The following is a 114,085-nucleotide window of genomic DNA, read 5'->3' as shown; positions in this document are numbered from 1 at the left end:
TCTGAAGCCGGCGGGAACATCGCAACGCACTTCCAGATGGACGAGCCCGTGAACCCCGTGACGGTCTTGACGCCAAGCTTTGCCGCCGCACGTGCCGTGGTCTTCATTGCTTCGGCGGCCCGCTGACGAACGCCTTCAGGATCGCCGTCGCCCCACACGTCTGGTGCCAGGATGTCCCGGTGACGTTCATCGATGGGGTCATCGCACACTGCCTGTCCAGTCAGGTGGTTGGCGATCGCATGGACCGAGAGGTGGTGCTTCTCCAGGATGTCCAGCTTGCTTTGAAGATACGAGTCGTCCTCGACGATGCGCCGGGGGTCCAGATGATCGCCCCAGCAGGCAATCTCCAGGCCGTCAAAGCCCCACTCGCCAGCCAGCCGGGCTACTTCCTCAAACGGCAGGTCGGCCCATTGGCCGGTAAAAAGGGTGATGGGTCGGGTCATGTTCATTCCTCTCAGACGTTCTGCCAGCGGCTCGCGTTGCCCGCGCTCGCCTCAACGGCGGCCAGCACCTTTTGAACCTGCAAGGCATCAGAGAACGACGGCGTGGGCTGCTCCCCAGCGCCGATGGCATTCACCAGGTCCACCACCTGGTGGGTGAATCCGTGCTCGTAACCAAGGCCGTGCCCGGTGGGCCACCAATTGCCCGTATACGGATGGGACGGTTCGGTCACAATGATCTTGCGGAATCCGGCGTCAGGTTCCAGCGCCGAATCGTAGACCAGGAGCGAGTTCATGTCCTCGAAGTCGAAAGCCAGCGAGCCCTTGGTCCCGTTGAGCTCCAGGCGCATGGCGTTCTTGCGGCCCAGGGCAAAACGTGTGGCTTCGAAGATGCCGATGGTGGCGGCAGCATCGTCGTCGTGCTTTCCGCTAAACCGGGCGGTGAACAGGGCGGCGTCGTCCACGGTGACGGGGCCCTTGGGAGCGTCCGAACCGCCGCGGCCGCCGAGGCCCACGTAGTCGCCACCCACAGGCCGTTCCTTGATGAAGGTTTCCAACAGCGCCGAAACGCCGGTGATTGTGGAGCCCGTGATCCACTGTGCGGCGTCGATGCTGTGGGCGCCGATATCGCCCAAGGAACCGGAGCCGGACTTGGACTTGTCCAGGCGCCACGTGAGCGGCGCATCCGCGTCACTGAGCCAGTCCTGCAGGTATTGCGCCCGGACATGGCGGATGTTGCCCAGGCGCCCTTCCTCCACCATCCGTTTGGCCAAAGCCAAAGCCGGAGTGCGGCGGTAACTGAAGCCGCACATGGACAGTACGCCGCGCTCGGCTGCCGACTGGGCAATCACTGTCATTTTCTCCGCCTCTTCCACTGAATTGGCCAGTGGCTTTTCGCAGAGCACGTGTTTGCCCGCTTCCAAGGCCGCGATGGCGATCTCGGCGTGCGTGTTTCCGGGGGTGCAGATATCGATGAGGTCAATGTCATCGCGCTCGATCAGGCGGCGCCAGTCGGTTTCAACGGAATCCCAACCGTACTTGGCGGCGGCTGCACGCACGCCGTCCGGGTTGCGGCCGGCGACGGCAGTCAGTTCAGGTATCAGGGGGAGGTCGAAGAATCGCGGGGCTGTCCGCCAGGCATGCGAGTGGGCAGCGCCCATGAAGGCATAGCCCACCATGCCCACGCGGAGGCGTTTGGGTTCTGACATGTGAAGGTCCTTTCTACTTGCTGAAGCCTGCGGTAAGGCCACTGACCAGCTGGCGGCGTCCGAGGACGTAAATCACCAGGATTGGCAGGGTGCTCAGGACGACGGAGGCAAGCACAGCGGGGATGTTGACGCTGAACTCGCCTTGGAAAGTCCACAGTCCCAAGGGGAGGACACGGAGTCCAGGGCTTTGGGTGAGTACCAGCGGCAGCAGGAATCCGTTCCAGACATGCAAGCCGTTGTAAATTGCCACGGTTACTATCGCCGGGCGGGTCAACGGCAGCGCCAGCCTCCACATCGTTTGCCAATCGCTGCAGCCATCCAGGCGCATTGACTCGAACAATTCGTTCGGCACATCGCGGATGAAGTTGGACAGGATCAGCACCGTCAAAGGAATGGCGAATGCAACGGAGGGAAGCATAATGGCAAGGAGGCTGTCATACAGGTTCAGCCGGATGATCATCAGGTAGATCGGGATGATGGTTGCCTGGAGCGGAATCGCCAAGCCCATGAGGAACATGCCGTTGACGAACTTCAGGTATCGGCCGCGACCACGAACTATTGCGAAGGCTGCCATGAAGGAGATCAGAACCGTGGGGATCACCGAGCCAAGTGTGACGATCACGCTGTTCATGAAATACGTGGTGAAGTTGGCCTCGAGAACCAGTTGGTAGTTCTCCAACGTAGGAGCCGCCGGGGGGGCCAACGGATTCTGCCCAAAGTACCCTTCGGACGTCTTCAGGCTGGTGATGACGATGTAGTAGATCGGCACAATGATGATGGCCAGCCATATCCAACCGCCAAGGCCTCCGGGAATGTTCAGCCGCCTGACCCGTGAACCGAGGCTCTGTTTGGCCTTGATGGAATAGCCCGGGGGAGTGGATGGAGCGGTTTTCGAATCGCTGCGAAGGACAGTGCTCACCTTACAAACCTTCCAATTGGCTGCCCTGCTTGTCCTTGCCCCCAAGGCGCTGGAGGAACAAGGCAAGGACAAGGCCGATGACGACGAGGATGACGGCGATGACGCTTGCCGGGCCCATCAGGTTGGCGCGGAAGCCGCGCAGGTACATGTCCAGCGCCAGGATGCGGGTGGAGTTACCTGGTCCGCCACCTGTCAGGACGAAGATGAGGTCGAAATACGTCAGAGATCCGACGACCATCAGGGTGGACGAGGTGATGATGGTGTATTTCAGCTGCGGAAGCGTGATGTGGAAGAACTGCTTAATGGTTCCCGCCCCATCGATCTGTGCTGCCTCGTACAGGGACTTGGGGATTTGCCGGACACCACCTTGGTAGATGAGTGTGTGGAATGGCACGAACTGCCAGGCGATCACAAAGATGACCAGGCCCAATGCCAACTGCGGGACGCCCAGCCAGTCCTGGGCAAGGAAAGGCAACCCCAGCCCCATGGCCAGCCCAAAGTTGGGGTCCAGCAGTGCTTTGTAGGCGATGGCAACTGCAGCGGAGGAGAGCAGAAGCGGCAAGAAGTACAACACCGCCAAGGCAGCCCTGTAACGCTGGCTACCGGCCGTGAAGACTCCCAGGAGAAGGCTGATCGGGGTTTGAACCAGCCAGGAGACAATCATGATCAGGAAAGTCAGGCCCAGGGCGTTGTACAGTCCGGGGTCGCTGAGAACTGAGGACCAGTTCTCCAGGCCGGCTGCTCCAATGGCGCCGATGCCGTCCCAGTTGGCGAAGCTCAGAACCAGGACACCTACCAGCGGCGCAAGCGCGAACACCACGAAGAAGATCAAAGCCGGCGCGGTCAGCCACGCCAGTGCAGATTTTTGCTGCCCGGTCTGCTCGATTTTCCGCGGTGCAGTGGCAGCCCTGTGAGTGGTTGTTGAGCTCATTTGCCCAGGGTGGCATTCATGTTCTCGGCGAACTGCTGTGGCGTGATCGACTTGAGGAAGAGTTGGTCGATGTTGTTAAGCAGGGCCTCGGCCGCGGTCGGACTCAGGGCTTGATCCCATGACTGCTGGAAGTTCGGGGCATTTTTGGCCAGGTCGTACACGAAGTTCAGGAAGTCCTTGTCCGGGGACGTTGCGAGCTTGCCTTCAATGCCATTGACGATCGGGACCGAGCCGGAGTTGATGTAGGCGTCGATGACCGTGTCCGTCAAGATGCCGTCCTTGAAGAACTTCTTCGCCGTTTCCTTTTCCTTGTCGGTGGCTTTGGCCGAAATCGACATGTACTGGGCGGGGTTGCCTACGCCATTCTTAGGATCTCCCTTGCCTCCCGCGACTGTCGGGAAGGTGACGAAGCCCAGTTTTCCGTCCTGGACGAAGTTCTGGCCTTCCTTCTTCATGGGTCCGTATGTCCAGGAACCTTGAAGCAACATTGCTGCTTTGCCCGTGAACAACAGCGCCTGATCCGCCTTCGAATCTGCCGTGATGGAGGAGAAGCCCTTGATGAAGCCATCGGCGGACACCAGTTCCTGGATCTTGGTACCCGTTTCAATCACTGCAGGATCCATCCAAGCATTGGGCTTGCCTTCAAAGATCGCCTTGAATACCTCGGCGCCTCCGATGCGGTCCAGCAAGTACTCCAACCACATCATGGAGGTCCAGCGGGATTGACCGCCCAAGGAGAACGGGGCTACGCCCATGTCGTTGAAGGTCTTTACCAGCGACATGACGTCGTCCCAGGTCTTGGGTGGCTGCACCCCCGCCTTCTCAAAGAGCTCCTTGTTGTAGAACAGCACCACTGGGGCTACGTACTGGTTGGGGAGAGCATAGATCTTGCCGTTGACGGTAGCCGCACCGAAGGAAGCGGGGAAGAACTTGTTTTTCAGATCCGGGTTGGCCTCGAACCAGCTGGTCAGGTCCTCCACCTGATTGGCCTCGGCGTAGGTCTTCAACGTCCCGCCACCCCATCCATAGACAATGGTGGGGGCCTGGCCGGCGCCGATCGCGGTTTTGATCTTCGTCTTGTAAGCATCGTTCTGGAAGTACGTCACAGCGATCTTGTTATCGGGGTTCGACGAACCAAAAGCATCGACGGCTTTCTGGATGGTGGTCTGGTTCGGCTCGCCGGAGAGGAACCACATGCTGGCGCCTCCTCCGCTCGCGCTGCCCGGTCCGGACGTACCGCAGGCACTGGTTGCCATGACTGCGAATGGCGTAACAGCCGCTAGAGCCAGAAAAGAACGCCGTGATGATTGGAACTGCTTCATTGCTTCTCCATGTGTAGTCGCCTCGTTGGGCACGTTGCGGTGCCCATCTCCCAAAGGAGTGACCATCTCCCGAAAAATACCGAAATATTTCGCGAATGCGGTTTAGGTCACGGTCTAAACTAAAGTGCATTCCATCACACGTCAAGGTTTACTTTTTCGCTGCTTGAGCTGCTGTGGCCGCCTTCTTGAGCTTTCCCTCGGCATCCCGCATACTCGAAACAAGCCGAAATATTTCGAAAGCAGGGGGATTATGGAACGCGAGCTGCGTCCGCTCAAGCTCACACTGGCTGCCGTGGCCAAAGAGGTGGGTGTCTCAGCGCCTACGGTTTCCAAGGTGGTGAACGGCAGGGAGGACGTGGCCGAGGAAACCCGGGCGCGCGTGCTGGCGGCCTTGCAGCGAACCGGATACAAATCGCCGCTCCAACGTAAAAGCCTTCCCGCCCGGCAGTCAGTTGAGGTGGTTTTCGACTCCCTGAACTCGGCCTACTCCGTGGAAGTCCTCAACGGCGTCATGGAGCACGCGGCGGTCTCGGACATGGAGGTCATCCTCTCGGTCACCAGCAGGCAAACAGCGTCACCTTTGGGACCGGAGGAGCGGGCCCAACGCATCATCGACGAAGGACGCAGCGGAATGATCGTGGTCACTTCCGCCTTTGGCTCGGCACAGTTGGAAGCCTTCCAACGCCGCCGGATTCCCATCGTGGTGGTGGACCCCCTCAACCCGCCGCCGGCAGAGGTCTTCAGCGTGGGTGCCAGCAACTGGGCCGGCGGCAAGGCCGCAGCTACTCACCTGCTCGAGTTGGGACACCGCAAGATTGCCTACATAGGCGGTCCTGCCACGGCAGAATGCAGCCAGGCGCGGCTCCACGGCTATATGGCCGCACTCATGGCGGAGGGCATCACTGTAGACGACGACTACGTCTCCGCGGGCCCCTTTCGACCCGAGAATGGTGTGAGAGGCATGAAGGCGCTGCTGGCACTTGAAGATCCGCCCACGGCAATATTCGCTGGAAGCGACAGCATCGCGTTGGGTGTCCTGGCAGAAGCCCGAAGGCAGGACATCCGGATTCCGGAGGACATGAGCCTGGTCGGTTTCGACGGCACCCATCAGGCGGAAGAATCCGTTCCACCCCTGACGTCCGTGTCACAACCACTACAGGAGATGGGCCGTTCGGCCCTGCGGTTCATCCTGCGCCAGGTACGCGGCGAGGACATCGACTCCCGCAGGGTGGAGCTGGCTACACACTTGGTGGTCCGTGAGTCCACGGCCCCACCGCCCGCGTCCAAGGCCAAACCTGCGTCCAAGGCCAAGCCCGCCCGCGGCAAAGTCGGATAACGCTAAAGAAGCCGCCGCCGTCGAGGCGTAAGGGAGACCGGCGGAATGGCGTCATACAGCAGCACCCGCACCCAACGATCACCCGACTCACGGAACTCCGCACGGCTGGCGAAACGGTAAAGGTAGCTGCGGGCACGCACCCAACGCGGGCGTTCGCCGTCGAACGGGTCATGGCGCAGCAGCCCAAGCGTGGGCTTGTCTGCCTCCAACAGCTTTTCCAGGAAGGCATAGAACCACCCCTCGTGGACGGTCCGCAGCGGCAGGAACCACATGAGCCAATCCAGCCTGAGGTGATACGGCGCCCATTGCCGTGGCAGACGGCGGAGGTCGCCGGGTTTGCCTTTGAAGCCGTACTCCAGCCATTGGTCGTCAGCTGCATCAGGCTCTTCAGCCATGGTGCCTTCGACGACGATCTCGATCCGCTGCTTCGTCACCGTACCGAACGCACCATAGGCATTGACCAGGCGCCAGCGGTTGAAGCTCGCATTCATGAGTTGCTGGCGCGAGAAGAGGTTCAGGAGCGGCCGGTAACTGAGGACCAGCAACAGGACCGTCACGGCAAGTACGACGACGAGCCACCACAGCGGTGTTTCGGCACCCGGGTGCCACTCGAGCGGAATGACGGGAAGAACCGCATGCGCCACCGGATCACTCACTGCAGCGAAGGCGAGAACGATTGCCATCCAGTTCAGCCAGGCAAAATTACCGCTGCCCACCAACCAAAGCTGCGTCACGATGATAATTCCTGCCGCGATACTGGCCAGCGGTTGGGGCGCGAACAGGAAGAACGGAACCACCAACTGCGCGAAGTGGTTTCCCACCACTTCCACCTTGTGCAGAGGACGGGGGAGGAGATGGAACTGCCGGCTCAGCGGTCCGGGCATCGGCTGCGTCTCGTGGTGGTAGAACATCGCCGAAAGGTCGCGCCACTCACGCCCGCCCCTGATTTTGATCATTCCCGCGCCGAACTCAAGCCGGAACACCAGCCACACGATCAGGATCAGGATGGTAGCGGGCGGCGGAACCTGGTCCGAGCCAAGGAACGCTACGGTGAAACCGGCCTCCAGCAGCAGGATCTCCCAGCCAAAGCCGTAGAACGTCTGGCCCACATTCACGATCGACATGTACAGGAACCAGAGGGTGAGGAACGCCAGCATCGGCAGCCACGGTGGTCCCAACTGCGGCAAGCCCAACACCAGCAAGGCGGACACCGCGATGCCCACCCAACAGACTGCACGCAGCAAGGCATCCGAGTAACGCCACTGAAAGAGAGTGGGCCGGGCCAGGCGCCGCGCCATCTCAAGAAAAGAAGGTACGGGAAGCAAGCCACGCTCGCCAAGAAGGGCCGGAAACTGGTTCATGGTGGAGAGGAACGCAACCAGATAAAGGGTGGCTGTACCGTGTTGCAATACCTGCCGCGCGAATTCGTAGTTCCGCGCGTCAAACAAATCCTGCGCATCAAACCAGGCCAGCCACTCCACAATTCCACGTTACGCGCGGGAAAGAAGTGGTCAAGCAGGGTTTTCCACTTACCCGGGTGCTACGTTCGCACGCTTCTGCGGCTGCTGGGATACTTAAGCAATGCAGCCGCGCAAGATCGTCATCCTCGGGTCCACGGGTTCCATCGGCACACAGGCGATTGACGTCGTCGACGGCGCCCCGCACCTTTTCGAAGTGGTGGCACTGAGCGCCGGCGGCGGAAACCTCGAACTGCTCGCCCAGCAGGCTGTCCACACGCGGGCGCAGGCAGTAGGCATTGCCTACGGCGATCCGGAAGCACTGCAGAACCTGATTGACGCCGCGGCAGCCCGAAACGGCTTGCGCAACTTCGTTCCGGAAATTTTCGTTGGGCCGGACGCGTCCACCCGTATCGCGGAAGTCGAATGCGACGTCGTTCTCAACGGCATCACCGGCTCCATTGGCCTGGCGCCCACCCTGGCCGCGCTCGCATCCGGTGCCACCTTGGCGCTCGCCAACAAGGAGTCGCTGATTGTCGGTGGTGCCCTGGTGAAAGCGGCCGCAGCCCCTGGCCAGATCGTGCCTGTTGATTCCGAACATTCAGCCATCGCCCAGTGCCTGCGTTCGGGTACTGATCAGGAGGTGGAGAAATTGATTCTCACGGCCTCCGGCGGTCCTTTCCGCGGCCGCAGCCGTGCGCAGCTTCACGATGTCACACCCGCTGAGGCTTTGGCGCATCCCACCTGGGATATGGGCCTCATGGTCACCACCAACTCGGCGAGCCTCGTTAACAAGGGCCTTGAAGTGATCGAGGCACATCTGCTGTTCGACGTACCCCTCGACAGGATCGACGTCGTGGTCCATCCACAGTCGGTGGTCCACTCCATGGTTCAGTTCGTGGATGGGTCCATCATCGCCCAGGCGTCGCCGCCTGACATGCGGCTTCCCATTGCCTTGGGGCTGGGTTGGCCTGGGAGGGTTCCAAGGGCTGCCCAAGCATGTGACTGGACCCAAGCCACAAGTTGGACATTCGAACCACTGGACTCGGTTGCGTTTCCGGCAGTGGAGCTCGCCAAGGAAGCCGCGAAGCAGGGCAGCACCTACCCTGCCGTCTTCAACGCGGCCAACGAGGAAGCCGTGGAGGCTTTCCACGCCGGCCGCATCCGCTTTACGGACATCGTGGACACGGTGGAGTCCGTCCTCAGCGAACATTCAGGTTCTTCGGAGCTTACGGTGGAGTCCGTGCTGGATGCTGAGAGTTGGGCACGCACGCGCACCCATGATCGTTTAGCCAACAGCGCCGTATAAACAAAGAACCCCCTATGGAAGCAGTCCCGTCGGCATGAGTCCCGTCCTTCTTTTCATCCTCGGAGTCGTCTTCGTCGCCCTTGGCGTCGCAGTGTCCATCGCTTTGCACGAGGTTGGCCACCTGGTCCCCGCGAAGCTCTTTAAAGTGCGCGTGACCAAATACATGATTGGCTTCGGGCCCACCTTGTGGTCCAAGAAGAAGGGTGAAACGGAATACGGCTTCAAGGCGCTTCCCTTGGGTGGCTACGTGGCCATGATCGGCATGTATCCGCCCAACAAAGAAGATGGCGGGGTGCGTCCGTCCAGCACGGGCATGTTCCAGACTCTTGCCAGTGAGGCCCGTTCGGTCGCGCATGAAGAAGTGGGCCCGGGGGATGAAGGCAGGGTCTTTTACAAGCTGCCGGTCTGGAAGAAAATCATCATCATGCTCGGCGGACCGGCCATGAACATGCTCATCGGTTTGGTCCTCCTGGCCGTCCTGCTCATGGGTTTTGGCGTTGCCACGGCCACCACCACCATCGCGGACGTCTCAAAATGCCAGGTGGCTGCCGGCAAAACAGTGGATCCCGATTCGGCGGACTGCAAGCCAACACCCGCGGCGGCCGCCGGGCTGCAGCCGAACGACACCGTCAAGACTTTCGACGGCAAAGCCGTCACCAGCTGGGATGAACTCACCGGCTGGATCCGGGCCTCGGCGGGCAAGGCAGTACCCATCACCGTAGAACGCAACGGCTCGGAAGTTTCCACCACCGTGACTCCAGTCTTGTCCTCGCGGCCGGTTGTGGGTGCCGATGGACGCCAGGAGCAGGATGCCAACGGCGTACTGAAGTACCAGGAGGTTGGCTTCCTGGGAATCGGCGCGCAGAGCGCCTTGGTTCCCCAGCCGGCGTCGTCCGTCCTTCCCATGGCAGGGGAGAATATCAAGCAGATTTCCGGAGTAATCCTTAACCTGCCTGCCCGTGTGGTTGGGGTGGCGAAGGCCGCCTTCAGCGAGGAACCCCGTGATCCCAATGGCCCCATCAGTGTGGTTGGCGTCGGTCGGGTGGCCGGGGAAGTTGCTGCCATGGAAGAGGTACCGCTCCAGGCACGCATTGGAACGTTGGTAGGGCTGCTTGCCGGCCTGAACTTCGCGCTGGCCATCTTCAACCTTGTACCCCTGCTGCCCCTCGACGGCGGCCATGTGGCGGGTGCCCTGTATGAGGGGGCCCGGCGCCAGGTGGCAAGGCTGAGGGGAAAGCCGGATCCAGGTGCTTTCGATATCGCAAAGCTGCTTCCCGCCACATATGTGGTGGCAGCGCTGCTGATGGCCATGGGCGCGCTCCTGATTTATGCGGACATCGTCAAGCCGGTGAATATCTTTGGCTGAAACCCCTGACCGGGACCTGGGGGTCTTCAGAGTGAGCTGCAATGCATGGCGGATCATCGCTACGCGTCGGGATAGGCTAGCTTCATGACTGTTTTCGCTGTTGAGTATGTATACGTCGCCGAATCCGGCGCCCTCCGCGACGAAGCCCGCCCGTCGCACCGCGCCTGGCTGGGCAACCTCGCAGAGGACGGCACGCTGCTTGCGAGCGGACCCTACGGTGATGGTGCCGGCGCACTGCTCATCTTCAAATCAGCAGATGAAGCCGAACTCAATGACCTCCTGAAGCAGGATCCGTTCGCCGAAGCCGGCGTCATAGCCGGCATCCGCACCACGGAATGGGACCCCATTATCGGCGTCCTGGCTGCCCACGCATCCTAGCTCCGGCGTCCTCCACCACAACGATCCACCCCAAACCCAAGGAGTCCACGTGACCTCGGTCAGCCTGGGAATGCCAGCAGCCCCACCCCCCGTCCTTGCCCCGCGCCGTAAGACGCGGCAGATCAAGGTTGGATCCGTTGGCGTTGGCTCCGATTCACCCATCAGCGTGCAGTCCATGACTACCACGCCCACCACGGACATCAACGCCACGCTTCAACAGATCGCTGAACTGACTGCCTCCGGCTGCGACATCGTCCGCGTTGCCTGCCCGTCAGCCGACGACGCCGAGGCGTTGCCGATCATCGCCCGCAAGTCCCAGATCCCCGTGATCGCCGATATCCACTTCCAGCCGAAGTACGTTTTCGCGGCCATTGAAGCAGGATGCGCAGCGGTCCGTGTGAACCCCGGCAATATCCGGAAGTTCGATGACCAGGTCAAGGAAATTGCCGCGGCCGCGAAGGACCATGGGACGTCCATCCGCATTGGCGTCAACGCTGGTTCCCTGGAGCCGGGCATCATGAAGAAGTACGGCAAGGCCACCCCTGAAGCTCTGGTGGAGTCCGCTGTCTGGGAGGCCTCGCTCTTCGAAGAGCACGGTTTCCACGACTTCAAGATCTCCGTGAAGCACAACGACCCCGTCATCATGGTTGCTGCCTACGAGATGCTCGCCGAAAAGGGCGACTGGCCCCTGCATCTTGGCGTAACCGAAGCCGGTCCGGCGTTCCAGGGAACCATCAAGTCCGCGACTGCCTTCGGGGCACTGCTGTCCCGCGGAATCGGTGACACCATCCGCGTTTCCCTCTCGGCGCCGCCCGTGGAGGAAATCAAGGTAGGCAACCAGATCCTGCAGTCATTGAACCTGCGCCCGCGCAAGCTTGAGATTGTGTCCTGCCCGTCCTGTGGCCGCGCCCAGGTGGACGTGTACACGTTGGCTGAGCAGGTAACCGCCGGCCTTGAGGGGATGGAAATCCCCCTCCGCGTGGCCGTCATGGGCTGTGTAGTCAACGGCCCGGGTGAAGCCCGCGAAGCGGACCTCGGTGTAGCCTCCGGAAACGGCAAAGGCCAGATTTTCGTGAAGGGCGAAGTCATCAAGACAGTGCCTGAAAGCGAAATTGTTGAGACACTGATCGAAGAGGCCATGCGTATCGCTGAAGAGATGGGGGAGGCCGATGGCGAAGATGCTGTCAAGGGTAGCCCCGTGGTTAGCGTCTCGTAACGAGACAGGCCTGGGGGTCAGGGTGCTCGGCAGTGCCGACACCTTGGCCCTTCGCGCGCTTGCGAGCGAAGATCCCGTTGCCAACGTCTTCATCCTGGCGCACCTGGACAGCGTAGGATCGGCCGCGCCCACCAGCGGCGGCGCCAGCGTCTTGGGCGTGTTCGACGACGACACCCTCCTTGGAGCTTGTTGGGCGGGAGCCAACCTGGTACCGGTGCAACTCGATCCCGGGCTTACCGGATATGTAGCTACGGCGGCCCACCAATCCGGCAGGCGATACGCCTCCATCTTTGGGCCAGCAGAAACGGTGCTGGCCCTCTACTCCCGCTTTGAGCAGTTGGGCCACTTCGCGCACGAGGTCCGCTCCAGGCAGCCCCTTTTGACTATTTCCGGTGGGCCGGCCATCGAAGCGAATCCTTTGCTGACCTTCGGCACCATGGCGGACTTCGAACGCATCCTGCCCGCCTGCGCCGCAATGTTCGAAGAAGAAGTTGGCTACTCGCCGTTCCTGGGCGGCCAGGACTTCTACAGCAGGCGCGTTGCCGGGCTTATCCGCCAAGGGCATTCGCTGGTCCACATCGACGCTGCCGGGACCGTTGTTTTCAAGGCAGAATTGGGTGCAGTTACCCAGGACGTCACGCAGGTCCAAGGCGTATGGATGAATCCGGAGATGCGTGGGCACCACCAAAGCGCTGGCTACATGGCCGCCGTCGTAAATCTCTCACGCACCTTTGCGCCCGTAACGAGCCTGTACGTCAATGACTACAACGCCAAGGCCCGGGCCACCTACGAAAGAGTCGGCTTCGAGCAAGTCGGGACGTTCGCAACAGTCCTCTTCTAGCCCGGGGAGTCCAGGTTCCCTGTGAGATACCGTTGGATGGTCGGTGCCATCAGGCTCACTACCTCCTCCTGATCAGCACTCGCCAGCGGTTCGAGCCGGATTACGTAGCGGAGCAGCATCAGTCCAACCACTTGTGTCGCCACCAGATTGCCACGCAGGCGGACTTCCTCAGCAGGACCCTCCACGCCCACCATGACCCGGGACAGGATGGTCCGGCTCACCGTCTCCCGCAGCAGTGCCGTTTTGGCCTTCGATCCGATGGTTCCCCGGACGAATGCCACCAGGCCGGGCTGCGCCGGGCTCTCCCACAACCGCACTACCGCACGGACCAGTGCTTCAGCCCTCGCCTCCGGTTCCAGGGTTTCAACCCCGGCCAGTACCTCTTCAGGATCGGCAGGCAACTCCACACTGGAAGCGAACAACTCGTCTTTGCCCTTGAAGAAGTGGTGCACCATGGCCGGGTCCACTGAAGCTTCCCGTGCCACTTGTCGAAGACTGGTGCCGTCGAACCCTTGCTCCGCGAACAACTTCCGGGCCGCCACCAGAATGGCTTCGCGCGAATGATCGCTCCCGCTTCGACGGCCGCGGCGCAGGGGCTCCAGGCTCATGACGTCTGCCGCCTCAGGGTCAATGAGGCAAGGACAAGGACTCCGACAACGATTCCGCCCATCACCATGGTGTCCTGCCACATGGTTTCAGTTGCGTCGATGTTCCCTGCGATCTCCTGAAGGGCGTCAACAGAAAACGTCAGGGGAAGGACTCCGGATATGGCGTCGAGGGCGTCGTTCATCTGCTCCCGCGCCACGAAGAGCCCGCAGAGCAGGATCTGTGGCACCACCACAACCGGCATGAACTGGACAGCCTGGAACTCGGTGCGTGCAAAGGCCGAACACAGCAGCCCCAGGGCGACTCCAAGGACAGCGTTGATGACCGCGATCAGTACGACGAACCCGGGACTGCCCTTGATGTCGAGGTTGAAGATCCAGTAGGCAACAGCCGTGGCCACCAGCGACTGCAGCGCGGCCATGATGGAGAAGGCAATGGCGTAGCCGAACAAGAGGTCCGCTTTATGGATGGGGGTGGTGAGGAGCCGCTCCAGGGTCCCGGAAGTTCGTTCCCGCAGCATGGTGATGGACGTGACCAGAAACATGACGACGAACGGGAAGATCGCCAGCATCATCAGGCCAACGCGATCGAAGGTGCGCGGAACGCCCGGAGGCAGTGTTTCGTTCTCGAAAAGATAGTAGACGGCGGTGAGCAGCAGCGCCGGAACCACCAGAATGAGCGCCACGCTGCGGTGATCGTGCCGCAGCTGACCCAGCACCCGGGCGGTGGTGGCAAAGGTCATCCGAAGATTCATGATGCCACCTGGCTTTCCTTTGCCGGCTGGCCGCTGTCCGGGCCCCGTTCGGCGTCTTTGATCATGTTCAGGAACGCGCGTTCAAGGTCATTGCTGCGTCCCCGTTCCGCGAGCTCGGCGGGTGTGAGCTGCGCCAGCAGCAGGCCGTCCCGCAGAAGCAGCAACGAGGAACAATGCGACGCTTCTTCCATCACATGGCTGGAAACCAAGAGCGTCGTTCCGCCAGCGGCCATGTCAACGAACCGCTCCCACAACTCCGCGCGCAGTACCGGATCCAAACCCACTGTCGGTTCGTCCAGCACCAGCAGCTTGGGGTGCGCGACCAGCGCGCATGCCAAGGACACGCGGCTGAACTCCCCGCCCGAGAGGTTCCCGGCTTTCTGCTTCGCAAATGATTCGAGCCCGACGGCGGCAATCGACTCCGCGACGTCCGCCGCCGTTGCCTTGTGCATGGCGCCGAAGTACTTCACGTTGGCTTCGACGCTGAGGTCCGAGTAGACGCTGGCACCTTGGGTGACGTACCCGACGTCGTGCCTTAAGGGTGCGCTGCCCGCTGGACGGCCAAGGACACTGATGGATCCACGGGTGATGCGTTGTACCCCAACGATGCCGCGCATGAGTGTCGTCTTGCCGCTTCCCGACGGGCCGAGCAGCCCCGTGATCTGCCCGCTGTCCACGGCAAAGTCCAGGCCCCGCAGAATTCTTGTCCGGCCCCGGGAGATATGCAGGCCACTGGCTTCTATTGCTGCATCTGACATGGCTGCCTCCGGCACCAACGAGTAATTCACCAAGTGATGAATTAACGCTAAGTCTGGCCAACGGCGCGGTCAAGGGCACTTTGCCATCAAAATCCTTGAAAACGTGTCCGCTATCACATAAGTTTTTCCCAAGCCGTGTCGATGGGGCACGGGTGGTTACAGGGGGAATCATGGCAAAAACCTTGAAGGATGCCTTTGGCAGCCGCACCATCCGTGAGCTCGGCAGTCACCAATGCTTCCCAGTCGCAGGCGATCCCGTTCCGCTGGAGGGAACGGGGGACTAGTCCCCGGACAGAGTCTGCGGCCGGCCGGCCGCTGAGCCACGCCATCGCAGGATGACCAGCCGAACTTTGGCCAGGGGCTTCCATACGCGACGGCGTGGCTCTTCTCTGTGCTGAGCTGTTCCGTGCTGAGCCATTCTGTGCTGAGTCGCCCGCCGGCAGCCGGTAGATTAGTAGACAGTTGTTTTTGCCACATCTGCCATAGAAACGGATACGTACCCGTGGTCCTTCGCCTTTCCCAGTTGTTCCTGCGCACCCTGCGTGAAGATCCCGTCGACGCCGAGGTCGCCAGCCACAAGCTCCTGGTCCGGGCCGGTTACATCCGCCGTGCCGCACCTGGCATTTACACGTGGCTGCCGCTGGGACTGAGCGTCCTGCGCAAGGTGGAGGAGATCATCCGGCAGGAAATGTCGGCCATTGGCGCGCAGGAAGTCCACTTCCCGGCACTGCTGCCGCGCGAACCTTACGAGGCCACCAACCGCTGGACCGAGTACGGGGAGGGCCTGTTCCGGCTTCAGGACCGCAAGGGTGCCGACTACCTCTTGGCTCCGACGCATGAAGAAATGTTCACGCTCCTGGTCAAGGACCTGTACTCCTCGTACAAGGACCTGCCGTTGAGCCTGTACCAGATCCAGAACAAGTACCGCGATGAAGCGCGCCCCCGCGCGGGTCTCCTCCGTGGGCGCGAATTCATCATGAAGGATTCTTACTCCTTCGACGTTGACGACGCCGGCTTGGACGCAAGCTACGCCGCCCACCGCGCCGCATACCTGAAGATCTTCGAACGCCTGGGCCTGGAAGTCATTCCGGTTGCTGCCACCGCAGGTGCCATGGGTGGCTCCAAGAGCGAAGAATTCCTCTTCCCCACCGAGATCGGCGAGGACACCTTTGTGCGCTCGGCCGGCGGCTACTACGCCAACGTCGAGGCAGTCACCACGGTTGTCCCTGAGGATATTGATTTCACGGACGCGCCGGCTGCCCAGGTTCTGGACACACCGAACACACCGACCATCGAGACACTGGTTGACGCAGCCAACCAGCTCGCACCCCGCAGCGAGGCCGACGGCGGCGCCTGGACTGCCGCTGACACGCTGAAGAACGTCGTCCTCGCCGTGACTCTCCCCACTGGTGAACGCCAGATCGTCGTCCTCGGCGTTCCGGGTGACCGTGCGGTGGATCTCAAGCGGGTGGAGGCGAACATTGGATCGTTCCTTCCCATCTCGGGCGAGATCGGTCTGGAAGCAGCCAACGAGGAAGACCTCAAGAAGCTGCCGTGGTTGGTCAAGGGCTACATCGGCCCTGGTTTGTCCCTGGACGAACAAGTGCTGGGCCTGGAAGGGTCCTCCACACTGCTGTTCCTCGTGGATCCCCGCGTCGTGTCCGGCACAACCTGGGTGACGGGCGCCAACGTTGATGGCAAGCATGTCTTCGGACTGGTAGCGGGCCGCGACTTCACCTGGGACGGCGTCATCGAATGCACCGACGTCCGGGCAGGGGATCCGGCACCGGACGGCTCCGGGCCGCTTGAAACTGCCCGTGGCATCGAAATGGGCCACATTTTCCAGCTCGGACGCAAGTACGCCGAGGCGCTGGACCTGAAGGTGCTGGACCAGAACGGCAAGCAGGTTGTCGTAACCATGGGCTCCTATGGTGTTGGTGTCACCCGTGCTGTCGCAGCCCTTGCCGAAGCCAACCATGACGACCGCGGCCTGGTGTGGCCACGCTCGGTTGCTCCCGCCGATGTACACGTTGTGGCTGTGGGCCGCGGTGACGAAATTTTCGAAGCTGCAGAGAAGCTATCGGCGGAACTCGAGGCTGCAGGCCTCGACGTCATCTTTGATGACCGTCCGAAGGTTTCTCCCGGCGTCAAGTTTGGCGATGCCGAGCTCGTTGGCGTGCCCACTATCCTGGCCGTCGGCCGTGGACTTGTGGACGGTGTAGTGGAGATCAAGGACCGTCGCAGTGGTGAAGCCGAGAACATCTCGGTGGAGAAGGCCGTGGATTACGTGGTCAACGCTGTCCGTAACCGGTGATTTCCGGCTTCGAGACTATCCAGCTCACCACCATCATCCTGATTGTGGTGGCCGGATTCGCAGCCGGCTGGGTTGACGCGGTAGTAGGAGGCGGGGGGCTGATCCAGCTCCCCGCACTTCTGCTGGTACCTGGCATCACTCCAGTCCAGGCACTGGCCACGAACAAGATGGGTTCCATCTTCGGCACTACCACCAGTGCCACCACCTATTACAGGCGGGTGGGACCGGACCTCAAGACGGCAATACCCATGGCGGTGATTGCGCTGGCGGGGAGCTTTGGCGGTGCCATCCTTGCTGCATCGCTGCCGGCCAGCGTTTTCAAGCCCATCATTGTGGTGGCGCTGATCGCCGTCGCGATTTTCACGGCACTTCGCCCCAGCGCGGGCGAGCTGACGGCTCTGCGGCACGATGGGCACAAGCACTATGTGGTGGCTTGCCTGATCGGTGCCGTGATCGGTTTTTACGATGGCCTGATCGGTCCCGGTACGGGGTCATTCCTGGTGATCGCCTTGGTCTCGGCCATGGGTTACGCCTTCCTTGAAGCCAGCGCAAAGGCCAAGATCGTCAACATGGCCACCAACGCCGGTGCCCTGATTTTCTTCCTCCCTCACGGTTCCCTGTTGTGGGGAGTGGGCCTGGTGCTGGGGTTCGCGAATATGGCGGGCGGATATCTGGGTGCCCGGACAGCCGTAGCCAGGGGGAGCGGGTTTGTACGGATCGTGTTCCTGATCGTCGTGGCGGCGCTGATCATCAAGCTCGGCATGGACGTCTGGAACGATAACTTCAGCTGATTGCGTCCCCGGGCCCGGGCAAATCATGTGCTGCTGGAAGTCCTTCCAGTGTCCTGCCCGCCAGCGTGCTTGCCACCCACAAGGAACGGGCCAGATCGCCTTCGTGACCTCGTTTTCCCGCGTACCATAGGGCGTTGTCCACTTCGCGGGCAATGCTCCACTGTCGCGCGACCTCCGGATCAAGCCCAGCGGCGAGGCTGAAATCCCGGCATCGCTCCCGCAGGGCAGATGCAGGATCGCGGCGTGACAGATCCTTGATCCGGTTCCACAGAACAGGCGCCACCGCAAATTCGGCCTCACCGATCTGCGGCTGCGGATCGATGGCCAAGTATTCGCCGCGATCAGGGTCCAAGGTGCCGAGGATGTTCATGAAATGCAGATCGGTGTGCACCAGGACGTCCCTGCCGGATCGGCGGCCCACAGCACCGCGGGTCTGGCACACTTCCAGCGCGGCCTCCAAGAGCCATCGCGGGAAGGGCCGGTCCTGCCGCTCCCACTCAGAAGGCATTTCGTCGCTCCAGCGCTCGGCCGTGGCAGCGATGTGATCGAATCCCCGCCACTCGGGACGATCATCAGGGGTAATGGAAAGCTCGCGCATGATCTCACCCCAGACCTGCCGGGCCTCATCCATGGGGACATCCTGTAGCCAACAGGACGCGTCGAGGCGTTCCAGCAGCATAGAGCAACTGGCGGTGTCGGCAGCCAGGAGCCGGACAGCTCCGTGGCCACCCCACAGGGCCAAGGCATGGCGCTCCACGAGAGCTTCCTCATGCGGATAGGCGATCTTCAGCGCAGCCTGCCTGCTGTGCTGGAGAACGGGCACAACCAAGGCTCCGTGTCCGTTCCACGGCTCTTCACCGGGTGCGAGGTCCACGGACAACTGCCAACGGTCCAAAGCCTCACGGATAAGCCCCGGAAGGCTCGCCAGCCAGTCCCGCCCCGCAGAATCGCGGTTGTATCGGGCGTGGAGGTCGCCCGGAATCGGAATCATGGCGTGAAGGGTCACGCCATCAGCCTAGCTCTGCCCGGCGGTACTACCCTCAGAAAACGCCGCTGGCGCCCAAGAGGCTTCCGATCGAGAACGTGGCTGCAAGCGCCAAGGCTCCGCCCAGCACCACCCGGGCCGCTGCGCGGAACCTGGGTGCCCCACCAATCCAGGCCCCCAGGGCTCCCGTGATCGCGAGAGCCAGCAGGACGGCAGCGAACGTCAGTGGAACCCGCATTGCGGGGGGAGGGAGCAGGATGGCCAGCATGGGAAGCACGGCGCCCAGGGTAAATGCCACTGCCGAGGCAAAGGCGGCGTTCCACGGACTCACGATGTCGTCTTCGTGGATATTGAGCTCGGCGGACAAGTGCGCCGCAAGGGCATCGTGCTTCGTGAGTTCTTCGGCCACTGTCCGGGCGGTCCGCGGTGTGAGCCCCTTCGCCTGGTAGATCGCGGCAAGCTCCTCGAGTTCTTCCTCCGGCTGTTCGGCGAGTTCCCGGCGTTCCTTCTCGATGAGCGACTTCTGCGTGTCGCTCTGGCTACTGACGGATACATACTCGCCCAACGCCATGGAAATGGCGCCACCCACCAGGCCAGCCGTACCAGCAGCGAGGATGCTGCCGGTGTTGGTCGTGGCACCGGCCACGCCGACGACGATCGCGGCGACGGAGACGATGCCGTCATTCGCCCCCAAAACTCCGGCGCGCAGCCAGTTCAGCCTATGGGCAAGGTCATCACGATGCGGTTCGTTCTCGTGCGTGGTAGCAGTTTCTGCGGAAGCCATGGTTCAAGCCAAGCACCGCCGGGCCGCCTTGGCCAGCATGGCTAGGCTCGCCTATCCCATCCGCCGCTTGGACTAACTGCGGTTGGTACTAACTGGGGCGTGGATTAACTGGGGCGTGGATTAACTGGGGGCGGGCGTCGGCAGGGGAGGCAAGTCATCGGCGTCGAACTCCAACCCCGGCAAAGCGGCCAGCGCGGCACCCCAGTGCAAGCTCCTGCGCACGGCCGCCAGCAGGCCGCTGGTGGCCCAGTCCCGGGTCTCTCCTGTCGACAGCGCGATGAGATCGCCAAATCCCTGCAGGGAGTCCGATTCCAGGGCTCCCAAGCCCGCGGCCGGGTCTTCAGCGAACTGTGCAGGCAACCTGTATCCGGCCTCCCGGGTAGGGACGTCGCCACAGTTACGGCGGGTCAAGGCCTCCGCTTGTTGAAGCAGACGCTCGTGCACCGCAAGATCCTTGGCGGCTTGGGCAGTTGCGCCAGCGTCCAATCGCTTCAGCGCCACCTGATAGATGTAGACGGCTTCCTGTTCTGAACGGACAGTGGCGGCCAAAGCCGCATCGGTGGTGGCAGCGGTTGCATCCGGGGTGGGGCTGATTGAAGGGCACTGGTGCACAGCCGGTGTAGTGGCAGGCGCGCTACCACTTGACGTCGGCGACGGTACCGGCAGCTGCCACACCGCAGCCAGCTTTTCGCCCTGGAGAAGTTGGGCGGATCCGACGGCGGCGAGCAACCGGGCGACCCCGCCGTCGGCCTCGCGGGCGTCGTCCAGTCGTTGCCGCCCGCTGGCGGTCAGGCCAGCCACGACTGTAGCGGGCGTCGCTTGCTGGGCCGCATCATCCTCAGAAGGGTCATCTTTATCGCTTGCCGTCGAGGCCGCGGATGTGGCAGCAGTTGCGGCAGAAGGTGGAAGGAGGGCCCGGGACTGTGTTGTCAGCAATGTCACAGCATCGTCCAGGGCGGGCGTTTGGGAACCGGATCCTCCAGCTGCCATCAATCCAGCAGCCGATTCCCGCAGCCCCTGAGTATCGGCGAAAGCGTCGGCGAGGGCAGACTCGGAGAATGAAACCGCGGGGGGAGTCCCGGAATCCCGCGGTAGAAGTACGATTCCCGTGCCCGCAACGAGCAGCGCAACCACGGAAATGAGAAGGAGCCGACCCCACGCTGGTGATTGTCGTTTTTCACTTGTCTGCTCGTCCACAACACACCATGGTGTCATGTGGACGGGAAACTCCGTGCACCATGTGCTGCCGAAAATCGTTAGGCTAGTAGTCACAACAACATCTATCGGGAGGCGGCGGGCAACGTGAGTGACTCGGAAGCCACGACTTCAACAGACCGTACTGAGTCGAATTCAACGGCCACCATCCACAACCCGGAAGAGCGCAGGCTAAAGGCGCTGCTCGAACCGGCAGTCCTTGCCAACAGGCTCTACCTCGAGGATGTTTCCATCCACGTTGCCGGTTCACACCGCACGGTCCACGTCGTCGTGGATCTTCCGCAGGAGGAGACCGGAGGCGTCAGCCTTGACGCCATCGCAGATGTCTCGCGTGGGTTGTCCGATATTCTGGACAACGATCCCCACGACGACGGCCGTCCCTACGACCTCGAAGTTTCTTCGCCAGGAGTAGGCCGTCCGCTGACGGAACCGCGCCACTGGCACAGGGCCCGCGGCCGCATGGTCAGGGTCAACGTCATCCAGGGTGAGAACGTCCTTGGCCGGATTGCGTCAGTAGATGACGCCGGTGTAACCCTCATTCCGGAGCACGAGGTCAAAAAGGGCATGAAGCCCAAACAGGGGGACCCCATCACTATTCCTTTCGACAGGATCCGCCACGGAAAAGTCGAGATTGAATTCAGCCACCTCCACGAGGCCGGGCTGGCAGACGAACACAATGGACCTTCCGAGGAGGCCTAATGGATATTGACATGAGCGCACTGAGACTCCTGGAGCGTGAGCGTGAAATCCCGCTGGACCTCCTGATTCCCACCATCGAGCAAGCGCTCCTGGTGGCCTATCACAAGACGCCCGGTGCCTTCGAGAAGGCCCGCGCCGAGCTGGACCGCAAGAGCGGCCACGTGACTATCTGGGCAACGGAAATCGACGATGACGGCGAGGCCATCGGGGAGTTCGAGGACACCCCGGCCGGTTTCGGCCGTATCGCTGCAAGCACGGCACGCCAGATCATCCTGCAGCGTCTTCGCGACGTTGAGGACGATAACGTATTAGGCGAATTCAAGGGTCGCGAAGGCGAACTCGTTGCCGGCATGATCCAGCAGGGCAACAACCCGCACATGATCCAGGTAAACCTTGGATCCGTGGAGGCCCTGTTGCCGCCACCCGAGCAGGTTCCTGGTGAGAAGTACATTCACGGCAGCAGGCTTCGTGCCTTCGTGGTGGATGTCCACCGTGGGGCGAAGGGCCCGTCCATTACGCTTTCGCGTTCGCACCCGGGCCTGGTCCGTAAGTTGTTCGAAATGGAAGTTCCGGAAATCGCGGACCGTTCCGTCGAGATCGTGGCACTTGCCCGGGAAGCCGGCCACCGCACCAAGATCGCCGTCAAAGCGAACATCCCCGGTGTCAACGCCAAGGGCGCTTGCATCGGCGAAATGGGCTCCCGCGTCCGTGCAGTCATGACCGAGCTGAACGACGAAAAGATCGACATCGTGGACTTCAGCGAGGACCCGGCGACCTTCATCGCCAACTCCTTGTCACCGTCCCGGGTGAATTCGGTCACTATTACGGACGAGGCAACTCGCTCGGCCCGTGTAGTTGTGCCCGACTACCAGCTCTCCTTGGCGATCGGCAAGGAAGGCCAGAATGCACGCCTCGCTGCGAAGCTGACCGGATGGCGGATCGATATCGTGTCCGACGCCGCCCCGGCCAAGACCGACTAACGATCGTTCCGGCGGCCTGGCCGCCGGGAGCCGCGCCGCGCTGGCGGTGTGGCCGGTTTCGGCTGTCCGGGGCCGGGGGGCTAGAATAGATGGAACCGGGCTTACGTCCGGTATCCGCGCGCCTTGACGTGCCTTATCTGCATGTGCAGGGTCGGCCGTCAGCGCAAGTTTGCAGAGGCAGGTAAGGACACGTCGTGGCTGAACTGCTTGAACGCGGCCATGGCCCTGTTCGTACCTGCATCGGATGCCGGAAGCAAGGCTCTCGGTCCGAGCTTGTCCGGCTGGTCGCCCAAGGCCGTGGTTCGTCCACTGTCCTTGTGGATGTTCGACGCCGGATGGCCGGCAGGGGTGCGTGGCTGCATCCCAGCGAAAAGTGCTTGGCATTGGCAATCAAGCGGCGTGCTTTCGGAAGGGCCCTTGCGGGCGCTACTGAAACAAGCGCCGTCGAAAGCTACTTCATGTCAGGCGCGCCACTTGTGGAGGCTCAGGCTGCCACAGGAAAACCGTCCAAACCTGAAAGCGGGTCAGAAAACTGATGGAAACCCGATGAGTTCCCAGCGATGAGTGCGTAACGATGACAACTTTGTTGCGCTCTGCAATGGGCCTTTTAGTCGCGCTGGCGGCAGGGGCCCGCAGTAAGAAGTAGACGGTTCGTGCCTGGCTCGGTGCGGACCGAGACAGGAGAAATGTGGCCAAGGTCCGCGTACATGAGCTCGCCAAAGAGCTCGGTATTACTTCCAAAGATGCAGTAACAAAACTGCAGGAATTGGGCGAATTCGTTCGCTCCGCCTCTTCCACCATTGAGGCCCCCGTCGTGAAGAAGCTTCGCGACGCTTACCCCGGTGCAGGCGCTGCAAAGGCAGCTGCCCCCGCACCTGCAGCCGCCCCCAAGGCTCCGGCTGCTCCCGCAACATCCCGTCCGGCCGCTCCGGCTCCGGGTCCGGCTGCACCAAAGGCTCCGGCTCCGGCAGCACCCGCCGCGGCTGCACCTGCCGCCCCCGCTGCATCTGCTCCTGCGGCGCCTGCCCCGGCAGCGCCCTCGGCTCCCGCCGCATCCACGACGCCGTTTTCGGCGAAGCCCGGTGCCCGTCCTGCTCCCAAGGCAGAGACTCCGGCTCCGTCCCGCCAGGGCGGCCAGGCTCCGCGTCCCGGCGGTCCCCGTCCGGGCAACAACCCCTTCGCTACGTCCCAGGGCATGCCCCGCGGCCGTGGTGGCGATGGCGAACGTCCGCCGCGTCCGGGCAACAACCCGTTTGCAACCTCACAGGGCATGCCCCGTGCAGGTGGCCGCAACGATGGCGAACGCCCCGGTGGTCCCCGCCCCGCAGCAGGTGCCGGTGGTCCCCGTCCCGCAGCAGGCAGCGGTGGTCCCCGTCCGGGTGCTCCGCGTCCCGGTGCACCCCGTCCCGGTGGTGCTCCGCGTCCGGCCGGCGGTCCCGGTGGTGGAAACCGTCCTACTCCGGGCATGATGCCCAACCGCACTGAGCGTCCGGCGCCCGGTGGCGCAGGTCGTCCCGGTGGCGCAGGCCGTCCGGGTGGCGGCGGACCGGGTCGTCCCGGTGGCGCACCAGGTGCAGGTACCGGTGGCGGCGCTCCCGCCGGCGGTGGCTTTGGCAAGGGTGGCCGCGGTCGCGGTGGCACCCAGGGTGCCTTCGGCAAGGGCGGCGCCGGTCGTGGCAAGCAGCGCAAGTCGAAGCGTGCAAAGCGCCAGGAACTGGAGCAGATGAGTGCTCCGTCGCTGGGCGGCGTGTCCGTACCCCGCGGCGATGGCGAGACCATCATCCGCCTGCGCCGTGGTTCCTCCATCACGGACTTTGCAGAGAAGATCGATGCGAACCCCGCGTCGCTCGTGACCGTTCTGTTCCACCTCGGTGAGATGGCAACGGCCACGCAGTCCCTCGACGAAGACACCTTTGGATTGCTTGGTGCCGAACTTGGCTACAAGCTCCAGGTTGTTTCGCCGGAAGACGAAGAGCGCGAGCTGCTGGACCAGTTCGACATCAACATCCAGGACGAGCTCGACGCCGAGGGTGACGATGTCCTCGAGGCACGCCCGCCGGTTGTCACCGTCATGGGTCACGTTGACCACGGTAAGACCCGCCTGCTTGATGCCATCCGCAACTCCAACGTTGTGGCCGGCGAGCACGGTGGAATCACCCAGCACATCGGTGCTTACCAGATCAGCCACATCCACGAGGGCACGGCCCGCGACATCACGTTCATTGACACCCCCGGTCACGAGGCCTTCACGGCCATGCGTGCACGTGGTGCCAAGGTCACCGACATCGCGATCCTGGTTGTTGCAGCCGACGACGGCGTTATGCCGCAGACGGTGGAAGCACTCAACCACGCCCAGGCAGCCAACGTGCCGATCGTCGTCGCAGTGAACAAGATCGACAAGGAAGGCGCCAACCCTGACAAGGTCAAGGGGCAGCTCACCGAGTATGGCCTGGTTCCCGAAGAATACGGTGGCGACACCATGTTCGTTGAGGTTTCTGCCCGCCAGAACCTCAACATCGACGAACTGATCGACGCCGTCCTGCTGACGGCCGACGCCGCACTGGACCTGCGTGCCAACCCGGACAAGGACGCTCGAGGCATTGCCATTGAAGCGAACCTGGACAAGGGCCGCGGTTCCGTGGCCACCGTTCTGGTGCAGTCCGGTACCTTGGCCGTGGGTGACACGATCGTGGCCGGTACGGCTCACGGCCGCGTCCGTGCCATGTTCGACGAGAACGGCGAGGCACTCGATGTCGCACTGCCGTCCCGCCCGGTCCAGGTCCTCGGCCTGTCCAACGTGCCGCGTGCAGGTGACACCTTCCTGGTGACGCCGGACGAGCGTACGGCCCGCCAGATCGCCGAGAAGCGTGAAGCTGCCGACCGCAACGCCGCACTGGCGAAGCGTCGCAAGCGCATCAGCCTGGAAGACTTTGACCAGGCCGTTGCTGAAGGCAAGATCGACACCCTCAACCTCATCCTCAAGGGTGACGTTTCCGGTGCCGTGGAAGCCCTCGAAGACGCCTTGCTCAAGATCGATGTCGGAGACGACGACGTTCAGCTCCGTGTCATCCACCGCGGTGTGGGTGCCATCACGCAGAACGACGTCAACCTGGCAACGGTGGACAACGCCATCATCATCGGCTTCAACGTCAAGCCGGCTGAGCGTGTCGCTGAACTGGCTGACCGTGAAGGCGTGGACATGCGCTTCTACTCCGTCATCTACGCAGCAATCGATGACATCGAGATGGCCCTCAAGGGCATGCTCAAGCCGGAGTACGAAGAAGTCCAGCTCGGTACTGCCGAGGTCCGCGAAGTCTTCCGTTCCTCCAAGTTCGGAAACATCGCCGGTTCGATCGTCCGCACGGGCATCATCCGCCGTAACACCAAGGCACGTGTTAGCCGCGACGGCAAGGTCATCGGTGACAACCTCACCGTTGAGACGCTCAAGCGCTTCAAGGATGACGCAACCGAAGTCCGTACCGACTTCGAGTGTGGTATCGGTCTTGGCTCGTTCAACGACATCTCCGAAGGCGACATCATCGAGACCTTCGAGATGCGCGAAAAGCCGCGCGTCTAGGTTCCGCTTGGAGCGGGTCCGTCGGGTAGCCCCGGCGGACCCGTTCCGTACCCGTTTCTACTTTCCAGGAGGAAGTCATGGCCGATCCGGCACGCGCTGCCAAGTTGGCGCAGCGGATAAAGGTCGTCGTCGCCGAGGCCCTCGGCCGCAGGGTCAAGGACCCACGCGTCGAGTCCATCACGATCACGGACGCCCGCGTCACCAACGACCTTCAGCACGCCACCATTTACTACACCGTCTTTGGTGACGAGATTGCCCACGCGGATGCCGCCAGGGCATTGGAGAAGGCCAAGGGTGTGCTGCGACAGGAAGTCGGCCGCAACATCACTGTCCGGCTTACTCCCACGCTCGAGTTCGTTGCTGACCAGATTCCGGTCAATGCATCCAACCTTGAGGAGCTGCTTCGTGAAGCAAAGCGTCGCGACGCCGAGGTAGCCGCTTTGGCTGCCGGCGCCAAGCACGCAGGCGAGGCTGACCCCTATAAGGGCGAGGCTTCCGAGGGCTCCGAAGAAATCGACGAAGACGACTTCGACGAAGAAGACATCGACCTCGCGGACGATGACGAACTCGACGAAGACGCCAACCGCTAAGAATCTTTTGAGTTTGTGTACACGTAATGCCCTTGGGACGCGTTCCCAGGGGCATTACGTGTGTACACAAACTCGCTAGTATCTGAACATGTCCGCGCACAATGCCCAGCAGCATGAGTTCCTGAAGCGTGATGAATTCCTGAATCGCGCCGTTCGGCTTGCCGTCCAGAACGTCTCCGACGGCGGTGGGCCGTTTGGCGCTGTTGTCGTCACGCCGGACGGCAGCGTCCATGAGGGTGTCAACCGCGTAACGCGAGACAACGATCCCACGGCGCATGCCGAAGTGGTGGCCATTCGCCGTGCCGCAGCGGATCTGGGCAGCTTCGATCTCAGCGGCTCGGTGCTTTATGCCAGTTGCGAGCCTTGCCCCTTGTGCCTCTCGGCCACACTCTGGGCCAGGATTGGCCGGGTCTATTTCGCTGCGGATCGGCACGGAGCCGCCAGGGCCGGTTTCGATGATGCCGTGTTCTACGAGTACTTCGCCGGTACGCGGCCTGAGCTGCTTCCTGTGGAACATGCGCCGGTAGCTGCCTCCGAGACACCCTTTGAGGCCTGGCGGAACAACACCGAACGCACCGACTACTAGCGGCCCTTACCGCCGGGCAGGAAGCCGGCTGACGCCGTCGAGCAGTTCCTGCTGATCGCCGCACAACGCAATCCGGATCCAATCCTCGCCGATCGAGCCAAAAGCAGTGCCTGGCGCGAAAGCGACACCCGAATCCGCCAGGAACGCGTGCACCCAGGCCCGGACGTCGCCGCCACTGACATGGGAGACATTGGCCCACAGGTAGAAAGCTCCCTGTGCGCCGAGGAAGGGGATGCCCTTGCCTTCCAGGATGGCGGAGGCGGCATCACGGTTGCTCCTATAGTGGTTGCGCGCGTCCGTCACGTAGTCCTGGGGGCCGGTCAACGCGGCCAAGGCCGCATACTGCGATGGCGAAGCAACGCAGGAAACGATTGCTTCCATGACATTGTTCATCCTCTTTTCCATGCCCGGCGGGCAGATCAAGGCTCCGATTCGCAAGCCGGTGAGCCCGTAGGTCTTTGACAGTGTCAGTGATGTGAAGACGCGTGCCTCACCGGGTATGTCGCTATCGAAGCGGACAGGGCTGACATGCGGGACGTCAAAGGTGAAGGCTTCATAGCACTCATCAGAGATGATCCAGAGATCGTGCCGGACGGCGAGTTCCGCGAGCTGCCGGGTCGCGTCCTCGCTGATGACGGCGCCCAGGGGGTTGGAGGGCGAGTTCAGCATGAGGACCCGGGTCTGCGGAGTGATGAGGGCTTCGATGTCCTCGATGTCCGGCTGGAAGTCGTTATGCGGATACAGAGGATACGGAACGGGCACCGCGTGGAGGAGCCGACTGGTCATGGCGAACGTGGGGTAGCCGGGGTTGGGCAGGAGGATTTCATCGCCGGGGGAGAGAAGCAGGCTCATGGCGAAGTGCAGGCCTTGTTGGGCTCCGTCCACTACGTAGACGCGTTCGGCACCGATATCCACGTGATGATGCTCACGGAATCTCTTGGCGAAGGCTTCGCGGAGCGCGGGAATTCCTGCGTTTGGGGTGTAGTTGGTTTCGTCCCGTTCAAGGCATGCTATTCCGGCGTCGAGGACGTGCCGTGGGAGCGCAAAGCCCGGCTCGCCGATGCTGAGCACGATCGCCCCGGGGGTGGTCCAGGCGGCCTCAGTGATTTCTCGGATCTGGTTCACGGGGACATCGCGGACGTGTGCGGCAAGCTCAGGCATGGGAGCTATCCTAGCCACCCATATACTGGTAAGCGTGCTTTCTGGACTGGTAATCGTTGACAAACCGCAGGGATGGACCAGCCATGATGTGGTTGGCCGGATGCGGCGGCTGGCCGGTACCCGGAAAGTGGGGCATGCTGGAACGCTTGATCCCATGGCTACAGGCGTGCTGGTCCTTGGGATCAACAAGGCCACACGTCTCCTGACCTACATTGTGGGAACGTCCAAGACGTATACGGCCACTATCAGGCTCGGCGAAACCACCATCACCGATGACGCCGAAGGCGAAGTTACCCAGGCGCGCAGCGCAGTGGAGGTCAGCGACGAAGCGATTGCTCAAGGCGTCGCCGCCCTCACGGGCCCCATCCAGCAGGTACCCAGCAGCGTCAGCGCGATCAAGGTCAACGGTGAACGCTCCTATGCCCGTGTCCGCTCCGGCGAAGAAGTCAAGCTTGCGGCCCGGCCCGTCACCATCCACCGCTTCGACATCCACTCCATCACCAGGATCGACGGCGGCCGGGTAGTCGACGTCGATGTCACCGTGGAATGTTCCTCCGGCACATACATCCGGGCCTTGGCCCGCGACCTCGGCATCGCCTTGGGCGTCGGCGGACATCTCACCGCCTTGCGGAGGACGCAGGTGGGCCCTTACACGATCGACCAGGCGCGGACGCTGGAAGAACTCGCCGGGGAACTCGAAGTGCTGGACATGTCCCTTGCTGCGCGTTCCCTGATGCCCAACCGGGAATTGAGCGATCAGGAAACCACCGAGATCTCCTTTGGCAGACGCATCGCCGCAGGCCCTGGCGCCGGAACGCCGGCTGCTGCCACCGCTGAGAATCCTGCCGCAGCGTTCGCGCCGTCGGGAGAGCTGGTCGCACTGCTGGCCGATACGGGGAGCTTTGCGAAGCCTGTGTTGGTCTTTGCCCCCGGAACCGGCACCGCCACAGTCGGCGAGGAAAAGTAGGCATGGACGGCTATTTCTACTCCATCCTTATTGTTGGTTTGGTATCCACGATCGCGTGCGTCGTGGCAGGTTTGATGAAGAAAGCCCCCAACGACGTCACAATCTTTTCCGTGTTGGCTGTGGAGCTGGCCCTGCTGGTCTACTTGGTTGGCTCGATTGTCCGCGTTGCCGTGGGTGAACAAATGGCCGGCGAAGCCTGGGAGTTCTGGGGATACCTGATCACGGCGCTGATGATTCCGCTCGGGGCCGTGTACTGGGCCATCCTTGAACGCACCCGTTGGAGCAACTTCGTCCTGGCGGCGGTCGGCGTCACTGCGCTCGTCATGGCCGCCCGCATGAACCAGATCTGGTACTGACCTTGAAGGAAAAACGCAAAATGACTGGAACCGAGACTGAGGCAAATGCCGGCCGGACACCCCAAAAAGACACACGGAACACCGGCCCTGGGCGCTTGCTGATCGCGGTGTATGCCGTCTTCGCACTCTCGGCCACGGCCCGTGCCGGCTACCAGATTGCCACCAAGTTTGCCGAAGCTCCGCTGGCGCATATCCTCTCGGCGTTCGCCGCCGTCGTCTACGTCGTAGCGACCATCTCGCTGGCAAAACCGGGCCGCACATGGTTCAAGGTGTCGTTGGCCGCTGTACTCGTGGAACTCGTCGGAGTGCTGGTAGTTGGGGCCATAAGCCTGTTCGATCCGGTGGCCTTCCCGCATGACACTGTGTGGTCGCTGTTTGGACGCGGTTATGGTTTCGTCCCGCTCGTGCTGCCCATCCTTGGACTCCTGTGGTTGAACAAGAGGCGGCCGTCCAAGGCGAACAGCCACAACGGGTAACCTTAGATTGTTCCGGCGCCGGGAGGTTGCCGGGCGGAACGAATATCTGCAGTAAAAGGCGAGGTTGATGGTCCACATCTGGAACGATCCCACCGAAGTCCCCGGGGACTTCGGACCAACAGTCGTTACCATCGGGAACTTTGACGGCGTCCATCGTGGCCACCAGCATGTTCTCGCGCAACTGACAAACACCGCCAAGCGCCACCACATACCTTCAGTGGCCGTGACTTTTGATCCCCACCCCGCCCAGGTCCACCGCCCGGAGTCGGCCCCGGAGCTGATTATGGGCCTCCAGGACAAACTGGACGCCCTCGGCGAAACAGGCGTGGATGCCGTCCTGGTCATGAAGTACACACTGGACCTCGCCTCCATGACGCCCATCGAGTTTGTCCGCCAAGTCCTCCTTGAGGGCCTTCATGCTGCGCACGTCGTGGTCGGCCACGACCTCCGCTTCGGTGCAGGGAATGTCGGCGACGTCGTCACCATGCAGGAACTCGGCGAGCAGTTGGGCTTTGGCGTCCAGGTGGTCAATGAGTATGGCGCGGGAGGCTTCCCGGTCCACGACGACGGCGACGCCGACCGCCGCTGCTCCTCCACCTGGGTGCGGGAAGCCTTGTCCGAAGGCGACGTCGTTACCGCTGCCGCCGTTCTGGGACGCCCCCACCGCATGCGCGGCGAGGTGGTTCATGGAGCAGCGCGCGGGAGGAACCTCGGTTTCCCCACTGCAAACCTTGCGCATGATTCCACGGGGTACGTACCGGCGGACGGTATCTATGCAGGCTGGTTGATAGACCAGTCCGGAACGCGGTGGCCCGCTGCGATTTCCGTCGGTTCCAACCCCACCTTCGACGGTGTGAGCCGTCAAGTGGAGGCCCACGTTATTGATCGTCCGGAGGAGAACGTGGAGGACTTCGACCTCTACGGACAGACTGTCGCGGTCGAATTTACCCAGCGCCTTCGCGGCATGGTGGCCTATCGTGGGCCCGAGGCCCTGGTGGAGCAGATGTGCCTGGATGTAGCGCAGGCGCACGAGCTGCTGACCCAGCGCTAGCGGTATTTCGACAACCATGCTGACCTGCCGGTAAACTGTTACTGGATCCGGCTGCAGTCCGTGGCGGCTGGACCTGTTTTTGTGTGCGGAGACGCACCGGAAGCAACCCGTCAGCGAGGCGCTGCACCGGGAGGCACGGCACAACTCTAGGAGTTCACGTGGCACTTGACGCCGCTGTAAAGCAGTCCATCATCAAGGAATACGCAACCTCTGAAGGCGACACCGGTTCGCCCGAGGTCCAGGTTGCAGTCCTGACCCAGCGGATCAAGGATCTGACTGAGCACATGAAGGAGCACAAGCACGACTTCCACACCCAGCGCGGTCTGCTGGCCATGGTTGGTCGTCGCAAGCGCATGCTTACCTACCTGAAGAACACTGACATCGCCCGCTACCGTTCGCTCATCGAGCGCCTCGGCCTGCGCCGCTAGTCTGCCTTTGGGGGCGGCCCGGTCCCTCGCGGAACGGGCCGCCTTCTTCAAAAACAACTAAAAACAGGAAATCAACCGCATCGCGCATTCGCGGTCCTCGGTAGTGATTCCCGGGAGGGTCATCGGTGACGATGAAGCCCGTGGATCTCGATCGATGACCGGGTGTCGTACAGGCCAGGAATAAAGAAGAGGCCTGGGTTGATGCGGCGGACTTCCGCTAAATCAGAAACGGAGGTGACTCTCAATGGAGGGTCCCGAAATCCAGTTCTCCGAAGCGATTATTGACAACGGCCGTTTTGGCAAGCGTGTCATCCGCTTTGAAACCGGCCGCCTTGCCAAGCAGGCTGCCGGCGCTTCGATGGTCTACATCGACGAAGACACCGCACTCCTCTCGGCAACCACCGCAGGCAAGCAGCCGCGCGAAGGCTTCGACTTCTTCCCGTTGACGGTTGACGTCGAGGAGCGTATGTACGCTGCCGGCCGTATCCCGGGTTCGTTCTTCCGCCGTGAAGGCCGCCCGTCCACGGAAGCCATCCTGGCTTGCCGCCTCATGGACCGCCCGCTGCGCCCGGCCTTCGTCAAGGGCCTGCGCAACGAGGTCCAGATCGTCGTGACCGTCCTGGCGATCAACCCGGACGAGCTATATGACGTCGTGGCGATCAACGCCTCCTCCATGTCCACCCAGCTCTCCGGCCTCCCGTTCTCCGGCCCGATCGGTGGCGTCCGCGTTGCCCTCATCGCCGACGAACAGGGTTCGCAGTGGGTTGCTTTCCCCAAGCACTCGCAGCTTGAGAACGCCGTGTTCAACATGGTTGTTGCCGGCCGCATTGCAGGTGACGACGTCGCCATCATGATGGTTGAAGCCGAAGCAACCGACAACTCCTGGAACCTCATCAAGGAACAGGGCGCAACTGCTCCCACCGAAGAAGTTGTTTCCGAGGGCCTCGAAGCCGCAAAGCCCTTCATCAAGGCTCTCTGCGAAGCCCAGGCCGATCTTGCTGCCCGTGCAGCGAAGCCGACCGTCGAGTTCCCGGTCTTCCTGGACTACCAGGATGACGTCTACGCAGCTGTGGAAGCCGCTGCTGCCGACAAGCTGGCTGCAGTCTTCCAGATCGCCGACAAGCAGGAGCGCGACAACGCTTCCGACGAGCTCAAGGACGAAGTCCTCGGTGCACTCGCCGGTAACTTCGAAGGCCGTGAAAAGGAGCTGTCCGCAGCTTTCCGCTCGGTCACCAAGCACGTTGTCCGCCAGCGCATCCTCAAGGACCAGGTCCGCATCGACGGCCGTGGCCTGACGGACATCCGCCAGCTGACCGCCGAGGTAGAGGTTCTGCCCCGCGTTCACGGTTCTGCCATCTTCGAACGTGGCGAGACCCAGATCATGGGCGTCACCACGCTGAACATGCTCAAGATGGAGCAGCAGATCGACTCGTTGTCGCCGGTAACGCGCAAGCGCTACATGCACAACTACAACTTCCCGCCGTACTCCACCGGTGAGACTGGCCGCGTCGGTTCCCCGAAGCGCCGCGAAATCGGTCACGGCGCCCTCGCAGAGCGCGCTCTCGTGCCGGTTCTGCCTTCCCGCGAGGAATTCCCGTACGCCATCCGCCAGGTATCCGAGGCCCTCGGTTCCAACGGTTCGACGTCCATGGGTTCGGTGTGTGCTTCGACCCTGTCCATGCTCAACGCTGGTGTCCCGCTGAAGGCAGCCGTTGCCGGTATCGCCATGGGCCTGGTTTCCGACCAGGTTGATGGCCAGACCCGCTACGCAGCCCTGACCGACATCCTCGGCGCCGAAGACGCATTCGGCGACATGGACTTCAAGGTTGCCGGTACGTCCGAGTTCGTCACGGCCATCCAGCTGGACACCAAGCTCGACGGCATCCCCGCTTCCGTGCTGGCAGCAGCACTGAAGCAGGCCCGCGAAGCCCGCCTCCACATCCTCGAGGTCATCAACGCAGCGATCGACACGCCGGACGAGCTCTCCGAGTTCGCCCCCCGCGTCATCGCCGTCAAGATCCCCGTAGACAAGATCGGCGAGGTCATCGGCCCCAAGGGCAAGATGATCAACCAGATCCAGGAAGACACGGGCGCGGACATCTCCATCGAAGATGACGGCACGGTCTACATTGGCGCCACCAACGGTCCGTCTGCTGATGCAGCACGTTCCGCCATCAACGCCATCGCCAACCCGCAGGTACCGGAAATCGGTGAGCGCTACTTGGGCACGGTCGTCAAGACCACCACCTTCGGCGCTTTCGTTTCCCTTACCCCGGGCAAGGACGGCCTGCTGCACATCTCCGAGCTCCGCAAGCTGGCCAACGGCAAGCGCGTGGACAACGTCGATGACGTCGTCTCGGTGGGCCAGAAGGTCCAGGTTGAGATCACCAAGATCGACGACCGCGGAAAGCTTTCCCTCTCCCCGGTTGTTGCCGAGGAAGAAGGCGCAGCCTCCGAGGAAGCTCCGGAAGAAGCTGAAGTTTCCGCAGAGTAGTCTGTAAAGCAGTATCCGGCGGGGCCGGTGGGCTTGAAAAAGCACCACCGGCCCTTCCGGCCTTAACTCGAAAACCTGAAAGGTCTTAATGACTGTCGTACCCTTGCCGTTGGAGCAGACCCTTCCCGGCGGCGACCTGATCCATGGTGCCGAGGGCGGTTCCGTCGTACGGCGATCGGTCCTTCCTGGCGGCGTTCGCGTGCTCACCGAGGCAATGCCCGGGCAGCGTTCGGCCACCATCGGATTCTGGGTGGCAGTCGGTTCCCGCGATGAAGCCGATGGCCAGCATGGTTCCACGCACTTCCTGGAACACCTCCTGTTCAAGGGCACCAAGCGTCGCACCGCCTTGGAAATCGCTTCAGCTTTTGATGAGGTGGGCGGCGAGTCCAACGCTGCGACTGCCAAGGAGAGTACCTGCTACTTTGCCCGGGTGCTTGATTCGGATCTGCCGATGGCCATCGACGTCATCGCGGACATGATCACCGGGGCTGTCCTGGATCCGGCGGAGCTGGAACAGGAACGGGACGTCATTCTTGAAGAAATCGCCATGGACAGCGATGACCCAACAGACGTAGCCCACGAAAAATTCGTTGCGGCTGTACTCGGCAGCCACCCGCTCGCGCGTCCTATTGGTGGTACACCGGACGCTATCAAGGCGGTAGCCAGGGACTCGGTCTGGGAGCACTATCAGCGCTATTACCGTCCGGAAGAACTGGTCATCACCGCGGCTGGCGGTTTGGACCATGACGTCGTCTGCGATCTCGTGCAGAAGGCGTTGGAAGCTGCAGGCTGGCAGTTGGATCCGGAAGCAGCTCCGGTAGATCGTCGGGCCACCAACCGCGCCGTGATCACGGGCACGTCCGGCCTTCACGTGGTCAAGCGCCCCGTGGAGCAGGCCAATATCATCATGGGTTGCCCCACTATCGTGGCAACGGATGATCGCCGATTCGTCATGAGTGTGCTCAATGCGGTGCTGGGCGGGGGAATGTCTTCCAGGCTTTTCCAGGAGATCCGCGAGAAGCGCGGCCTCGTCTACTCCACGTATTCCTTCACCGCCGCCTACGCCGATGCCGGCTATTTCGGCATGTATGCGGGCTGCACGCCGTCAAAAGTGCGCCAAGTGCTCGATCTCCTTGGTGTTGAGTTGGACAAGCTCGGCAAGGAGGGCATCACTGAGGAGGAACTCCGGAAGGCCGTGGGACAACTCAGCGGCGGCATCGTCCTCGCCCTCGAGGACACGGGCTCACGTATGTCCCGCCTGGGCCGGGCAGAACTCGTTTCCGGGGAGTTCCAGGATATTGACGAGACATTGGCACGGATCAAGGCGGTCACTGTGGACGAAGTCCAGGAACTCGCCCAGGAACTTGCCGCAGCTCCCCGCACGATCACCGTCGTCGGGCCGTTTGAAGAAAGCGAAACCTTCGGTCTATAGGAGACGGCGCGTTCAGCTGGTCTACCATCTCTGGACTCACGCACGGTAAACAGGGCAGCATGATCATACGATCATGCTGCCCTGCTCACATTGGAGTCGTGATGGATCTGCCCCGCAAAGGACATGCCGCAGGACTGCTGAAAGACTTCATCGGACATTGGCGGGGCATCACGGAAATAGCACAGTCTGCATGGGGTGCGGCGCGCACTGCGGAGGCCGAAGCCGTTTTCACAGAAGCCGCGGGGGGCTACGCCGTCGTGCAGAGCTACCGGCACCGTGAACCGGATGGAACGCACTTTGAAGGGCACGGGATGTTCACCGTGGATCCCGCCCATGGGGACACGCTCTGGTATTACGTGGACAGCATGGGCCGGCCGCCAACTGCCCCGGTGCGCGGCACATGGCATGACGGGACGCTGACGGTGGAACGGCGAACGCCGGAGGGGGTAGCCCGGCACACCTTTCGTGTTGAAGATGGCGTCCTGGTGCACACCGCGGAACTGCGGCTCGAGGGCACAGCCGAGTTCAGTCCCTTGCTCAAGAGTGTGTTCCGGAAAACCTGACGGCGGCACGAGGAATGTGCCGAGGACTCCGGCCAGGCAGGAACTGGCGTCAATAGGTTCCCGTGTACACCGTTTCGGCTATCCGCGTCTTTGGTGCGCCTTGGAGGGCCGGGGCGTTGGCTGGGGAGCTCCAGACAGATGCGTGCAGTCGCTCAACCATGTCCGTTGCCTGCTCTGCACGCTCGAAATCCATTTCAACCAGCACGTAGCGGGGATCCTCCATGGGCGTCCCCACCCGGAACTGCTTTACTCCTGAGGCGGCGCGGTCCAGGGGGTCACGGTCGAAGGCGGCTTTCCACTGGGTAAAGTCCTTGATTCCGTGTTCGATGTACAGGGTGTACATGGCATTCCCTCCTGTGTGGTTCACGTTGGTGCTGCCAGCTTAGGTGCCGATGACAGGCGCCGATATCCCAGATTCATGGGGGTCCGGAAGCGCCGGCAGCGGCGCATACTGGCTGCATGGCCAGCACATGGGCAACCCACCGGACACGGGAACGGATTGAGGACTTGTTTCTCGCCGCTGGGGATGACCACGCCCTTCGCGAGGCTGCCGTGGTGGAGCTCCGGCACGCGGTGGGCTTCAGCGCTTTCGTCTGGCCGCTTACTGATCCCGAGTCGGCAACCGGTGTTGCGCCCATGGCGGCGGTGCCGTGCCCCAACGAAGTGCCGCTGGTCATCAAAGCCAGATATGCCAGCCGAATAAACCGCTGGACAGTCCTGTCCGAAGCCGAACGGCCGGCTGCCTCACTCTTTGCGGCCACAAATGGAGATCCCGCCCGACACCCGCTCTGGGACACCATCCTCCGCAGCTACGGAGTGGGAGACATAGCGTCACTGGCATTGGCGGACCAGCACGGTATCTGGTCATGGCTTGATCTCTGGAGGGAGGACACAGATCCTGCGTTCAGCGAGGAGGAGCTCGACTTCCTTGTTTCGCTCGCGCCAGCAATGACCCGCGGACTGCGCCGCAGCCGCGCCCGGCAATTCGCCGCATCTCCTGTTGGGTCGAAAGGGTCCATGCCCGCCCAAGCGGTTCTTGTCATGGACGAAGACATGCAGGTCCTCGGGCAGACAAGCAGCGCCAGCAACTGGTTATCACTTCTGCAACGGGCGCCCCGGCCCCACGCCGGAATCCCGGCAGAGGTATACAACGTGGTGGCGCAGCTGTTGGCCAAGGAAGCACATATAGACAATCGTGCGTCTGCAGCCAGAATCCATGTCGGTGGAGGGCAGTGGGCCTCCTTGCGGGCCGCCCGGATGGAAAGTCCCACTCACTCGCCAAATGGTCCGGCCATCGCCGTCACCATCCAGGAGTGCCTGCCCGCAGCCCGGCTTGGCGTGTTCGTTCGGGCCTACGGATTGACGGCACGGGAAAGGCAGGCCTTGGCTCTGTTGGCTGTAGGCATGGAGAACGAGGTCCTCGCCGGCCGGATGCGGATCTCGCCCCTCACCGCACAGGATCATTTCAAGAGCATCTTCGCGAAAACCGGAATGCACAGTCGTGCCGGCGTCCTGGCATTGGCACTCGGAAGCGCCGCAGCCGGTGAATCCACGTTTGTTGACTCCGCCGTTTAGCCGCCTGCGAACGGAGGAAGGACGTCGATAACGTCCTCGGCACCCAGGGGAGCAGAAGGGTCTCGAACCGCAATTTCGTTCCTGAGGAAGCTGCTGCGGGCCACGATGCGCGCAAGCGTTGGCGTCCCATCCGGAGGCAGAGGACGTTCGACGGCGAGGGCAGCTTCCAGCAACGCCTCGAGGCTGGATCCTTCCGGGAGCGGGTGGATCTCCTCTTCTACACCTGCAGCGGCGCGTGCGGCAGCGAAGTAACGTACAAGCAAGGGTTCAGCCTCCGATTGCGCTCATACTGCGGTCCGGCTGCACGAAGTCCGGTGCGCCGAGGCCGGTGTGGTCCATGCCGTGGGCTTTGGGTTTGACCCACATGGCGTCCTGCCAACGTTGGGCAAGCTCGTCATCCGTTGCGCCCTGGCGAAGCAGTCCAAGGAGGTCGAACTCCTCACGGGAGAAAAGGCAACTCATGATCTTGCCTTCAGCGGTAATGCGGGTCCGGCGGCAGTCTGAACAGAACGGTTCGGTGACCGATGCGATGATACCGACTGTACCGAGGACCGGCCCTGTGGCTTCATCGGTTGCCTGGTCCCGGCGTCGTACTTCAAAACGTTCGGCAGGGGCACCGTCGCGTTCCCGCGGATCCCGGCTGAGGACAAAGTCCTTGGACAGCAGTTCCCGGATTTCAGCCGCAGTGATCATGTTGCGCCGGGTCCACCCGTGGTCCGCGTCCAGCGGCATCTGCTCGATGAAGCGGAGTTCGTATCCACGGTCCAAGGCCCAGGCGAGGAGGTCCGGAGATTCGGCATCGTTGATGCCCCTCATCAGCACGGCATTCAACTTGACCGGACCAAGACCGGCAGCCCAGGCGGCGTCCACGCCGGCGAGGACACGGTCCAGGAAAGGCCGGCGCGTGAGCTTGGTGAAGGTTTCTTCGTGAAGCGAATCAAGGGAGACGTTGATCCGGGTGAGACCCGCGGCCTTGAGGGCAGCGGCCTTCTTGTCCAGGCCCACGCCGTTGGTGGTCATCGAAATGGGAAGTTCGGGGTGCTCGTCCCGAATGCCTGCTATGACGTCCACCAGGTCCGCCCGGACCAACGGCTCACCGCCGGTGAGGCGCAGTTCCCGAACGCCCAGGGCGTTAACGCCTACACGCACAATCCGAATGATTTCGTCTTTGGTCATCACCGCCTGCTTGGAGAGCCATTCCAAACCTTCGGCGGGCATGCAGTACGTACAGCGGAGGTTGCACTTGTCCGTCAGGGACAGGCGCATATCAGTCGCCCGGCGGCCGTAGCGGTCCCACAAGCCCGTGGGCGTCCCAGCCGGACGCGGCGGCGGAACAGGGCCGCCTGCAGCGCTGCCCGAAGGAGGCACAGGCATGCCTAGCTGAACACTCATGAATTCAGGCTACGCCACCATGGCGTGAAGAGTGATACCGGCTACATTCCGGTTCACTCATCGGACGCTTCGTTCAGGTGCCCAGGGCCATGCCCGTGGGGTGGGCAGTTCTTACGGAATGCGTACATTCGCCCGGAAGTGGCCCGTATCCGGTGCCGGGCAGCGCCGGCGTACCTATGCTGAAAGCGTGAGCATGCAATCGGCATCATCAGCGGCAGAGCCTGGCAATCGCCGCATCCTCCTCGTCGAAGACGAGCAGACCATTGCCGATGTTGTCCGCGACTATCTCCTGCAGGCCGGATTCCAAGTGGACATGGCCGGGGACGGGTTCACGGCACTCAGGCTCGCCGCGATGCGCCAGCCGGATCTGGTGATCCTGGACCGTATGTTGCCAGGACTGGACGGTGTGGAAGTGTGTCGCCGGCTCCGCCAAAGCATGAGCGTGCCGGTCATTATGGTGACGGCGCTGGGAACCGAAGATGACCGCATCCTGGGTTTGGAGATGGGCGCGGACGATTACGTCACCAAGCCGTTCTCGCCGCGCGAGCTTGTCCTTCGCGTCAAATCCGTGCTGCGCCGCAGCGTCAAGGAATTCTCTCCCGAACCACCTGTCGAACTGGCAGGCTTTGAACTGGATCCCGCATCCCGGACCGTCACTCACCTTGGAGCGCCGCTGACGTTGACAGTGCGTGAATTCGATCTCCTTGCCTTCATGCTGCGCAGGCCCAACCAGGTCTTCAGCCGGGAAGAACTCATCAAGGCAGTCTGGGGCTGGGACTTTGGCGATCTTTCCACCGTGACCGTCCATGTACGGCGCCTCCGCGAGAAGATCGAGGACAACCCCACCAAACCTGAGCTCCTCAAGACGGTTTGGGGCGTTGGTTACAGGTTCGACGCCAAGGAGGATGGCCATGGAGGGTACTGAGCTTGCCACCATCCTTGCCTGGGTGCTCCTGTGGGCAGTGGTTATCGGCGCCATCACGCTGCTGCTGTTACGCGTCCTCCGGCGTGCCTCGGTGCTGGCCCAGATCTGCCTGGTTGTGGTGGCTACCGTGGCAGTCCTCGTGGCAGGCATGGTCAGCGCTTTCAACGCCATGTTCATTTCTGCCCGGGACCTTGAGGTCATGTGGTACATCCTGGCCATGGCTTCAGCAGTTGCAGTGGCGCTATCGCTCGTACTGGGAGCCGGGGTATCCCGGAATGCGGCGCGCCTTGTAGCCGTGGCCAGGAGACTCGGACGGGGCGAAACCCTGGACCACAACAGTATGGATGGAAAGCGGGCCGAGCCTGCCATGACCTCGGAACTCGCTGAACTGGCCCAGGAACTGGAGGCCAGCAGCCGAAACCTGGCGGAATCGCGGGCAAGGGAAGCCGCCATCGAAACCGCGCGGCGCGAACTCGTCTCGTGGATTTCGCACGACCTCCGCACCCCACTTGCCAGCATGCGCGCCATGACCGAAGCCCTCGAGGACGGCATGGCCGCCGACGTCCCGGAGTATTACCGGAAGATCATCGGGCAGACCGAACAAATGACCGCCATGGTCAACGACCTCCTGGAATTGTCCAAGATCCAGGCCGGAAGCCTTCGCTTGCGTGCCGAATCGCTGGACCTCTATGACCTTGTCAGCGATGCGTTGTCCGATCTGGCGCCGCTGGCCGCCCAACGCGGCATTAGGCTCACCGGCGGCGGAGACCGCGAATGCATGGCAGTAGCAGACGGACCCAGCATGGCCCGGGCTGTCCGGAACGTGCTGCTCAACGCGATTATTTACAGCAGGCCGGACACCGAGGTACACATCAGCGTTGGGCGTGACAACGGAAACGCTGTGGTCGCCGTGGAAGACCACTGCGGGGGCATCCCGGAGGAGGACCTTCCCCACCTGTTCGAAACCGGCTGGCAAAAGGACCCTTCTCGGGGGAGCCCGTCGGGAGCACAGGGAAGCTACACAGGGGCAGGAATCGGATTAAGCATGGTGTCCGGCATCGTGAAAGCCCACGGGGGAGCTGTGAACGTGGAAAACGTCGACGGCGGTTGCCGGTTTGCGCTGTCGCTTCCGGCTGGCTCCCTTCCGGAGGGCTCCCTTGCGGCAGGATCTGCCGTGGATCGCCAAGGAGGCGCAGCATGAGAAAGCCTGGATTCTGGGCGGCGGTTGCCGGGGTGGCCGCCGGGGCAGCAGGCATTGCTGCAGGCGAGTTGAGCGCCGGCTTCCTCAGCCCCCTCGTTTCGCCGGTGACGGCCCTGGGCGGTGCCGTCATCGATTCCGTACCTCCCGGGGTGAAGGATCTCGCCGTGCAGCTCTTCGGGACGGCGGACAAGATCGTGCTGGTCGCTTCCATCCTGATTGTGGCCGTGGTTCTGGCTGCCCTGGCCGGGATTCTGGAGCGCCGTCGAACCGGACTGGGACTTGTTCTGGCGGCCTTGGCAGGTGCGGCGGGCCTAAGCGCAGTCCTGACCCGTGCCCAAACAACACCGCAAGCCGCCATCGCGCCCATCGTGGCCGCCGTCGTCACCATGCTGCTGCTCCACATGCTGATTCGCCGGCTGGGCACCTGGGTGCCGCCGAGTGAAGCGTCATCCGGCGTGGTGCCATCTGCTGAAGCGTCAACAGCCAGTGCCTCACCCTCAGCGGAACCTGCCCCTCTGGCAAGGCGGAGCTTCCTGAACGCACTGGCGGTCACATCGATTGCGGCAGCTGTTGGCGGCGTTGTCACCAGTGTCCTCACGCGCGCGACAGCCGTGGCTTCCGGTTTCAGGGGCTCCTTGACGCTGCCAGCGCCATCGACAACCCAGCAGGCGATCCCTAACGGGGCTTCACTGCCGCTGGAAGGGATCAGCCCCTTGGTGACACCGAACCCTGACTTTTACCGTATCGACACTGCATTGACCGTTCCGGCCATCGACCCTCCAGCGTGGAAATTGAAAGTAACCGGAATGGTGGATCGAGAGATTGAACTCGACTTCGCGACGCTCCTCACCAAGCCCATGACGGAACGCCACATCACTATCGCGTGCGTGTCCAATGAAGTGGGCGGCGATCTCATCGGCAATGCCCTGTGGCTCGGCTGGCCTGTGCGGGAGCTCCTGGCCATGGCGGGTCCCAAACCAGGAGCGGACATGGTGCTGTCCACCAGCAACGATGGCTTTACAGCAAGTACGCCGCTGGAAGCGCTCACGGATGACCGCGATGCCCTCCTGGCCGTTGGCATGAATGGCGAGCCGCTGCCCCTGGAACATGGATTCCCAGTGCGGATGATCGTGCCCGGACTCTACGGCTTCGTCTCGGCAACCAAATGGCTCACCGAACTCAAGGTGACCCGATTCGCGGAGGATACCGCTTACTGGACTCCCCGTGGCTGGAGTGATCACGGCCCCATCAAGACGCAGTCCCGCATCGATGTTCCGCGCAGTGGCCGCACGGTCAAAGCAGGCAAAGTGCAGTTTGGTGGTGTCGCTTGGGCCCAGCACCGCGGTGTTGACCATGTGGAGCTCCGCGTCAACCGTGGTCCTTGGCGCCAGACGATGCTTGCACCGGGGATATCCACGGATACCTGGTACCAGTGGCAGCTGGGACTTGATCTCACGCCCGGCAACTATGAAGTCCAGGTGCGTGCCACTGACTCCACGGGCAAACCACAGACCGAAGACCGGACCCCGGTAGCTCCCGACGGCGCCACCGGGTACCACACCATCAACGTGAAGGTCACTTAAGGCCCTACTCTGGGTACGTCCGGATAATCTCCGGCCCCGAGCGTGACCACACAGCGTGACCACACAGGAGGATGTCCTTGCCCAGATCCGTTGCTGCCCATCGCGACGCCGTGGTGGAACTACTGAGCGGTCAAGCCGCGACCACGTCAACTGAACAGCTGCCGCTACTGGAAGCCCTGGGCAAGGCGCTCGCCGTCGACCTCCAGGCGCCACTTTCCCTGCCGCCCTTTGCCAACTCCCAAATGGACGGCTTTGCCGTCAACTCTGCTGACATTCCCGACGGCGGCGCGAAGCTGCGCGTGGCGGCACCGGTTCCAGCGGGGGCGGCTCCGGAGGCGTTGAAGCCAGGCTATGCCGTGCCCATCATGACCGGCGCCATGATTCCCGAGGGTGCCGACGCCGTGGTTCCCATTGAGCGGGCGCGTCCCAGCACTTTCCCGAATCCTGAGGCCAGGGACGTTGAGGTTGATCTGCCCGCCACTGCTCCGGGCACCTATGTTCGAAACGCCGGCAGCGACATCCAGGAAGGGGAGTTGGCCCTCCCCGCGGGGACCTGTTTAGGACCAGCGCAGCTCGGCTTGTTGGCCGCACTGGGGCTGACCGCCGTCGAAGTCCGCAAGCCATTGCGCGTCCTGCTGGTCACCACGGGCGATGAGGTCCTGGAACCGGGCCGGAACCTCACGCCCGGCAAGATCTACGACTCCAACGGAATCCTCCTGGAAGCATCCATGCGCCAAGCGGGTCTTGACGTGGTACGAAGCGGAATCTCCGATGACGATCCGGCACGATTGCTCGCAGTACTTCGCAACCACGTCGGAAGCGAAGACGGCAAGCACCCGGTGGATCTGATCGTGACCACCGGTGGCGTCAGCAAGGGGGCGTACGAGGTTGTACGCCAAGCCATGGCCACCCAGCATGTCGAGTTCCTCCCGGTGGCGATGCAGCCCGGAGGACCACAAGGAATCGGCCGCTTTGAAGGTGTTCCGTTCCTCGGCTTTCCCGGCAACCCTGTCAGCTGCCTTGTCTCCTACGAAATGTTCCTGCGCCCTGCCTTGTCGCTGATCCACGGTGTCCCGGCACCGCGGCCAGTACAGCGGGCACGCTTGGCAGAACCCCTGCGCTCACCCGAGGGCAAGCATCAAGTGCGCCGCGGAACACTCCTGCCCGACGGCTCCGTCCGAATGGAGGGCGGCGCAGGAAGCCACCTGATGCATTCCTTGGCGCGCTCCAATGCCCTTGTGCACATTCCCAGCGACGTCACGGAACTCGCGGAGGGAAGCGAAGTGGAAGTATGGATGCTGTGAAAGAAACTCCCACGAACACGTCCGGCAACACGGGCGGCCTGACCCATCTCCGGCAGGACGGAACTGCCCAGATGGTGGATGTCTCCGAGAAAGCAGTCACCACCCGTGAGGCCACCGCGACCGCCACGGTGCGCAGCACTGCCGAAGTCCTGTCCCTCCTCGGCGCCGGCGAACTCCCCAAGGGCGACGCGCTCGCAGTAGCACGGGTGGCAGGAATTATGGCCGCCAAGAAGACACCCGAACTGATCCCGCTGTGCCATCCGTTGCCCATTTCCAAGGTCACCGTGGATTTTGAGCTCGGAGCCGACTCGATCGAAGTACTGGCGACCGTGAAGACCCGGGGCGTCACCGGCGTCGAAATGGAAGCTCTCACGGCCGCCTCAGTGGCCGCCCTGAGTGTCTACGACATGATCAAGGCTGTGGACAAGCATGCAGTGCTGACGGACATCCAGGTGCTGGCAAAAAGCGGTGGCAAGAGTGGGGATTGGACGCACGGCGACTGGAACCGGGGCAGCGCAGCCCCGGAATCCGCCCCGGAATCCGCCCCGGAAGGAGTCCAAGCATGAGTGCGTGCGAACCCAACGCCCATGGGCCGAGGAAGGCCGGCGTCGTTATCGCCTCCACCCGTGCGGCAGCGGGAATCTACGCCGACGAAACCGGCCCCGTCATCATGGACTGGCTCAAGGAGCATGGCTTTGATGCCTTCCCCACCATGGTGGTGCCGGATGGTGAGCCCGTTGGCGCGGCTTTGAGGGCGCTCCTGACGCAGCAGCCCGCTGTCGTCATCACCAGTGGTGGAACGGGCCTGAGCCCGGACGACCAGACGCCGGAAGTGACGTTGCCGCTGCTGGATCGCGAGATTCCGGGCATTATGGAAGGCATTCGGCGGGCGGGCACTGCAAAGACGCCCATGGCAATGCTGAGCCGTGGGCACGCAGGAGCAGCGGGAAAGACATTCATCATTAATTTGCCCGGCTCCCCGAAGGGCGTCATGGATGGATTAACTGTCCTGGATCCGGTGATCGGGCACCTTTGCGATCAATTGGAAGGAAGCCATGGGCACTGAAACAGACTTTGAAGTTGTTAGCGCGGTCCTGAGCGCCGAGCCTATCTCCGTTGACCAGGCAATTGCCGCGGTGGAGTCTGACACCGCCGGGGCAGTAGTCAGCTTCAGCGGCGTGGTGCGCAACCACGATTCCGGTAAGCCCGTGGACCGCCTGAGCTACAGCGCCCATCCCACAGCGCACCGGATCATGTCCGACGTCGTCGCGCAGCTGGTCGCGGAGCACTCCGGCGAAGCAGAGCAACCGGTCAGGATTTGGGCCGCGCACAGGATTGGGATGCTGGAGATCGGTGATCCCGCGCTGGTGTGTGCCGTTGCGGCCGCCCACCGGGGCCAGGCGTTTGCCGTTTGTGCGGAACTCGTGGACCGGGTCAAAGCGCAGGTGCCCATTTGGAAGGAACAGTTCTTCAGCGACGGCACCGTGGAATGGGTCGGGGCCGGGGAGTAAGCGGGAACGGCCCAGGAGAGTAAGCGCGGAGTCACGGTTCCTGCCCTACCCCGGCCCGGCGGTAGGGTTAAAGGCATGACCGAACAACTTGCCGTTGCAGTGCTGGGCGCCCACGGGCGCATGGGAATTGAAGCCGTGAAGGCTGTTGAAGCAGCCGACGATATGAAGCTGGTAGCAGCTCTCGGTCGCGGCGATTCCCTGCAGACACTGCTCGACACAGGTGCCAAGTACGTTGTGGACCTGACTGTTCCTGACACTACCGAGGCCAACGTGCGCTTCGCGGTTGAGCATGGCATTCATGCAGTGGTTGGGACCACGGGTTGGGATGGACAACGTCTTGGATCGTTGCGAACCCTCTTGGAACAGAAGCCGGAAACGGGCGTTCTGATCGCCCCGAATTTTGCTTTGGGTTCTGTGCTGGCGTCGGCGTTTGCGGCGAAGGCTTCGCAGTACTTCGAGTCCGTGGAGATCATTGAACTGCATCACCCGAACAAGGTAGACGCTCCTTCAGGTACGGCCGTGCGTACGGCACAGCTGATTGCCCAGGCCAGGCAGGAAGCCGGTGTGCCAGCAAGTCCCGACGCTACGGAAACGTCCCTGGACGGCGCCCGGGGCTGCGACGTGGAGGGTGTACGCGTCCACAGCGTGCGGCTCCGCGGGCTGGTGGCGCACCAGGAGGTGCTCTTCGGCGGGCCTGGTGAACAGCTGACGTTGCGCCATGATTCCTTCGATCGTGCCTCGTTCATGCCTGGTGTCCTGCTCGGGCTTCGCAAAGTTGCGGACCACCCAGGCTTGACCGTGGGCCTGGATGGCTACCTGGACCTGGGGCTCTAGGACCATGGGAACTCTTTGGGAGTCTGTGAAGAAGAACCGCACCAAAATCTGGGTTGGTGCCATCACCTTGCTGTTGGTGCTGTATCTGGTGGTTTCCCTCCAGCGGTCCATCCTGTTGCTTGGTGATCCCAATCTGGTGGCAAAGGGCATCGGCGCTGCTTACCTCGTTTTGCCCATGATTGGCGCTTGGGCGCTCATTCGTGAGCTGTTGTTTGGCGCGAGAACCGAACAGATGGCCAAGGTTTTGGAAGCCGAGGGCGGACTGCCTGTGGATACCCTGCCGCGCACGCCCGGTGGCCGCATTGTCCGTGCGGCCGCGGACGCCGAGTTCGAAAAGTACCGTGAGGAGGCCGAGGCAGCGCCGGGGGATTGGCGTTCCTGGTTCCGGTTGAGCTGTGCCTACGATGCCTCTGGAGATCGCAAACGTGCCCGCGCTTCCATGCGCGACGCCGTGAAACTGTTCCGTTCTCAGCCCACGGCAGCCGGGCGGTAACTGCCCAAACGCGAGGCCTGGTGTGCCAGCCACTCCAGAGGTCCCCGGCGTCGGAAGAGGGCAAAGCACACGCCGATGCTTACGGCGGCCAGCGCCTGTGTCCAATACATTCCTTCGTCGGTCCACCCCACTGGCAGTGGCTTGTTGTGGAAACCGGAGACCACCCACACGTGGAGTGAATACAACGTGAGGGTCATGGCACCCGGACCGCTGAGGAGTATGAGGAAGTTGACCTTGATGCGTTCGGCCAGCGTGCCGAGCATCAGGAAGAACCCGACGACGGCGGCCGCCACCCCGCCGGTATGAAGCAGGTCCAGGGTGGTGCCGGCATGTGGTGCCGCGCTTGCCAGCCACCACCACGAATCCACCTGTTGCAATCCGGTCAGGTTCACTTGGAGCATGCTCTCGAGCGGGTATCCCCGTGTTCCGGGAAGTGCTTCGAGGGCGGCGCGACCGCCCCATACCTCCATGGCCAGGGTTCCTGCGATTTTCGCCAAAGCGGCCACGGCGAATCCGCAGGTGAAGAGCAGCAACTGGACGTTCGCCGTCGTGAGCGCCAAACGTCCGATCGCCAGTCCGATCAGCAAATAAGCGATCCACTGGAACACGGGGTAGTAGCCAGTGAAGAACAGGTCCGCGACAAGGCGTCCCGGCGTCTCCAGGTCCTCGCTGTTTGGATTGTGGCCCAACTGCAGGGGAGGGGTGGCGTCGAGAAGCCACGGGCGGACGAGGTAGGCGATCAGGGGTGACACCAGGACCCAGCCGAGCGCCCACAAGAAGAGCGCTTTCAGTCGCAATCCCAGAAACGGCAGGATGCACAGGAACAGGACGGCATAGTGCACCAGGATGATCGCGATGTTGACGTCCAGACCCCCAAGAGTCAGCCCGACGACGGCAATCACCAAGGCCCGCATCGCAACACCGCTTCTGGCCGCCCAGAGGTCCATGCCTTGGCGCGGCTCTTGTTTCCCGGTGGTGAGTGCCAACCCGATTCCGGCGAGGACTGCGAACAGCGCAGCGGACCTGCCCGAGAAAACCAGTCCCACCCAGGTGGGTTCCCACTGGGGGGAGGGGCCGAAGGTCGGCATCAGATGCGTGGCCATCATTCCCAACAGGGCCAGGCCGCGGGCGGCGTCAATGCCCGTGAGGCGGGTGGAGACTTTGCGTCCCCTGGGCACCTTCCGGGCTGGCGCCGTCTCTTGCGAAGTCATGCTGCGATCGTCTCACAAGCGCCTATGGCGCCGCTGTGATGCGGGTTGGAAGCATCTTCGCGGCAGGTGGCTCATGGCGGAATTGCGCGCGGCTCCGGCTCAAGGGCCTTGTCTTCGAATATATGTTCGAATAACATGGCTGCATGAACGATGCTCCAAGTCCTCTGCCTCCAAATCCTCGGCCTCAAAATCCTCGGCAAGGCCTCCACGGACCCATGAAGGCGATGAGTCCGGGTGTGGTCGACTTCCTCTTCAGGCAACTCGTGGCAGGCGAGCCGCCAGAGGACGTCCAGTGGCGCAGCGAGGGCACGGTCCTGATCGAGCAACCGCCGGGTGCTGAGCTTGCACGTCGCCTGGCTGAAACAGACCTTGAAGCCCTCACACCAAGGGAACTCTTCGACTACGTCCGCGCTTCCCAACGCTTGGTTGCGTGGGCGGAACAGCTGAAGGAAAAAGCGGTGGCGCAGTATTGCTCGGAGGGGACGGCGAGTTCGGAGGGGACGCTGAAGACGCCCAAGCCCGCATAGTCAGCAGTGCCGATGACGACCATCACGTGGAACCCATTCCCGGAACATGGCCGTGACAAGGTAACGTTTTTCTTATGTCTGACTCCCGCGCCCACATTCCCGCACTTGGTACCCTGTTGACCGCCATGGTCACCCCGTTCACCGAGGATGGCAAGGTCGACTACGACCAAGCTGCAGCATTGGCGGAGAAGCTGGTCCAGGACGGTTGCGACGGACTCGTGGTCACCGGTACCACTGGAGAGACCTCAACCCTTACTGACGAAGAAAACCTCGGCATGTTCCGTGCGGTCAAGGAAGCCGTGGGGGGCAAAGCTGCCATCATTGCCGGAACCGGCACCAACGATACCGCGCACTCGGTGCACCTGTCCCAGCGTGCGGCCCAGATTGGCATCGACGGCCTTCTGATCGTCACTCCTTACTACAACAAGCCCAGCCAGGCCGGCGTTCGGGCCCACTTTGAGACGATTGCGTCCTCTACGGACCTGCCGGTCATGCTCTACGACATCCCCGGACGCTCTTCCATTGCCATCGCTCCCGAGACCATGATTGGGCTTGCGAAGCACCCGAACATCGTGGCCGTGAAGGACGCGAAGGCGGACTTCGCCGCAGCCACCCGCGTCATGGCCGAGACCGATTTGGTCTTTTACTCCGGCGACGACGGCCTCACACTGCAGTGGATGGCGCTCGGCGCGGTAGGCCTCGTGGGCGTAACCACGCACGTGGCCACCCGACGTTTCCGCGAACTCATTGACGCTGTCAATGCCAATGACCTCGCCAAGGCGCGGGCCATCAACTTTGAACTGGAACCCGTAGTGCGTGCAACCATGACGCGGGTCCAAGGCGCTGTAGCCGCCAAGCAGATTCTCAAGTGGCAGGGAGTCCTGCCCAACTCGGTTGTCCGTTTGCCCCTCGTGGAGCCGGACGAGGCCGAGATCCAAACCATCCGCGGGGATTTGGCGGAAGCCGGAATGGACTTCAACGTCTAGGACGGTTCCGCCGGAAAGAAGCACAATATGACCCAAACAGCCCTTCCTGGACTGGTTACTCCGCCGAAACTGCCGCAAGGCACACTGCGGATTGTTCCGCTGGGTGGACTGGGGGAGATAGGCCGCAACATGGCGGTCTTCGAAATCGACGGCAAGTTGCTGATCGTTGACTGCGGCGTACTTTTTCCCGAGGAAACGCAGCCCGGCGTTGATTTGATCCTTCCCGACTTCTCTTACATCGAGGACCGGCTGCAGGATGTTGTTGGTGTGGTGCTCACGCACGGCCACGAAGACCACATCGGTGCTGTTCCCTATCTGCTGCGCCTCAAAGCGGACATCCCCCTGATCGGCTCCCAGTTGACGCTGGCCTTGGTGGAGGCGAAGCTCCAGGAACATCGGATCAAGCCCTACACGCTGACCGTTACCGAGGGCCAGGTGGAGCAGTTCGGCCCGTTCGAATGCGAATTCATCGCAGTGAACCACTCGATCCCGGACGCCTTGGCAGTCTTCATCCGCACCGAGGGCGGCACTGTCCTGCATACGGGCGACTTCAAGATGGACCAACTGCCCTTGGACGGCCGCATCACCGACCTCCGTCACTTCGCCCGCCTGGGCGAAGAAGGAGTGGATCTCTTCATGGCAGACTCCACGAACGCCGACGTTCCCGGGTTCACTACCGCGGAGAAGGAGATCGGCCCCACGCTTGATCGATTGTTCGGGCAGGCGAAGAAGCGCATCATCGTGGCTTCTTTCTCTTCCCACGTTCACCGCGTCCAGCAGGTTCTCGACGCTGCAGCCAAGCACGGCCGCAACGTTGCCTTCGTGGGCCGTTCCATGGTTCGGAACATGGCCATCGCGGCCAAACTGGGCTACCTTGACGTGCCCAACGGGATCCTGGTGGACATCAAGAACATTGACAACCTCCCCGATGACCGGGTGGTCCTCATGTCCACCGGCTCCCAGGGCGAGCCCATGGCGGCACTATCTCGCATGGCCAACGGCGACCACCGCGTGGTTGTCGGCCAGGGCGACACCGTGATCCTGGCCTCCAGCCTCATCCCAGGCAACGAGAACGCCGTGTTCCGCATCATCAACGGCTTGCTGAAGCTCGGTGCCGACGTGATTCACAAGGGAACGGCCAAGGTTCACGTGTCCGGACACGCAGCTGCCGGCGAATTGCTGTACTGCTACAACATCCTTGAGCCCCTTAATGCGATGCCCGTCCACGGTGAAACGCGTCACTTGATTGCCAATGGAAATATCGCCGAAGAATCCGGGGTGCCCTCCGACGGCATCATCCTTAGCGATAATGGCACCGTTATTGACCTGAAGGACCACAAGGCCAACATCGTTGGTCAGGTAGAGGTCGGCTTTGTTTATGTGGACGGTTCCAGCGTGGGTGAAATCACCGATGCGGATCTGAAGGACCGGCGTATCCTCGGCGACGAAGGCTTCATCTCCATCATCACGGTTATTAACCGGACCACCGGCAAGATCGTCTCCGGACCGGAAATCCATGCACGTGGCGTAGCGGAGGATGACGCCGTCTTCGACGAAATCATTCCCAAGATCAACGCCGCGTTGGAAGAAGCTGTGCTCAACCACGCAGACCACACCAACCACCAGCTGCAGCAGGTAGTGCGCAGGATCATCGGAACATGGGTGAACCGGAAGCTTCGTCGCCGTCCCATGATCATTCCGGTGGTCCTGGAGGCGTAGTCCACCGGCAACATGCATCCCAGGGGGTCTGAAATCCGCGGATTTCGGGCCCCCTTGGGGTAGCGTGGCAAGCATGGCGACCCGTACTTCCTCCACGCCACGAGGCAGCTCCAGTAGTAAATCCGGCGGCACAGGCCGGGGCGCAGCTGCATCCAAAAGCACCGCAGCCACGCCCAGGAACGGTCGGGGCAGCAGTGCCCGCACCAAGCAGCCGGCCGCCGTCGAGCCCCATGCGCCGCTGCCCGTGCGCATGCTGGCGGGCGTCTGGCAGGGCATTGGGCACGTAGTTGGCGCAGGAGTCCGCCGGATCGGATACGACGTCAGCGATCTCGATCCCGCCGATCGCCGCGACGGTGCAGCCCTGTTCAATCTCGTGCTGGGAATCGGCATTGCCACCTTCGCTTGGTGGGGCCTGACCGGATGGCTGCCTGACGCCGTCTACAGCGTGGTCAATGGCACTTTCGGCTGGATGTCGCTTGTTTTGCCTTTCATGCTTTTCATCTGTGCTTTCCGCCTCTTCCGCAAACCGCAGGATGGCCGCGGCAACAACCGCGTTGGCATCGGCTTCATGATCATGACTTTCGCCGGTTCCGGCTTGGCCCACATCATCGGCGGCCAGCCCACCGTGGCCGATGGCTTCGATGGGCTGCGCAGGGCGGGCGGAATGCTGGGCTTCCTTGCAGCGTCGCCACTTGCTGCAATTCATGCCGCCGTCCCGGTGATCGTCTACAGCCTGTTGGCCTTCGTGTCAGTGCTGATCGTTACGGCCACGCCGTTCGGGGCGATCCCCTCCAGGATCCGCTCCGCCTACGAGCACCTCATGGGCGTGGACCTCATGGATGCCGAGTCCGGCAAGGATGCCCATGATCGCAGCTACCTCTATGAAAACGGGGCGGTTGCAAAGCCCAAGAAGAAGAAGCGGATGCGCTTCTTCGGCAAGGATGAGGATACCGACGCCGGTTTGGAAGGCTACGTCGGTGACGAAGCTTTTGAGCATGCAATAGTCGACGACGACGAAACTCCCCAAGCATCTGCCCCGCGCGTTCCGCCGGGCGTACGCCGCCCCACCCAAGCCGAGATAGCAGTGGGTAAGATCAAGGCTGCCCAGGGCTTGGGTGCTGCTCCAGGCATCGATAACCCCACCGAGGCCATTCCCGTCCTCACACCGGAAATGACGGCACCCACAGTTGCGCAGGTTCCGGCCCGGCCAGCAACGCCCCCTCCGCCGCCCACGCCAATTCCGCAGCGCACAGAGCAACTGTCACTGGCTGGAGACGTCACGTACACCCTGCCTGCCTCGGACTTCCTGACACCAGGCTCCATTCCGAAGGAGCGCACCGAAGCGAATGACGCCGTCGTGGCCGCCTTGACGGACACGCTGACGCAGTTCAACGTCGATGCCGCAGTGACTGGCTTCAGCCGAGGCCCAACGGTGACACGCTACGAAATCGAACTGTCTCCCGGCACCAAGGTGGAGCGCGTAACGGCGCTGTCCAAGAACATCTCCTACGCGGTGGCATCCAGCGATGTGCGCATCCTGAGCCCCATTCCCGGCAAGTCCGCAATCGGCATCGAGATTCCCAACACGGACCGCGAAACGGTATCCCTGGGTGATGTGCTGCGGAGCCAGAATGCACGCCGCACCGACCACCCGATGGTCATGGGCGTCGGCAAGGACGTCGAGGGCGGTTATGTCGTGGCCAACCTGGCCAAGATGCCCCACCTCCTGGTGGCCGGTGCTACAGGTGCTGGTAAATCAAGCTTCGTGAACTCCATGATCACCTCGATCCTGATGCGCGCTACGCCTGATGAAGTCCGCATGGTCATGGTGGACCCCAAGCGCGTGGAACTGACTGCGTATGAAGGCGTTCCACACCTGATTACGCCTATCATCACCAATCCCAAGAAGGCGGCCGAAGCCCTGCAGTGGGTGGTTCGGGAGATGGACGCCCGTTATGACGATCTCGCCAACTACGGGTACAAGCACATCGACGACTTCAACAAGGCAGTCAGGGCAGGCAAGGTCACACCGCCCGTTGACTCCAAGCGAGTCATCAAGCCCTACCCGTACTTGTTGGTCATTGTGGACGAGCTCGCGGACCTCATGATGGTGGCGCCACGCGACGTCGAAGACTCGATTGTCCGCATCACCCAGCTGGCACGTGCCGCCGGCATCCACCTGGTGTTGGCTACGCAGCGGCCATCCGTGGACGTCGTCACGGGCCTCATCAAAGCCAACGTGCCCTCCCGCATGGCGTTCGCCACCTCCTCCGTCACGGACTCCCGCGTGGTGCTGGACCAGCCTGGCGCCGAAAAACTTATTGGCCAGGGCGACGCGCTCTTCCTGCCGATGGGCGCTTCCAAGGCCATGCGTGTGCAGGGTGCCTGGGTGACGGAATCCGAAATCCACAAGGTTGTTGAACATGTCAAGGGCCAGCTGCAGGCCGTGTACCGGGACGACGTCGCTGCTGAGGCACCCAAGAAACAGATCGACGACGACATCGGAGACGACCTCGAGGTGCTGCTGCAGGCCACCGAATTGGTGGTCACCACGCAGTTCGGTTCCACCTCCATGTTGCAGCGCAAGCTTCGTGTCGGCTTCGCCAAGGCCGGACGCCTCATGGACCTCCTGGAGTCCCGCGGCGTCGTGGGTCCCTCCGAAGGCTCCAAAGCCCGGGATGTCCTGGTTAAGCCGGATGACCTCGCTGCCGTGCTTGCTGCCATGAAGGGACAGGAATCGCCGGCTGCGCCTGACGCCCACACTGCGGCACTGAGCGATAACGCAAACTCCAATATCGCCGTCGGCGGCTATGCCGAGGACCTGGTGGCAGCGGACCTCGACAACCGGACCCAAGCTGTTGAATATTTCGACGGCGCCGACGTCCCCGATGATGAGGACGAGGGCGGCGAGGACGCCTGGTCGCTCACCGGACGGTAGCCTAGAGGGGTGACTACAGCCGAGGGTGACAACGCCACTTCCAGCAGCTCCGACGTCTGGAACCTTCCCAATATCCTCACGATGCTCCGTATCGTCCTGGTTCCATTTTTCGTCTGGTTCCTGGTGGCGGATGACAACCACCAAGGTATTTGGCGGTGGGCTGCTGTTGTGGCCTTCGCCGTAGCGATCTACACGGACAAGCTCGACGGCGATATCGCCCGTGCCCGTGGCCTCATCACCAACTTCGGCAAGATCGCGGACCCCATTGCCGACAAACTGCTGATCGGCTCAGCGCTGGTGCTCTTGTCCATCCTCGGGGAACTGCCCTGGTGGGTGACTATCCTCATCCTGGTCCGCGAGTGGGGCATCACGGCACTGAGGTTCTTTGTGATCCGATACGGCGTCATGCCGGCTTCCCGCGGCGGAAAGCTCAAGACCGTCATCCAGACAGTGGCCATCTTCCTGTACATCCTGCCGCTTGAGGCCATCGCGCCGTGGCTCGTCATTGTCGCCTTCTGGGTCATGATGGCCGCCCTTGCCATCACGCTGTGGACCGGAGCGGAGTACGTAGTCCAGGCGCTCCGGCTTCGGGCTGCGGGCCGCCGCGCATGAGCAACCCCGTGGACGCCGCCAAAGCCTCGGAACTAGCGACGGCGGCAGTTGCCTTGGCATTGGGAAAGAGCCTTACCGTTGCCACCGCCGAGTCGCTGACAGCAGGAATGGTGGCGGCCAGCCTGGCCAACACACCCGGTGCGTCCGGAATGTTGCAGGGCGGCGTGATTGCTTATCAGAACTCCGTGAAGGCCTCAATCCTCGGTGTTTCGACGGAGCTGATTTCTGCCGTTGGTTCAGTGGATGGCGGTGTAGCGGCGGCCATGGCCGAAGGTGCCAGGCGCGCCTGTACGGCCGACGTCGGAATATCCACTACCGGCGTGGCTGGTCCGGAGCCCCATGACGGCAAAGCCGTGGGAACCGTCTTCGTCGGCGTCGCCACGAGTACTGGAACTGGTTCGTTTGAATTCAGCTTTTCGGGGGACAGGCAAAGTATCAGGGAAAAGGCCTGCGAAGCTGCGCTGGCGCATCTGATTGATGCACTGGGAGGGGTTGGTTACCGTTCGTAAAGTAGCCGGGAACAAAAACTCATTGCCAATAGTTGTGTCATTGTGTCGCTTCGGAACAGCCGGGGCGCCTAGGATGTAGAAAACCACACCGGTCCGCCAGCCAGCGAACCGGATGAACGAGGGAGCAAGGCGATACAGATGGTAAAGCAGCCCGTATCCGTAAACGGCGTTGTCCGCTGGAAGGATGTGGGCTTGGCTAAGCAGGCACAGAGCGAACAGAAGGAGCGCAAGATGGTTGTACTACGCCACGAAATCGGTGATGTATTGCGCGATGTCCGCCAGCGTCAGGGCCGAACCCTCCGCGAGGTCTCGCACAGCGCCCGCGTCTCACTCGGATACCTGAGTGAGGTTGAACGCGGCCAAAAGGAGGCTTCTTCCGAGCTCCTGTCCTCTATCTGCACCGCCCTGGACGTTCCGTTGTCCAGCATGCTCCGCGAAGTCAGCGACCGCGTGGCCGTTGCGGAGGGCGTAGCTGTTCCGGACACCGTTCCGCAGGAATTCTCCCAGCGCTACGGTCGCGACCTTGACCTTACCGACGACTTCCCGCAAGGGATGCTCTCCGGAGCCCGGTAACGGTCAGACCAGGAATTGTCACGAAAGGTCCCCAGCCTCTGGCTGAGGACCTTTCGCATTGGTGCTGCTGTCAGTCCTGCGTGGGATTGGCAGTCTCCCCGGACTCGGTGTCCTTCAGGGTGGTGTCCTTGATGATGCTTTCGCCATAGACGGCGTTGAGCCGGCCCATGTAGTCGGCCAAGGTTTGGACGTCTTCCAGCGGCCACTCACCGAGTCGCTCACGGAACACCTGGCGGCGCGCGTCCTGGACTTGATGCATCTTCTCCTCGCCTTTTTCCGTCAGGCGGATGGACTGAGCCCGTCCGTCCTGCGGATCTGCCTCCTTGTAGACCAGGCCAATACTTTCCAGAAATGCGATCTGGCGGCTCACTGAAGGCTTGCCCACTCCGATGCACGAGGCAAGGTCCGTCAGGCGGATGGGGCCTTCGCGGCGAATGATCGTCAGCAGGCCGTACGCGGCAGGCTCCATGTCGGGGTGGACCTGGCGGGACAACTGATGCGAGATGGAACGGGCACGGCGCCAGAGCAGGCTCAGCTGGTGTTCCACCTGCTGAAGGGCGTCGTCTATGGTGTCACCTGGCACGGCCTCGGGGGGCGTGCTCTGGAGAGGATTGCTCATGGCAACCATTCTAGAGTCCGGCGTCGTGAGAGACTCTATCCGTGAGGGCAAGTGACTTCTGGCGTTTAATGGACGATGAATTTGGGGCAGGCTATTCCCGCGTCCTGGCCAATTCCCTGGTGCTGGCCGGCGTGGGAGGGCGGACCGCCGTGGAGGCACTGGCTGCCGGCTACCAGCCCCGGGACGTCTGGCTGGCAATGTGCGAAGTCCAGGATGTCCCGCCGGAGCGCAGGCTCGGCCGGGATATCAAGCCTGCGGCCAACTGAAGTCCAGCCACCTTTGCCGAGGGACTTCCAGGCTCCATGGTGGTGACACGCCCGCATGCATTGTTCGAATATCTGTTCGGATGGGGATATGCTCCTGTGAGAGGAAAATTGTTCCTGAAGGACGCATTCCACAGGCAATCGGAGGGCGTGGTTATCCACATAGCCCACGTCGGCTTCAAAAAATGTCAGGGAGCCGTAATAGCGTCTGACATGACAGGAAAGCGGCCATTCAGGCCACTCCACAGCGAGAAAGCATCAGAGGTGTGAACCATGGCGGCAACCCCGGATCGTGAGAAGGCGCTCGAAGCAGCGCTTGCCCAGATCGACAAGCAGTTCGGCAAAGGCTCCATCATGCGCTTGGGTGATGACACCCGCGCACCGATCGAAGTTATTCCAACCGGATCCATTGCACTGGACGTCGCCCTTGGCATTGGTGGCTTGCCCCGAGGCCGCGTCGTGGAGATCTACGGCCCGGAATCCTCTGGTAAGACCACAGTGGCCCTGCACGCTGTAGCCAATGCGCAACGTAACGGTGGCATAGCGGCCTTCATCGACGCCGAGCACGCCCTGGATCCTGACTACGCAGCCAAGCTGGGCGTGGACACGGATGCCTTGCTCGTGTCGCAGCCGGACACAGGTGAGCAGGCCTTGGAAATCATGGACATGCTGGTGGGCTCCGGTTCCCTGGACGTCATCGTCATTGACTCCGTGGCTGCTTTGGTTCCGCGTGCTGAAATCGAGGGCGAGATGGGCGATTCCCACGTCGGCCTCCAGGCTCGGCTCATGAGCCAGGCCCTGCGAAAGATTACCGGCCGCTTGAGCCAGACCAAGACCACCGCAATCTTCATCAACCAGTTGCGTGAGAAGATCGGCGTCTTCTTTGGATCGCCCGAAACCACCACCGGTGGTAAGGCCCTGAAATTCTACGCCTCAGTCCGCATCGATGTCCGCCGCATTCAGACGCTGAAGGAAGGTGCCGACTCCGTCGGTAACCGGACCAAGGCCAAGATCGTCAAGAACAAGATGGCCCCGCCCTTCAAGATTGCTGAATTCGACATCATTTACGGCCAGGGCATCTCCCGCGAGGGAGGAATCATTGACATGGGCGTCGAGCACGGCATCATCAAGAAGTCCGGCTCGTGGTTCACGTACGACGGCGATCAGCTGGGCCAGGGTATGGAGAATTCACGGCGCTTCCTGCGTGATAACCCGGAGCTGGCCCAGGAACTTGAGCGCCTCATCAAGGAAAAGCTTGGCGTGGGTGTCAAGCCGGAGGCAGATTCCCCGAAGCTGAAGGCCGTTGACGGCTAGGAGCGGGCCGGACCCGGAGTCCTCCGTATCCGGCGATCCTGAGCCTGATCCCGAATCCGTGGCCCGCGCCATCGTCCTGCGGCAATTGACGATGGCGCCACGGAGTCGGCTGCAGCTGTCCCGCAAGCTGGCAGAACGTAATGTTCCCCAAGAGGTTGCAGAGGCCGTGCTGGACCGCTTCGAGGAAGTTCAGCTCATTGATGATGCTGAGTTTGCCAGAATGTGGGTGCGCAGCCGTTCCCAAAGCAGGAAGCTGGCCAAGGGTGCCATTCGTCGTGAGCTGATGGAGAAGGGTATCGATCTCGATGATGCCGAGGAAGCACTCTCACAGCTCAGCGATGAAGATGAGGAAATCGCCGCCCGCGAGCTTGTGGAGCGCAAACTGAGGCCCGGCATGGATCTCTCGGATCGCGCAGAACGTGACAAGTACACCCGCAGGCTGGCGTCCATGCTGGCACGGAAGGGCTATGCGCCTTCAACGGCCTTCCGGATCGTCGGCGAGGTACTTGCCCAAGCCGGTACCCTTGAGTAGTGAGTTTGACCATTCCTTCCCCCTCAGCAGAATCCACGCCTTCGGCCCTAGCATTGGCAACCAGTGCTGATGCCCAAGTGACGGATGCCTCTGCCCCGTTTGAGCCTGACCCGTTTGAACCGAGGACGTATCAGGTCCGGACTTTCGGCTGCCAGATGAACGTCCACGATTCCGAACGTATGGCTGGGCTCCTTGAGGACGCAGGCTACGTGCCCGCGGAGGGTGAGGTCGCGGACATCGTGGTGTTCAACACATGCGCCGTCCGGGAAAATGCCGACAACAAGCTCTATGGGAACCTTGGCCAGCTTCGGCAGGTCAAGGAAGCCAACCCTGGCATGCAGATCGCCGTTGGTGGCTGCCTCGCCCAAAAGGATCGGGAAACCATCGTCAAGAAGGCTCCTTGGGTTGACGCTGTGTTCGGCACCCACAACGTAGGAGCACTTCCGGCATTGCTGAAGCGGGCGAGGCACAACAACGAGGCCCAACTCGAAATCCTGGAATCGCTGGACGTCTTCCCCTCCACCCTTCCCACCAAGCGCGACTCCGTCTATTCCGGCTGGGTTTCGATTTCAGTAGGTTGCAACAACACGTGCACGTTCTGCATCGTGCCCTCCCTTCGTGGCAAGGAGAAGGACCGCCGTCCGGGAGAAATCCTGGCGGAAATTCAGGCCTTGGTGGACGACGGTGCCGTGGAAGTCACGTTGCTGGGCCAGAACGTGAATTCCTACGGCGTTGAGTTCGGTGACCGGTTGGCCTTCTCAAAGCTTCTCCGTGCCTGTGGAGACATCGAGGGCCTTGAGCGCGTACGTTTCACCAGCCCGCACCCTGCCGCATTTACGGACGACGTCATCGATGCGATGGCCGAGACACCCAACGTGATGCCCCAGTTGCACATGCCCCTTCAATCGGGCTCGGACAAGGTCCTCAAGGATATGCGGCGCTCGTACCGCTCCAGCAAGTTCCTTGGCATCCTGGACAAGGTGCGTGAGCGGATCCCCAACGCGGCCATCACTACGGACATCATTGTTGGCTTCCCCGGAGAAACCGAGGAGGATTTCCAAGCGACGCTTGACGTCGTCGAGAAATCGCGGTTTGCCTCGGCCTACACCTTCCAGTACTCCAAACGGCCTGGTACGCCTGCTGCCGAGCTCCCGGAGCAACTTCCCAAAGCAGTGGTCCAGGAGCGTTTTGAACGTCTGACCGCCCTGCAGGACCGTATTGCCGCGGAGGAGAACGCCAAGCAGCTGGGTCGCCGTGTGGAAGTGCTGGTGACAGCGCAGTCCGGCCGCAAAGCAGAGGAAACGCACCGGTTGTCTGGCCGTTCCAAGGATCAGCGACTCGTTCATTTCTCAGTACCTGACGGTGCGCAAACCCCTCGCCCCGGGGACTTTGTCACCGTGACCATTACCGAAGCAGCGGCATTCCACCTGGTTGCCGATCCTGCAAGCCTGGACGATTACATGTTGCGCCGGTCGAGGGCGGGTGACGCCTGGGATCGCTCGCAGGCAGATTCCTGCGGTGTTCCCAGTGCTGGTGCGGCCTCGGGCAAGAAGGGTGTGTCCTTGGGCATGCCGTCGCTGCCTGTTCGCGGCGCCTGACGTCGATTATTCGAGATCGAATGGCCCTCTCCCATGCCGCGCCGCCGGTGATTGCCGTCGTCGGGCCAACCGGGTCCGGTAAATCGGACCTGGCCGTCGAGCTGGCCCTTGCACTCAATGGCGAGGTCATCAACGCTGACGCCCTGCAGTTCTATCGCGGCATGGACATCGGTACGGCCAAGATCACTGTGGACGAACGCAAGGGCGTGCCACATCATCTGCTGGACACAAAGGACGTCACGGAGGAAGCCAGCGTGGCGGACTTCCAAGCGGAATGCCGCGCCGTCATCAATGACATCCACGCCCGGGGCAAGCGGGCCATCATGGTGGGCGGCTCTGGCCTCTACGTGCGGGCCGCCCTGGATGTACTGGAGTTCCCCGGCACGGACCCCGACTTGCGAAAACGGCTTGAGGACGAATGGGAAACCTTCGGTCTGGCGCCGTTGCGGGCCCGGCTTGAAAAGGTGGATCCCGTCTCGGCAGGCCGTCTGGGGGATGCCCGGCGGGTGATCAGGGCCCTGGAGGTTTACGGAATGACAGGACGCCCGTTCAGCTCGTTCATGCCACAACGCCAGTACTTCCAGCCGGCCCTGCAGATTGGCCTGTCTGTGGACCGCGAGGTCCTGCGGGAGCGGCTGGCGATCCGCGTACACCGGATGGTGGATGCGGGGTTGCTGCAGGAAGTGGAACGGCTTGATGCGGCTGGCCTGCGACGCGGCAAGACAGCCTCGCGTGCACTGGGATATGCACAGTTCCTCAGGGTGCTCGACGCCGAAGTCAGCGTCCCGGAGGCAGCTGAAGAAACCATTGTGGCCACGAGGCAGTTCGCCCGGCGACAATTGACGTGGTTTCGGGCCGATCCGCGGATCGCGTGGCTCGATTGGCAGGATTCGGAGCTCGTGTCCAAAGCAGTCGCGCTGGCCTAGCCGGGCTGGCGCTCACAACAGCAATTTCTGGCCGAACCTGCCCGGCGGGTAGCCTAGTCCCATGGATCAAACCGCCGCAGTTCCCGCCCAGCAGTCCGCCGCTGCCGGCGCCCCCGTGCCCACTGCCAGCCTTTCCGGCTTGGCGTTTTCCAAGGGCCATGGAACGGGCAATGATTTCGTCCTGATTGCTGATCCCGGTGATGTCCACGAGATCTCTCCCGAGCAAGTAGCACAGCTGTGCGACAGGCATCGGGGGATAGGTGGCGACGGTCTTATCCGTGCTGTTCCTTCGCGGTATCTGCCCGAAGGCCGCGTCCTGCTCGAGCAGGACGCCTCTGCGGAATGGTTCATGGACTACCGTAACGGCGATGGCTCGTTGTCGGAGATGTGCGGCAACGGCGTCCGCGTCTTCGTGCATTTCCTGATTGCCGAAGGCCTGGTAGAGCTTGGTCCGGGTCAGTCCTTGACCATCGGAACACGTGGCGGGATTAAGAAGATTGTGCGCACGGCCGACGGCTATGCCGTGGATATGGGCCCGTGGGAATTCATTTTCCCTGCAGAGGCACAAAGCAAAGCCATGGATGCCTTGGTCAGCGCAGACGGCCTGGAAGTGGCCAGGCCCGGCCTCTCCGTCAGCATGGGCAACCCGCACACTGTGGTTGCGCTTGCCGAGCTCAGCGAACTCTCCGCTACGAAATTATTCACCGCGCCGGCCGTGGATCCCAAGCCTGCCAACGGCACCAATGTCGAGTTTGTAGTACCCGCAGAGCCGCTGGTTCACGACGGCGTGGGAACCATCACCATGCGCGTGCACGAGCGTGGAGTGGGCGAAACCCAATCGTGTGGCACCGGGGCTTGTGCCGCCGCCGTCGCGATCCGTCATTGGGCTGGCAGCAGCGCCCCCAACTCTTGGCACGTCAACGTTCCCGGTGGCGTGGTGGACGTGAAGTTCTTCCCGGGTGAGGATGGCCGGGAACACGTTGAGCTCAGCGGCCCCGCAGTCATTGTGGCTAGTGGGACGCTTTCCTGACGCGAAGGATCCTGAAGGACTTGGAGGTGCTCTCGCGGGAAACCGTGAAGGACTTGTCCAGTTCGTTGGCCAGCCAGCGTTGGAGGGAGTCCGAGCCCAGGTTTTTCTGAACCACCATCCACGCGTTGCCGCCAGGTGCCAGCCGGGGCAGCCACGTTAGTAGCAGCGAGTGTAGTTCGTCCTTGCCGATGCGGATAGGCGGGTTGGACCAGATCGTGTCGAATTCGACGCCGGGGTCTACCTCATCCGGGAGGCTGGCCTTCACGTTGTTCAAGCCAAGGGCAGCCGCGTTCTCGTTGGTCAACGCGATGCAGCGCTCGTTGACATCCACGGCGTAGACCTGTGCCAGGGGCGCCATGAGCCCCATCGTGAGGGCGACAGGACCCCAACCGCACCCAATATCCAGCAGGTTGCCCCGGGGCGAAGGCGGTGGAACCTCGGCCAAAAGTACCTTGGTGCCCTTGTCCACACCGTCGGGGCTGAAGATGCCAGACGACGTCTGCACATGACGGGTAGCTCCAGCCAGTTCCACAGTGAGGGGCTTGCGGGTGAACGGGCCGGCCGGTTGGGCGCTGAAATAGTGTGCAGACTCCATAATTTGCCAGATTAGTTGGCTATCGGCGGCTTGGGAAACTGCCCTCGGGCCGGGACAGTTTGACAGTGCTGCTAATGTGGAAGGCATGTTCTTGATCTTTGAGTAATCAGCCCGAGCCGACCCTTTCACGTCGGCAAGGCACCTGCCCGCGATGCAGGCCCGCTTGGCGTATCAGCCCAGCTCATGGCCATTCCGCCCGCAGGTTCCGTCCGGCAGACTCCGCAATCGCCCGTTGTTGGTTGATCGCGGTTGCTCAGCAGAACATGTCCCACCCCAGCTGTCGCGAAAGCAGTGGCCCTGCCATCTGCTGTTAGCTCTTGGTTTATGGGTTTGGCGATGAATTCTCCTGCAGGACAGGACCTCCCGCGGACCAACCCGCTCGATCCAAGCACCACAGGAGGCCCTATATGGCCGAAGCTCGTCAGCCCACCGCGAATACCGTCCCATTGGACGCAAAACAGCACTATTCTGGATATGCCGAACAGTCTAAGGAGACCATGACCACCCAGAAGCACTCCGGATCCGATTCCGACGCCCAGGACATGAGTCCTGAACAAATCCAGGCCGTCATTGACCGGATTCTTTCCAAGGATGTACCCGCACAGGCATCCGATGACAATGATGCCAAAGGTGTTTTCGGCAGGGCACAAGCGATCTCCACGCTTGACCACGAACACAGCATTTACGACGGCGACCAGGAAGACCTGGCGGACCGACGTGCGCTCCGCCGCACCGCGGGCCTTTCCACCGAACTCGAAGACGTCACAGAGGTTGAGTACCGGCAGCTGCGCCTGGAGCGCGTTGTCCTGGCTGGCCTGTGGACAGAAGGCACTTTGGCTGACGCCGAGAATTCGCTTCGCGAACTCGCAGCATTGGCAGAGACAGCAGGATCCGAGGTCCTTGACGGCCTGGTTCAGCGGCGCACAAAGCCGGACCCCGGCACGTTCCTCGGATCGGGCAAGGCGCAGGAACTCAAGGACATCGTGGCCGCCACTGGCGCCGATACCGTGGTGGTCGACACCGAACTTTCCCCCTCGCAGCGACGCGGACTCGAGGACATCGTCAAGGTCAAGGTGGTGGACAGGACCACGCTGATCCTGGATATCTTCGCGCAGCATGCCAAGAGTCGCGAAGGTAAGGCACAGGTTGAACTCGCACAACTCGAGTACCTGCTCCCCAGGCTCCGTGGTTGGGGTGACTCCATGTCCCGTCAGGCCGGTGGCCAAGTGGGTGGAGCCGGTGCCGGTATGGGTTCCCGTGGTCCAGGCGAAACAAAGATCGAGCTCGATCGCCGCAGGATCCGGACGCGCATGGCCAAGCTGCGTCGGGAGATCGCCGCGATGAAGCCGGCGCGCGAGACCAAGCGGGCCAACCGCCGTCGTAATGCCGTGCCTTCGGTGGCTATCGCCGGCTACACCAACGCTGGAAAGTCTTCGCTCCTGAACCGGCTGACCGATGCTGGGGTGCTGGTGGAAAATGCCCTGTTCGCCACCCTGGACCCGACCGTCAGGAAGGCACAGACCCCGGATGGCATCGGCTACACGCTGGCTGACACCGTTGGATTCGTCCGCTCGCTGCCTACGCAGCTGGTGGAAGCCTTCCGCTCCACGTTGGAGGAAGTTGCGGACGCAGACCTGATCCTGCACGTCGTGGACGCCTCCCACCCGGACCCGGAAGGACAAATCGCAGCTGTGCGTGCTGTCTTCACCGAGGTGGACGCCCGCAAGGTTCCGGAAATCATCGTCCTGAACAAGGTGGACGTTGCGGATCCTTTCGTGGTGGAACGCCTGAAGCAGAAGGAGCCGCGGCACGCCGTGGTTTCCACCCGCACGGGCCAGGGCATACCTGAACTCCTCGAAGAGATCAGCCGGTCGATTCCCCGGCCGGGAGTCCGCCTCGAGGTCCTCATCCCGTACGACCGTGGTGACATGGTCAACAAGCTGCACAACTCCGATTCGGAAATCCTGAGCCTCGAGCACGAGGAAAACGGGACCCGCGTGGTGGCCATGGTCCGTGAGGGATTGGCCGCCGAGCTGGAGTCATTCGTCAGCAATGGTTGAGAAGGTGGCGGCGGACGCCGTCGAGTCGGTGGGGGAGAAGTTCACCCTCGAGTTGTTGGACAAAGCAGTTGCTGGAATGGGCGGTCAAAGCCGTTCAGGCCAGCACGAAATGGCACGGCAAGTCACCAGGGCCATCGAGTCCGGTGAACATTTGCTGGTCCAGGCGGGAACGGGAACGGGTAAGTCCTTGGCTTACCTGATTCCGTTGATCGCCCATTCCATGGACAGCGACAAACCGACGCTGGTGTCCACCGCTACCTTGGCCCTGCAAACACAGATTGTGGGCAGGGACCTGCCCCGGCTATTGGAGACCATAAGCCCGGCCCTCGAGCGTCCTGTGAACGTGGCACTCGTCAAGGGCCGGGCGAACTATGTTTGCCTGCAAAAGCTGGAGGGCGGCTTCCCCAGCGAAGAGCCGTCCGAGGGCCAACTTTTTTCCCTGGGTGAGGACACCAGCGTGCCGCATTTCGCAGCGGCGGTTGGCGGCCCGTCGTCGCAATTGGGCAAGGAAGTGGTCCGGCTCCGCGAGTGGGCCGAAAAGACGGCCACGGGCGACCGCGATGAACTGATGCCGGGGGTGACGGATCGGGCCTGGAGGCAGGTCTCCGTGACGTCAATGGAGTGTTTGGGGGCACAGAAGTGCCCACTCGCTGAGGAATGCTTCAGCGAGCAGGCACGGGCCCGGGCGGCTGAGGCGGACGTCGTGGTCACCAACCATGCCATGCTTGCCGTCAGTGCCTTCGAAGGGCTTGCTGTACTGCCCGAGTACGACGTCGTTGTGGTTGATGAAGCTCATGAGCTGCAGGACAGGGTCACGGGGGCCGTCACGGGCCAGCTGTCCGTAGCAATGGTGCATGCTGCGGCTTCGAGCGCGCGTAAGCACACCGCCATTACCGTAGACGCCCTGAACGCGGCAGCCGACCGACTGGACATGGCCATTGCCGGAGTCCCCAACGGACTGCTGCCCAACGGGCTCAACGACGAACAACTGGACTGCCTGGACCAACTGCGTGATGCCACACGCGCTGCGTTGTCTGACTCGAAGACTGACTCTTCAAACGCGGTCGACGGCGGCCGGCAGCTTGCGCGCTCACGGCTCATGCTCATTCTGGAACTGTGCGAGCGGATGCTCGCAGCCAAGGAGAACCGTGAAGTGGTGTGGTTCTCCAGGAACAGCACCTTCGATCCCCAGCAGGGGTACTCCCCGCCGGATGAGACCGCGCCCGCACTGATCAACATCGCTCCGCTTAGCGTTGCCGGCCGGCTGCGGGAAGGCCTTTTCGCAGGGCACACAGTGGTGCTTACTTCTGCCACGCTCGCTATTGGATCCGCCTTTGAGCCTGCCGCCGGTGGCCTGGGGCTGATTGGAGAGGGTGCACCGAGCTGGACTGGGTTGGACGTCGGATCGCCTTTTGATTATCCGAAGCAGGGCGTCCTTTACGTGGCCAAGCACCTGCCCAAGCCCGGCAGGGGCACTTCTCCCGAGGCACTGGATGAGCTTGAAGACCTCATCCGTGCTTCCGGTGGGGGAGCCCTGTGCCTCTTCTCCTCACGTCGGGCGGCCGAGGAAGCCGCAGAGGCGATGCGTCCACGTCTGGATGTGGACATCCTCTGCCAAGGCGAATCCACTATGGCAGCGCTCGTGAAGCAGTTTGCCGACGAACCGGACACCTGCCTCTTTGGCACGATGTCCTTGTGGCAGGGCGTCGACGTCCCTGGCGGTTCATGCCGCCTTGTGGTGATTGACCGCATTCCGTTCCCGAGGCCGGACGACCCGCTGATGACCGCACGCTCGCGAGCTGTTGCGCAGTCCGGGGGCAACGGGTTCATGGCGGTGTCAGCTACGCACGCGGCAATTCGCCTGGCACAGGGGGCAGGACGCCTCATTCGCTCCACTGGCGACAAAGGCGTGGTCGCCGTGCTGGACTCACGGCTTTCCACGGAACGGTACGGCGCGTTCCTGCGCGCAGCTTTGCCACCCTTCTGGGCAACGACGGATCGCAATGTTGTGCGCGGCGTCCTGGAACGCTTGGGCGCAAAGACAACGTAGGCAAACGCCCCTAAAGGGAGCGCAGGACCGAGACGACCTTGCCCATAATGGTGGCCTGGTCTCCCAGTATCGGTTCGTACTGCGTGTTCTGGGGGAGCAGCCATGTGTGGCCGTCCCGCTGGCGGAAGGTTTTTACCGTGGCTTCGTCATCCAGGAGTGCTGCCACGATGTCACCGTTGATGGCGTCATTCTGGCGCCGGACAACTACCCAGTCACCGTCACAAATTGCGGCATCGATCATGGAGTCACCAGCGACCTTCAGCATGAACAGTTCGCCGTGGCCCACCAGTTGCCGGGGCAGGGGCAGGACGTCCTCAATAGTCTGGTCTGCGAGGATGGGGCCACCGGCCGCGATGCGTCCCACCAGGGGCACCATGGCAGTGTCGCTGGCACTGGCCAACTCCGTCACGGCGAGTCCACCTGCACTACGCAGTGTGGTAGCTGCTTCGACTCCGGGAATTGTCCCGCCGTCAAGGGTCAAAGGCATGAGGACTTCCATGGCGCGGGGGCGCTTGGGATCTCTGCGCAGGTAGCCCAGCTTCTCCAACTGGGAGAGCTGATGGGTGACGCTGGACAGGCTCGCCAGACCAACGGTGTCACCAATTTCGCGCATGCTGGGCGGATAGCCGTTGTCATTGACGGACCGCTGGATGGTTTCCAGGATTTTCTTCTGCCGGACAGTCAGGCTTTTGGGACTCTTTTGAGGCTGCTGGCTCCGCAGGGGTGCCCCGCCGCCGGTGGCTTTCGCTGCCATGTTCGCCAATGCCCTTCTGTTCCGCCCGGTCACGGTCTGAAGTGTGCCCGGGGATGTTGGATCCGAAAAAATGTCAGACCCTCCTGTTCCACTGAAACAGTGCCTGTTTCTTCACTCAAACCTAGGCCAGGCACAGGCGTTTATCAAACATTCGTTCTAGCGAGTCTCGACACCGTTCGTTGATAAGTGCTAAAAATGTCATAGCAAGGTTCGAATATGTGTTCTATAAAAGTTGAACCTGGCCCGGATGTTCGAAGAAAGTGTTCGAACATCCGGGGCGGATCCAACGAACACAAGGAATTGGCAGCCGGCAACGGGCATCCGATGCAGGCAATCGCTCAGAAGGGCTCAGCTCATGTCCGCAATCTCTACGTTCCACGAATTCCGCAACACCCCGGCGCCTACGCGTCTCCGGCTTACCCGGCGCGGCAGGATCGTGTTCTTCGGCATTCCCGCCATGCTGCTGCTTGCCGCGCTGCTGAGCCTTGCCGGCTTCATCAACTCTCCGGCCAAGGCTTCGGATTCCCAGTCCCAACTGCAGCCGCCGGTGGCCGTCACGGTTACTGTCCAGCCCGGGCAGTCACTGTGGGGCATCGCCGGTGCGGCCGCGCCGGAGAGGGACCCGCGTGATGTCATCGCAGAAATCATCCAGTTGAACGATCTCCGCGGAGGACGCATCCAACCCGGCCAGCAACTGTTCGTTCCCGCGAATTGAGTGGCCAGGGGGCTATGGGTCACCGTCCCTGGCGTCACAGTTACTCTGCAGTCGCACCGGCACCTTAAACTGTCTTGGTGAGTGACCAGCTTGAGCGACTTGACCGACTTCCCCTCCGGACCAACCTGCGTGGACTGAGCCCCTATGGCGCGCCGCAGCTTGATGTCCCCATTTTGCTCAACGTCAACGAGAACACTCATGGCGTGCCGGCCGATGTGCAAGCGGCCATTACCGAGGCCGTTGCGGCCGCGGCCACGGGTCTGAACCGATACCCTGACCGCGAGTTCACCGAACTTCGTGAATCCCTCGCCGATTACCTCGGTCACGGGCTTTCCGCGGACAACATCTGGGCGGCCAACGGCTCCAACGAGGTCCTGCAGCAGATTCTGCAGGCCTTCGGAGGTCCGGGGCGCAAGGCATTGGGCTTCCCTCCCACGTATTCCATGTACCCGTTGCTTGCCAGTGGCACGGACACTGAGTACGTCCGTGGAGTGCGAGCTGATGACTATGGCCTGGATGCGGCTTCCGCTGCTGCCCAGGTGAAGGAGACTGGCGCGAATATCGTGTTCCTGTGCTCTCCGAACAACCCCACGGGAACGGGACTGGGGCTGGACGTCGTCGAAGCCGTGTACGAAGCCGGCGATGCCAGCCAAGCTATCGTCATCGTGGATGAGGCCTACCACGAGTTCGCGCACGACAACACGCCCAGCGCGCTGACGCTGCTTCCCGGGCGGGAGCGTTTGATCGTCTCGCGCACCATGAGCAAGGCCTTTGCCCTGGCAGGTGCGCGCCTGGGCTACATGGCTGCCGCACCTGAGGTTACTGACGCCATCAGGCTCGTCCGGCTGCCGTACCACCTCTCAGCGGTCACGCAAGCCACGGCCCTGGCTGCCCTCAACCACCGCGAAGCGCTCATGGCCGACGTCGAGGACATCAAGGTCCAACGCGACCGCATTGTGACCGAGCTCCTCCGAATGGGACTCAAGCCTGCGGCCTCGGACTCAAACTACGTTTTCTTCGGTGGGCTTTCGAACCCGCACGCGATCTGGCAGGGCCTGCTGGATGCGGGCGTCCTGATCCGTGACGTCGGCATTCCAGGACACCTGCGGGTGACTGCGGGAACGGAAAAGGAAACAACGGCCTTCCTTGAGGCCTTGGAAGCCCTTCTGGACAGCCCTGCGTCCCAGCCCAACTAAACTTGTCAATAGACCCACCCCATTCTTCGTGTATAAGGACGTCCCAATGAGCGAAACCGGCGCCACGCCGTCCGCTGCCCGCACTGCGCGCATGGAGCGCACCACCAGCGAATCCTCCGTCCTGGTGGAGATCAACCTGGATGGCACCGGTGTCTCGGACATCAGCACCACGGTTCCCTTCTATGACCACATGCTGACGGCGTTGTGCAAGCACTCCCTGATCGACATGACCGTCAAGGCCACGGGTGACACCCACATCGATGCCCACCACACCGTGGAGGATGTGGCCATCACTTTTGGTGAGGTCTTGCGTACTGCCTTGGGTAACAAAGCCGGAATCCGCCGCTTTGGCGAAGCTACGGTTCCATTGGACGAAGCCTTGGCGCACGCTGTCGTGGATGTTTCGGGGCGCCCATATCTGGTGCACGGAGGAGAACCCGCGGGGCAGGAGTACCACCTCATCGGTGGCCACTTCACGGGTTCGCTGACCCGTCACGTCTTTGAAGCCATCACCTTGCACGCCGGTATCTGCCTGCACATGAACGTCCTTGCAGGCCGCGATCCGCACCACATCGTCGAGGCCCAGTTCAAAGCCTTCGCGCGGGCTCTTCGCTCGGCAGTGGAGTCGGATCCCCGTGTCGAGGGCATTCCATCCACCAAGGGGGCGCTATGAGCGGACAAATCCTGAAGGACGGTGCGGTTACTGATGCTTCGGCTAACCTCAAGCCGGAGTCCCCTGAAGGAAAGCCCACGGTTACCGTGCTGGACTACGGTTCGGGCAACGTCCGTTCAGCCGTTCGCGCCCTTGAGCGTGCGGGCGCCGAAGTGGTTCTCAGCTCCAAGCCTGAGGATGTGCTGAATGCCGACGGTCTGCTGGTCCCCGGCGTCGGCGCCTTTGAAACGGTAATGAAGGAACTCAAGGCCGTCGATGCCATCCGCATGATCGGCCGCCGCGTCGCAGGTGGGCGGCCCGTCCTGGCAATCTGCGTTGGGTTGCAGGTGCTCTTCGAAGCCGGAGTCGAGCACGGCACCGAGTCCGAGGGCATGGCCGAATGGCCGGGCAAGGTTGAACTCCTTCCCGCCCCTGTGGTTCCCCACATGGGTTGGAACACGGTGGACGTCCCTGAAGGATCAAAGCTTTTCGCGGGCGTTGAGCAGGAACGCTTCTACTTTGTGCACTCATACGGTGTGCAGGAGTGGAACTTCGACGTCGTCCAGCCTCGGATGGCCCCACCTCTGGTGACCTGGTCCGAGCACGGCGCACGCTTTATCGCCGCTGTCGAAAACGGCCCCCTGTGCGCAACCCAGTTCCACCCTGAGAAATCCGGAGACGCCGGGGCGCGCCTCCTGCGCAACTGGGTGGACGGCCTTCGCAAGCCTGGATCCACGGTGGCACAGGCTCCGGCAGCGGACGATCGTGGTGCAGCCTAGATGTGGTCGGTAGTGCTCATGGGCCTTGCCGGCGTGCTGGTGGGTGGAGGTATCTCTTTTCACCAGCAGAAGAAGCCACTGTGGGTTTCCGTTTCCTTCTATGTGCTCGCGGGGATGTCCCTGCTGGCCGCCTATCTCCTGACGCTGCCTGGCAACTGACGCCTCGCATCCCCATCAACTCCTAGGACACACATGACCACCTCTGCCCAGTCCGTTCTGGAACTCCTCCCCGCCGTCGACATCGTTGATGGCCAGGCAGTCCGCCTGCTGCAAGGCGAGGCAGGCTCGGAAACCAGTTACGGCACGCCCCTCGAAGCTGCCTTGAACTGGCAGAACGCCGGTGCTGAGTGGGTGCACATGGTGGACCTCGACGCCGCTTTTGGCCGTGGCAACAACGCGGACCTCATTAGCGAGGTCGTGTCCCAGCTCAACGTCAAGGTTGAGTTGTCCGGCGGTCTGCGGGATGACGAGTCGCTGGAACGGGCCCTGGAATTGGGCGTGGAGCGGGTGAACCTCGGTACAGCAGCATTGGAGAACCCTGAATGGACACGGCGCGCCATTGACCGCTTCGGTGACAAGATCGCCGTCGGCCTCGATGTCCGTGGTACCACCCTGGCCGGTCGCGGCTGGACCAAAGAAGGCGGCGACCTCTGGGAAGTTCTTGCCCGCTTGGAGGACGCCGGCTGCGCACGCTACGTGGTCACCGACGTCACCAAAGACGGAACCCTGCAAGGTCCAAATGTTGACTTGCTGCGCCAAATGGTGGAGAAAACGGGTAAGCCCGTGGTGGCTTCAGGTGGTATCTCCAGCCTTGAGGATCTTCGCGTGCTTCGTGAACTCGTGCCCCTGGGCGTTGAGGGCGCGATTGTCGGCAAAGCCCTTTATGCAGGTGCTTTCACCCTGCCCGAAGCGTTGGACGTAGCCGGTCGTCATTGATGTCCGATTCACGACGCGAACTTCCAGGCCACATTGCTGCTGCCTTGGCCGGTGCCGGGGGAGCCACGGACTCGGCGGGGCAGCCCTGGGAAGGCCGTAGCCTTAGTGGTGACGATGCCAAGATCCACAATTTCGAGGACGACGACGGTTCGGCGGATTCAGGTTACCTCGCTGCCGTTGCTGCACTGCTGAATGGGACGGGCAGTGAAGCGGAGGTTGTAGCTTCACTCGCGACGGCCCGGGTCTTCGTTCCCGTGGTACCCCAGCTCGCCGAGGAAGCCGAAGGTGTTGATGGGCTGCACGCGGACAAGCAGTCCGATATGGCATTAGTCACACTCAAGGCCCCTGATGGTCGGAAGGCCATGCCCGTGTTCACGACGGCCGCTGCTCTTGAAGCCTGGCATGCGGACGCCCGGCCGGTAGCTGTTTATGCGGCAAGGGCTGCCCTTTCGGCCGTTTCCGAAGGCGCACAATTGCTGGTACTGGACCCCGGTTCCGCGTTCACGTTCGTGGTTCGGCGGCCAGCCATGTGGGCGTTGGCGCAGCAGCGGGACTGGACGCCGTCTTACCTTGATGATCAACTGGAGTCTGCTCTCGCTTCACAGGCCGAGGCGTTTCCGACGGTGCGCCGACTCAAAACACAGACCGGTGGTGGCGTCGCCTGCCTGACGGCGGATGGCAGGACGGTCCCAGGCGGAGGCGCTGGCCCGGAACTGCGGATAGTGCTGTTCCTTGAGGACGGACTCGACGCCGCATCCGTCCAGTCGCTGGTGGCTGACCTGAATGAGGCGTGGGCGAAGCTGGAATCGTTTGCCGAGGGCGTCGACTCCATCGAAGTAAAACTGCAACGTGCGGCGCAGGAGCCTGGGCTGCACTAGCGGCAGTACCCGTCCACCGGGGACTGCCCCGGGGGAACAAGAGGAATTAGTCCGTGAACTTCGCTCTCTACAAAGAGATGCTGTCTATCCGCCCTGTCCGGCGCCTCCTGCTGGTGGGCATGATCGCCCGCATCCCACATTCGGCGGCTGGCGTGCTCCTGACGTTGCACATTGTCCTGACGCTGGGGGAGGGTTATGCCGCCGCGGGCGCCGCTGCCGCCGTCATGACCATTGGCATTGCCTTGGGGGCGCCTTGGCGTGGTCGGCGCGTGGACATGGTGGGCCTGCGGAAGGCCCTGATCCCATCCGTCATCTCGGAAACAGTGATTTGGTCCATTGTTCCGCACGTCCCGTACGCCTGGTTGCTTCCCTTGGTCTTCGTGGGGGGCTTGTTCACGTTGCCGATCTTCAGCGTGGTCCGTCAATCGCTGGGTGTCATGGTGGACGGGGACCAGCGACGCTCGGCGTTTGCGCTGGATTCCATCGCCACTGAGCTCGTGTTCATGATCGGCCCGGCTGTTGGTGCGATCGTCGCCACGAGCGGCTTCTCGGCAGTGGGACTCACCGCGGTGGGAATCTCTGTCTCCGTGGCTGGCCTGTTTTTGATCTGGTTCAACCCTCCCACCCGCAGCGATCCCAACTGCACTCCGGAGGAATCTGCGGCACGGGCCGCCGCCGACCTTGCCGCTGCCGAGGCGGCCATGGTGGCCTCCGCACCAGGCCACGTGCAGGAGGCGGCGTCTGAAATGGCGCCGGCAGCCGTGTCCCGCACAGCCGGCCTTCGGAATCGCGTGGCCCGCAATTTCACCTGGTTTACAGTTTCCGTTGCGGCCCTTTTCGCCGTAGCCGCGGGATCGGGGATGGTACTTAGCGGCTCCGACGTCAGTATCGTTGGCCTGTTGGAGCGCGGCGGTCACCAGAACGAGATCGGCATCGTCTTCTTCTTCTGGTGTGCGGCATCGGTTGTGGGTGGACTCATCTACGGAGCCATGAACCGTTCGGTCTCTCCCATGCTGCTGTTGTTGGGCATGGCCGCGCTCACCATCCCGATGGGTTTCGCACACGACACCTGGACGCTTGCACTGCTCTCGATTCTCCCGGGCCTTCTTTGCGCTCCGGTGTTGTCGGCGTCGTCGGAGAAGGTGGCGGACCTCGTGGACGAGGAACGCCGCGGCGAGGCCATGGGGTGGTACGGATCCGCGCTAACGGCTGGCATTGCCTTCGGCGCGCCCCTTGCCGGGATATTTATTGACACTGTGGGCCCGTCCGGAGGTTTTGCCTCCGTCGGAACCGCAGGAGTCGTACTTTGCATCGCGGGCTTCGCCCTGATGTCCAGGCGGCGCCGGGCCCGGGTGTAGCTCCAACGTCGGTAAGTCTTCAGTGATCCCGCTGCAGTACGTTGAGCGGCATTAACGACGACGGCGGCCCCGACCACATGTGGTCGGGGCCGCCGTCGTATGTACTTTGGGGCAGTTCCCGGCTAGTTCACCGGTCCGGTGAACTTCTCACCAGGGCCCTTGCCTGGTGCGTCAGGGATAAGGGAAGCTTCGCGGAAAGCCAGCTGGAGGGAGCGCAGTCCATCACGCAAAGGCCCGGCATGCTGGGAACCGATTTCGGGGGCAGCTGCCGTTACGAGGCCAGCCAATGCAGTGATGAGCTTGCGGGCCTCGTCAAGGTCTTTGAGGTCCTCCGCGTTGGGGTCATCGGCAAGGCCGACCTTCACAGCGGCGGCGCTCATCAGGTGGACCGCGCCGGTGGTGATGACTTCAACTGCCGCAACTTCCGCGATGTCACGGATCTGCTGGGAAACCCCGGCATCGGCGGCGGGGGCTGTGGCGGTGTCCTCGGAGTAGGAGTTGCGCGAATTGCTGTCTTCAGTGCTCATACTGGTAAGCTTGTCACAGACCGACTGGAAGTCGTTATTCGCATTAAATGCTCCCGCCCCGTGCAATGTGCGCTTGGCGGGTTATTTCTGTAGAATTGATTTTCAGTTTGCAAGCGGAGTTCTCTCCCACCCGCGTCAGCCGTTTTCCCTTCGGGGAACAGGATTCCTTCACGGAACAAGAGGTTGCCGGGTACTGGTCGGACGCTCAGAGGCCCAGCCTCCGGAGTGCGTGCTTCTCTACAAGGGAGCACACCCGATCCTTGAGGCCTTCGATTGCACCAGCAATTGGAGGCCTTCTCTATTTGCCGGTGAAACTCACCACAACCACAGGAGCTTTAACATTAGCGAGCCAAGAATCAATGAGCGTATCCGCGTCCCCGAGGTGCGGCTGGTCGGCCCTGCCGGCGAACAGGTAGGAATCGTCCGCATCGAGGACGCCCTGCGTCTTGCTGCCGAATCCGATCTCGATCTCGTTGAAGTTGCCCCGCAGGCTAAGCCTCCTGTTTGCAAGTTGATGGACTTCGGCAAGTACAAGTACGAAGCTGCCGTGAAGGCGCGTGAGGCCCGCAAGAACCAGACCAACACGGTTCTGAAGGAAATCCGTTTCCGCCTCAAGATCGACAAGCACGACTACGAAACCAAGCGCGGACATGCACTTCGCTTCCTCGGCGCTGGTGACAAGGTCAAGGCAATGATCCAGTTCCGTGGCCGCGAACAGCAGCGTCCGGAGATGGGCATCCGCCTGCTTCAGAAGTTTGCTGAAGACGTCGCCGAGGTTGGCATTGTTGAGTCCAGCCCACGCATCGATGGTCGCAACATGGTCATGGTGATCGGTCCGCTGAAGAACAAGGCCGAAGCCAAGGCTGAAGCCCGGCGTGCAGCCCAGCGTGCCGAAGCCAAGGCACAGAACGAGGCCAAGGCCTCCGGACGCGTGGACACCACGGGCGACCAGGCTCCGCTGACGCAGACCCTGGGCGACCTTCTTCCGGCAGGCCTGCTTGCTTCCGAAGAAGAGCCCAAGCAGGAAACTGTGGAGGCTCCCGAGGCTGAAACACCCATTGCCGAAGAGGCTCCGGTTGTTGAGGAAGCGCCCGTAGCTGAAGAGGCTCCGGTTGTTGAGGAAGCACCCGTAGCTGAAGAGGCACCGGTTGTTGAGGAAGCTCCGGTAGTCGAAGAGGCGCCGGTAGCTGAAGCGGCTCCGGTAGTCGAAGAAACACCCGTGGTTGAGAAAGCCCCGGCTGTGAAGGCTGCACCGGCGGAGAAAGCACCGGCCCCCAAGGCCGCCCCCGCACCGGCAGCTCCGAGGCCAGCTGTTCCGGCTGCTGCCCCGAAGCCTGCAGTTCCCTCGGCTCCGAAGCCTGTCGCCAAGCCGGCAGCTCCCAAGCCGGCAGCTCGGCCCGCAGCCCCCAAGGCTGCGCCGAAGCCTGCATCTCGCAAGACCAACTAGTTCAACGCCGCGGAGGCCCTGGCCTCCAACGGCAAGCAACCAGCACGCCGGCCCTTGTAGGCCGGCTGCACGAAAGAACTGCGGACTTTGTCCGTGGACACGTAAGGAGATCGGTTCCCATGCCGAAGATGAAGACCCACAGCGGTGCTAAGAAGCGCTTCAAGCTGACCGGCACCGGCAAGCTGAAGCGTCAGCAGGCCAACCGCCGCCACTACTTGGAGCACAAGTCCTCCACGCTGACCCGTCGCCTCGCCGGTGACAAGATCGTCTTCAAGGGCGATGCCAAGGTCATCAAGAAGATGCTCGGCGTCTAAGTTCCAAGTTCTTTGGTTGCTGCCATCCGGTAGCGACCGACTACACCAAAAGCCTTCTCAGGCCGGCCGGATTTCCGGCAGTAGCAGCTTGGGATAAAGATTTCTGAAGGAGTACGCACGTGGCACGTGTGAAGCGGGCGGTAAACGCCCACAAGAAGCGCCGGGTTATCCTCGAACGCGCCAAGGGTTACCGCGGTCAGCGTTCGCGCCTGTACCGCAAGGCCAAAGAGCAGCTGCTGCACTCGTTTGTGTACAGCTACGGCGACCGCCGCAAGAAGAAGGGCGACTTCCGTCGCCTCTGGATCCAGCGCATCAACGCTGCATCCCGCGCCAACGGCCTCACCTACAACCGCCTGATCCAGGGCCTGAAGGCCGCTGAGGTTGAGGTTGACCGCCGCATGCTGGCCGAACTGGCTGTTTCGGACGCCAACGCATTCGCCGCACTGGTGAACATTGCCAAGGCTGCCCTCCCGGCCGACACGTCTGCTCCGGCTGCCAAGGCCGAGGTTGCCGCACCGAAGGCTGCCAAGGTTGCTCCGGCTGCTGCTACCGCAACGGCTGTCAAGGCTTCTGTCTCCGAGAAGCCGGCCATCGATGGCGCTATTGCTGCCGTTGAGGGCGAAGGTGCTCCTGAAGGCCACGCCATCAAGGGCAACGCCGAGTCCAAGAAGTACCACGTACCGGGTTCCACTTGGTACGAGAACACTGCTGCTGAATACTGGTTCTCCACGGTAGAGGCTGCAAAGGCTGCTGGCTTCGAGCCGGCCGGCGGCGAAGCCCGCCAGCAGATCAAGAACTAGTCGCAACTGCCACTAAAGTTCTTTATATGAACCAAACCGGGCGCCCGCAAGACTTTCCGATGACCAACCCCCGAGCAGATCGGGTGAGGGACGTCGCCAAGCTTGCCGGGCGCCCGGCCCGTTTAAAGCGCGGCCGTTTCCTGGCTGAGGGTCCACAGGCGGTTCGCGAGGCTTTGACCCTTCACCGGGAGCGCACAGCGGCAGGCGGTGCCGCCGTCGTGCATGAAGTCTTTGCGAGCGAGGCATGCCTTGAGCGGCTCCCGGAACTCGCAGACCTTGCAGAAGGAACGCAGCTTCGGCTGGCCAGCGACGACGTCCTGGCCGCTATGGCGGACACCGTCAATCCGCAGGGCATCGTTGCCGTGTGTAGTTTTGTGGATGTCAGCCTCGAATCAGTGCTCGACGCCGGTCCTCGCCTTATTGCGGTCATGTGCCAGGTCCGGGACCCCGGCAATGCAGGCACCGTGTTGCGGGCGGCCGACGCTGCAGGTGCCGACGCTGTGATCCTGACGGGCTCCAGCGTGGACATCTACAACCCCAAGGCGGTACGGTCCACGGCCGGTTCGTTGTTCCACCTGCCTGTGGTCCTGGGTGCTGATGTTGAAGATCTCGTCGCGCGCTGCCGGGCACAGGGGATGGGAGTCCTGGCTGCCGACGGCTATGGGACAGTAAACCTGGACCAGCTCCAGGACGAGAATGCTGCCCGGAGGCTCGGAAATGACTCTGTTGCCTCGGATTATGCCCTTGAGGCACCCACAGCCTGGTTGTTCGGGAACGAAGCCCAAGGGCTCTCCGATGCTGAGCTGGCACTCGCGGATCACCGCGTAGCCGTGCCTGTTTATGGTGCAGCCGAGAGCTTGAATCTGGGTACAGCGGCCACCGTTTGCCTCTATGCAAGCGCCCGTTCGCAGCAGGGCGCCCGGGCCGGGAATGCAGAAATAGCCTGACGCCCGGTACGGTATTTCTTGCAAGATAAGACGATGACGACTCTTCTTGGCACAATCCATACTTTCCCAAAACCGAAGAGGTGAAGCTTTCGTGGCTGCAAGTGGCGGTACCAAAGCGATCGTGGCGGCCCTCGCCGCGAACCTGACCATCGCTGTCCTGAAGTTCGTTGCATTCGTCCTGACACTGTCATCATCCATGCTCGCCGAGGCCATCCACTCGGTGGCCGACTCCGGCAACCAGATCCTTCTCCTGATAGGAGGCAAGCGCGCACAGCGTGCCGCAAGCCCCGAGCACCCCTTCGGCTACGGACGCGAGCGGTACATCTACGCGTTCATCGTCTCCATCGTCTTGTTCAGCGTGGGTGGCCTCTTTGCCCTGTACGAAGCGTGGGAGAAGTTCCAGCACCCGCATGGCATCGAAGGCGACTTCTGGTGGGTGCCGTTGGCCGTCCTGGTTGGTGCCATCGTTGCCGAGTCGTTCTCCTTCCGAACCGCCATTGTGGAATCGAACCATATCCGTGGCAAGCAGACGTGGGCCAAGTTCATCCGCAACGCCAAGCAGCCCGAGCTGCCGGTCATCCTTCTGGAAGACTTTGGCGCCTTGCTGGGCTTGGCGTTCGCGCTCTTCGGCGTCAGTATGACCCTCGTCACCGGTGATGGCGTCTGGGACGCCTTCGGTACGGCCATGATCGGCCTGCTGCTGGTCGCCATTGCTGTCATCCTTGCGGTCGAGACCAAATCGCTTCTGTTGGGTGAGTCGGCTACCAAAGACGACGTCGCACGAATCACCGAGGCACTGCAGGCGGATGGCACCAGGATCATCCATCTCAAGACGATGCACCTCGGGCCGGAAGAACTGCTGGTTGCTGCCAAGATCACCATGGGTGCCGCCGATACCGGTCAGGCAATTGCCCGGGTGATTGACGACGCCGAGCAACGGATCCGGGCGGCCGTACCGATAGCGCGGGTCATCTACCTTGAACCGGATGTTGAGCGCGTCCAGGCGTAGTCAGGTCAGCATTAACCCAAGGTGGGCTCCGCTATTTGAACTGGTCAAATAGCGGAGCCCACCTTTTTTGTTGCAGCATCCAGAAGTTAGATCACGCTCTATCGATTTATGAGGTAGCCAGCGGCTTCCTGCGTTCCAGCAGCCCGCTGATGATGGCAACTCCCAGACCCAGGATGGCGAGGACCGCACCCACGAGGGCCGGAGCCACGTAGCCCCAGCCCCAGGCGATCACGGTCCCGCCGAGGAAGGCGCCCAGAGCGTTGGCAATGTTCAGGGCGGAGTGGTTCAGCGATGAAGCGAGCGAGGCAGCGCCCGGGGCGGCATCCAGGAGACGGGTCTGCAACGCTGGCGTGAGCATGGAGCCTATGCCGCCAACGACGAAGGCCATGATGAATGCGGACCAAGCCCAGTGCGCTGCGACTGCGTAAACGACCAATGCTGCGGCGATGCCCGGCATGACCCAATAGATGGTGCCCATAACGGACTTATCCGCAATGCGGCCGCCAATCATGTTCCCCGCAACCATCCCCAGCCCGTATAACGCCACCACCGCCGGAATGAGGCTTTCTGGTATGCCTGCCACGCCCGTCATGGTGTGCGCGATGTAGGTGTAGACGGCGAAGAAACCGCCAAACCCGATGATGCCGATCAGCAACGCAAGCCACACCTGAAGCCGCTTGAGAGCACCAAGTTCGCGTCGAATACTCGCCTCAGGGTGCGCTGCTTCGAAGGGGACGAATTTCCAGACCATGACCACGGTCAGCAGGCCTATGGCCCCCACGATGATGAACAGAAGACGCCAGCCGAAGGTCTGCCCCACCCAGGTAGCCAGAGGCACCCCGATGACGTTGGAGACGGTGAGGCCTGCCATCACCATGGAGATGGCCCAACCGCGTTTTGTGGGTGCCACCAAACCGGCAGCGATGACAGCAGCCACACCGAAGAATGCTCCATGGGGGAGCCCGGAAGCGAAGCGGGAAAGCAGCATGAAACCGTAGTCGGGAGCAAAGAAAGAGGTCAGGTTGGCGATGGAGAGGAACAGCATCAACCCCAGCGCCAGGTGTTTCCTGGGAAGTTTGGCTCCGAATGCAGCGAAGATGGGCGCTCCAATGACAACGCCCAAGGCATAGGCGGAGATGAGGTTGCCAGCCTCGGGAGTGCTGATGCCCAATCCTTCCTCAATTTCCTTGAGAAGACCCATCATGGCGAACTCGGTGGTGCCGATGGCGAACCCGCCCGTGGCCAGCGCGAGGATAGCCAAGCCTAGGTGGCGCCTTGCTTTTTTGGCGACGGCGAGTGGGGACACGGTGATAGTCATGAGCCTGCTTCGTGAGGTGCCTTGAGGGCTGGGAAAAGGTGGAGAAAATCCGATAACAAGCTTAGTCCCGTGACAGTGTCTTGACGTCGCTATGTGACGATGCCCATGATTCCGTCACCCATAGACTGTTTCAGTGACTGGACTGATAAACGTGGTGGGCGCCGCCGTCGTCGACTCCCTGGATGCCCCGGCCCGACTCCTCGTAGCACGTCGCACTGCGCCCCCGCAGTTCGCCGGAATGTGGGAATTTCCCGGCGGCAAAGTAGAGGAGGGCGAGTCGGCCGAAGCTGCCCTACATCGGGAGCTCGCGGAGGAGTTGGGAGTTACAGTCCGGCTCGGGGCGGAGCTGGAGTCCGGTGAGGCCGAGGGGTGGCCCCTCAATGAGCGCGCGGCAATGCGTGTCTGGTTGGCGGAACTCGCTGAAGGCACACCCCGTGCCCTTGAGGATCACGACGAGCTGCGTTGGGTATCCCTGGTTGATGACGAAGAAGCTCTTGGCCTTGCCTGGATCCCGGCTGACTTCCCTATAGTCCGGGCGTTGCTGGAACGCGTGACTGCACGGGCCTAGCTGCCGTTACTGGAGTGGCCCAGCGGCTCAGAAAAGTGGTTCCTGCCCTGGCAACGGCTTACCAACCGCAGGCTTCGTGCCTGAAACTGGAGTGGTGGCTGGCCGTGCATTACGGTGGCTGAAGCCTTGTGTTCCAGTAAAGCCATGCTTGGCTTTGAAATGATTGATCCTGGCCGACAACCAGGAGCGGTACTCTTTTGACGCATAAGATCCCTGCCCGTACAGGCGACGGTACCGTCCTACAAGTTCGGGATGGTGGGCGGCGAGCCACTTCATGTACCACTCACGTGTACCGGGCTTGAGGTAGAGGGCTCCTGCAGTGACGCCCGTGGCGCCTGCCTTGGAAAGTTCCGAGAATAAGGACTCAAGGGCTTCGTCTGAATCCGTGAGCCAAGGCAGGATGGGCATGGCCATGACTCCGCAACCCAGACCTGCCTCACGCAGCCGCGCGATGAGCTTGAGGCGGGCTCTTGGCGAGGGGGTGCCGGGCTCAACAATCTCGGCAAGGTCCTCGTTGGTCATGGCCAGTGAGATGCCCAGGTCCACCGGGACCTGGGTTGCCGCGTGCTTGAGCAGGGGAATGTCCCGGGCAAGCAGCGTGCCTTTGGTCAGGATGGAAAACGGTGTGCCGGAATCGGCAAGGGCCCGGATGATCCCTGGCATCAGCGCGTATCGGCCTTCGGCGCGCTGGTAGGGGTCTGTGTTGGTTCCGAGGGCAACCTGGTGCCGTTCCCAAGAGGGTTTGGCCAGTTCCTTTCGAAGGACCTCTGCCGCGTTGATCTTGACTACCACCTGGGAGTCGAAGTCGCGTCCGGCGTCGAACTCCAGGTAGGTGTGCGTCTTCCGGGCGAAGCAATAGACGCAGGCATGGCTGCAGCCCCTGTAGGGATTCACTGTCCATTCGAAAGGCATGTTGGAACCGGAAGGCACCTTGTTGAGCACTGACTTTGCGGTGACCTCATGGAAGGTGACTCCGGAGAATTCGGGTGTTGAGATGGAACGCACAAGCCCGGCCAGCGGCAGCAGGGCGTCCATGGCCGGGGCAGGGCCAGGAGCCATACTGTCAAGGCTTTCGGACGCCGGTCCACGCGTTGGCGAAAGTGCTTGTGCGTCCCATCTCATGCACTCCATTCGAATGTATGTTCGAACGAATGTCAAGCACTACGAATGCCGATTCCGGAGATTGCTAAGGTTGGCCCATGATTCTGCTGACTGGCTTCGAACCGTTTGGTGAAGAGAAGGTCAATCCTTCCTGGCAGGCCGTTCTGCGCGCACGTGACATCCTTCGCTCTGAGGGGCACAACGTGGAAGCTTTAGAGCTGCCCTGCGTGTTCGGTGAAGCGGCAACCGTCCTGCTGGCCGCCCTCGAAACCCTCATGCCGGACGTCGTGGTGTGCGCGGGATTGGCTGGAGGGCGGGAAAGAATCTCCCTCGAGCGTGTAGCCATCAATTGCGATGACGCCCGCATCCCGGATAACAAGGGCAAGCGTCCCATCGATGAGGAAGTGGTTCCTGGCGGCCCGGCTGCTTACTTCTCGACGTTGCCGATCAAAGCCGCGCTACGGAACCTGCAGATCGAAGGCATCAAGGGTGAGATCTCCCAGTCTGCAGGAACCTATGTCTGCAACCACGTGTTCTATGCGCTGATGCATGCCCTCGCAACCAAGGACGGCATCCGGGGAGGATTTGTCCATCTTCCCTACCTTCCAGAGCAGGTACCCGAGGGGAGCGCGACGCCGTCCATGCCGCTTGAGGCCATGGCTGCTGGCATCGCAGTGGTGGTGCGGACGGCAGTCCAGGCGCCGGTGGATGGACCTAAGGCTTCAAGAGTTCCCATTCCACAGTGACGCTTGCCGCTACGGACGACTCGCCGGCCTGGATGGGAAGTGCTTCAGCAGCAGAGGCCCTGACGAGTCCACCCATCGGAATGGGGGAGCCTGGCAGAGGTTGCTGGGAAATGGAAACCACCGAGCCCAGCCGGGCAGACGCCAAGGACGCGTACTGCTCCGCCCGCTGGAGCGCGTCCTGCCATGCCGCCTCCTGCGCCTGGCTCGTGACCGCAGAGGCATCTGCGAAGCCTTGCTCTATCCCGTTGATCCGGATGTCGTCCCCACCGGCCGCCACCGCCGCAGCAATGGTGGCAGGCGCTTCCGTTTGCGAGCGGATGCCGACACGCACATTGGTGGACGCCACATAGGCAGCGACCTTCTGTCCCTGCCCCTCCACCCACACCAAGTCTGCTCGAAGGTTTAAGCCGCTGGTGTGCAGATCTGCAGCCTCCACGCCAGCCGCGCGCAAACTGGCGGCGACGGCGGCGGCTGCCTTGCCGGCGTCGTCATATGCCTTGGATGCAGTCTCCCTTCGCGTCTCGACGCCCAAAGTCAGTGTCACCAGGTCCGGAACTGCCTTGGCGCTCGCCGTTCCGGTGACGGTTATGGTGCGCTTCATGCTTCGGCCTCAATTCGCTGGTCAATCTCGATTCGCTGGTCAATGTAGCCGCCCGCTGCGAGTCCAGCTTGCCGTTCAAAGAAATTCCTCGACGCCGGATTGCCCGCACGCAGCATGGACCACCCGGCGGCGAGACCGTAGAAAACGAGGAACGGCAACCCCAGGCAGTAGGCGTACTGAGTGCTGTGCCGTTCCTCGTGGGCAAGGAGCAAGTCATTGCGTCCTGCCACGCCCTGGGCTGCACGGTAGAGGATGACGTTCCCCACCGTAAACGCCCCGGCGTGAGGAAGCTTCCACGCATACCCTGCTGCTATCAGCAGACCCCGCGGCCCACGCGAAATGCGCGATCGGGACGTCCGCGCGACCAACAGCCCCAACGGGGTGGTCAGGTTCAGGAAGTTGGCAACTTGCCGCAAGCGCTGCCCGGGAGTCATGAAGCCATGCTAGACCCGTGGCGTACACAAACCCGGGGTTAAATGGCGCCTGTGAGCTTCAACTAGACTGAAGGGTAGTGCCTGCCGTCCGCGGTGAGCGCTGCCCTTTCGTTTTGCAGGCCAGCCATGCCGGCCGCTCCCGACTCGTAGCTAAGAACAGTAGATGACTGACACTTTGCCAGGCGCTGCCATCCCGAATCCGCTGGATGAAGCCGCCATCAACGCCGCCGTTGAGGATGCGATCGCCGCGATTGCGGCTGCCTCCTCCCTCGAAGAACTCAAGGCTGTCCGCCTCGCCCACACCGGAGAGAAGTCGCCCCTGAGCCTGGCCAACCGTGAAATCGGTGGCCTCGCCAAGGAGCACAAGGCTGCCGCCGGAAAGCTCATGGGATCCTCGCGCGGCCGGGTCAACCAAGCGCTCGCAGCCCGGACCGAAATCCTGGAAGCCGAGAACGACGCCCGGATCCTGGTTGAGGAAACCGTTGATGTCACGGCAGCTCCGCGTCGACGCCGCGCGGGAGCGCGTCATCCACTGTCCACGCTGCAGGACCGTGTTTCGGATATCTTCGTCGGCATGGGCTGGGAAATTGCCGAAGGCCCCGAGGTTGAGTCCGAGTGGTTCAACTTTGACGCCCTGAACTTCAAACCGGATCACCCGGCCCGTGAAATGCAGGACACCTTCTTCGTGGAGCCTCCCGAAGCGCACCTGCTGATGCGAACGCACACATCACCTGTGCAGGTGCGTTCCATGCTGGAGCGCGAAGTTCCCATCTACGTGCTGTGCCCGGGCAAGGTGTTCCGCACGGATGAACTCGATGCAACGCACACGCCTGTCTTCCACCAGTTCGAAGGCCTGGCGATCGATAAGAACCTGAGCATGGCCGACCTCCGTGGAACGCTGGAGCACTTCGCCCGCCAGATGTTTGGCGACGAAGCCTCCATTCGCCTGCGCCCGAACTACTTCCCGTTCACCGAGCCCTCTGCTGAGCTGGACATCTGGCACCCCGGTGCCAAGGGTGGTCCCCGCTGGATTGAATGGGGTGGCTGCGGCATGGTCAACCCCAACGTCCTTCGGGCTGCCGGCATCGACCCGGACGTCTATTCAGGTTTTGCCTTCGGCATGGGCATCGAGCGCACGCTCATGTTCCGCAATGAGGTCGGCGATATGCGCGACATGATCGAGGGCGATGTACGTTTCAGCGAGCACTTCGGGATGGAGATCTAACAGTGCGTATCCCACTTTCCTGGCTGCGTGAATTTGCGCAGGTTCCGGCCGATGCTACGGCCGAAGACGTTATGGCTGACCTGGTCAAGGTCGGTTTTGAAGAAGAAGAAGTCCACCGTCCCACGGATGAACTCACGGGTCCCATTGTGGTTGGCCAGGTGCTGAGCCTGGTCAAGGAACCGCAATCCAATGGCAAGACCATCAACTGGTGCCAGGTCCGTGTTGTCCCTGAAGGGCAGGAACAGACGCTGACTGGCGAGGGAATCGATCCCTCCGGCGTGCAGGGCATCATTTGTGGTGCCCACAACTTCGTGGAAGGCGACAAAGTTGTTGTCACGCTTCCCGGAGCTGTGCTGCCCGGAAACTTCCAGATTTCGGCGCGGAAGACCTACGGTCACCTGTCCGCAGGCATGATCGCTTCCGTTCGCGAACTGGGTATCGGCGAGGACCACGATGGCATCCTGGTCCTCTCACGGATCGGGCTGGATCCGGAAATCGGCACGGACGCGATGAAACTCCTTGGTCTCTATGACCAGGCTGCAGAAATCAATGTCACCCCGGACCGCGGCTATGCCTTCTCCATCCGTGGCGTGGCACGCGAGTACGCACACGCCACCGGAACATCCTTCGTTGACCCGGCCTCCAAGGTCAACGCTCCGGCCAGCCTGCAAGGCGGCTACGGCGTCAAGCTCAACGACGACGCCCCCATCTATGGCAAGCCGGGGTGTGACCGCTTCGTGGCACGCACAGTGCGTGGCGTGGACGCTTCCCGTCCCACCCCGCCGTGGATGTCCGCACGTCTCCGTCTGGCTGGCGTGCGTTCCATCTCCCTGCCGGTTGATATCTCCAACTACGTCATGCTTGAGCTCGGCCAGCCAAACCACTGCTACGACCTCGACAAGCTTGCGGGCGACATCGTGGTCCGCCGTGCCGTGGCGGGGGAGAAGATCACCACCCTGGATGACAAAGAGCGCACGCTCGACGTCGAAGACCTGCTGATCACTGATGACTCCGGAGCCATCGGCATCGCCGGGGTCATGGGCGGTGCCCACACCGAGGTTTCCGATTCCACCAAGAACATCCTGGTGGAAGCCGCGCACTTCGATGAAGTATCGATTGCCCGTTCGCGTCGTCGGCACAAGCTTCCGTCCGAGGCTTCCAAGCGTTTCGAGCGCGGCGTTGACTTTCACGTTGCGAATGTCGCCGCCCAGCGCGTCGTGGACCTCTTGGTTGACCTCGCTGGTGGCACCGCTGACGAGACCGGGACCGACGTCGGAACTGCCCCTGACGCCGTCACCATCGAACTGCCCGCAGAATTCGCTGCCGCCCGTATCGGCATCGACTTCACAGAAGAGCAGATCACCACGTCCTTGGTGGATCTTGGTGCTGCCGTGGAAAAGACTGCCACCGGCTACCTGGTGACGGCTCCGAGCTGGCGCAACGACCTTGAAACCAAGGAAGACCTCTCCGAAGAAATTGCCCGTTTGGTCGGCTATGACAACATCCCGGCCACCCTGCCCGTGGCGCCTCCGGGCCGTGGCCTGAGCCGCAGCCAGCAGCAGAAGCGCCGCGTCGTACAGGCACTGGCAGATGCCGGACTGACGGAAGTCTTGTCCTATCCGTTCGTCGCCAAGGCAGCCAACGACACCTTCGGCGTGCCAACGGAAGGCGAAGAACGTCCGGCGTTGAAGCTGGCGAACCCCATCAGCGAGGAACACGGTTACCTCCGTACGTCCATCCTGCCGGGGCTGATCGAGGTTGCCCGCCGCAACCATTCCCGCGGCTTCCGTGACCTGGCACTCTACGAGGCTGGCTCTGTCTTCCTCCCTGGCGAGAAGCTCGGTACTGAATCCATCCCGCCGCTGGGCATAAAGCCTTCCGATGAGGTACTGGATGCACTGTACGACGGCGTCCCGCACCAGCCGCTGCACATCGCCGCTGTCTTGACTGGCCACGATTCGCCTGCGGCCGCGACGCACACGCCGCGTGCGTGGGACTGGGCCGATGCTTTGGACGTAGCCCGGCTCATCGCGGATGTTCTCGGCGTTGAACTCGTAGTCAGCCAGGGAAGCCACCAGGCATTCCATCCCGGACGTGCCGCACAGCTCGCGCTTCGGTCAGGCGACGTGGTGGGCTACGCCGGTGAACTGCACCCGAAGCTCCTCGCAGCCCACGACATGCCAGCACGCTCTGTGGCGGTTGAGGTCAACGTGGAGGCGCTGTTTGAAGCTGCTGCCGACGTCATTGTTGCCAAGCACATCTCCGGATTCCCAGTGGCCACCCAGGATGTGGCCCTGGTTGTTCCGCAGGACGTGCCGGCTGACCAGGTCCTTGCAGCATTGCGTGAAGGTGCGGGCGAACTCCTCGAGGACGTCGCATTGTTCGATGTCTACGTTGGACCCGGGATTGAGGAAGGCAAGAAATCCTTGGCCTTCGGCCTTCGCTTCCGTGCCGACGACCGCACTTTGACGGCTGACGAGGCCTCGGAGGCCCGCGCCGGAGCCGTGGCTGTTGCTTCGGAGCGCTTCGGAGCAGTGCAGCGATAGCGCGTTCGTATGCGACGAAATCCCCGGAACCTCCTGGTTCCGGGGATTTTTTTCAGTTGCCTCCCCACGCGGCGGTGCTGGCGTGCCGAAATATAACCAATTGGTTAGTGTTTAAACTCAGCCGCGGCTCGTAGCCGTCAGGGACGTCCTGAACGATCGCTCCACGTCCCAGCCGGACCGAACTCGCAGATAGGAATCCTCAGGATGAAGTACTCTGTTCTCGGCCCGACCGGCGTGCGTGTGTCGCGCATCTGCGTGGGCACCGCGACCTTCGGCGTAGCACCGAGCGCACACGATGCTAATGGCGTTGTCCAAGCGGCCCTGGACCTGGCCATCAACTTCTTCGACACCGCAGACGTTTACGGCTCCACGCCGACATTCGACCGGCCTGGTGCCCCGCCTGCCTCGGAGCGGGCGTCGGCAGAGGAGATCCTTGGTCGAGCCCTCGCCGGTCATCGGGATGAGGTGGTGCTGGCCACGAAGTCGGGGGAGCGCCGCTTCGACCCGGATGCCGGTCTCTCGCGTCGGTACATCATCCAGCAGGTTGAGCAGAGTCTGCGCCGGTTGCGCACAGACCGCATTGACCTCTATTACGCCCATTTCCCTGATCCGAATACGCCGCTGGAGCAGACACTTGCTGTCTACGACGACCTGATCCGCCAGGGAAAGCTGCGCTACGTCGCACTGTCCAACCACCCAGCCTGGCAGATGACCGAGTCCCTGTGGATCGCCGATGACCGTCGGCTCGTCTCTGCTCCCGTGGCTGCGCAGGTGATGTACAACCTCCTGGACCGCAGCGTAGAGCGGGAGCTGAGCGCCGCGTGTGTGCGGTTCGGGGTGTCGATCGTCCCCTACGCGCCGCTGCACGGCGGCCTGCTCGCCGATCTGAGTGTTCTGGATCGCGAAATTGCGGGGGACAAGCGCTACGGTGGACCCGGATATTCGGAGTCCGAGATTGCCGTTGCCCGCAAGCTCGACCGTCTGGCCAGAGAATGGGGGCTCGGAATGCAGCAGGTGTCATTGGCGTGGCTGCTCTCCCGCCCGGCCGTGGCCTCGGTGATCGTCGGGGCCGAGACCGTCGACGAACTCCGCGCCAACGCCTCGGCAGCGGACCTCGAGCTCACGCCGGAGCAGCTGGATGCGGTCTCCGCGCTTACGGACGGGTCCACGTCCTGATCGGAAGGAACGGCGATAGTGCAAAGCCCTGTGCTTGAGCTCCAGAAGCTCGCCGACGTTCCCGTTCCGGACTCTGCCGTTCAGGAGCTCTGGCTGGCTGCCATGGAACGCGCACAGCGGTTCGCCAGCACCAAGGCTCGGGAAGAATTCGTCGCCGGCCGGGTTGCCCTGCACCGCTTCGCGGCCTCGCTCCTTGGGGTAAGCCCCAACCGGCTGAACCCCGACTATCACTGCCCTCAGTGCGGTCAAGGACAGGACCACGGTCGTCCCGGTTTCATGCTCGACGGCGCCGCCGCACCTCTTGCGCTGAGCGCATCCAAGGCGCAGGGCTGGGTGCTGCTGGCCGGCGTCGTGAATCCGACGCCCGGCCTCCGGCTGGGAGTGGACCTTGAAGCGACTGATCAAGCAGCGTTCGTGGGCTTTGACGATGTCGCCTTGACCGAAGGCGAGAAGCATTTCCTGGCGTCCATCCCGGATAATCAGCGGGCCGGGCAGCGTGCCCAGCTCTGGGCGCGCAAGGAGGCCTGGCTGAAGATGACCGGGGAAGGCCTTCGAAGGAACCCGGCGAAGGTGGATGTGCTGGAGCGTCCGGGCTTGCGGGACCTGAACAGCAGCGGCGATGCGGGCATTGATCTGCCGGAAGGTTTCGTCGCCGCCTTGGCAGTGGGCTAAAGAGGCGACGCTAGTGGAGGAAGTGCCGCCTCGTAGAGCCATGGCCGAAGGATGCCCCCGGCATCCAACCCTGGAATGAAAGAATCGGCGGCATCAATGAATGTCGCCGTGGAAATGGATCCGTGCCGGTTCCGCTCCGTCCAATGCTGCAGGAGCCCGAAGAACGCTTCGTCCCCGACTGCCAGGCGGACGGCGTGGAGGGCAAGGGCGCCGCGCTTGTACACGCGATCATCGAACATCAGCTCCGGACCGGGGTCGCCAACCAGCAGGTCCTGTGGCCCGGCGTCGAGCTTTTTCCAAGCGGCCAAGGCACGTGCCGCGACTGGCATGGTTTCGGACTCCTCGGACCACAGCCACTCGGCGTAGCACGCGAACCCCTCGTGGAGCCAGATGTCTTTCCAGTTGCTGGCAGTCAGGGAGTTACCAAACCACTGGTGAGACAACTCATGGGCGATCAATCGTTGGGCCTCCCACGTGCCGCGCATGTGATTGCGGCCAAAAATGGAGACGGTCTGTGCCTCCAGCGGGATTTCCAACTCATCTTCGGTGACAACCGAGGTGTAATCGCTGAACGGATAGGGGCCGAAGCAGTCCTCAAACGTCTTCATCATGTCCGGCTGGCGTTGAAGCCCCTGGCGGGCGTCGCCAGCCATGTCCGCAGTGACCGCGGCGAACTGCGGGACCCGATGATGGGTGTCTGCAGGGTTGAGCGGGATCATCACGTAACGGCCGATCTGCAGTGTGGCGAGATATGTGGCCATGGGCTCGGAATGTTCGTAGACCCAGGTCTCGCGGCTTGATTTTCGTGATCGGGACACCAGCTGGCCGTTGCACACCGGTCGGTAATTGTCATCCGTGGTCACCGAGATCCGGAACGAGGATTTGCTGCGGGGATGATCGTTGCAAGGAAACCACGACGCTGCGCCGTTCGGCTGGCCGGCCACCAGGACGCCGTCGTTCAGTTCTTCCCAACCGACTTCGCCCCACAAGCCGCGTCGCGGTTGCGGGTTGCCCTCGTAGCGGATCTCAAGGACAAACGGCTGACCAGTCTTCAAGGGGGACGAAGTGGTGACCACAAGGTGTTCGGCTCGTTGGCTGAACTTTTGGACCTTCCTGCCATCCACCTGGATTTTGGATGCCCGAAGGCCCACCAGATCCAGGACTATCTGGGCAGCAGGCTCCAAGGCAGTGCAGCGGAGGATCGCTTTTCCGATCAGCTTGTTACTGCCGAGCCTGACATCGAGATCCAACTCATACCGATCCACACGGTAGCTCGTGCTGCCGTGGTCCAGGGTATAGGGGTCAGCAGGGGTCACAAGTTTGGTGATCGGTTCCGTCATGATCTGCCCCAATCTACTTGAGTCGGGCGGCCCGTGCTGCCGGACCCTCCCAAGGACTCACCGGATTTCCCATCCAGTATGTTCCGGCCGGCACGGTTTCGCCGCGCATGACCAACGACGCCGGCCCGACAGTTCCGCCGTTCCCGATGCTGGCCGCGGGGAGGATGACGCCGTGTGGTCCCATCGTCGCACCATTTCCCAACGTGACCGTATCCAAGCTCATGACCCTGTCGTGGAAGAGGTGTGTTTGGACAACGCAGCCCCGGTTGACGGTGGAGTTCTCCCCAAGTGTCACGAGGTCAGCCTCGGGAAGCCAATAGCTTTCACACCACGTTCCCCGCCCAATTTTCGCCCCGAGGCCGCGAAGCCACCACACCAGGGCCGGCGTGCCCGCTGCCGAACGGGCGAACCACGGTGCGCTCACCATCTCGATGAAGGTGTCCACTACCTCGTTCCGCCAAATGAACGAACTCCACAGTGGGTGTTCGCCGGCCCGGATGGCACCCACCAGGACCCACTTGGCAATGATGGAACTGAACGCGGCCACGGCACCGGCTGCCAGAACCACAACACCGCCCAGCAGGGCCGCTATCCCGTAACCCCAACCACGGGCAATCCAATCCAAGGCCAACATCACGCTGGCTGCGATGGCGACCGTGAGGATGACCGGGACAGGCCGGCATGCCTCCCACAGTGCTCTGGCTACCTTGAGTTTCAGGGGCGGCTGGAACGTCCGGGTCTGGTCGGCGTCGACGGCGGTCCGGCGCAGTCTGACAGGCGGGCTGCCGAGCCAGGAGGTCCCTGACTTCGCTTTTGCAGGCGTTGCCGAGAGCACCGCCACGAGTGAATTCTTGGGCACATTCCGTCCAGCTGCCGTCATGCCCGAGTTGCCCAGGAATGAGCGTTTTCCGATTTTGGCAGGGGCGATCCTCATCCAGCCGCCGCCGAGTTCATAGGACGCCACCATGGTGTCGTCTGCGAGGAAAGCACCATCGCCGATGGTGGTCATCCTGGGCACCAACAGCACAGTTGATGCTTCCACGTTCTTGCCCACTTTGGCCCCCAGCAGGCGTAGCCACAGTGGAGTGAAGAGGCTTGCGTATATGGGGAAGAGCAGGTCCCTCGCCATGTCCAGCAACCGCTCAGTGGCCCAAACCTGCCAGCCAATGCGGCTTCGGACCCGGTAATAGCCTTCCTTCAAGCCCAAGCCAAGGAGCCGCGCCACGGCCAGGATGAGGATGAGGTTGCCGAAGAACCAGACGAGGGCTGCGAGAGGCAGTGCAAGTGCAATCCGGGGGACTGCAGTCTCCAGGGAGTCATGGCCTTGGATGAAAGCAAGGACCACCATGGCGCCTGCGAACGCTGAAATGTAAGGGATCAATGCCAGCAATGCCGACGCAGCAGCGAAGGCGGAGAACCAGAGCCGGTCCATCAGGGAACGCCGGTTGCTGGGCTCAGGCCAGTCGTGTTTTGCTTTTCCGCGGCGTCCGGCCGGGGAACCGGCCACGAGGTGCCCGGCCTTCACCTTGCCCAGCACGGCAGACCCTGCTTCGACGTGTGCGCCTGCGCCGATGGTGGCACCGGGCATGAGCGTACTTCGGGAGCCCACCACGGCTCCAGCGCCAACATGGATTTGCCCTATGTGGACAGAATCGCCGTCCACCCACCAGCCGGAGAGATCCACCTCCGGCTCAATGTTGGCGCCAGTTCCCAAGGACAGTAGACCAGTTACCGGCGGCAAAGAATGCAGATGGACGTCCCTTCCAATCTTCGCGCCGAGGGCCCGTGCGTAGTATGGAACGAACGGTGCGCTGGCCAGACCAATGGCACCGGAGAGGTCCTGTATTTGCTCAGCCAGCCAAAGCCGCAGGTGCGTCTTGCCGGAGCGGGGATATGTTCCTGGCTCAACCTTGCCCAACAGCATGCGGGCAGCCACCACGGAGATCGCCATCCGGCCGAGCGGACTGACGAAGACCAGCCAGGATGCCCCGATCCACCACCAGGAAACAACGGGGGCCGCAGTGAACCCAGCGAAATCGGCCAACAGCCTGTTGGCAGCCATAAGGTAGGTCAACCACCGCATCCCGACCAGGATGTGCAGCGGTACGCCCATGAGCACCTGGAAGACCTGCGACTTAAACGCAGTGGGCCGTACGGTGCGCTCCGCAGCGGGACCGGGCATGCCGCCGTCGGGAAGTGACTGCCGCGCAGTATCTATGAGTGCCCCCACCCGCGGTGTCGCGTAGATGTCCGCCACGGTGATGATCGGGTAGCGAACGCGCAATGCGGAAACAAGCTGTGCGGCCGCCAGTGAACCGCCACCGTACGCGAAGAAGTCCGCGTCGAGGGAGCTCACAGGGCTGCCGAGGACCGATTCCCACTGCTCCACAATCCATCGGGCGTCGTCCGGCAAATTCAGCGGTGCTTTGCCGGCCTCCTTGGCCCCGGCCCCGGCAAGAGGCCACGGAAGCGCGCGACGATCCACTTTGCCGCTGGTCTTTGTCGGCAGCGAATCAACAACCGTCAGCAGGGGGATCAATGCTGCCGGCAGGCTCTCGCCCAACTGTCTGCGTGCCTCGTCCAGGTCCAGTACGTAGCCCTCGGTGGGCGCCAGGTAGCCGACAAGAATTTGGTTACCTGCCGCTGTCGTTTGCACCGCGGCGGCCGCACCTCCCACCCCAAGCAGCGACTGCAGTGCGGCATCGACCTCGCCAAGTTCGATCCGTCGGCCACCTAGCTTGACCTGTTCATCGGCCCTCCCGATGAAGACCAGCCCCTCGGCTTCGAAGCGCACAAGGTCCCCGGACCGGTAGGCGCGTTCCCAGCCCAGGGTCGGCATGGCCGCATACTTCTCAGCGTCCTTGCCGGGATCCAGGTATCGGGCCAGTCCGACTCCGCCGATGATTAGTTCCCCAATATCGCTTTCGGCCACGGGAACGCCGGCGGAATCGACGACGGCGAGGTCCCAGCCGTCCAGCGGCAGTCCGATCCGAACGGGGCCGGGTCCGCCCAAGGGCGCCGCGCAGGCCACCACCGTAGCCTCGGTGGGCCCGTAGGTGTTCCAGACTTCACGACCGTCGACGGCGAGCCGTTCGGCAAGTTCAGGCGGGCAGGCCTCCCCACCGAAGATGAGGAGACGCACATTCTCGAGGGCTTCGACTGGCCATAAGGCAGCGAGGGTGGGCACTGTGGAAACAACGGTGATGCCGTGGTTGATGAGCCATGGGCCCAGATCCATGCCGGTCCGGACAAGGGCGCGCGGAGCCGGTACCAGGCAGGCGCCGTGCCGCCAGGCCAGCCACATCTCCTCGCAGGAAGCATCGAACGCAACCGATAGGCCTGCCAAGACTCTGTCCTGCGGTCCGATCGGGTCGGATTGAAGGAAGAGACGGGCTTCGGCGTCCACGAAAGCGGCCGAGGAACGATGAGTGACGGCTACACCCTTCGGCGTACCCGTGGAACCCGAGGTGAAGATGATCCATGAGTCGTCATCCAGTCCGGGTTTCTGCGGCTCAGTCACAGGCTGCCTTGCCTCGCCTGCCAGGTCAAGGGCCAGACCGGCGCCAACCACACCGCCAGCCTTTGCTTCGCCGAAAACCAGCCTGGCGCGCTCGTCGGGGTCGTCCGCATCAACTGGGACGTACGCTGCTCCGGCCATGAGGATTCCCAGGATGGCGATGTAGAGATCGCTGGTGCCGGATGAGACGCGGACGCCGATCTTGTCCCCTCGACCAAGACCAGCGGCGTTCAGGGTCCGCGCGAACGCTCGGACTGCTCCCAGGAGTTCGGTGTAACTCAGTGACTTCCGGCCATCGTCCAGCGCCGAGGATTCCGGAAAAGCTGCCGCAGTCGTCTCGAGGATATCCACCAGGGTCCGCTGGGCCGGTGCTGCAGAAGCCCCCGGAAATTGGGGGCGATAGGTAGCCAAGGCAGGTGTGTTCCCGGCCACGGCAGAATGTTCTGTGCTCACGCAGTCAGCTTTTCCCAGAAAGGTGAACAAAAGGTGTCGGACGCTTCCTGCCCGTCACGGTTTGTTGCACAGATGTTCGCTTAGCGGTCATAGCTGAACCGCCCAGTGGAGGTTGAGCGGGGCGACTACGGAAGCAGGAGGACTTTTCCTGTGGTGAGGCGCCCTTCAAGGTCCCGGTGCGCCTGTGCCGCTTCGGCCAGGGGGTAGGTAGCGCCGACGCGAACCGCCAGCGTACCGTTCGCTGCGGCTTCAAAGATCTCAGCTGAACGCCAACGCCGCTCGTGCCTGTTCTGGACGAAATGGCCCATCGTGGGGCGCGTCAACGACAGGGACCCGCCGGAGTTCAGTCGTTGGGGATCGAACGGGGGGACGGGCCCTGAAGCGGCGCCGAAGAGCACCATCGTCCCCCTGATGCGCAGGCTTCGGAGGGAGTCGTCGAATGTATCCTTGCCCACGCCGTCGTACACCACGTTCACGCCCTCGCCGTCGGTAAGCTCGCGGACCCTGTCCGCGAAGCCTTCATAGCGCAGGACTTCGTCGGCGCCGGCGAGCTTGGAGAGGTCGGCCTTTTCATCGGAAGAAACGGTGGTGATGACCCGTGCCCCCCTTGCCTTCAGGAGTTGGGTCAGCAGCAGCCCCACACCGCCGGCTCCCGCGTGCAGCAGCACCGTGTGCCCGGGTTCCACGCGGAAGGAGGAGTTCATGAGGTAGTGGGCGGTAATTCCTTGCAAGGGCAGGGCGGCGGCAGTGTGATCATCGACGCCGGCCGGCACGGGTAGCGCCTTCTCAGCTTCCACAATCGCGTAGTCAGCGTACGTCCTGGAGCCTTCGGCCGTGGCAATCCTGTCGCCTACCGCAAAGTCCTCCACACCCTCACCGATTGCTTCGATCGTACCGGCCGCTTCCGCGCCCGGGGTGAAGGGGTAGTGAACCTTGTAGGTGCCGCTGCGCTGGTAGGTTTCGATGAAATTGACCCCGGCAGCTGCGACTTTGATCAGCAGCTGCCCGGGACCTGGTACTGGTGGCTCCACGGAGGCATATTCGAGGACTTCAGGTCCTCCGGGCTCGTTGGCAACAATGGCGTGCGTCATGGTGGCTCCTTACTCCGGGGCGGTCCTTCCGGTGCCCGGTTCCAGGATCCATCCTATGAAGGATGCCGCCTTTGGTTGCGGAGGCCTAGAAGCGTCCGTGCGTCGAAGCGACGGGGCAGTCGAAGCCACGTCCAGCTGCCAGGCCTACCTCGTTGAGGTAGCTGACCACTATTCCATAGGACTGAATCAGCGTGGTTTCCGTGTAGGGGATGGAGTGCTTCGTGCAGAATTCGCGGACGATTCCGGCGGCCTTGTGAAGGTGGGGCCGGGCCATGTCAGGGAACAAGTGGTGTTCTACCTGGCGGTTCAGTCCGCCCAGCAGGAAGTCCATGAAGCGTCCGCCCGAGATGTTTCGCGAGGTGAGGATCTGGCGGTTGAGGAAGTCGACGCGGCTGTCCTTGGGAAGGACCGGCATGCCCTTGTGGTTGGGAGCAAAGGAAGCGCCCATGTAGAAGCCGTAGACCATGATCTGGACGCCGAGGAACGCAAACGCCATACCAATCGGGAGGAACGTGAAGGCAAGGACCGGAAGAGCGGTAAGACGCGCAACCAGGATAGGCGTCTCCACCCAGCGATGGCGTACCTTCTGCTTGCCGAAGATAAAGCGAAGCGAGTCGAATTGCAGGCTCAGGCCAAGGAGTGTCAGGAGCGGAAAGAAGAACCATCCCTGTTTCTTGGTCAGGAAGGCCAGGCGTCCCTTGCGTTCGGCGGCTGCATCTTCGTAGAAGACCAGCGCGTTGTTCCGGATGTCGGGGTCCTTGGAAATGACGTTGGGATGGTTGTGGTGGGCACCGTGCTTTTGCTCCCACCAGGAGTAGCTGATGCCTGCGATTCCTGTTGCCAGGAGGCGGGCCGACCAATCGTTGGCACGACGCGAGGCAAAGATCTGCTTGTGCCCGGCCTCGTGGGCCAGGAAGCTCAACTGTGTACAGAAGATACCCACGGCGGCAGCGATCAGGAGCTGAAACCAGGAATCACCCAAGAGGGCGAAGCCTGTCCAGGTGGCGGCCATGAGGATCATGAGGGCTACGAAGAGCCAGATGTAGAACCCGCTGCGCCGTTCGAGGAGACCGGCAGCTTTCACGCTCTTGAGGAGCTCCGAATAGCTTTGGACAACGGGGTTTGGCTGAATTGCGCGTGTTTTGGGGCGCTCAGCGGTGGACGTGGGTGCCATATATGTGCCCCGTATCGCTAACGGGCAACGCTGCAGCCGACGTTCGGACTGCACGGTCTGGATCACCCTCCACTAAGCATACGCTGTCGGCACTAACGTATTGTGACGCCGTGCACTTGCCAGAAGACGGCATGCATAAATATCGGCAACCATGAATAGTTTTGCTGTACAGTGTAGCTATGACTATTTCTGTTGCCGTCTCCGGTGCCAGCGGCTACGCCGGGGGAGAAGTGCTGCGCCTGCTTGCAGGCCATCCGAACGTCACTATCGGTGCTATCACTGCGCACAGCAACGCCGGTTCCAGACTAGGGGAGTTGCAGCCTCATCTCCACGGTTTGGCCAGCCGGATTCTGGAAGACACCACGGTGGAGAACCTGTCCGGGCATGATGTCGTCTTCCTGGCACTCCCGCACGGCGCTTCTGCAGAGATCGCTGCCCAATTGCCGGAAGGCACAGTGGTCATCGACGCCGGTGCGGACCACCGCCTGCAGGATGCGGCTGCATGGGAAAAGTTTTACGGCTCGGCCCACGCTGGCACCTGGCCGTATGGGCTCCCGGAACTGCCGGGACAGCGCGACGCGCTCAAGGGCGCCAAGCGCATCGCCGTTCCTGGTTGCTACCCGACGTCGGCCCTGCTCGCCTTGACGCCCGGGTTCGCCAACAATCTCCTCCTGACGGACGACGTCGTGATTGTCTCGGCCTCTGGTACCTCCGGTGCCGGCAAGGCGGCAAAGGTCAACCTGATCGGCTCCGAGGTCATGGGTTCCATGAGCCCTTACGGTGTTGGCGGCGGTCATCGGCACACGCCGGAAATCGAGCAGGGATTGTCCAACGCCGCCGGCGAGCCGGTGACAGTGTCCTTCACTCCCACTCTCGCGCCGATGAGCCGTGGCATTCTCACCACGGCCACGGCAAAAGTTGGTCACGGCGTTACTTATGCAGAACTGCGCCAAGCCTGGGCGGACTCCTATGACGACGAACCGTTCGTCCACCTGCTGCCTGAAGGCCACTGGCCCACGACCAAGTCGGTGCAGGGTTCCAACCATGCCGTCATGCAGGTGGCTTTTGATCAGCACGCTGGCCGTGTGATCGTGACGTGCGCCATCGATAACCTGACCAAAGGAACCGCCGGCGGAGCCGTGCAGTCCATGAACATTGCCCTCGGCCTGGACGAAACCGCCGGCCTTAACCTGCAGGGAGTTGCACCGTGACCATTACCGCACCCAAGGGATTCCGGGCTTCCGGCGTCAAAGCCGGCATCAAGGCATCCGGCAACCCGGACCTGGCCCTGGTGGTCAACGACGGCCCCCAAAAGTCCGCTGCTGCTGTCTTCACCTCAAACCGCGTGGCCGCTGCTCCGGTTCACTGGTCACGCCAGGTGGTCAGCGACGGACGTGTTGACGCAGTGGTCCTGAACTCAGGGGGCGCCAACGCCTGCACTGGTCCGCAGGGATTCCAGAACACGCACGCCACGGCCGAGAAAGTGGCAGAAGTGCTGGGAGTCTCAGCTTCCGACGTCGTGGTTTGCTCCACTGGCCTGATTGGTGAGCAACTGCCCATGGACAAGATCCTTCCGGGCGTTGAGGCCGCATTCGGCGAGCTGTCCGCAGACGGAGGTTCGGCTGCTGCAACAGCCATCATGACGACGGACAGCGTGTCCAAGGAAGCTGTCTTCACAGGCACTGATGCTGAGGGCAAGCAATTCACCGTTGGCGGCATCGCCAAGGGTGCCGGCATGCTGGCCCCTGGCCTGGCAACGATGCTGGTTGTCCTCACCACCGATGCCGAGGTACCGGCGGACGAGCTCGACGTCGTCCTCCGCGATGCCGCGCGGGTAACCTTTGACCGCGCCGACTCCGACGGCTGTATGTCCACCAACGACACCGTGGTGCTGCTGGCATCAGGTGCCTCGGAAGCTTTGCCTTCAGCGGAGCAGCTGAGCGAGGCCATCACGAAGGTCTGCGCCGAGTTGGCCCGGAAGCTCATCGGCGACGCCGAAGGTGCCAGCCACGATATCGCCATTCGTACCTTCAATGCAGCAAGCGAAGGCGATGCCGAGATCGTTAGCCGCGCCGTTGCACGCTCCAACCTCTTCAAAGCCGCCATTTTCGGCAAGGACCCCAACTGGGGCCGCGTGCTCTCCGCCGTGGGCACCACCGACGCCATATTCGAGCCGGACCAGCTCAACGTGTCCATGAACGGCGTGCAGATCTGCCGCAACGGCAGCATCGGCGACGACCGCAACCTCGTTGACCTGGAACCACGTGAAGTACTCGTTGACATCGACCTTCAGGCCGGCAACGCCGAGGCAACCATCTGGACAAATGACCTCACGCACGACTACGTGCATGAGAACAGCGCATACTCGAGCTGAGCGGATGACTATGACTGCGCATACCCGGGAAACCACCTCCACGAGTCACGTTTCGGCGGAAGCGGCCCAGGACAAAGCGGGCACCCTGATCGAGGCACTGCCGTGGATCCAGCGTTTTGCCGGCACCACCATGGTGATCAAGTATGGCGGCAACGCCATGGTCAACGATGACCTTCGCCGCGCCTTCGCCGAGGACATCGTGTTCCTCCACCACGTGGGCATCCACCCTGTAGTGGTCCACGGCGGCGGCCCCCAGATCAACTCCATGCTGGGCAGGCTTGGCATTGAGTCCGAGTTCAAGGGTGGACTGCGTGTCACCACTCCGGAAGCCATGGACGTGGTGCGGATGGTCCTCACAGGTCAGGTGGGACGCGAACTGGTCGGCTTGATCAACTCCCATGGTCCTTACGCCGTTGGCATGTCCGGCGAGGATGGCGGCCTGTTGCGCGCAGTCCGCACGGGCACCGTGGTGGACGGCGAGGAAGTTGACCTCGGCCTGGTGGGCGAAGTCGTAGGCGTGGACCCCGCCGGGATCAAGGACATCCTCGACGCCGGTCGCATCCCGGTGATCTCGACGGTCGCCCCGGAAATCCTCGACGACGGGAACGGTTCCGGTCCCACTACCGGCCAGGTCCTGAACGTCAACGCAGACACGGCGGCCGCAGCTGTCGCATCGGCGTTGGGCGCCACCAAGCTCGTCATCCTGACCGACGTCGAGGGGCTCTACGCGAACTGGCCGGACAAATCATCGCTGATCTCTTCGCTGACCGCGTCCGAACTCCGCGAGATGCTACCCAAGCTCGAGTCCGGAATGATCCCGAAGATGGCCGCGTGCCTGAAGGCTATCGACGAAGGCGTGGAACGCGCGCACATCGTGGATGGCCGCCTGCCGCACTCGATGCTGCTGGAAACTTTCACCACCGCCGGCATCGGCACGCAAGTTGTTCCCGACGAGGAAGTGAACGCATGAGCACCGAACTGAGCCATACCGCTATCGCTGCGGAGGCTGCCGCAACCGCGCTCGTTTCCCAGAGCTCAGGCGCTGACTGGCTGGCCCGCTACTCGTCATCCCTTATGGGTGTCTTCGGCACACCGCAGCGGGTCCTCGTCCGCGGTGCGGGTTGCCTCGTGTGGGACGCCGACGGGAAGGAGTACCTGGACCTCCTGGGCGGCATTGCCGTGAACGCCCTGGGCCACGCCCACCCGTTCGTCACCTCAGTCATTTCCAGCCAGCTCGCCACGCTTGGACACGTGTCCAACTTCTTTACGAGCCCCACGCAGATCGCCCTGGCTGAAAAGCTCCTGGCCATCACCAACGCTCCTGCCGGTTCCAAGGTTTTCTTTGCCAACTCCGGCACGGAAGCCAACGAGGCAGCGTTCAAGCTGGCCCGCCGGAACAGCGACGCCAAGCGGACCAAGATCATCGCGCTTGAGGGGGCTTTCCATGGCCGCACCATGGGCGCCCTCGCACTCACGGCGAAAGAAGCTTACCGGACACCGTTCGAGCCCCTGCCCGGCGGCGTGGTCCACATCCCGTTCGGTGACATCGAAGCCCTGCGCTCCGCCGTCGACGAATCCACAGCAGCCGTCTTCCTGGAACCAATCCAAGGCGAAGCGGGTGTCCGGCCGCTGAGCGCCGAATACCTGCAGGCGGCACGTGAAGCCACTACGGCGGCTGGCGCCTTGTTGATTTTGGACGAGGTCCAGACAGGCATTGGCCGGACCGGCAAATGGCTCGCCAGCGAGGATGCGGGCATCGTTCCCGATGCCATCACGCTTGCCAAGGGACTTGGTGGCGGGTTCCCCATTGGTGCGCTGATCACCCTCGGCAGCACGACGTCGGCCCTGCTCACCGCCGGACAGCACGGAACCACTTTCGGTGGAAACCCGGTGGCCACGGCCGCCGCTCTTGCCACGCTGCACGCGATCGAGAGCCAGGGTGTGCTGCAGAACGTACTGGCAGTCGGCGCTCATCTTCGCAAGGGACTGGCCGCCATCGAGGCTGTCACTGAAGTTCGCGGCGAGGGCCTGTTAATCGGGTTCGATGTGAACGCCGACGTCGCACCCGCCATGGTTACCGCAGCGTTGGATGCCGGCTTCATCATCAACAGCCCGGGCCCGCGGACCATCCGCCTCGCGCCGCCGCTGATCCTGACCATCGATCAAGCGGACCGTTTCCTGGACGCTCTTCCCACCCTGATCGCTACGGCTACAGCCACCACCGCTAAGGACGCACAGTGACTACACCCACCACCACCCGTCACTTCCTCAAGGACACGGACCTGAGCCCGGCCGAGCAGGCCGAGGTCCTTGAGCTCGCTGCCCGCATGAAGGCGGCGCCCTACAGCGTCCAGCCCTTCGCAGCCGATGGCAACGGACGCAAGACCGTCGCTGTCATCTTCGACAAAACCTCCACCCGCACCCGTGTTTCCTTCGCCACCGGCATCGCGGACATGGGAGGCAACGCCCTCATCATCAATCCCGGTGAAGCACAGATCGGTCACAAGGAATCCGTGGAGGACACTGCGAAGGTCCTGGAGCGCATGGTCTCCACCATCGTGTGGCGGACCGGGGCCCACTCCGGCCTCGTGGCCATGGCGGAAAACTCGAAGGTGCCCGTCATCAATGCCCTCTGCGACGACTACCACCCCTGCCAGCTCCTCGCCGACCTTCTGGCGGTCAAGGAGCACAAAGGTGAACTGAAGGGCCTGAGCATGGCCTACCTCGGTGATGCGGCCAATAACATGGCCAATTCGTACCTTTTGGCTGGCGTTACGGCTGGCATGCACGTCCGAATTTCCGGGCCCGAAGGCTATCTGCCAGCAGCCGACATCGTCGCTGCCGCAGAAGAGCGTGCCGCTGAGACCGGTGGTTCGGTGCTCATTACGAGCGATGCCGCGGAAGCCCTTAAGGGCGCCGACGTCGTGGCTACAGACACCTGGGTGTCAATGGGCCAGGAAGCCGAGAAGGAAGCCCGGATGCAGTTGTTCCGCGACTACTCCGTCGATGAGGCAGCCATGGCGCAGGCCGCACCCGACGCCGTCGTGCTTCACTGCCTTCCGGCATACCGCGGCTATGAGATTTCCGCTGGGGTTATTGACGGCCCGCAGTCCATCGTCTGGGACGAGGCGGAGAACCGCCTCCACGCCCAGAAGGCGCTGATGGCCTGGCTGATGCACCGCTCGGGGCTTGCTTTTGTCGATGGCCTTTCACCTGTTGAAGGTACCGGGGAGAGCACGTTCTAGTGTCCACGAATCCGTCGGTTCCGGGCGCCAGCCCGGCCACCAAGACTGCCCGACAGGCGCGTATTACCGCGATCCTGACGGGTGAGTCCGTGCGTTCCCAGGCAGAGCTTGCAGCCCTGCTGGCGGACGACGGCGTTCAGGTCACCCAAGCCACGCTGTCCCGCGACCTTGTGGAACTGGGCGCGGTCCGGGTCAGGGGCAAGGAAGGCGCCCTGGTCTATGCCGTTCCGGGGGAGGGTGGGGACCGCAACGCCAAGAGCGGCGTCACTCAGGAAATCCTGGATGCGCGGCTGACCCGGCTATGCGGTGAACTGTTGGTCACCGCCGAGGCCTCGGGCAACATTGTGGTCCTGCGAACACCTCCGGGGGCCGCGAACTTCCTGGCACTGGCCATCGACCACTCCGTAATGCCGTCGGTATTGGGTACGATCGCAGGCGACGACACACTGCTGTTGGTTGCCAGGGATCCCGGCGGCGGGGCGGAACTCGCGGCTCGCTTCCTCCAGTTGGCCGAGGAAGCCGGACCCGGAAACTAACCGCCGTGGACGCGGCCCATGACTTTCACAGCATTGATTCACACAGCATTGATTCACACAGCATTGATTTCAAATGAACCAAGCAACAACAAAGGAGCACTCTCGTGACTGAGCGCATTGTTCTGGCCTACTCCGGTGGCCTTGATACGTCCGTAGCCATTGGCTGGATCGGTGAAGCAACCGGCGCCGAGGTCATCGCTGTGGCCGTCGACGTCGGACAGGGCGGCGAGTCCCTGGAGACCATCCGCCAGCGCGCCCTGGGTTGCGGCGCCGTCGAGGCTTACGTGGCCGACGCCCGCGACGAATTCGCCAACGAGTACGCCATGCCCACGCTGAAGGCCAACGCCCTCTACCAGGGCCACTACCCGCTGGTTTCCGCTATCTCGCGTCCGGTCATCGTAAAGCACCTCGTGAAGGCAGCCCGCGAATTCGGTGCCACCACCGTTGCCCACGGCTGCACCGGCAAGGGCAACGACCAGGTCCGCTTCGAAGTTGGCATCCAGACCCTCGGCCCGGACCTTAAGTGCATCGCACCGGTCCGCGACCTCGCCCTGACCCGCGACAAGGCCATCGCCTTCGCCGAGGAAAAGGGACTGCCGATCGAGACCACCAAGAAGAACCCGTACTCGATCGACCAGAACGTCTGGGGACGCGCCGTCGAGACCGGTTACCTCGAGGACATCTGGAACGCTCCCACCAAGGACATCTACGACTACACCGCCACCCCGGAATTCCCGCCGGCACCGGATGAGGTCACCATTTCCTTCCAGGCTGGCGTACCGGTAGCGATCGACGGCGTCAAGGTCACCCCGTTGCAGGCAATCCAGGAACTGAACCGCCGTGCAGGCGCCCAGGGTGTTGGCCGCATCGACGTCGTCGAGGACCGCCTGGTGGGCATCAAGTCCCGCGAAATCTACGAAGCACCCGGTGCCATGGCGCTTATCACCGCGCACAAGCACCTCGAGGACATCACCATCGAGCGCGAGCAGGCCCGTTTCAAGGCCACCGTTGGCCAGCGCTGGGCAGAGCTGGTCTACGACGGCCAGTGGTTCTCCCCGCTCAAGCGCTCCCTGGACGCCTTCATCGAGGACACCCAGCGGTACGTTTCCGGCGACATCCGGATGGTCCTCCACGGCGGGCAGGCAATCGTCAACGGTCGTCGCTCCGAGACCTCGCTGTACGACTTCGACCTCGCCACCTACGACACCGGCGACACCTTCGACCAGTCCATGGCACGGGGCTTCATCGAGCTGTGGGGCATGTCCTCCAAGGTTGCCTCGGGCCGCGACCTGCGGGTTGCCGGCGAATGACAAGCGCCACAAACGAAGGTGCACTGTGGGGCGGCCGGTTCGCCGGCGGCCCCGCGGATGCGCTGGCAGCATTGAGCAAGTCCACGCACTTTGACTGGCGGCTGGCCCGCTATGACATCGCCGGCTCCAAGGCGCACGCCCGTGTGCTGGCCAAGGCCGGTCTGCTGGACGACGCCGAGCTTGAAGGCATGCTCGCCGCCCTCACCCAGCTGGACGAGGACGTCGCGAGCGGCGCCTACCTGCCGGCCGAGAGCGACGAGGACGTTCACGGATCACTGGAACGTGGCCTGATCGAGCGTGCCGGAACCCAGTTGGGCGGCAAGCTTCGTGCCGGCCGGTCCCGCAACGACCAAGTGGCAACGCTCGGCCGGATGTTCCTGCGCGATCATGCAAGGATCATTGCCAGCGGTGTCCTTGCCACGATTGATGCCCTTGTTGACCAGGCCCAGGCACACCAAGGTGTGGCCATGCCTGGCCGGACCCACCTGCAGCATGCCCAGCCGGTATTGCTGAGCCATCACCTCCTTGCCCACGCGTGGGCATTGCTGCGCGATGTGCAGCGCCTCCAGGACTGGGACAAGCGTGCCGGCGTTTCGCCATACGGTTCGGGTGCCCTGGCAGGTTCGTCGTTGGGACTGGACCCAGAGGCCGTTGCAGCTGATCTTGGCTTCTTCTCGGCTGTCCATAACTCGATCGATGGCACCGCCTCCCGCGATGTCTTCGCCGAGTTCGCATGGGTCTGCTCCATGATTGGCGTTGATCTGTCCCGGATCTCCGAGGAAGTCATCTTCTGGGCAACCAAGGAATTCTCCTTCGTGACCCTGCACGACTCGTACTCCACTGGGTCCTCGATCATGCCGCAGAAGAAGAACCCGGACGTTGCCGAGCTCGCGCGCGGCAAGGCAGGACGCCTCATCGGCAACCTGACCGGACTGCTGGCAACGCTCAAGGGCCTGCCGCTCGCGTACAACCGCGATCTTCAGGAGGACAAGGAACCGGTGTTCGACGCCGCCGACACCCTGGAGCTGTTGCTTCCGGCCGTGTCCGGCATGATCGCGACCCTGAAGTTCAACACCGAGCGCATGGAGTCCCTGGCTCCCCAGGGCTTTGCGCTGGCCACGGACATCGCAGAATGGCTCGTCCGCCAGGGCGTTCCCTTCCGTGAAGCACACGAGCTTTCAGGTGCTGCAGTCAAGCAGGCCGAAGGCCGTGGGGTTGAGCTGTGGGACCTGACGGATGAAGAATATTCAGCGATCTCGGAGCACCTGACTCCCGAGGTCCGCAGCGTGCTGAGCACTGAGGGTTCGCTCAACAGTCGCAACTCCCAGGGCGGAACAGCACCGGCCGCCGTCGAACGCCAAATGGTGGCGCTCAAAGCAGAACTGGACGCAGCGCGCAGCTACGCCGGCTGAACCGTTTCGCCAGTGAAACCACGACGGGACGGCACCCCGCAGGCAGGCTTCCAGGCCGGTCTGCCACGGGATGCCGTCCCGCTGTGCGTTAACATGGCGCTATGACCGCAATCACAGCTGAGACGCTGCCCGCAGAGCTTCACAAAGCCGCTGACGTCGTCACCCGTATCCTTGCCAAACTCGAGGACGCTTCGATCCCGGAACCGTCCGAACTCCCGGACTGGACCCGCGGCCATGTTCTGGCCCACCTTGCCGGAATTGCGAATGCCATGGCCCGGCAACTGGAATTCGCGCGGCGTGGCGAAAGCATCGAACTGTATGACGGGGGAGTTGCGGGCCGCACCAAAGCGATCGAACTTGCCGCCGGGCACAGCCTTCAGGAACACAAGCAGTCCGTGGAAACGGCCTTGGCGCGGGCCCTCTCTGCTTTCGATGCCTTGGGACCAGATGATTGGCAAGCCCGCATCAGCTACAGGAACGGAACAGTCCTCGACGGCGGTCTGGCGCTCTGGCGGGAACTCGTCATCCACGCTTCGGACGTGGGTTTGGGCTACGGCCCGGAAACCTGGAGCCGCCCCTTCTGCGAACACCTGTTCACTTTCCTCGAAGCACGCGTTCCCGAGACGTACAAATTTGTCCTGCAGCCCACGGGCCTGCCCCAGCAAGTTATTGGCCACGGCACCACATCAATTGCCATTACGGGCATGCTCACGGACATTGCTGCATGGCTCGCCGGCCGCGAACCGAGCCTGGGAAGCCTGCGCGCCACCGCGGCTGCCGACGGCGTCGACTTGCCCGAGCTGCTCCCATGGCCCGCCGCCGCTCCCGCCGCCCGCTAGCGATCCTCTCTCACGTCCTGACCGGTTTGGGCCGATCTTCTCTCACGTCCTGACCGCCGATCCTCTCTCACGTCCTGACCGGTTTGGGCCGATGCTCTCTCACGTCCTGACCGGTTTGGGCCGATCTTCTCTCACGTCCTGCGGCTTTTGGGGCGATCTTCTCTCACGTCCTGCGGCTTTTGGGGCGATCTTCTCTCACGTCCTGACCGGTTTGGGCAGACGCTCTCTCACGTCCTGACGCTTTTCGGCCGATGTGTCCTTGGGCTTTGCTGCCGCCCGCCACAAGTGCATGGTGGCGTAGGACCGCCAAGGGCTCACTTCCCGGAAGTCAGAGCTCAGGCCAGCGCCAGGCGGGAGGACTCTCAACCCGTTTCGAACTGCCGCGTCATTGCCCAGGAAAACGTCCGGCGCTCCGAGCACCCGCATGGCGACGTACCCTACAGTCCACGGCCCAACTCCTGGCAACGGCAGCAGCTTGCGCTCCAGCGCGTCAACGTCGTCGCCGTAGCCAAACTCAAGGGCTCCGGTGGCCATTGCTTCGGCCGCAGCAACGACGGACTCGATGCGACGCTGAGGTCCCCGCAGCAACTCGCGTCCGTGTTCGGCGATTTCAGCCGGCGTCGGAAACTGCCGCTCCAGCCCGGGGGTGGGGGTCTCGGCGAGGGAGCCAACAACGGACAACTGTGTCAGTGCTGTTCGAGCGGCAGCAACGGTGATTTGCTGACCAATCATTGCCCTGACCAGCAATTCCTGGGGGTCCACTGCTCCCGGCACACGAATTCCGGGAATCGTCGCGACACTTCCCGTGAGTCGGGGGTCCGTTCCCAGTGCTTCGTCGATTGCCTGCGGGTCCGCGTCCAGGTCGAATAACCTCCGGACGCGGCTCAACAATGCAGGAAGGTCGTGCAGATCTACAGCGGTGGCCGTCAACTGCAAGGGCTTGCCCGGCGTCGAGGGGCTGTAGACCACGGAGAAAGAGGCACTGCCTCGAGGGAGGCGGAGCGTGCGGCCATAGCTCCTGGTTCCGTGGGCTGCGGTACGCGCCACTTCAATTCCGGGCACCGCACGGACGGCCAGGAAGTCGAAGATGCCTGGATCGAATGGTTCCCTGTAGGGCAGGTTAAGTGTTAGAGCAGTAGGCGCGACAGCACCCCGGCGAACGCCGGACCTCGCTCCCGTGGCACGCAACGCCGTCGGGGTCATCGCAAAAACCTCGCCGATTGTGTCGTTGAATTGCCGCACGCTGTTGAACCCCGAGGCGAAGGCGACGTCGGCGAAGAGCATGTTCGTTGAGACCAACAGCGTCCTGGCTGTCTGCGCCCTGCTGGCCCGTGCCAGCGACAGGGGGCCTGCGCCCAGCTCATGGCTGAGGATCCGGTTGAGCTGGCGCGCCGAGTAGCCCAGCCGTTGCGCCAGGCCGTCGACCCCCTCGCGGGTGATCACGCCGTCGTTGATCAAACGCATTGCACGGCCGGCGATGTCAGAGCGGATGTTCCAAGCGGGCGTGCCGGGAACGGCTTCAGGGAGGCATCGCTTGCAGGCGCGGTACCCGGCTTCGTGGGCAGCGGCTGAGGTCTCGTAGAACGTGACGTTCTCTGCCTTCGGCGTCCGGGCGGGGCAGGATGGCCGGCAGTAGATACCAGTCGAGCTGACAGCCGTGAAGAATTGTCCGTCGAAACGGGTGTCGCGGGCGTCGATTGCCCTGTAGCGCTGCCAGAAGTCCATTCCTTCATCCTGTCAGGAGTCCACGTCCGCTGCTAGCGGAAATCGGACATGGCCGTTCCACGATTTTTGCTAGGGTCTGGGCATGAGCTCGTCCATCGAGAAGGGAGTCAGCAATCCCGAAAAAGTGCGTAAGTTCCTTGAGGGCGACCCCCGTGTTATCGCTCCACTAATTCTTGGCGCCGTGCTCACCCACCACTCCGAAGCCGGTCCGGTCGCGGTCAGACTCACCGAAGTGGAGGCGTATATGGGCCCACGCGATTCCGAACACCCCGATCCCGGGTCACATACCTTCGGCGGTCCCACGGCCCGGAACGCGCCCATGTTTGGACCGCCGGGATTCCTGTACGTCTACTTCACTTACGGCATGCACTACTGCGCCAACATCGTCTGCGGTCCCGAGGGTTCACCGTCCGCGCTGCTCTTGCGGGCAGGCGAGATTGTAGAAGGGGAGGGGCTTGCCACTCTACGCAGGCCCGCCTCCAAAACGCACAAGGACCTGGCCAGTGGACCGGCGCGCTTGGCATCGGCGCTGGGACTCACGACGGCGGACACCGGCCGTGACGCGCTCGCCTCACCGTTCAGTCTCTGGTTGCCTACGACGCCCGCAGCGGCCGTGGCCAGCGGACCGCGGGTTGGAGTGGCCGGCCCCGGTGGAAGTACGGACTATCCCTGGCGCTTTTGGATCGAAGATGACCCGACCGTCTCACGGTACAAAGCGGCGCGGCCACGCAACCGGGCGTGAGCTTCGGCTCTTGGTCCGCCATATGACCTGCACCCCACGCGTTTACCAAAATCGCTGTAGAATGGACGGTCTGTCTTTTGCGATAGGGGTTACGGTTCGATGCACGACGCTGATTTGGTCCACGAGCAGGAATACGTTGCTGGGCTATATGCCCGGCTCGATGAGCTGCGCGAAGAAAAGCGCGCCCAGCTGGCGCAGGTGCGCAAGGCCGGTGCAGTGGGAACCATGCAAAACGTGTCCGAACGTGACGCGTTCGCCGCGCTGTATGAGGACCGCCTTGCCCAGCTCGACGCCGTCGATGACCGTCTGGTTTTCGGCCGCCTGGATCTGGACTCGGGTGAGGCTCAGTACATTGGCCGCATCGGGTTGTCTACGGCCGATCTCCAGAGGCTCATGGTTGACTGGCGCGCGCCCGAAGCCGGCCACTTCTACCAGGCCACCGCTTTCGACCGCCAAGGTGTGCGCCGCCGTCGGCACCTGATCCTGCAAGGCCGCGACGTGAAGGCGATCGAGGACGATGTCCTGGATGCCGGGATGCTCGCGGACAACGATTCCCTGCAGGGCGAAGGCGCGCTCCTCGCGGCCTTGAACTCCAAGCGCACGGGCCGCATGTCGGACATCGTTGGGACCATCCAGTCCGAACAGGACAGGATCATCCGTTCCTCGATCTCGGGCGCGCTCGTCGTGCAAGGTGGTCCGGGGACGGGTAAGACCGCAGTGGCACTGCACCGCGCCGCCTACCTGCTGTACACGCACCGTGATCGCCTCAAGAGTGCCGGCGTGCTGCTGGTGGGACCGTCGTCGTCGTTCATGCACTACATCGAGCGTGTGCTGCCGTCGCTGGGCGAGACCGGCGTCGTCATGGCCAGTCTTGGCCGACTCATGCCCGGAATCCACGCTGTTCCCGAGGAAGATCCCGACGTCGCAGCCCTCAAGGGCAAGCTCGACATGGCCACGGTGGTGGCCAACGCTGTAGCGAACCGGCAGCGCACGCCTGCAGAAGACCGCATTCTCGAAGTGGATTCCCGCAAGCTGACGCTGACCGTCCGACAGGTCCGCCGGGCGCGGGAAAAGGCCCGGGCCACCGGCAAACCCCACAATGAAGCCCGGCTGACGTTCGTCAAGATCCTCCTCCGTGAGCTCACGGAGCAACTGACGGACCTCGTCGAGGAATCGAACATCGGCAATAACGCCGATCGCGCCTACCTCGCCGAAGACGTCCGGTCTGCCCGGGACGTCCGTATCGCCTTGAACCTGTGCTGGATGCCGATGACGCCCGAGAAGCTGATCTCGGAGCTCTTCAGCAAGCCCGCCATCCTGGAAGCCTGCACGCCGCACCTCACACCGGAACAGCGGTCGCTCCTGCAGCGGCCCGTCGATGCTCCCTGGACCGAGGCTGACGTGCCGCTCCTGGACGAAGCTGCTGAGCTCCTGGGTGAGTTGGACCCTGCTGCGGGCAGGGGACTGGCCCAGCAGGAAGCCGACCGCGCCCGCGATCTCGCCAACGCCAAGCAGACCCTGGCCAACATGGAAGCCATGGGCGTGGACGTCCTGGTGAGCGCCGAAGAACTGGCAGACCAGAACCAGGAACGCGAGAATCGGCTCACCGCAGCCGAGCGCGCCACGAGCGACCGTTCCTGGGCTTTCGGCCACATCGTGGTTGATGAGGCACAGGAACTTTCGGCCATGCAGTGGCGGCTCCTCGTGCGTCGCTGCCCGCTGAAGTCGTTCACAATCGTGGGGGACATCGCCCAAACGAGTGCCGCGGCCGGCGCCAATTCGTGGCAAAGCGCGCTGGCGCCGTCGTTCGGTGACCGCTGGCAGCTCGAAGAGCTCACCGTCAACTACCGCACGCCATCCCAGATCGCGGAAGCCGCTGTCCGGATGGCCAACCGTGCAGGCCTGGTGGTCTCAGCTCCGAAGGCCGTGCGCGAAGGCAAATGGTGGCCCATTGTGGACCGCGTCGAAGCGGACGGAATTGTTTCCCGCCTGGTCGAGGTCCTGCCTGAGGAAGTGGAAGCAATCGACGGCGGCCTGCTGGCTGTGATCGCCGACGGCCCACTGCTGCCGCAGGCGGCTGCTGCGCTGCGTGAGATCTACGGCCGCCGCATCGGCTCGGGAGCCGGAAGCTACGAGCAGGACATCGTGGTCATCAGTCCCAAGGAGGCGAAGGGCCTGGAATTTGACGGCGTCATTGTCCTGGAACCAGCCGCCATGCTCAATCATGAGCACGGCAAGGTGGGCGACCTCTACGTCGCTATGACCCGACCCACGCAGCGGCTCAGGCTCATCGCCGCCGCACCGCTGCCTGCCGGCATTGAACGCTAGGAAAAGCAGGTTCAACAATCCTGCTAACTTAGAACTCGTGTCACACGTAAACAACATCGAGTCCCAGCACAACGATCCCGCCTTTGCCAACATCTGGCAGGAGCTCAAATGGCGCGGCCTTGTCCACGTTTCCACCGATGAAACGGAACTGGAAAAGCTGCTCGCCGGGGACCCGATCACGTATTACTGTGGCTTCGACCCCACCGCCCCGTCCCTCCACCTGGGTAACCTGGTGCAGCTCCTCCTGATGCGTCGATTGCAGCTGGCCGGCCACAAGCCGCTCGGCCTGGTTGGCGGGTCCACGGGCCTGATCGGCGATCCGCGTCCGACGGCGGAACGCACCTTGAACACCAAAGACACAGTTGCGGAGTGGGTCGGCTACCTTCAGGGCCAGGTGCGCCGTTTCCTCAGTTTTGAGGGCGACAACGCGGCGCGCATGGTCAACAACCTGGACTGGACGGCGCCGCTGAGCGCCATCGACTTCCTGCGTGAAATCGGTAAGCACTTCCGGGTGGGCACCATGCTGCGCAAGGATGCTGTCGCGTCGCGGTTGAGCTCCGACGAGGGCATCAGCTACACCGAGTTCAGCTACCAGATCCTCCAGGGGATGGATTACCTCCAACTGTTCCGCGACTACGGCTGTGCACTTCAGACCGGGGGGTCGGACCAGTGGGGCAACCTCACCAGCGGTACCGAACTCATCCGTAAGGTGGAGGGCAAGAGCGTCCACGCCCTGGGTACGCCCCTCATCACCAACTCGGATGGCACCAAGTTCGGCAAGAGCGAGGGCAACGCCATCTGGCTGGACCCCGAAATGTGCAGCCCGTACGCGTTCTACCAGTTCTGGTTGAACACGGCCGATGCCGATGTTGTCGATCGGCTAAAGGTCTTCACCTTCCTTTCACGTGCAGAAATTGAGGAGCTTGGCCAGTCTGTTGCTGAGCGCCCGTTTTCCCGCGAAGGCCAGAAGAAGCTTGCATTCGAAGTGACCTCATTGGTGCACGGGATCGATGCGACCGAGAAGGTCATCGCCGCCTCCGCGGCGCTCTTCGGCAACGGCGACCTCACCGTCCTGGACGAGCACACCCTGGAATCAGCGACGGCGGAACTTCCGTCCGCGAAGATCAGCGCCGACGGTCTGGGCATCATTGACTTGCTCGTGGCCTCCGGTTTGTCCGACAGCAAGTCGGCAGCCCGCCGGACCGTGGGGGAGGGTGGCGCCTACGTGAACAACACAAAGGTGTCCGATCCCGATGCCGTCATCGCCCTAGACGAGCTCCTGCATGGCCGCTACCTGCTCCTTCGCAGGGGCAAGAAGAACCTGGCGACCATTGAGGTTTCAGCCTAGGTTTTCTCAGTAGTTCAGTTCCGAAAGGGCCGGTAACCGTTATGGTTGCCGGCCTTTTCTGTGTTTGATTTGCCGCCCCCTCCGGTTGTTCTCTCACATCGTCGTTGTTTTTGAGCGTCCTTCTCTCACGTCCGGACGTGTTTTGGGGTTTGTTCTCTCATGTTGTGTCGGCTTTTGGGTTGGCGGGGTTCGGAATGTTCGACGGCGGTTGCTGGGCTGGGTGCCGCGGCTGTCTGGGGCGGGGGGGCTTTGGTTGGTGTGATGGGCCTCACGGAAGTTGTTTTGGTGCTTCCGGGCTGTTTCTGAGCCGTGGATGGTGTTGTTTGGCGTGTGTTTGCGGGGTTTTTGGGGGTGTGGGGGTTGATTTGTGTCGGGGCTGGTGGGCGTGTAATGTCTTCTGAGTCGCCGCGAGTGAGACAGCCTGGTGCTGGGAACTGCGGGGGCCAACCCCTTTGATAACAGCCTGGAATATGGTGCGCTTTTGGGCGTGCCGGCAACGGGTGGGGCCGATGCGGCGGGATCGAAAATCGCGGAAACGTTGATTTGCATGGATCCGGTTGATCGGGTAAGTTTGAAAAGTTGCTCCGGAGCGATCCTGTGGCCCTGTTAGGGGTTTTGGTGGTGCCGGTTAGTGTCTGTTGTTTGAGAACTCAATAGTGTGCCAAGTTTGTTGATGCCGATTGTTTTATTGATTGGTTGAAATTATGGCCAGGCCGTTGCGCACCCCCGTGTGTGGTGGTTTGGTTTTCAGCTGGTTTCGAATTTTGTGCAGCCGTGCCTGT

General features: G+C 62.5%; 108 protein-coding genes (1 of these 108 cut by a window edge). 78 read left to right on the top strand and 30 right to left on the bottom strand.

Annotation, left to right across the window (positions count from 1 at the left end; genetic code table 11):
• The 5 genes in view from AC1DD5_RS17910 to AC1DD5_RS17890 are tightly spaced (at most 13 nt apart) and all read right to left on the bottom strand, a layout consistent with a single transcriptional unit that may run on beyond the window.
• A protein-coding gene (locus AC1DD5_RS17910; protein ID WP_477522305.1) for a sugar phosphate isomerase/epimerase family protein crosses the window boundary here: on the bottom strand, positions 1–443 show its start. The gene continues 562 nt to the left of window position 1, outside the view; the window shows 443 of its 1,005 coding nt (coding positions 1–443); it begins with the start codon at positions 441–443; its stop codon lies beyond the left edge, outside the window.
• Positions 444–454: 11 nt separating this feature from the next.
• Positions 455–1,648: a Gfo/Idh/MocA family protein gene (locus AC1DD5_RS17905; RefSeq protein WP_477522304.1), complete on the bottom strand. Its 1,194-nt coding sequence runs from the start codon at positions 1,646–1,648 to the stop codon at positions 455–457.
• Between the two features lie 13 nt (positions 1,649–1,661).
• Entirely contained in the window at positions 1,662–2,567 is a 906-nt protein-coding gene (locus AC1DD5_RS17900) for a carbohydrate ABC transporter permease (protein WP_477522303.1), read from the bottom strand.
• Position 2,568: 1 nt separating this feature from the next.
• Complete coding sequence (locus tag AC1DD5_RS17895; RefSeq protein ID WP_477522302.1) at positions 2,569–3,498, bottom strand: carbohydrate ABC transporter permease; 930 nt, start codon at positions 3,496–3,498, stop codon at positions 2,569–2,571.
• Positions 3,495–4,820 carry an extracellular solute-binding protein gene (locus tag AC1DD5_RS17890; RefSeq protein ID WP_442005750.1) on the bottom strand — a complete coding sequence of 442 codons (1,326 nt, stop codon included), beginning with the start codon at positions 4,818–4,820 and terminating at the stop codon, positions 3,495–3,497. Before AC1DD5_RS17890 ends, AC1DD5_RS17895 begins: the two co-directional genes overlap by 4 nt.
• Before the next feature lie 250 nt (positions 4,821–5,070).
• Here AC1DD5_RS17890 and AC1DD5_RS17885 point away from each other — a divergent pair, with 250 nt between their 5' ends.
• Positions 5,071–6,156 (top strand): LacI family DNA-binding transcriptional regulator, encoded by a 1,086-nt coding sequence (locus AC1DD5_RS17885; protein WP_442005751.1) that lies wholly within the window; start codon positions 5,071–5,073, stop codon positions 6,154–6,156.
• Positions 6,157–6,158: 2 nt separating this feature from the next.
• Here the strand turns inward: AC1DD5_RS17885 and AC1DD5_RS17880 are convergent, their stop codons facing one another.
• Entirely contained in the window at positions 6,159–7,637 is a 1,479-nt protein-coding gene (locus AC1DD5_RS17880; protein WP_477522301.1) for a lipase maturation factor family protein, read from the bottom strand.
• Between the two features lie 100 nt (positions 7,638–7,737).
• Between AC1DD5_RS17880 and dxr the strand changes: the two genes are divergently transcribed.
• The 5 genes from dxr to AC1DD5_RS17855 all read left to right on the top strand — a co-directional run bounded on the left by dxr (position 7,738) and on the right by AC1DD5_RS17855 (position 12,723).
• Entirely contained in the window at positions 7,738–8,922 is a 1,185-nt protein-coding gene (gene dxr, locus AC1DD5_RS17875; protein WP_477522300.1) for a 1-deoxy-D-xylulose-5-phosphate reductoisomerase, read from the top strand.
• Between the two features lie 34 nt (positions 8,923–8,956).
• Entirely contained in the window at positions 8,957–10,288 is a 1,332-nt protein-coding gene (locus AC1DD5_RS17870; RefSeq protein WP_477522299.1) for a M50 family metallopeptidase, read from the top strand.
• A gap of 84 nt (positions 10,289–10,372) precedes the next feature.
• On the top strand, positions 10,373–10,666 hold the full coding sequence (locus AC1DD5_RS17865; RefSeq protein ID WP_442005755.1) for a YciI family protein: 294 nt from the start codon (positions 10,373–10,375) through the stop codon (positions 10,664–10,666).
• A gap of 49 nt (positions 10,667–10,715) precedes the next feature.
• On the top strand, positions 10,716–11,882 hold the full coding sequence (gene ispG, locus AC1DD5_RS17860) for a flavodoxin-dependent (E)-4-hydroxy-3-methylbut-2-enyl-diphosphate synthase (RefSeq protein ID WP_216925300.1): 1,167 nt from the start codon (positions 10,716–10,718) through the stop codon (positions 11,880–11,882).
• Complete coding sequence (locus AC1DD5_RS17855) at positions 11,845–12,723, top strand: GNAT family N-acetyltransferase (protein ID WP_477522317.1); 879 nt, start codon at positions 11,845–11,847, stop codon at positions 12,721–12,723. The genes ispG and AC1DD5_RS17855 overlap by 38 nt, the downstream gene beginning before the upstream one ends.
• Here the strand turns inward: AC1DD5_RS17855 and AC1DD5_RS17850 are convergent.
• From AC1DD5_RS17850 to AC1DD5_RS17840, 3 genes are read right to left on the bottom strand one after another with little or no spacing between them, the layout of a single operon-like run.
• Entirely contained in the window at positions 12,720–13,331 is a 612-nt protein-coding gene (locus AC1DD5_RS17850) for a TetR/AcrR family transcriptional regulator (protein WP_477522298.1), read from the bottom strand. The two genes, AC1DD5_RS17855 and AC1DD5_RS17850, sit on opposite strands and share 4 nt — an antisense overlap.
• Complete coding sequence (locus AC1DD5_RS17845; RefSeq protein WP_477519013.1) at positions 13,328–14,071, bottom strand: ABC transporter permease; 744 nt, start codon at positions 14,069–14,071, stop codon at positions 13,328–13,330. Before AC1DD5_RS17845 ends, AC1DD5_RS17850 begins: the two co-directional genes overlap by 4 nt.
• An 8-nt stretch (positions 14,072–14,079) precedes the next feature.
• Positions 14,080–14,841: an ABC transporter ATP-binding protein gene (locus AC1DD5_RS17840; RefSeq protein WP_477522297.1), complete on the bottom strand. Its 762-nt coding sequence runs from the start codon at positions 14,839–14,841 to the stop codon at positions 14,080–14,082.
• A gap of 502 nt (positions 14,842–15,343) precedes the next feature.
• Here AC1DD5_RS17840 and AC1DD5_RS17835 point away from each other — a divergent pair.
• Positions 15,344–17,155, top strand: a complete 1,812-nt coding sequence (locus AC1DD5_RS17835) for a proline--tRNA ligase (RefSeq protein ID WP_477522296.1) — start codon at positions 15,344–15,346, stop codon at positions 17,153–17,155.
• Entirely contained in the window at positions 17,152–17,946 is a 795-nt protein-coding gene (locus tag AC1DD5_RS17830; RefSeq protein ID WP_477519016.1) for a sulfite exporter TauE/SafE family protein, read from the top strand. Before AC1DD5_RS17835 ends, AC1DD5_RS17830 begins: the two co-directional genes overlap by 4 nt.
• On the opposite strand, the gene AC1DD5_RS17825 is transcribed toward AC1DD5_RS17830, so the two are convergent.
• From AC1DD5_RS17825 to AC1DD5_RS17815, 3 genes are all read right to left on the bottom strand, one after another.
• Positions 17,939–18,937: an aminoglycoside phosphotransferase family protein gene (locus tag AC1DD5_RS17825; protein ID WP_477522316.1), complete on the bottom strand. Its 999-nt coding sequence runs from the start codon at positions 18,935–18,937 to the stop codon at positions 17,939–17,941. The genes AC1DD5_RS17830 and AC1DD5_RS17825 overlap by 8 nt on opposite strands.
• A gap of 49 nt (positions 18,938–18,986) precedes the next feature.
• The gene (locus AC1DD5_RS17820; RefSeq protein ID WP_477519017.1) at positions 18,987–19,715 is read right to left on the bottom strand and encodes a VIT1/CCC1 transporter family protein; all 729 of its coding nucleotides are present in this window, start codon (positions 19,713–19,715) and stop codon (positions 18,987–18,989) included.
• Positions 19,716–19,835: 120 nt separating this feature from the next.
• On the bottom strand, positions 19,836–20,912 hold the full coding sequence (locus AC1DD5_RS17815) for a DUF4439 domain-containing protein (RefSeq protein WP_442005761.1): 1,077 nt from the start codon (positions 20,910–20,912) through the stop codon (positions 19,836–19,838).
• Between the two features lie 105 nt (positions 20,913–21,017).
• On the opposite strand from AC1DD5_RS17815, the gene AC1DD5_RS17810 reads away from it, so the two are divergent.
• From AC1DD5_RS17810 to AC1DD5_RS17785, 6 genes are all read left to right on the top strand, one after another.
• The gene (locus AC1DD5_RS17810; RefSeq protein ID WP_224092279.1) at positions 21,018–21,629 is read left to right on the top strand and encodes a ribosome maturation factor RimP; all 612 of its coding nucleotides are present in this window, start codon (positions 21,018–21,020) and stop codon (positions 21,627–21,629) included.
• Positions 21,629–22,609, top strand: coding sequence for a transcription termination factor NusA (nusA, locus tag AC1DD5_RS17805; protein WP_442005762.1), 981 nt, complete (start codon positions 21,629–21,631; stop codon positions 22,607–22,609). Before AC1DD5_RS17810 ends, nusA begins: the two co-directional genes overlap by 1 nt.
• Positions 22,610–22,803: 194 nt before the next feature.
• Complete coding sequence (locus tag AC1DD5_RS17800) at positions 22,804–23,145, top strand: YlxR family protein (RefSeq protein WP_442005763.1); 342 nt, start codon at positions 22,804–22,806, stop codon at positions 23,143–23,145.
• Positions 23,146–23,297: 152 nt separating this feature from the next.
• Positions 23,298–26,186 (top strand): translation initiation factor IF-2, encoded by a 2,889-nt coding sequence (gene infB, locus AC1DD5_RS17795; protein WP_442005764.1) that lies wholly within the window; start codon positions 23,298–23,300, stop codon positions 26,184–26,186.
• A 77-nt stretch (positions 26,187–26,263) separates the two neighbouring features.
• On the top strand, positions 26,264–26,776 hold the full coding sequence (rbfA, locus tag AC1DD5_RS17790; protein ID WP_442005765.1) for a 30S ribosome-binding factor RbfA: 513 nt from the start codon (positions 26,264–26,266) through the stop codon (positions 26,774–26,776).
• 88 nt (positions 26,777–26,864) lie between these two features.
• Positions 26,865–27,362 carry a nucleoside deaminase gene (locus AC1DD5_RS17785; protein WP_477522295.1) on the top strand — a complete coding sequence of 166 codons (498 nt, stop codon included), beginning with the start codon at positions 26,865–26,867 and terminating at the stop codon, positions 27,360–27,362.
• Between the two features lie 6 nt (positions 27,363–27,368).
• On the opposite strand, the gene AC1DD5_RS17780 is transcribed toward AC1DD5_RS17785, so the two are convergent.
• Entirely contained in the window at positions 27,369–28,523 is a 1,155-nt protein-coding gene (locus AC1DD5_RS17780) for a pyridoxal phosphate-dependent aminotransferase (RefSeq protein WP_477522294.1), read from the bottom strand.
• Between the two features lie 34 nt (positions 28,524–28,557).
• Between AC1DD5_RS17780 and truB the strand changes: the two genes are divergently transcribed.
• The 8 genes from truB to AC1DD5_RS17740 all read left to right on the top strand — a co-directional run bounded on the left by truB (position 28,558) and on the right by AC1DD5_RS17740 (position 36,290).
• Positions 28,558–29,490: a tRNA pseudouridine(55) synthase TruB gene (truB, locus tag AC1DD5_RS17775; RefSeq protein WP_442005768.1), complete on the top strand. Its 933-nt coding sequence runs from the start codon at positions 28,558–28,560 to the stop codon at positions 29,488–29,490.
• Between the two features lie 2 nt (positions 29,491–29,492).
• A complete protein-coding gene (locus tag AC1DD5_RS17770) occupies positions 29,493–29,846 on the top strand; it encodes a hypothetical protein (RefSeq protein WP_477522293.1) in 354 nt (117 codons plus the stop codon).
• Positions 29,847–29,866: 20 nt separating this feature from the next.
• Positions 29,867–30,322 (top strand): hypothetical protein, encoded by a 456-nt coding sequence (locus AC1DD5_RS17765; protein WP_442005770.1) that lies wholly within the window; start codon positions 29,867–29,869, stop codon positions 30,320–30,322.
• A 67-nt stretch (positions 30,323–30,389) separates the two neighbouring features.
• The gene (locus AC1DD5_RS17760; RefSeq protein WP_442005771.1) at positions 30,390–31,373 is read left to right on the top strand and encodes a bifunctional riboflavin kinase/FAD synthetase; all 984 of its coding nucleotides are present in this window, start codon (positions 30,390–30,392) and stop codon (positions 31,371–31,373) included.
• A 158-nt stretch (positions 31,374–31,531) separates the two neighbouring features.
• Complete coding sequence (rpsO, locus tag AC1DD5_RS17755; protein ID WP_442005772.1) at positions 31,532–31,801, top strand: 30S ribosomal protein S15; 270 nt, start codon at positions 31,532–31,534, stop codon at positions 31,799–31,801.
• Between the two features lie 244 nt (positions 31,802–32,045).
• The gene (locus tag AC1DD5_RS17750; protein ID WP_431119461.1) at positions 32,046–34,295 is read left to right on the top strand and encodes a polyribonucleotide nucleotidyltransferase; all 2,250 of its coding nucleotides are present in this window, start codon (positions 32,046–32,048) and stop codon (positions 34,293–34,295) included.
• 88 nt (positions 34,296–34,383) lie between these two features.
• Positions 34,384–35,727, top strand: a complete 1,344-nt coding sequence (locus AC1DD5_RS17745) for a M16 family metallopeptidase (RefSeq protein ID WP_477522292.1) — start codon at positions 34,384–34,386, stop codon at positions 35,725–35,727.
• Positions 35,728–35,828: 101 nt separating this feature from the next.
• Positions 35,829–36,290, top strand: coding sequence for a DUF1579 family protein (locus AC1DD5_RS17740; protein WP_477522291.1), 462 nt, complete (start codon positions 35,829–35,831; stop codon positions 36,288–36,290).
• Between the two features lie 49 nt (positions 36,291–36,339).
• Here the strand turns inward: AC1DD5_RS17740 and AC1DD5_RS17735 are convergent, their stop codons facing one another.
• Positions 36,340–36,633, bottom strand: a complete 294-nt coding sequence (locus AC1DD5_RS17735; RefSeq protein ID WP_442017043.1) for a hypothetical protein — start codon at positions 36,631–36,633, stop codon at positions 36,340–36,342.
• 116 nt (positions 36,634–36,749) lie between these two features.
• Between AC1DD5_RS17735 and AC1DD5_RS17730 the strand changes: the two genes are divergently transcribed.
• Entirely contained in the window at positions 36,750–37,865 is a 1,116-nt protein-coding gene (locus AC1DD5_RS17730; RefSeq protein WP_477522290.1) for a helix-turn-helix transcriptional regulator, read from the top strand.
• On the opposite strand, the gene AC1DD5_RS17725 is transcribed toward AC1DD5_RS17730, so the two are convergent.
• Together AC1DD5_RS17725 and moaA are read right to left on the bottom strand one after the other, a co-directional pair.
• On the bottom strand, positions 37,862–38,128 hold the full coding sequence (locus AC1DD5_RS17725) for a MoaD/ThiS family protein (protein WP_442017045.1): 267 nt from the start codon (positions 38,126–38,128) through the stop codon (positions 37,862–37,864). The genes AC1DD5_RS17730 and AC1DD5_RS17725 overlap by 4 nt on opposite strands.
• Positions 38,129–38,132: 4 nt before the next feature.
• Positions 38,133–39,257 (bottom strand): GTP 3',8-cyclase MoaA, encoded by a 1,125-nt coding sequence (gene moaA / locus AC1DD5_RS17720; protein ID WP_477522289.1) that lies wholly within the window; start codon positions 39,255–39,257, stop codon positions 38,133–38,135.
• A gap of 193 nt (positions 39,258–39,450) precedes the next feature.
• On the opposite strand from moaA, the gene AC1DD5_RS17715 reads away from it, so the two are divergent.
• From AC1DD5_RS17715 to AC1DD5_RS17675, 9 genes are all read left to right on the top strand, one after another.
• Positions 39,451–40,182, top strand: coding sequence for a response regulator transcription factor (locus AC1DD5_RS17715; RefSeq protein WP_477522315.1), 732 nt, complete (start codon positions 39,451–39,453; stop codon positions 40,180–40,182).
• The gene (locus tag AC1DD5_RS17710; RefSeq protein ID WP_477522288.1) at positions 40,169–41,383 is read left to right on the top strand and encodes a sensor histidine kinase; all 1,215 of its coding nucleotides are present in this window, start codon (positions 40,169–40,171) and stop codon (positions 41,381–41,383) included. The genes AC1DD5_RS17715 and AC1DD5_RS17710 overlap by 14 nt, the downstream gene beginning before the upstream one ends.
• Positions 41,380–42,966, top strand: coding sequence for a molybdopterin-dependent oxidoreductase (locus AC1DD5_RS17705; protein WP_477522287.1), 1,587 nt, complete (start codon positions 41,380–41,382; stop codon positions 42,964–42,966). The genes AC1DD5_RS17710 and AC1DD5_RS17705 overlap by 4 nt, the downstream gene beginning before the upstream one ends.
• A gap of 71 nt (positions 42,967–43,037) precedes the next feature.
• A complete protein-coding gene (locus AC1DD5_RS17700; protein WP_477522286.1) occupies positions 43,038–44,270 on the top strand; it encodes a molybdopterin molybdotransferase MoeA in 1,233 nt (410 codons plus the stop codon).
• Entirely contained in the window at positions 44,258–44,836 is a 579-nt protein-coding gene (moaC, locus tag AC1DD5_RS17695) for a cyclic pyranopterin monophosphate synthase MoaC (protein ID WP_477522285.1), read from the top strand. Before AC1DD5_RS17700 ends, moaC begins: the two co-directional genes overlap by 13 nt.
• On the top strand, positions 44,833–45,336 hold the full coding sequence (locus AC1DD5_RS17690) for a MogA/MoaB family molybdenum cofactor biosynthesis protein (protein ID WP_442005784.1): 504 nt from the start codon (positions 44,833–44,835) through the stop codon (positions 45,334–45,336). The genes moaC and AC1DD5_RS17690 overlap by 4 nt, the downstream gene beginning before the upstream one ends.
• A complete protein-coding gene (locus AC1DD5_RS17685) occupies positions 45,326–45,781 on the top strand; it encodes a molybdenum cofactor biosynthesis protein MoaE (RefSeq protein WP_442005785.1) in 456 nt (151 codons plus the stop codon). Before AC1DD5_RS17690 ends, AC1DD5_RS17685 begins: the two co-directional genes overlap by 11 nt.
• A gap of 75 nt (positions 45,782–45,856) precedes the next feature.
• Positions 45,857–46,615, top strand: coding sequence for a 4-hydroxy-tetrahydrodipicolinate reductase (gene dapB, locus AC1DD5_RS17680; RefSeq protein WP_442005786.1), 759 nt, complete (start codon positions 45,857–45,859; stop codon positions 46,613–46,615).
• Between the two features lie 4 nt (positions 46,616–46,619).
• Entirely contained in the window at positions 46,620–47,108 is a 489-nt protein-coding gene (locus tag AC1DD5_RS17675) for a hypothetical protein (RefSeq protein ID WP_442005787.1), read from the top strand.
• Here AC1DD5_RS17675 and AC1DD5_RS17670 read toward each other — a convergent pair.
• Positions 47,084–48,319: a heparan-alpha-glucosaminide N-acetyltransferase domain-containing protein gene (locus tag AC1DD5_RS17670; protein WP_477522284.1), complete on the bottom strand. Its 1,236-nt coding sequence runs from the start codon at positions 48,317–48,319 to the stop codon at positions 47,084–47,086. The genes AC1DD5_RS17675 and AC1DD5_RS17670 overlap by 25 nt on opposite strands.
• A gap of 215 nt (positions 48,320–48,534) precedes the next feature.
• Here AC1DD5_RS17670 and AC1DD5_RS17665 point away from each other — a divergent pair, with 215 nt between their 5' ends.
• The 7 genes from AC1DD5_RS17665 to AC1DD5_RS17635 all read left to right on the top strand — a co-directional run bounded on the left by AC1DD5_RS17665 (position 48,535) and on the right by AC1DD5_RS17635 (position 56,183).
• Positions 48,535–48,846 (top strand): hypothetical protein, encoded by a 312-nt coding sequence (locus tag AC1DD5_RS17665; protein ID WP_442005789.1) that lies wholly within the window; start codon positions 48,535–48,537, stop codon positions 48,844–48,846.
• 74 nt (positions 48,847–48,920) lie between these two features.
• Positions 48,921–49,832 (top strand): 4-hydroxy-tetrahydrodipicolinate synthase, encoded by a 912-nt coding sequence (dapA, locus tag AC1DD5_RS17660; RefSeq protein WP_223936573.1) that lies wholly within the window; start codon positions 48,921–48,923, stop codon positions 49,830–49,832.
• A gap of 27 nt (positions 49,833–49,859) precedes the next feature.
• On the top strand, positions 49,860–51,551 hold the full coding sequence (locus tag AC1DD5_RS17655; RefSeq protein ID WP_477519036.1) for a ribonuclease J: 1,692 nt from the start codon (positions 49,860–49,862) through the stop codon (positions 51,549–51,551).
• Between the two features lie 73 nt (positions 51,552–51,624).
• On the top strand, positions 51,625–54,489 hold the full coding sequence (locus tag AC1DD5_RS17650; protein WP_477522283.1) for an FtsK/SpoIIIE family DNA translocase: 2,865 nt from the start codon (positions 51,625–51,627) through the stop codon (positions 54,487–54,489).
• A gap of 9 nt (positions 54,490–54,498) precedes the next feature.
• The gene (gene pgsA / locus AC1DD5_RS17645; protein ID WP_442005792.1) at positions 54,499–55,101 is read left to right on the top strand and encodes a CDP-diacylglycerol--glycerol-3-phosphate 3-phosphatidyltransferase; all 603 of its coding nucleotides are present in this window, start codon (positions 54,499–54,501) and stop codon (positions 55,099–55,101) included.
• Positions 55,098–55,610 (top strand): CinA family protein, encoded by a 513-nt coding sequence (locus AC1DD5_RS17640; RefSeq protein ID WP_477522282.1) that lies wholly within the window; start codon positions 55,098–55,100, stop codon positions 55,608–55,610. Before pgsA ends, AC1DD5_RS17640 begins: the two co-directional genes overlap by 4 nt.
• Before the next feature lie 138 nt (positions 55,611–55,748).
• Positions 55,749–56,183, top strand: a complete 435-nt coding sequence (locus tag AC1DD5_RS17635; protein WP_216925260.1) for a helix-turn-helix domain-containing protein — start codon at positions 55,749–55,751, stop codon at positions 56,181–56,183.
• A gap of 70 nt (positions 56,184–56,253) precedes the next feature.
• Here AC1DD5_RS17635 and AC1DD5_RS17630 read toward each other — a convergent pair whose 3' ends face one another.
• On the bottom strand, positions 56,254–56,811 hold the full coding sequence (locus tag AC1DD5_RS17630) for a MarR family winged helix-turn-helix transcriptional regulator (RefSeq protein WP_442005794.1): 558 nt from the start codon (positions 56,809–56,811) through the stop codon (positions 56,254–56,256).
• Positions 56,812–56,843: 32 nt separating this feature from the next.
• Between AC1DD5_RS17630 and AC1DD5_RS17625 the strand changes: the two genes are divergently transcribed.
• The 6 genes from AC1DD5_RS17625 to dapF all read left to right on the top strand — a co-directional run bounded on the left by AC1DD5_RS17625 (position 56,844) and on the right by dapF (position 62,465).
• Positions 56,844–57,068, top strand: coding sequence for a DUF3046 domain-containing protein (locus AC1DD5_RS17625; protein ID WP_442005795.1), 225 nt, complete (start codon positions 56,844–56,846; stop codon positions 57,066–57,068).
• 270 nt (positions 57,069–57,338) lie between these two features.
• On the top strand, positions 57,339–58,379 hold the full coding sequence (gene recA / locus AC1DD5_RS17620) for a recombinase RecA (RefSeq protein WP_223936581.1): 1,041 nt from the start codon (positions 57,339–57,341) through the stop codon (positions 58,377–58,379).
• A complete protein-coding gene (locus AC1DD5_RS17615) occupies positions 58,369–58,911 on the top strand; it encodes a regulatory protein RecX (RefSeq protein WP_477522281.1) in 543 nt (180 codons plus the stop codon). The genes recA and AC1DD5_RS17615 overlap by 11 nt, the downstream gene beginning before the upstream one ends.
• Entirely contained in the window at positions 58,911–60,509 is a 1,599-nt protein-coding gene (gene miaB, locus AC1DD5_RS17610) for a tRNA (N6-isopentenyl adenosine(37)-C2)-methylthiotransferase MiaB (protein WP_477522280.1), read from the top strand. Before AC1DD5_RS17615 ends, miaB begins: the two co-directional genes overlap by 1 nt.
• 20 nt (positions 60,510–60,529) lie before the next feature.
• On the top strand, positions 60,530–61,435 hold the full coding sequence (miaA, locus tag AC1DD5_RS17605; RefSeq protein WP_477522279.1) for a tRNA (adenosine(37)-N6)-dimethylallyltransferase MiaA: 906 nt from the start codon (positions 60,530–60,532) through the stop codon (positions 61,433–61,435).
• Between the two features lie 61 nt (positions 61,436–61,496).
• Entirely contained in the window at positions 61,497–62,465 is a 969-nt protein-coding gene (gene dapF, locus AC1DD5_RS17600) for a diaminopimelate epimerase (protein ID WP_477522278.1), read from the top strand.
• On the opposite strand, the gene AC1DD5_RS17595 is transcribed toward dapF, so the two are convergent.
• Positions 62,446–63,060: a class I SAM-dependent methyltransferase gene (locus tag AC1DD5_RS17595; protein WP_442017060.1), complete on the bottom strand. Its 615-nt coding sequence runs from the start codon at positions 63,058–63,060 to the stop codon at positions 62,446–62,448. The genes dapF and AC1DD5_RS17595 overlap by 20 nt on opposite strands.
• Before the next feature lie 497 nt (positions 63,061–63,557).
• On the opposite strand from AC1DD5_RS17595, the gene hflX reads away from it, so the two are divergent.
• Both hflX and AC1DD5_RS17585 read left to right on the top strand, forming a co-directional pair.
• Positions 63,558–65,120 (top strand): GTPase HflX, encoded by a 1,563-nt coding sequence (gene hflX, locus AC1DD5_RS17590; protein ID WP_442005801.1) that lies wholly within the window; start codon positions 63,558–63,560, stop codon positions 65,118–65,120.
• A complete protein-coding gene (locus AC1DD5_RS17585) occupies positions 65,113–67,170 on the top strand; it encodes an ATP-dependent DNA helicase (protein ID WP_477522277.1) in 2,058 nt (685 codons plus the stop codon). Before hflX ends, AC1DD5_RS17585 begins: the two co-directional genes overlap by 8 nt.
• A 10-nt stretch (positions 67,171–67,180) precedes the next feature.
• Here AC1DD5_RS17585 and lexA read toward each other — a convergent pair whose 3' ends face one another.
• The gene (lexA, locus tag AC1DD5_RS17580) at positions 67,181–67,924 is read right to left on the bottom strand and encodes a transcriptional repressor LexA (protein ID WP_224093932.1); all 744 of its coding nucleotides are present in this window, start codon (positions 67,922–67,924) and stop codon (positions 67,181–67,183) included.
• Positions 67,925–68,279: 355 nt separating this feature from the next.
• On the opposite strand from lexA, the gene AC1DD5_RS17575 reads away from it, so the two are divergent.
• From AC1DD5_RS17575 to AC1DD5_RS17540, 8 genes are all read left to right on the top strand, one after another.
• Positions 68,280–68,639, top strand: coding sequence for a LysM peptidoglycan-binding domain-containing protein (locus AC1DD5_RS17575; RefSeq protein ID WP_442005803.1), 360 nt, complete (start codon positions 68,280–68,282; stop codon positions 68,637–68,639).
• 77 nt (positions 68,640–68,716) lie between these two features.
• Positions 68,717–69,835, top strand: coding sequence for a histidinol-phosphate transaminase (locus tag AC1DD5_RS17570; RefSeq protein WP_442017062.1), 1,119 nt, complete (start codon positions 68,717–68,719; stop codon positions 69,833–69,835).
• Between the two features lie 46 nt (positions 69,836–69,881).
• Complete coding sequence (gene hisB / locus AC1DD5_RS17565; protein ID WP_223936592.1) at positions 69,882–70,508, top strand: imidazoleglycerol-phosphate dehydratase HisB; 627 nt, start codon at positions 69,882–69,884, stop codon at positions 70,506–70,508.
• Positions 70,505–71,266, top strand: coding sequence for an imidazole glycerol phosphate synthase subunit HisH (hisH, locus tag AC1DD5_RS17560; RefSeq protein WP_442005805.1), 762 nt, complete (start codon positions 70,505–70,507; stop codon positions 71,264–71,266). The genes hisB and hisH overlap by 4 nt, the downstream gene beginning before the upstream one ends.
• Positions 71,267–71,425, top strand: a complete 159-nt coding sequence (locus AC1DD5_RS17555) for a hypothetical protein (RefSeq protein WP_216925244.1) — start codon at positions 71,267–71,269, stop codon at positions 71,423–71,425. It abuts the gene before it with no gap.
• A 33-nt stretch (positions 71,426–71,458) separates the two neighbouring features.
• Positions 71,459–72,202 carry a bifunctional 1-(5-phosphoribosyl)-5-((5-phosphoribosylamino)methylideneamino)imidazole-4-carboxamide isomerase/phosphoribosylanthranilate isomerase PriA gene (gene priA / locus AC1DD5_RS17550; RefSeq protein ID WP_477522276.1) on the top strand — a complete coding sequence of 248 codons (744 nt, stop codon included), beginning with the start codon at positions 71,459–71,461 and terminating at the stop codon, positions 72,200–72,202.
• Positions 72,202–73,080: an SseB family protein gene (locus AC1DD5_RS17545; RefSeq protein WP_477522275.1), complete on the top strand. Its 879-nt coding sequence runs from the start codon at positions 72,202–72,204 to the stop codon at positions 73,078–73,080. Before priA ends, AC1DD5_RS17545 begins: the two co-directional genes overlap by 1 nt.
• Before the next feature lie 53 nt (positions 73,081–73,133).
• Positions 73,134–74,438 (top strand): MFS transporter, encoded by a 1,305-nt coding sequence (locus AC1DD5_RS17540; protein ID WP_477522274.1) that lies wholly within the window; start codon positions 73,134–73,136, stop codon positions 74,436–74,438.
• Positions 74,439–74,560: 122 nt separating this feature from the next.
• On the opposite strand, the gene AC1DD5_RS17535 is transcribed toward AC1DD5_RS17540, so the two are convergent.
• Complete coding sequence (locus AC1DD5_RS17535; RefSeq protein WP_442019234.1) at positions 74,561–74,965, bottom strand: DUF1844 domain-containing protein; 405 nt, start codon at positions 74,963–74,965, stop codon at positions 74,561–74,563.
• A gap of 229 nt (positions 74,966–75,194) precedes the next feature.
• On the opposite strand from AC1DD5_RS17535, the gene infC reads away from it, so the two are divergent.
• The 5 genes from infC to AC1DD5_RS17510 all read left to right on the top strand — a co-directional run bounded on the left by infC (position 75,195) and on the right by AC1DD5_RS17510 (position 79,482).
• Positions 75,195–76,412 carry a translation initiation factor IF-3 gene (gene infC, locus AC1DD5_RS17530; protein WP_477522273.1) on the top strand — a complete coding sequence of 406 codons (1,218 nt, stop codon included), beginning with the start codon at positions 75,195–75,197 and terminating at the stop codon, positions 76,410–76,412.
• Positions 76,413–76,531: 119 nt separating this feature from the next.
• Positions 76,532–76,726, top strand: a complete 195-nt coding sequence (gene rpmI, locus AC1DD5_RS17525; protein WP_059387794.1) for a 50S ribosomal protein L35 — start codon at positions 76,532–76,534, stop codon at positions 76,724–76,726.
• Between the two features lie 119 nt (positions 76,727–76,845).
• Positions 76,846–77,526 carry a 50S ribosomal protein L20, sunset domain variant gene (rplT, locus tag AC1DD5_RS17520; protein ID WP_431119525.1) on the top strand — a complete coding sequence of 227 codons (681 nt, stop codon included), beginning with the start codon at positions 76,846–76,848 and terminating at the stop codon, positions 77,524–77,526.
• 26 nt (positions 77,527–77,552) lie between these two features.
• Complete coding sequence (locus AC1DD5_RS17515; RefSeq protein WP_477522272.1) at positions 77,553–78,473, top strand: TrmH family RNA methyltransferase; 921 nt, start codon at positions 77,553–77,555, stop codon at positions 78,471–78,473.
• A 91-nt stretch (positions 78,474–78,564) separates the two neighbouring features.
• Positions 78,565–79,482: a cation diffusion facilitator family transporter gene (locus tag AC1DD5_RS17510; protein WP_477519050.1), complete on the top strand. Its 918-nt coding sequence runs from the start codon at positions 78,565–78,567 to the stop codon at positions 79,480–79,482.
• 106 nt (positions 79,483–79,588) lie between these two features.
• Here the strand turns inward: AC1DD5_RS17510 and AC1DD5_RS17505 are convergent, their stop codons facing one another.
• Positions 79,589–80,800: an MFS transporter gene (locus tag AC1DD5_RS17505; RefSeq protein WP_477522271.1), complete on the bottom strand. Its 1,212-nt coding sequence runs from the start codon at positions 80,798–80,800 to the stop codon at positions 79,589–79,591.
• Positions 80,801–80,933: 133 nt separating this feature from the next.
• Here AC1DD5_RS17505 and AC1DD5_RS17500 point away from each other — a divergent pair, with 133 nt between their 5' ends.
• The gene (locus AC1DD5_RS17500; RefSeq protein ID WP_477513575.1) at positions 80,934–81,368 is read left to right on the top strand and encodes a (deoxy)nucleoside triphosphate pyrophosphohydrolase; all 435 of its coding nucleotides are present in this window, start codon (positions 80,934–80,936) and stop codon (positions 81,366–81,368) included.
• A gap of 27 nt (positions 81,369–81,395) precedes the next feature.
• On the opposite strand, the gene AC1DD5_RS17495 is transcribed toward AC1DD5_RS17500, so the two are convergent.
• Entirely contained in the window at positions 81,396–82,490 is a 1,095-nt protein-coding gene (locus AC1DD5_RS17495) for an Rv2578c family radical SAM protein (RefSeq protein WP_477522270.1), read from the bottom strand.
• A gap of 77 nt (positions 82,491–82,567) precedes the next feature.
• Here AC1DD5_RS17495 and pcp point away from each other — a divergent pair, with 77 nt between their 5' ends.
• Positions 82,568–83,215 carry a pyroglutamyl-peptidase I gene (gene pcp / locus AC1DD5_RS17490; RefSeq protein WP_477522269.1) on the top strand — a complete coding sequence of 216 codons (648 nt, stop codon included), beginning with the start codon at positions 82,568–82,570 and terminating at the stop codon, positions 83,213–83,215.
• Here the strand turns inward: pcp and AC1DD5_RS17485 are convergent.
• Both AC1DD5_RS17485 and AC1DD5_RS17480 read right to left on the bottom strand, forming a co-directional pair.
• Entirely contained in the window at positions 83,184–83,816 is a 633-nt protein-coding gene (locus tag AC1DD5_RS17485) for an SIMPL domain-containing protein (RefSeq protein ID WP_477522268.1), read from the bottom strand. The genes pcp and AC1DD5_RS17485 overlap by 32 nt on opposite strands.
• The gene (locus AC1DD5_RS17480; protein WP_477522267.1) at positions 83,813–84,250 is read right to left on the bottom strand and encodes a hypothetical protein; all 438 of its coding nucleotides are present in this window, start codon (positions 84,248–84,250) and stop codon (positions 83,813–83,815) included. Before AC1DD5_RS17480 ends, AC1DD5_RS17485 begins: the two co-directional genes overlap by 4 nt.
• Before the next feature lie 163 nt (positions 84,251–84,413).
• Here AC1DD5_RS17480 and pheS point away from each other — a divergent pair, with 163 nt between their 5' ends.
• The 4 genes from pheS to AC1DD5_RS17460 all read left to right on the top strand — a co-directional run bounded on the left by pheS (position 84,414) and on the right by AC1DD5_RS17460 (position 89,869).
• Positions 84,414–85,475, top strand: a complete 1,062-nt coding sequence (gene pheS / locus AC1DD5_RS17475; protein ID WP_442019243.1) for a phenylalanine--tRNA ligase subunit alpha — start codon at positions 84,414–84,416, stop codon at positions 85,473–85,475.
• A 2-nt stretch (positions 85,476–85,477) separates the two neighbouring features.
• Positions 85,478–88,021, top strand: coding sequence for a phenylalanine--tRNA ligase subunit beta (pheT, locus tag AC1DD5_RS17470; protein WP_477522266.1), 2,544 nt, complete (start codon positions 85,478–85,480; stop codon positions 88,019–88,021).
• Positions 88,022–88,225: 204 nt separating this feature from the next.
• A complete protein-coding gene (locus AC1DD5_RS17465; protein ID WP_477522265.1) occupies positions 88,226–89,197 on the top strand; it encodes an aldo/keto reductase in 972 nt (323 codons plus the stop codon).
• Positions 89,198–89,215: 18 nt separating this feature from the next.
• Positions 89,216–89,869: a 4'-phosphopantetheinyl transferase family protein gene (locus tag AC1DD5_RS17460; RefSeq protein WP_477522264.1), complete on the top strand. Its 654-nt coding sequence runs from the start codon at positions 89,216–89,218 to the stop codon at positions 89,867–89,869.
• Here the strand turns inward: AC1DD5_RS17460 and AC1DD5_RS17455 are convergent.
• From AC1DD5_RS17455 to AC1DD5_RS17440, 4 genes are all read right to left on the bottom strand, one after another.
• Positions 89,866–91,209 (bottom strand): M1 family metallopeptidase, encoded by a 1,344-nt coding sequence (locus tag AC1DD5_RS17455; protein ID WP_477522263.1) that lies wholly within the window; start codon positions 91,207–91,209, stop codon positions 89,866–89,868. The two genes, AC1DD5_RS17460 and AC1DD5_RS17455, sit on opposite strands and share 4 nt — an antisense overlap.
• A 13-nt stretch (positions 91,210–91,222) precedes the next feature.
• Positions 91,223–95,179: a Pls/PosA family non-ribosomal peptide synthetase gene (locus tag AC1DD5_RS17450; protein ID WP_477522262.1), complete on the bottom strand. Its 3,957-nt coding sequence runs from the start codon at positions 95,177–95,179 to the stop codon at positions 91,223–91,225.
• 125 nt (positions 95,180–95,304) lie between these two features.
• Positions 95,305–96,270, bottom strand: a complete 966-nt coding sequence (locus tag AC1DD5_RS17445) for a quinone oxidoreductase family protein (protein ID WP_477522261.1) — start codon at positions 96,268–96,270, stop codon at positions 95,305–95,307.
• Positions 96,271–96,355: 85 nt separating this feature from the next.
• Positions 96,356–97,444, bottom strand: a complete 1,089-nt coding sequence (locus tag AC1DD5_RS17440) for a fatty acid desaturase family protein (RefSeq protein ID WP_431119551.1) — start codon at positions 97,442–97,444, stop codon at positions 96,356–96,358.
• Positions 97,445–97,623: 179 nt separating this feature from the next.
• Between AC1DD5_RS17440 and argC the strand changes: the two genes are divergently transcribed.
• The 9 genes from argC to AC1DD5_RS17395 all read left to right on the top strand — a co-directional run bounded on the left by argC (position 97,624) and on the right by AC1DD5_RS17395 (position 107,160).
• On the top strand, positions 97,624–98,655 hold the full coding sequence (gene argC / locus AC1DD5_RS17435; RefSeq protein WP_477519063.1) for an N-acetyl-gamma-glutamyl-phosphate reductase: 1,032 nt from the start codon (positions 97,624–97,626) through the stop codon (positions 98,653–98,655).
• The gene (gene argJ, locus AC1DD5_RS17430; RefSeq protein ID WP_477522260.1) at positions 98,652–99,818 is read left to right on the top strand and encodes a bifunctional glutamate N-acetyltransferase/amino-acid acetyltransferase ArgJ; all 1,167 of its coding nucleotides are present in this window, start codon (positions 98,652–98,654) and stop codon (positions 99,816–99,818) included. Before argC ends, argJ begins: the two co-directional genes overlap by 4 nt.
• 10 nt (positions 99,819–99,828) lie before the next feature.
• Entirely contained in the window at positions 99,829–100,788 is a 960-nt protein-coding gene (argB, locus tag AC1DD5_RS17425) for an acetylglutamate kinase (protein ID WP_442019251.1), read from the top strand.
• Positions 100,785–102,059 carry an acetylornithine transaminase gene (locus AC1DD5_RS17420; RefSeq protein WP_442019252.1) on the top strand — a complete coding sequence of 425 codons (1,275 nt, stop codon included), beginning with the start codon at positions 100,785–100,787 and terminating at the stop codon, positions 102,057–102,059. Before argB ends, AC1DD5_RS17420 begins: the two co-directional genes overlap by 4 nt.
• Positions 102,056–103,063: an ornithine carbamoyltransferase gene (gene argF / locus AC1DD5_RS17415; protein WP_431119559.1), complete on the top strand. Its 1,008-nt coding sequence runs from the start codon at positions 102,056–102,058 to the stop codon at positions 103,061–103,063. Before AC1DD5_RS17420 ends, argF begins: the two co-directional genes overlap by 4 nt.
• Positions 103,063–103,599, top strand: coding sequence for an arginine repressor (locus tag AC1DD5_RS17410; protein ID WP_442019253.1), 537 nt, complete (start codon positions 103,063–103,065; stop codon positions 103,597–103,599). Before argF ends, AC1DD5_RS17410 begins: the two co-directional genes overlap by 1 nt.
• A gap of 104 nt (positions 103,600–103,703) precedes the next feature.
• Entirely contained in the window at positions 103,704–104,909 is a 1,206-nt protein-coding gene (locus AC1DD5_RS17405; protein ID WP_442019254.1) for an argininosuccinate synthase, read from the top strand.
• Positions 104,906–106,321, top strand: a complete 1,416-nt coding sequence (gene argH / locus AC1DD5_RS17400; RefSeq protein ID WP_477522259.1) for an argininosuccinate lyase — start codon at positions 104,906–104,908, stop codon at positions 106,319–106,321. The genes AC1DD5_RS17405 and argH overlap by 4 nt, the downstream gene beginning before the upstream one ends.
• 101 nt (positions 106,322–106,422) lie before the next feature.
• Positions 106,423–107,160 carry a maleylpyruvate isomerase family mycothiol-dependent enzyme gene (locus AC1DD5_RS17395; protein ID WP_477522258.1) on the top strand — a complete coding sequence of 246 codons (738 nt, stop codon included), beginning with the start codon at positions 106,423–106,425 and terminating at the stop codon, positions 107,158–107,160.
• Positions 107,161–107,355: 195 nt separating this feature from the next.
• Here the strand turns inward: AC1DD5_RS17395 and AC1DD5_RS17390 are convergent, their stop codons facing one another.
• On the bottom strand, positions 107,356–108,885 hold the full coding sequence (locus tag AC1DD5_RS17390; RefSeq protein ID WP_477522257.1) for an AlkA N-terminal domain-containing protein: 1,530 nt from the start codon (positions 108,883–108,885) through the stop codon (positions 107,356–107,358).
• An 82-nt stretch (positions 108,886–108,967) separates the two neighbouring features.
• Here AC1DD5_RS17390 and AC1DD5_RS17385 point away from each other — a divergent pair, with 82 nt between their 5' ends.
• The 3 genes from AC1DD5_RS17385 to tyrS all read left to right on the top strand — a co-directional run bounded on the left by AC1DD5_RS17385 (position 108,968) and on the right by tyrS (position 113,303).
• Entirely contained in the window at positions 108,968–109,627 is a 660-nt protein-coding gene (locus tag AC1DD5_RS17385; RefSeq protein ID WP_477522256.1) for a DNA-3-methyladenine glycosylase, read from the top strand.
• A gap of 99 nt (positions 109,628–109,726) precedes the next feature.
• Positions 109,727–111,955: a HelD family protein gene (locus tag AC1DD5_RS17380; protein ID WP_442005833.1), complete on the top strand. Its 2,229-nt coding sequence runs from the start codon at positions 109,727–109,729 to the stop codon at positions 111,953–111,955.
• A gap of 37 nt (positions 111,956–111,992) precedes the next feature.
• Positions 111,993–113,303, top strand: a complete 1,311-nt coding sequence (tyrS, locus tag AC1DD5_RS17375) for a tyrosine--tRNA ligase (protein WP_477522255.1) — start codon at positions 111,993–111,995, stop codon at positions 113,301–113,303.
• The last annotated feature ends 782 nt before the right edge of the window (positions 113,304–114,085 follow it).

The sequence above is a fragment of the Paenarthrobacter sp. 10L420 genome, from assembly GCF_056395385.1.
This window is presented reverse-complemented; position numbering and strand designations above follow the sequence as displayed.

Bases quoted from the DNA above. Each gene is read 5' to 3' on its own strand.
- AC1DD5_RS17905 (WP_477522304.1), bottom strand. From the start codon at position 1,648: ATGTCAGAACCCAAACGCCTCCGCGTGGGCATGGTGGGCTATGCCTTC.
- AC1DD5_RS17895 (WP_477522302.1), bottom strand. From the start codon at position 3,498: ATGAGCTCAACAACCACTCACAGGGCTGCCACTGCACCGCGGAAAATC.
- AC1DD5_RS17890 (WP_442005750.1), bottom strand. From the start codon at position 4,820: ATGAAGCAGTTCCAATCATCACGGCGTTCTTTTCTGGCTCTAGCGGCT.
- AC1DD5_RS17885 (WP_442005751.1), top strand. From the start codon at position 5,071: ATGGAACGCGAGCTGCGTCCGCTCAAGCTCACACTGGCTGCCGTGGCC.
- dxr (WP_477522300.1), top strand. From the start codon at position 7,738: ATGCAGCCGCGCAAGATCGTCATCCTCGGGTCCACGGGTTCCATCGGC.
- AC1DD5_RS17870 (WP_477522299.1), top strand. From the start codon at position 8,957: ATGAGTCCCGTCCTTCTTTTCATCCTCGGAGTCGTCTTCGTCGCCCTT.
- AC1DD5_RS17865 (WP_442005755.1), top strand. From the start codon at position 10,373: ATGACTGTTTTCGCTGTTGAGTATGTATACGTCGCCGAATCCGGCGCC.
- AC1DD5_RS17855 (WP_477522317.1), top strand. From the start codon at position 11,845: ATGCTGTCAAGGGTAGCCCCGTGGTTAGCGTCTCGTAACGAGACAGGC.
- AC1DD5_RS17850 (WP_477522298.1), bottom strand. From the start codon at position 13,331: ATGAGCCTGGAGCCCCTGCGCCGCGGCCGTCGAAGCGGGAGCGATCAT.
- AC1DD5_RS17845 (WP_477519013.1), bottom strand. From the start codon at position 14,071: ATGACCTTTGCCACCACCGCCCGGGTGCTGGGTCAGCTGCGGCACGAT.
- AC1DD5_RS17840 (WP_477522297.1), bottom strand. From the start codon at position 14,841: ATGTCAGATGCAGCAATAGAAGCCAGTGGCCTGCATATCTCCCGGGGC.
- AC1DD5_RS17825 (WP_477522316.1), bottom strand. From the start codon at position 18,937: ATGATTCCGATTCCGGGCGACCTCCACGCCCGATACAACCGCGATTCT.
- AC1DD5_RS17820 (WP_477519017.1), bottom strand. From the start codon at position 19,715: ATGGCTTCCGCAGAAACTGCTACCACGCACGAGAACGAACCGCATCGT.
- nusA (WP_442005762.1), top strand. From the start codon at position 21,629: ATGGATATTGACATGAGCGCACTGAGACTCCTGGAGCGTGAGCGTGAA.
- rbfA (WP_442005765.1), top strand. From the start codon at position 26,264: ATGGCCGATCCGGCACGCGCTGCCAAGTTGGCGCAGCGGATAAAGGTC.
- AC1DD5_RS17785 (WP_477522295.1), top strand. From the start codon at position 26,865: ATGTCCGCGCACAATGCCCAGCAGCATGAGTTCCTGAAGCGTGATGAA.
- AC1DD5_RS17780 (WP_477522294.1), bottom strand. From the start codon at position 28,523: ATGCCTGAGCTTGCCGCACACGTCCGCGATGTCCCCGTGAACCAGATC.
- AC1DD5_RS17770 (WP_477522293.1), top strand. From the start codon at position 29,493: ATGGACGGCTATTTCTACTCCATCCTTATTGTTGGTTTGGTATCCACG.
- AC1DD5_RS17765 (WP_442005770.1), top strand. From the start codon at position 29,867: ATGACTGGAACCGAGACTGAGGCAAATGCCGGCCGGACACCCCAAAAA.
- AC1DD5_RS17760 (WP_442005771.1), top strand. From the start codon at position 30,390: ATGGTCCACATCTGGAACGATCCCACCGAAGTCCCCGGGGACTTCGGA.
- AC1DD5_RS17750 (WP_431119461.1), top strand. From the start codon at position 32,046: ATGGAGGGTCCCGAAATCCAGTTCTCCGAAGCGATTATTGACAACGGC.
- AC1DD5_RS17745 (WP_477522292.1), top strand. From the start codon at position 34,384: ATGACTGTCGTACCCTTGCCGTTGGAGCAGACCCTTCCCGGCGGCGAC.
- AC1DD5_RS17740 (WP_477522291.1), top strand. From the start codon at position 35,829: ATGGATCTGCCCCGCAAAGGACATGCCGCAGGACTGCTGAAAGACTTC.
- AC1DD5_RS17735 (WP_442017043.1), bottom strand. From the start codon at position 36,633: ATGTACACCCTGTACATCGAACACGGAATCAAGGACTTTACCCAGTGG.
- AC1DD5_RS17730 (WP_477522290.1), top strand. From the start codon at position 36,750: ATGGCCAGCACATGGGCAACCCACCGGACACGGGAACGGATTGAGGAC.
- moaA (WP_477522289.1), bottom strand. From the start codon at position 39,257: ATGAGTGTTCAGCTAGGCATGCCTGTGCCTCCTTCGGGCAGCGCTGCA.
- AC1DD5_RS17715 (WP_477522315.1), top strand. From the start codon at position 39,451: ATGCAATCGGCATCATCAGCGGCAGAGCCTGGCAATCGCCGCATCCTC.
- AC1DD5_RS17710 (WP_477522288.1), top strand. From the start codon at position 40,169: ATGGAGGGTACTGAGCTTGCCACCATCCTTGCCTGGGTGCTCCTGTGG.
- AC1DD5_RS17705 (WP_477522287.1), top strand. From the start codon at position 41,380: ATGAGAAAGCCTGGATTCTGGGCGGCGGTTGCCGGGGTGGCCGCCGGG.
- AC1DD5_RS17700 (WP_477522286.1), top strand. From the start codon at position 43,038: ATGTCCTTGCCCAGATCCGTTGCTGCCCATCGCGACGCCGTGGTGGAA.
- moaC (WP_477522285.1), top strand. From the start codon at position 44,258: ATGGATGCTGTGAAAGAAACTCCCACGAACACGTCCGGCAACACGGGC.
- AC1DD5_RS17690 (WP_442005784.1), top strand. From the start codon at position 44,833: ATGAGTGCGTGCGAACCCAACGCCCATGGGCCGAGGAAGGCCGGCGTC.
- AC1DD5_RS17685 (WP_442005785.1), top strand. From the start codon at position 45,326: ATGGGCACTGAAACAGACTTTGAAGTTGTTAGCGCGGTCCTGAGCGCC.
- dapB (WP_442005786.1), top strand. From the start codon at position 45,857: ATGACCGAACAACTTGCCGTTGCAGTGCTGGGCGCCCACGGGCGCATG.
- AC1DD5_RS17675 (WP_442005787.1), top strand. From the start codon at position 46,620: ATGGGAACTCTTTGGGAGTCTGTGAAGAAGAACCGCACCAAAATCTGG.
- AC1DD5_RS17670 (WP_477522284.1), bottom strand. From the start codon at position 48,319: ATGACTTCGCAAGAGACGGCGCCAGCCCGGAAGGTGCCCAGGGGACGC.
- AC1DD5_RS17665 (WP_442005789.1), top strand. From the start codon at position 48,535: ATGAAGGCGATGAGTCCGGGTGTGGTCGACTTCCTCTTCAGGCAACTC.
- dapA (WP_223936573.1), top strand. From the start codon at position 48,921: ATGTCTGACTCCCGCGCCCACATTCCCGCACTTGGTACCCTGTTGACC.
- AC1DD5_RS17655 (WP_477519036.1), top strand. From the start codon at position 49,860: ATGACCCAAACAGCCCTTCCTGGACTGGTTACTCCGCCGAAACTGCCG.
- AC1DD5_RS17650 (WP_477522283.1), top strand. From the start codon at position 51,625: ATGGCGACCCGTACTTCCTCCACGCCACGAGGCAGCTCCAGTAGTAAA.
- AC1DD5_RS17640 (WP_477522282.1), top strand. From the start codon at position 55,098: ATGAGCAACCCCGTGGACGCCGCCAAAGCCTCGGAACTAGCGACGGCG.
- AC1DD5_RS17635 (WP_216925260.1), top strand. From the start codon at position 55,749: ATGGTAAAGCAGCCCGTATCCGTAAACGGCGTTGTCCGCTGGAAGGAT.
- AC1DD5_RS17630 (WP_442005794.1), bottom strand. From the start codon at position 56,811: ATGGTTGCCATGAGCAATCCTCTCCAGAGCACGCCCCCCGAGGCCGTG.
- recA (WP_223936581.1), top strand. From the start codon at position 57,339: ATGGCGGCAACCCCGGATCGTGAGAAGGCGCTCGAAGCAGCGCTTGCC.
- miaA (WP_477522279.1), top strand. From the start codon at position 60,530: ATGGCCCTCTCCCATGCCGCGCCGCCGGTGATTGCCGTCGTCGGGCCA.
- dapF (WP_477522278.1), top strand. From the start codon at position 61,497: ATGGATCAAACCGCCGCAGTTCCCGCCCAGCAGTCCGCCGCTGCCGGC.
- AC1DD5_RS17595 (WP_442017060.1), bottom strand. From the start codon at position 63,060: ATGGAGTCTGCACACTATTTCAGCGCCCAACCGGCCGGCCCGTTCACC.
- hflX (WP_442005801.1), top strand. From the start codon at position 63,558: ATGACCACCCAGAAGCACTCCGGATCCGATTCCGACGCCCAGGACATG.
- AC1DD5_RS17585 (WP_477522277.1), top strand. From the start codon at position 65,113: ATGGTTGAGAAGGTGGCGGCGGACGCCGTCGAGTCGGTGGGGGAGAAG.
- lexA (WP_224093932.1), bottom strand. From the start codon at position 67,924: ATGGCAGCGAAAGCCACCGGCGGCGGGGCACCCCTGCGGAGCCAGCAG.
- AC1DD5_RS17575 (WP_442005803.1), top strand. From the start codon at position 68,280: ATGTCCGCAATCTCTACGTTCCACGAATTCCGCAACACCCCGGCGCCT.
- hisB (WP_223936592.1), top strand. From the start codon at position 69,882: ATGAGCGAAACCGGCGCCACGCCGTCCGCTGCCCGCACTGCGCGCATG.
- hisH (WP_442005805.1), top strand. From the start codon at position 70,505: ATGAGCGGACAAATCCTGAAGGACGGTGCGGTTACTGATGCTTCGGCT.
- AC1DD5_RS17555 (WP_216925244.1), top strand. From the start codon at position 71,267: ATGTGGTCGGTAGTGCTCATGGGCCTTGCCGGCGTGCTGGTGGGTGGA.
- priA (WP_477522276.1), top strand. From the start codon at position 71,459: ATGACCACCTCTGCCCAGTCCGTTCTGGAACTCCTCCCCGCCGTCGAC.
- AC1DD5_RS17545 (WP_477522275.1), top strand. From the start codon at position 72,202: ATGTCCGATTCACGACGCGAACTTCCAGGCCACATTGCTGCTGCCTTG.
- AC1DD5_RS17535 (WP_442019234.1), bottom strand. From the start codon at position 74,965: ATGAGCACTGAAGACAGCAATTCGCGCAACTCCTACTCCGAGGACACC.
- rpmI (WP_059387794.1), top strand. From the start codon at position 76,532: ATGCCGAAGATGAAGACCCACAGCGGTGCTAAGAAGCGCTTCAAGCTG.
- AC1DD5_RS17515 (WP_477522272.1), top strand. From the start codon at position 77,553: ATGAACCAAACCGGGCGCCCGCAAGACTTTCCGATGACCAACCCCCGA.
- AC1DD5_RS17505 (WP_477522271.1), bottom strand. From the start codon at position 80,800: ATGACTATCACCGTGTCCCCACTCGCCGTCGCCAAAAAAGCAAGGCGC.
- AC1DD5_RS17495 (WP_477522270.1), bottom strand. From the start codon at position 82,490: ATGAGATGGGACGCACAAGCACTTTCGCCAACGCGTGGACCGGCGTCC.
- pcp (WP_477522269.1), top strand. From the start codon at position 82,568: ATGATTCTGCTGACTGGCTTCGAACCGTTTGGTGAAGAGAAGGTCAAT.
- AC1DD5_RS17485 (WP_477522268.1), bottom strand. From the start codon at position 83,816: ATGAAGCGCACCATAACCGTCACCGGAACGGCGAGCGCCAAGGCAGTT.
- AC1DD5_RS17480 (WP_477522267.1), bottom strand. From the start codon at position 84,250: ATGACTCCCGGGCAGCGCTTGCGGCAAGTTGCCAACTTCCTGAACCTG.
- pheS (WP_442019243.1), top strand. From the start codon at position 84,414: ATGACTGACACTTTGCCAGGCGCTGCCATCCCGAATCCGCTGGATGAA.
- AC1DD5_RS17465 (WP_477522265.1), top strand. From the start codon at position 88,226: ATGAAGTACTCTGTTCTCGGCCCGACCGGCGTGCGTGTGTCGCGCATC.
- AC1DD5_RS17455 (WP_477522263.1), bottom strand. From the start codon at position 91,209: ATGACGGAACCGATCACCAAACTTGTGACCCCTGCTGACCCCTATACC.
- AC1DD5_RS17445 (WP_477522261.1), bottom strand. From the start codon at position 96,270: ATGACGCACGCCATTGTTGCCAACGAGCCCGGAGGACCTGAAGTCCTC.
- AC1DD5_RS17440 (WP_431119551.1), bottom strand. From the start codon at position 97,444: ATGGCACCCACGTCCACCGCTGAGCGCCCCAAAACACGCGCAATTCAG.
- argC (WP_477519063.1), top strand. From the start codon at position 97,624: ATGACTATTTCTGTTGCCGTCTCCGGTGCCAGCGGCTACGCCGGGGGA.
- argB (WP_442019251.1), top strand. From the start codon at position 99,829: ATGACTGCGCATACCCGGGAAACCACCTCCACGAGTCACGTTTCGGCG.
- AC1DD5_RS17420 (WP_442019252.1), top strand. From the start codon at position 100,785: ATGAGCACCGAACTGAGCCATACCGCTATCGCTGCGGAGGCTGCCGCA.
- argH (WP_477522259.1), top strand. From the start codon at position 104,906: ATGACAAGCGCCACAAACGAAGGTGCACTGTGGGGCGGCCGGTTCGCC.
- AC1DD5_RS17395 (WP_477522258.1), top strand. From the start codon at position 106,423: ATGACCGCAATCACAGCTGAGACGCTGCCCGCAGAGCTTCACAAAGCC.
- AC1DD5_RS17390 (WP_477522257.1), bottom strand. From the start codon at position 108,885: ATGGACTTCTGGCAGCGCTACAGGGCAATCGACGCCCGCGACACCCGT.
- AC1DD5_RS17385 (WP_477522256.1), top strand. From the start codon at position 108,968: ATGAGCTCGTCCATCGAGAAGGGAGTCAGCAATCCCGAAAAAGTGCGT.
- AC1DD5_RS17380 (WP_442005833.1), top strand. From the start codon at position 109,727: ATGCACGACGCTGATTTGGTCCACGAGCAGGAATACGTTGCTGGGCTA.